General features: G+C 74.1%; 116 protein-coding genes and 1 other RNA gene (2 of these 117 running past the window's edge). 64 read left to right on the top strand and 53 right to left on the bottom strand.

Features of this window, described 5'->3' with window-relative positions; translation table 11 throughout:
- The 4 genes in view from QSK00_RS14330 to QSK00_RS14345 are tightly spaced (at most 22 nt apart) and all read left to right on the top strand, a layout consistent with a single transcriptional unit that may run on beyond the window.
- Positions 1-24, top strand: partial view of a Nif3-like dinuclear metal center hexameric protein gene (locus QSK00_RS14330; RefSeq protein WP_285591733.1) — the end only. 801 nt of this gene lie to the left of the window's left edge; 24 of the gene's 825 nt are visible here — the last part of the coding sequence; its start codon lies off the left edge, out of view; its stop codon occupies positions 22-24.
- 22 nt (positions 25-46) lie between these two features.
- Positions 47-775, top strand: coding sequence for a zinc ribbon domain-containing protein (locus QSK00_RS14335; RefSeq protein ID WP_285591734.1), 729 nt, complete (start codon positions 47-49; stop codon positions 773-775).
- Positions 772-1,452, top strand: a complete 681-nt coding sequence (locus QSK00_RS14340) for a histidine phosphatase family protein (protein WP_285591735.1) — start codon at positions 772-774, stop codon at positions 1,450-1,452. The genes QSK00_RS14335 and QSK00_RS14340 overlap by 4 nt, the downstream gene beginning before the upstream one ends.
- Complete coding sequence (locus tag QSK00_RS14345; protein ID WP_285591736.1) at positions 1,449-2,231, top strand: SAM-dependent methyltransferase; 783 nt, start codon at positions 1,449-1,451, stop codon at positions 2,229-2,231. The genes QSK00_RS14340 and QSK00_RS14345 overlap by 4 nt, the downstream gene beginning before the upstream one ends.
- Here QSK00_RS14345 and QSK00_RS14350 read toward each other — a convergent pair.
- Together QSK00_RS14350 and QSK00_RS14355 are read right to left on the bottom strand one after the other, a co-directional pair.
- Complete coding sequence (locus tag QSK00_RS14350; protein WP_285591737.1) at positions 2,228-3,496, bottom strand: ArsB/NhaD family transporter; 1,269 nt, start codon at positions 3,494-3,496, stop codon at positions 2,228-2,230. The two genes, QSK00_RS14345 and QSK00_RS14350, sit on opposite strands and share 4 nt — an antisense overlap.
- Positions 3,493-4,293 carry a sulfite exporter TauE/SafE family protein gene (locus QSK00_RS14355; RefSeq protein ID WP_285591738.1) on the bottom strand — a complete coding sequence of 267 codons (801 nt, stop codon included), beginning with the start codon at positions 4,291-4,293 and terminating at the stop codon, positions 3,493-3,495. The genes QSK00_RS14350 and QSK00_RS14355 overlap by 4 nt, the downstream gene beginning before the upstream one ends.
- A 334-nt stretch (positions 4,294-4,627) precedes the next feature.
- Between QSK00_RS14355 and rnpB the strand changes: the two genes are divergently transcribed.
- The 4 genes from rnpB (at position 4,628) to QSK00_RS14375 (ending at position 6,525) form a co-directional block, all read left to right on the top strand.
- Positions 4,628-5,031: RNase P RNA component class A (gene rnpB / locus QSK00_RS14360), an RNA gene on the top strand.
- A gap of 96 nt (positions 5,032-5,127) precedes the next feature.
- Positions 5,128-5,580, top strand: coding sequence for a VOC family protein (locus QSK00_RS14365; protein ID WP_285591739.1), 453 nt, complete (start codon positions 5,128-5,130; stop codon positions 5,578-5,580).
- A gap of 15 nt (positions 5,581-5,595) precedes the next feature.
- Positions 5,596-6,126: a dihydrofolate reductase family protein gene (locus QSK00_RS14370; protein WP_285591740.1), complete on the top strand. Its 531-nt coding sequence runs from the start codon at positions 5,596-5,598 to the stop codon at positions 6,124-6,126.
- A gap of 63 nt (positions 6,127-6,189) precedes the next feature.
- Positions 6,190-6,525 carry a VOC family protein gene (locus tag QSK00_RS14375; RefSeq protein ID WP_285591741.1) on the top strand — a complete coding sequence of 112 codons (336 nt, stop codon included), beginning with the start codon at positions 6,190-6,192 and terminating at the stop codon, positions 6,523-6,525.
- On the opposite strand, the gene QSK00_RS14380 is transcribed toward QSK00_RS14375, so the two are convergent.
- Positions 6,522-7,259: an OBAP family protein gene (locus QSK00_RS14380; RefSeq protein ID WP_285591742.1), complete on the bottom strand. Its 738-nt coding sequence runs from the start codon at positions 7,257-7,259 to the stop codon at positions 6,522-6,524. The two genes, QSK00_RS14375 and QSK00_RS14380, sit on opposite strands and share 4 nt — an antisense overlap.
- A gap of 150 nt (positions 7,260-7,409) precedes the next feature.
- Between QSK00_RS14380 and QSK00_RS14385 the strand changes: the two genes are divergently transcribed.
- Positions 7,410-7,580 (top strand): CsbD family protein, encoded by a 171-nt coding sequence (locus tag QSK00_RS14385; protein WP_285591744.1) that lies wholly within the window; start codon positions 7,410-7,412, stop codon positions 7,578-7,580.
- 21 nt (positions 7,581-7,601) lie between these two features.
- On the opposite strand, the gene QSK00_RS14390 is transcribed toward QSK00_RS14385, so the two are convergent.
- A complete protein-coding gene (locus QSK00_RS14390; RefSeq protein WP_285591745.1) occupies positions 7,602-8,570 on the bottom strand; it encodes an aldo/keto reductase in 969 nt (322 codons plus the stop codon).
- A 134-nt stretch (positions 8,571-8,704) separates the two neighbouring features.
- On the opposite strand from QSK00_RS14390, the gene QSK00_RS14395 reads away from it, so the two are divergent.
- Both QSK00_RS14395 and QSK00_RS14400 read left to right on the top strand, forming a co-directional pair.
- Positions 8,705-9,160 (top strand): Hsp20/alpha crystallin family protein, encoded by a 456-nt coding sequence (locus QSK00_RS14395; RefSeq protein WP_285591746.1) that lies wholly within the window; start codon positions 8,705-8,707, stop codon positions 9,158-9,160.
- A 175-nt stretch (positions 9,161-9,335) separates the two neighbouring features.
- Entirely contained in the window at positions 9,336-9,701 is a 366-nt protein-coding gene (locus QSK00_RS14400) for a helix-turn-helix domain-containing protein (RefSeq protein WP_285591747.1), read from the top strand.
- 8 nt (positions 9,702-9,709) lie between these two features.
- On the opposite strand, the gene QSK00_RS14405 is transcribed toward QSK00_RS14400, so the two are convergent.
- Positions 9,710-10,570 (bottom strand): LysR family transcriptional regulator, encoded by an 861-nt coding sequence (locus QSK00_RS14405; protein WP_285591749.1) that lies wholly within the window; start codon positions 10,568-10,570, stop codon positions 9,710-9,712.
- Positions 10,571-10,651: 81 nt separating this feature from the next.
- Here QSK00_RS14405 and QSK00_RS14410 point away from each other — a divergent pair, with 81 nt between their 5' ends.
- Both QSK00_RS14410 and QSK00_RS14415 read left to right on the top strand, forming a co-directional pair.
- The gene (locus tag QSK00_RS14410; RefSeq protein WP_285591751.1) at positions 10,652-11,635 is read left to right on the top strand and encodes a type 2 periplasmic-binding domain-containing protein; all 984 of its coding nucleotides are present in this window, start codon (positions 10,652-10,654) and stop codon (positions 11,633-11,635) included.
- An 88-nt stretch (positions 11,636-11,723) separates the two neighbouring features.
- The gene (locus QSK00_RS14415) at positions 11,724-12,362 is read left to right on the top strand and encodes a biliverdin-producing heme oxygenase (protein ID WP_285591753.1); all 639 of its coding nucleotides are present in this window, start codon (positions 11,724-11,726) and stop codon (positions 12,360-12,362) included.
- Here QSK00_RS14415 and QSK00_RS14420 read toward each other — a convergent pair.
- A complete protein-coding gene (locus QSK00_RS14420; RefSeq protein WP_285591754.1) occupies positions 12,322-13,197 on the bottom strand; it encodes an alpha/beta fold hydrolase in 876 nt (291 codons plus the stop codon). The two genes, QSK00_RS14415 and QSK00_RS14420, sit on opposite strands and share 41 nt — an antisense overlap.
- 44 nt (positions 13,198-13,241) lie before the next feature.
- On the opposite strand from QSK00_RS14420, the gene QSK00_RS14425 reads away from it, so the two are divergent.
- Both QSK00_RS14425 and QSK00_RS14430 read left to right on the top strand, forming a co-directional pair.
- Complete coding sequence (locus tag QSK00_RS14425; RefSeq protein WP_285591755.1) at positions 13,242-14,582, top strand: AfsR/SARP family transcriptional regulator; 1,341 nt, start codon at positions 13,242-13,244, stop codon at positions 14,580-14,582.
- Positions 14,563-15,099, top strand: a complete 537-nt coding sequence (locus tag QSK00_RS14430) for a hypothetical protein (RefSeq protein WP_285591756.1) — start codon at positions 14,563-14,565, stop codon at positions 15,097-15,099. Before QSK00_RS14425 ends, QSK00_RS14430 begins: the two co-directional genes overlap by 20 nt.
- A gap of 68 nt (positions 15,100-15,167) precedes the next feature.
- Here QSK00_RS14430 and QSK00_RS14435 read toward each other — a convergent pair whose 3' ends face one another.
- Together QSK00_RS14435 and QSK00_RS14440 are read right to left on the bottom strand one after the other, a co-directional pair.
- Positions 15,168-15,944: an SDR family NAD(P)-dependent oxidoreductase gene (locus QSK00_RS14435; protein WP_285591757.1), complete on the bottom strand. Its 777-nt coding sequence runs from the start codon at positions 15,942-15,944 to the stop codon at positions 15,168-15,170.
- Between the two features lie 41 nt (positions 15,945-15,985).
- Entirely contained in the window at positions 15,986-16,717 is a 732-nt protein-coding gene (locus QSK00_RS14440; protein WP_285591758.1) for an SDR family NAD(P)-dependent oxidoreductase, read from the bottom strand.
- Between the two features lie 87 nt (positions 16,718-16,804).
- Here QSK00_RS14440 and QSK00_RS14445 point away from each other — a divergent pair, with 87 nt between their 5' ends.
- Positions 16,805-17,641, top strand: coding sequence for a helix-turn-helix transcriptional regulator (locus tag QSK00_RS14445; RefSeq protein ID WP_285591760.1), 837 nt, complete (start codon positions 16,805-16,807; stop codon positions 17,639-17,641).
- Here QSK00_RS14445 and QSK00_RS14450 read toward each other — a convergent pair.
- Both QSK00_RS14450 and QSK00_RS14455 read right to left on the bottom strand, forming a co-directional pair.
- On the bottom strand, positions 17,616-18,596 hold the full coding sequence (locus QSK00_RS14450) for a patatin-like phospholipase family protein (RefSeq protein ID WP_285591761.1): 981 nt from the start codon (positions 18,594-18,596) through the stop codon (positions 17,616-17,618). The two genes, QSK00_RS14445 and QSK00_RS14450, sit on opposite strands and share 26 nt — an antisense overlap.
- On the bottom strand, positions 18,581-19,420 hold the full coding sequence (locus QSK00_RS14455; protein WP_285591762.1) for a putative protein N(5)-glutamine methyltransferase: 840 nt from the start codon (positions 19,418-19,420) through the stop codon (positions 18,581-18,583). Before QSK00_RS14455 ends, QSK00_RS14450 begins: the two co-directional genes overlap by 16 nt.
- Positions 19,421-19,427: 7 nt before the next feature.
- Between QSK00_RS14455 and QSK00_RS14460 the strand changes: the two genes are divergently transcribed.
- Positions 19,428-20,606 (top strand): alpha-hydroxy-acid oxidizing protein, encoded by a 1,179-nt coding sequence (locus QSK00_RS14460; protein ID WP_285591763.1) that lies wholly within the window; start codon positions 19,428-19,430, stop codon positions 20,604-20,606.
- A gap of 55 nt (positions 20,607-20,661) precedes the next feature.
- Here QSK00_RS14460 and QSK00_RS14465 read toward each other — a convergent pair whose 3' ends face one another.
- Complete coding sequence (locus QSK00_RS14465; protein ID WP_285591764.1) at positions 20,662-21,111, bottom strand: DUF6918 family protein; 450 nt, start codon at positions 21,109-21,111, stop codon at positions 20,662-20,664.
- 102 nt (positions 21,112-21,213) lie between these two features.
- Entirely contained in the window at positions 21,214-22,350 is a 1,137-nt protein-coding gene (locus QSK00_RS14470; protein ID WP_285591765.1) for a polyhydroxyalkanoate synthase family protein, read from the bottom strand.
- 304 nt (positions 22,351-22,654) lie between these two features.
- Here QSK00_RS14470 and QSK00_RS14475 point away from each other — a divergent pair, with 304 nt between their 5' ends.
- A complete protein-coding gene (locus QSK00_RS14475) occupies positions 22,655-23,515 on the top strand; it encodes a hypothetical protein (protein WP_285591766.1) in 861 nt (286 codons plus the stop codon).
- A 201-nt stretch (positions 23,516-23,716) separates the two neighbouring features.
- Positions 23,717-24,343: a DUF4190 domain-containing protein gene (locus QSK00_RS14480; RefSeq protein WP_285591767.1), complete on the top strand. Its 627-nt coding sequence runs from the start codon at positions 23,717-23,719 to the stop codon at positions 24,341-24,343.
- A 58-nt stretch (positions 24,344-24,401) separates the two neighbouring features.
- On the opposite strand, the gene QSK00_RS14485 is transcribed toward QSK00_RS14480, so the two are convergent.
- The gene (locus QSK00_RS14485; protein WP_285591768.1) at positions 24,402-24,689 is read right to left on the bottom strand and encodes a hypothetical protein; all 288 of its coding nucleotides are present in this window, start codon (positions 24,687-24,689) and stop codon (positions 24,402-24,404) included.
- Positions 24,690-24,869: 180 nt separating this feature from the next.
- On the opposite strand from QSK00_RS14485, the gene QSK00_RS14490 reads away from it, so the two are divergent.
- Together QSK00_RS14490 and fgd are read left to right on the top strand one after the other, a co-directional pair.
- Entirely contained in the window at positions 24,870-25,796 is a 927-nt protein-coding gene (locus QSK00_RS14490) for an alpha/beta hydrolase (protein WP_285591769.1), read from the top strand.
- A gap of 32 nt (positions 25,797-25,828) precedes the next feature.
- The gene (gene fgd, locus QSK00_RS14495) at positions 25,829-26,839 is read left to right on the top strand and encodes a glucose-6-phosphate dehydrogenase (coenzyme-F420) (protein WP_285591770.1); all 1,011 of its coding nucleotides are present in this window, start codon (positions 25,829-25,831) and stop codon (positions 26,837-26,839) included.
- 4 nt (positions 26,840-26,843) lie between these two features.
- On the opposite strand, the gene QSK00_RS14500 is transcribed toward fgd, so the two are convergent.
- Both QSK00_RS14500 and panB read right to left on the bottom strand, forming a co-directional pair.
- Positions 26,844-27,173, bottom strand: a complete 330-nt coding sequence (locus QSK00_RS14500; protein ID WP_285591772.1) for a DUF3140 domain-containing protein — start codon at positions 27,171-27,173, stop codon at positions 26,844-26,846.
- Between the two features lie 70 nt (positions 27,174-27,243).
- A complete protein-coding gene (panB, locus tag QSK00_RS14505) occupies positions 27,244-28,062 on the bottom strand; it encodes a 3-methyl-2-oxobutanoate hydroxymethyltransferase (RefSeq protein WP_285591774.1) in 819 nt (272 codons plus the stop codon).
- Positions 28,063-28,283: 221 nt separating this feature from the next.
- Here panB and QSK00_RS14510 point away from each other — a divergent pair, with 221 nt between their 5' ends.
- From QSK00_RS14510 to QSK00_RS14525, 4 genes are all read left to right on the top strand, one after another.
- On the top strand, positions 28,284-29,873 hold the full coding sequence (locus QSK00_RS14510) for an alpha/beta hydrolase (protein WP_285591775.1): 1,590 nt from the start codon (positions 28,284-28,286) through the stop codon (positions 29,871-29,873).
- Between the two features lie 63 nt (positions 29,874-29,936).
- A complete protein-coding gene (locus QSK00_RS14515; RefSeq protein WP_285591776.1) occupies positions 29,937-31,280 on the top strand; it encodes a glutamine synthetase family protein in 1,344 nt (447 codons plus the stop codon).
- A gap of 105 nt (positions 31,281-31,385) precedes the next feature.
- The gene (locus tag QSK00_RS14520; RefSeq protein WP_285591777.1) at positions 31,386-34,466 is read left to right on the top strand and encodes a bifunctional [glutamine synthetase] adenylyltransferase/[glutamine synthetase]-adenylyl-L-tyrosine phosphorylase; all 3,081 of its coding nucleotides are present in this window, start codon (positions 31,386-31,388) and stop codon (positions 34,464-34,466) included.
- Entirely contained in the window at positions 34,466-35,833 is a 1,368-nt protein-coding gene (locus tag QSK00_RS14525) for a pyridoxal phosphate-dependent decarboxylase family protein (protein WP_285591778.1), read from the top strand. The genes QSK00_RS14520 and QSK00_RS14525 overlap by 1 nt, the downstream gene beginning before the upstream one ends.
- 4 nt (positions 35,834-35,837) lie before the next feature.
- Here QSK00_RS14525 and QSK00_RS14530 read toward each other — a convergent pair whose 3' ends face one another.
- Together QSK00_RS14530 and QSK00_RS14535 are read right to left on the bottom strand one after the other, a co-directional pair.
- Complete coding sequence (locus QSK00_RS14530; protein ID WP_285591779.1) at positions 35,838-36,401, bottom strand: Uma2 family endonuclease; 564 nt, start codon at positions 36,399-36,401, stop codon at positions 35,838-35,840.
- Between the two features lie 150 nt (positions 36,402-36,551).
- Entirely contained in the window at positions 36,552-38,210 is a 1,659-nt protein-coding gene (locus QSK00_RS14535; protein WP_285591780.1) for a S1 family peptidase, read from the bottom strand.
- A gap of 240 nt (positions 38,211-38,450) precedes the next feature.
- On the opposite strand from QSK00_RS14535, the gene QSK00_RS14540 reads away from it, so the two are divergent.
- Entirely contained in the window at positions 38,451-38,771 is a 321-nt protein-coding gene (locus QSK00_RS14540) for a hypothetical protein (RefSeq protein ID WP_285591782.1), read from the top strand.
- A gap of 93 nt (positions 38,772-38,864) precedes the next feature.
- Here the strand turns inward: QSK00_RS14540 and glnA are convergent, their stop codons facing one another.
- The gene (gene glnA / locus QSK00_RS14545; protein WP_285591784.1) at positions 38,865-40,286 is read right to left on the bottom strand and encodes a type I glutamate--ammonia ligase; all 1,422 of its coding nucleotides are present in this window, start codon (positions 40,284-40,286) and stop codon (positions 38,865-38,867) included.
- A gap of 378 nt (positions 40,287-40,664) precedes the next feature.
- Here glnA and QSK00_RS14550 point away from each other — a divergent pair, with 378 nt between their 5' ends.
- On the top strand, positions 40,665-41,084 hold the full coding sequence (locus QSK00_RS14550; protein WP_285591785.1) for an RDD family protein: 420 nt from the start codon (positions 40,665-40,667) through the stop codon (positions 41,082-41,084).
- A gap of 104 nt (positions 41,085-41,188) precedes the next feature.
- On the opposite strand, the gene QSK00_RS14555 is transcribed toward QSK00_RS14550, so the two are convergent.
- Positions 41,189-41,932 (bottom strand): DUF4191 domain-containing protein, encoded by a 744-nt coding sequence (locus tag QSK00_RS14555; RefSeq protein ID WP_285591786.1) that lies wholly within the window; start codon positions 41,930-41,932, stop codon positions 41,189-41,191.
- 25 nt (positions 41,933-41,957) lie between these two features.
- A complete protein-coding gene (lipA, locus tag QSK00_RS14560) occupies positions 41,958-42,980 on the bottom strand; it encodes a lipoyl synthase (protein ID WP_285591787.1) in 1,023 nt (340 codons plus the stop codon).
- A 44-nt stretch (positions 42,981-43,024) separates the two neighbouring features.
- Between lipA and QSK00_RS14565 the strand changes: the two genes are divergently transcribed.
- On the top strand, positions 43,025-43,948 hold the full coding sequence (locus QSK00_RS14565; protein ID WP_285591789.1) for an LLM class F420-dependent oxidoreductase: 924 nt from the start codon (positions 43,025-43,027) through the stop codon (positions 43,946-43,948).
- Between the two features lie 4 nt (positions 43,949-43,952).
- Here the strand turns inward: QSK00_RS14565 and QSK00_RS14570 are convergent, their stop codons facing one another.
- From QSK00_RS14570 to QSK00_RS14605, 8 genes are all read right to left on the bottom strand, one after another.
- Positions 43,953-44,639, bottom strand: coding sequence for a CAP domain-containing protein (locus tag QSK00_RS14570; RefSeq protein WP_285591790.1), 687 nt, complete (start codon positions 44,637-44,639; stop codon positions 43,953-43,955).
- 166 nt (positions 44,640-44,805) lie between these two features.
- Positions 44,806-45,306 carry a CAP domain-containing protein gene (locus QSK00_RS14575; protein WP_285591791.1) on the bottom strand — a complete coding sequence of 167 codons (501 nt, stop codon included), beginning with the start codon at positions 45,304-45,306 and terminating at the stop codon, positions 44,806-44,808.
- Between the two features lie 94 nt (positions 45,307-45,400).
- The gene (lipB, locus tag QSK00_RS14580) at positions 45,401-46,135 is read right to left on the bottom strand and encodes a lipoyl(octanoyl) transferase LipB (RefSeq protein ID WP_285591793.1); all 735 of its coding nucleotides are present in this window, start codon (positions 46,133-46,135) and stop codon (positions 45,401-45,403) included.
- 95 nt (positions 46,136-46,230) lie between these two features.
- Positions 46,231-47,469 (bottom strand): NAD(P)/FAD-dependent oxidoreductase, encoded by a 1,239-nt coding sequence (locus tag QSK00_RS14585; protein ID WP_285591795.1) that lies wholly within the window; start codon positions 47,467-47,469, stop codon positions 46,231-46,233.
- Complete coding sequence (locus QSK00_RS14590; RefSeq protein ID WP_285591797.1) at positions 47,466-48,353, bottom strand: TIGR01777 family oxidoreductase; 888 nt, start codon at positions 48,351-48,353, stop codon at positions 47,466-47,468. Before QSK00_RS14590 ends, QSK00_RS14585 begins: the two co-directional genes overlap by 4 nt.
- A 226-nt stretch (positions 48,354-48,579) precedes the next feature.
- The gene (gene sucB, locus QSK00_RS14595) at positions 48,580-50,559 is read right to left on the bottom strand and encodes a 2-oxoglutarate dehydrogenase, E2 component, dihydrolipoamide succinyltransferase (RefSeq protein ID WP_285591798.1); all 1,980 of its coding nucleotides are present in this window, start codon (positions 50,557-50,559) and stop codon (positions 48,580-48,582) included.
- A 37-nt stretch (positions 50,560-50,596) separates the two neighbouring features.
- On the bottom strand, positions 50,597-51,979 hold the full coding sequence (gene lpdA, locus QSK00_RS14600) for a dihydrolipoyl dehydrogenase (RefSeq protein WP_285591799.1): 1,383 nt from the start codon (positions 51,977-51,979) through the stop codon (positions 50,597-50,599).
- Positions 51,980-52,137: 158 nt separating this feature from the next.
- Positions 52,138-53,700, bottom strand: a complete 1,563-nt coding sequence (locus QSK00_RS14605) for a leucyl aminopeptidase (RefSeq protein ID WP_285591801.1) — start codon at positions 53,698-53,700, stop codon at positions 52,138-52,140.
- 90 nt (positions 53,701-53,790) lie between these two features.
- Here QSK00_RS14605 and gcvT point away from each other — a divergent pair, with 90 nt between their 5' ends.
- Genes gcvT through QSK00_RS14625 form a run of 4 tightly spaced genes read left to right on the top strand, consistent with a single transcriptional unit; the run spans position 53,791 to position 58,542 of the window.
- Positions 53,791-54,912, top strand: a complete 1,122-nt coding sequence (gcvT, locus tag QSK00_RS14610; protein WP_285591803.1) for a glycine cleavage system aminomethyltransferase GcvT — start codon at positions 53,791-53,793, stop codon at positions 54,910-54,912.
- Between the two features lie 7 nt (positions 54,913-54,919).
- Positions 54,920-55,411 carry a cupin domain-containing protein gene (locus QSK00_RS14615; RefSeq protein WP_285591804.1) on the top strand — a complete coding sequence of 164 codons (492 nt, stop codon included), beginning with the start codon at positions 54,920-54,922 and terminating at the stop codon, positions 55,409-55,411.
- Between the two features lie 46 nt (positions 55,412-55,457).
- Complete coding sequence (locus tag QSK00_RS14620; RefSeq protein WP_285591805.1) at positions 55,458-57,428, top strand: MFS transporter; 1,971 nt, start codon at positions 55,458-55,460, stop codon at positions 57,426-57,428.
- Between the two features lie 10 nt (positions 57,429-57,438).
- Positions 57,439-58,542 carry a branched-chain amino acid aminotransferase gene (locus tag QSK00_RS14625; protein WP_285591806.1) on the top strand — a complete coding sequence of 368 codons (1,104 nt, stop codon included), beginning with the start codon at positions 57,439-57,441 and terminating at the stop codon, positions 58,540-58,542.
- An 81-nt stretch (positions 58,543-58,623) separates the two neighbouring features.
- On the opposite strand, the gene cobS is transcribed toward QSK00_RS14625, so the two are convergent.
- The 4 genes from cobS to QSK00_RS14645 are packed head-to-tail and all read right to left on the bottom strand — an operon-like array spanning position 58,624 to position 61,593.
- A complete protein-coding gene (cobS, locus tag QSK00_RS14630) occupies positions 58,624-59,394 on the bottom strand; it encodes an adenosylcobinamide-GDP ribazoletransferase (RefSeq protein ID WP_285591807.1) in 771 nt (256 codons plus the stop codon).
- Positions 59,391-60,344: a nicotinate-nucleotide--dimethylbenzimidazole phosphoribosyltransferase gene (locus QSK00_RS14635; RefSeq protein WP_352231139.1), complete on the bottom strand. Its 954-nt coding sequence runs from the start codon at positions 60,342-60,344 to the stop codon at positions 59,391-59,393. Before QSK00_RS14635 ends, cobS begins: the two co-directional genes overlap by 4 nt.
- Positions 60,345-60,379: 35 nt before the next feature.
- On the bottom strand, positions 60,380-60,946 hold the full coding sequence (locus tag QSK00_RS14640; RefSeq protein WP_285591891.1) for a bifunctional adenosylcobinamide kinase/adenosylcobinamide-phosphate guanylyltransferase: 567 nt from the start codon (positions 60,944-60,946) through the stop codon (positions 60,380-60,382).
- Positions 60,943-61,593 carry a DUF3043 domain-containing protein gene (locus QSK00_RS14645; protein ID WP_285591808.1) on the bottom strand — a complete coding sequence of 217 codons (651 nt, stop codon included), beginning with the start codon at positions 61,591-61,593 and terminating at the stop codon, positions 60,943-60,945. The genes QSK00_RS14640 and QSK00_RS14645 overlap by 4 nt, the downstream gene beginning before the upstream one ends.
- 90 nt (positions 61,594-61,683) lie before the next feature.
- Here QSK00_RS14645 and QSK00_RS14650 point away from each other — a divergent pair, with 90 nt between their 5' ends.
- From QSK00_RS14650 to QSK00_RS14660, 3 genes are all read left to right on the top strand, one after another.
- Positions 61,684-62,226 (top strand): glycerate kinase, encoded by a 543-nt coding sequence (locus tag QSK00_RS14650; protein ID WP_285591810.1) that lies wholly within the window; start codon positions 61,684-61,686, stop codon positions 62,224-62,226.
- A 10-nt stretch (positions 62,227-62,236) separates the two neighbouring features.
- Positions 62,237-62,407, top strand: a complete 171-nt coding sequence (locus tag QSK00_RS14655) for a hypothetical protein (protein WP_285591811.1) — start codon at positions 62,237-62,239, stop codon at positions 62,405-62,407.
- A 168-nt stretch (positions 62,408-62,575) separates the two neighbouring features.
- On the top strand, positions 62,576-62,932 hold the full coding sequence (locus tag QSK00_RS14660; RefSeq protein WP_230759101.1) for a HesB/IscA family protein: 357 nt from the start codon (positions 62,576-62,578) through the stop codon (positions 62,930-62,932).
- Between the two features lie 140 nt (positions 62,933-63,072).
- On the opposite strand, the gene QSK00_RS14665 is transcribed toward QSK00_RS14660, so the two are convergent.
- The gene (locus QSK00_RS14665; RefSeq protein WP_285591812.1) at positions 63,073-64,062 is read right to left on the bottom strand and encodes an adenosine kinase; all 990 of its coding nucleotides are present in this window, start codon (positions 64,060-64,062) and stop codon (positions 63,073-63,075) included.
- Positions 64,063-64,162: 100 nt separating this feature from the next.
- Positions 64,163-66,106 carry an asparagine synthase (glutamine-hydrolyzing) gene (gene asnB, locus QSK00_RS14670; protein ID WP_285591813.1) on the bottom strand — a complete coding sequence of 648 codons (1,944 nt, stop codon included), beginning with the start codon at positions 66,104-66,106 and terminating at the stop codon, positions 64,163-64,165.
- A gap of 200 nt (positions 66,107-66,306) precedes the next feature.
- Between asnB and ctaC the strand changes: the two genes are divergently transcribed.
- Complete coding sequence (gene ctaC, locus QSK00_RS14675; protein WP_285591814.1) at positions 66,307-67,230, top strand: aa3-type cytochrome oxidase subunit II; 924 nt, start codon at positions 66,307-66,309, stop codon at positions 67,228-67,230.
- A gap of 31 nt (positions 67,231-67,261) precedes the next feature.
- Positions 67,262-67,660, top strand: coding sequence for a cytochrome c oxidase subunit 4 (locus tag QSK00_RS14680; RefSeq protein WP_285591815.1), 399 nt, complete (start codon positions 67,262-67,264; stop codon positions 67,658-67,660).
- A 1,040-nt stretch (positions 67,661-68,700) separates the two neighbouring features.
- Here the strand turns inward: QSK00_RS14680 and qcrB are convergent.
- The 4 genes from qcrB to ctaE are packed head-to-tail and all read right to left on the bottom strand — an operon-like array spanning position 68,701 to position 73,032.
- Positions 68,701-70,383 (bottom strand): cytochrome bc1 complex cytochrome b subunit, encoded by a 1,683-nt coding sequence (gene qcrB, locus QSK00_RS14685; protein WP_285591817.1) that lies wholly within the window; start codon positions 70,381-70,383, stop codon positions 68,701-68,703.
- On the bottom strand, positions 70,380-71,549 hold the full coding sequence (gene qcrA, locus QSK00_RS14690) for a cytochrome bc1 complex Rieske iron-sulfur subunit (protein WP_285591818.1): 1,170 nt from the start codon (positions 71,547-71,549) through the stop codon (positions 70,380-70,382). The genes qcrB and qcrA overlap by 4 nt, the downstream gene beginning before the upstream one ends.
- Positions 71,546-72,373, bottom strand: coding sequence for a cytochrome bc1 complex diheme cytochrome c subunit (gene qcrC, locus QSK00_RS14695; protein WP_285591819.1), 828 nt, complete (start codon positions 72,371-72,373; stop codon positions 71,546-71,548). The genes qcrA and qcrC overlap by 4 nt, the downstream gene beginning before the upstream one ends.
- A 35-nt stretch (positions 72,374-72,408) precedes the next feature.
- The gene (ctaE, locus tag QSK00_RS14700; RefSeq protein ID WP_285591893.1) at positions 72,409-73,032 is read right to left on the bottom strand and encodes an aa3-type cytochrome oxidase subunit III; all 624 of its coding nucleotides are present in this window, start codon (positions 73,030-73,032) and stop codon (positions 72,409-72,411) included.
- A gap of 214 nt (positions 73,033-73,246) precedes the next feature.
- Between ctaE and QSK00_RS14705 the strand changes: the two genes are divergently transcribed.
- Together QSK00_RS14705 and trpD are read left to right on the top strand one after the other, a co-directional pair.
- Positions 73,247-73,654 carry a hypothetical protein gene (locus QSK00_RS14705; RefSeq protein WP_285591820.1) on the top strand — a complete coding sequence of 136 codons (408 nt, stop codon included), beginning with the start codon at positions 73,247-73,249 and terminating at the stop codon, positions 73,652-73,654.
- Entirely contained in the window at positions 73,651-74,706 is a 1,056-nt protein-coding gene (trpD, locus tag QSK00_RS14710) for an anthranilate phosphoribosyltransferase (RefSeq protein WP_285591821.1), read from the top strand. Before QSK00_RS14705 ends, trpD begins: the two co-directional genes overlap by 4 nt.
- Positions 74,707-74,793: 87 nt before the next feature.
- Here trpD and QSK00_RS14715 read toward each other — a convergent pair whose 3' ends face one another.
- Genes QSK00_RS14715 through QSK00_RS14725 form a run of 3 tightly spaced genes read right to left on the bottom strand, consistent with a single transcriptional unit; the run spans position 74,794 to position 77,874 of the window.
- Positions 74,794-75,681: a 2-dehydropantoate 2-reductase gene (locus tag QSK00_RS14715; protein ID WP_285591822.1), complete on the bottom strand. Its 888-nt coding sequence runs from the start codon at positions 75,679-75,681 to the stop codon at positions 74,794-74,796.
- Between the two features lie 40 nt (positions 75,682-75,721).
- Positions 75,722-76,000: an Lrp/AsnC family transcriptional regulator gene (locus QSK00_RS14720; protein WP_285591824.1), complete on the bottom strand. Its 279-nt coding sequence runs from the start codon at positions 75,998-76,000 to the stop codon at positions 75,722-75,724.
- A complete protein-coding gene (locus QSK00_RS14725; protein WP_285591825.1) occupies positions 75,997-77,874 on the bottom strand; it encodes a DEDD exonuclease domain-containing protein in 1,878 nt (625 codons plus the stop codon). Before QSK00_RS14725 ends, QSK00_RS14720 begins: the two co-directional genes overlap by 4 nt.
- A 72-nt stretch (positions 77,875-77,946) precedes the next feature.
- Here QSK00_RS14725 and QSK00_RS14730 point away from each other — a divergent pair, with 72 nt between their 5' ends.
- From QSK00_RS14730 to QSK00_RS14745, 4 genes are all read left to right on the top strand, one after another.
- A complete protein-coding gene (locus QSK00_RS14730; protein ID WP_285591826.1) occupies positions 77,947-79,284 on the top strand; it encodes an NYN domain-containing protein in 1,338 nt (445 codons plus the stop codon).
- A gap of 108 nt (positions 79,285-79,392) precedes the next feature.
- Entirely contained in the window at positions 79,393-79,677 is a 285-nt protein-coding gene (locus QSK00_RS14735) for a hypothetical protein (protein WP_285591828.1), read from the top strand.
- 129 nt (positions 79,678-79,806) lie between these two features.
- Complete coding sequence (locus QSK00_RS14740) at positions 79,807-80,856, top strand: C40 family peptidase (protein ID WP_285591829.1); 1,050 nt, start codon at positions 79,807-79,809, stop codon at positions 80,854-80,856.
- Complete coding sequence (locus QSK00_RS14745; RefSeq protein WP_285591830.1) at positions 80,853-82,022, top strand: glycosyltransferase family 4 protein; 1,170 nt, start codon at positions 80,853-80,855, stop codon at positions 82,020-82,022. The genes QSK00_RS14740 and QSK00_RS14745 overlap by 4 nt, the downstream gene beginning before the upstream one ends.
- Positions 82,023-82,096: 74 nt before the next feature.
- Here QSK00_RS14745 and QSK00_RS14750 read toward each other — a convergent pair whose 3' ends face one another.
- Positions 82,097-83,890, bottom strand: coding sequence for an AMP-dependent synthetase/ligase (locus QSK00_RS14750; protein WP_285591832.1), 1,794 nt, complete (start codon positions 83,888-83,890; stop codon positions 82,097-82,099).
- 177 nt (positions 83,891-84,067) lie between these two features.
- Here QSK00_RS14750 and QSK00_RS14755 point away from each other — a divergent pair, with 177 nt between their 5' ends.
- From QSK00_RS14755 to QSK00_RS14780, 6 genes are all read left to right on the top strand, one after another.
- Entirely contained in the window at positions 84,068-84,535 is a 468-nt protein-coding gene (locus QSK00_RS14755) for a polyketide cyclase / dehydrase and lipid transport (RefSeq protein WP_285591833.1), read from the top strand.
- Entirely contained in the window at positions 84,532-85,332 is an 801-nt protein-coding gene (locus tag QSK00_RS14760) for a metallophosphoesterase family protein (protein WP_285591834.1), read from the top strand. Before QSK00_RS14755 ends, QSK00_RS14760 begins: the two co-directional genes overlap by 4 nt.
- Positions 85,333-85,429: 97 nt before the next feature.
- The gene (locus tag QSK00_RS14765) at positions 85,430-85,858 is read left to right on the top strand and encodes an SRPBCC family protein (RefSeq protein WP_285591835.1); all 429 of its coding nucleotides are present in this window, start codon (positions 85,430-85,432) and stop codon (positions 85,856-85,858) included.
- Positions 85,858-87,096, top strand: a complete 1,239-nt coding sequence (locus QSK00_RS14770) for an ArsA family ATPase (RefSeq protein ID WP_285591836.1) — start codon at positions 85,858-85,860, stop codon at positions 87,094-87,096. Before QSK00_RS14765 ends, QSK00_RS14770 begins: the two co-directional genes overlap by 1 nt.
- 25 nt (positions 87,097-87,121) lie before the next feature.
- Positions 87,122-87,886 (top strand): hypothetical protein, encoded by a 765-nt coding sequence (locus QSK00_RS14775; protein WP_285591837.1) that lies wholly within the window; start codon positions 87,122-87,124, stop codon positions 87,884-87,886.
- Entirely contained in the window at positions 87,880-88,833 is a 954-nt protein-coding gene (locus QSK00_RS14780) for an ROK family protein (RefSeq protein WP_285591838.1), read from the top strand. Before QSK00_RS14775 ends, QSK00_RS14780 begins: the two co-directional genes overlap by 7 nt.
- Here QSK00_RS14780 and QSK00_RS14785 read toward each other — a convergent pair.
- Together QSK00_RS14785 and QSK00_RS14790 are read right to left on the bottom strand one after the other, a co-directional pair.
- Positions 88,830-89,396 carry a hypothetical protein gene (locus QSK00_RS14785; RefSeq protein ID WP_285591839.1) on the bottom strand — a complete coding sequence of 189 codons (567 nt, stop codon included), beginning with the start codon at positions 89,394-89,396 and terminating at the stop codon, positions 88,830-88,832. The genes QSK00_RS14780 and QSK00_RS14785 overlap by 4 nt on opposite strands.
- The gene (locus tag QSK00_RS14790) at positions 89,393-90,181 is read right to left on the bottom strand and encodes an alpha/beta hydrolase (RefSeq protein ID WP_285591840.1); all 789 of its coding nucleotides are present in this window, start codon (positions 90,179-90,181) and stop codon (positions 89,393-89,395) included. Before QSK00_RS14790 ends, QSK00_RS14785 begins: the two co-directional genes overlap by 4 nt.
- A gap of 234 nt (positions 90,182-90,415) precedes the next feature.
- On the opposite strand from QSK00_RS14790, the gene QSK00_RS14795 reads away from it, so the two are divergent.
- The 5 genes from QSK00_RS14795 to QSK00_RS14815 are packed head-to-tail and all read left to right on the top strand — an operon-like array spanning position 90,416 to position 94,463.
- Positions 90,416-91,108: a lysophospholipid acyltransferase family protein gene (locus QSK00_RS14795; RefSeq protein WP_285591841.1), complete on the top strand. Its 693-nt coding sequence runs from the start codon at positions 90,416-90,418 to the stop codon at positions 91,106-91,108.
- A 14-nt stretch (positions 91,109-91,122) separates the two neighbouring features.
- Positions 91,123-91,629 (top strand): polyadenylate-specific 3'-exoribonuclease AS, encoded by a 507-nt coding sequence (locus QSK00_RS14800; RefSeq protein WP_285591842.1) that lies wholly within the window; start codon positions 91,123-91,125, stop codon positions 91,627-91,629.
- Between the two features lie 29 nt (positions 91,630-91,658).
- Positions 91,659-92,087 (top strand): nitroreductase family deazaflavin-dependent oxidoreductase, encoded by a 429-nt coding sequence (locus QSK00_RS14805; RefSeq protein WP_285591844.1) that lies wholly within the window; start codon positions 91,659-91,661, stop codon positions 92,085-92,087.
- Between the two features lie 16 nt (positions 92,088-92,103).
- Positions 92,104-93,057, top strand: a complete 954-nt coding sequence (locus QSK00_RS14810; protein ID WP_285591845.1) for an NAD(P)-dependent oxidoreductase — start codon at positions 92,104-92,106, stop codon at positions 93,055-93,057.
- Positions 93,058-93,074: 17 nt separating this feature from the next.
- Complete coding sequence (locus tag QSK00_RS14815) at positions 93,075-94,463, top strand: class II 3-deoxy-7-phosphoheptulonate synthase (protein WP_285591847.1); 1,389 nt, start codon at positions 93,075-93,077, stop codon at positions 94,461-94,463.
- On the opposite strand, the gene QSK00_RS14820 is transcribed toward QSK00_RS14815, so the two are convergent.
- Positions 94,460-95,659, bottom strand: coding sequence for a protein kinase domain-containing protein (locus QSK00_RS14820; protein ID WP_352231141.1), 1,200 nt, complete (start codon positions 95,657-95,659; stop codon positions 94,460-94,462). The genes QSK00_RS14815 and QSK00_RS14820 overlap by 4 nt on opposite strands.
- 108 nt (positions 95,660-95,767) lie before the next feature.
- Here QSK00_RS14820 and QSK00_RS14825 point away from each other — a divergent pair, with 108 nt between their 5' ends.
- Positions 95,768-96,127, top strand: coding sequence for an Rv2175c family DNA-binding protein (locus QSK00_RS14825; RefSeq protein WP_285591848.1), 360 nt, complete (start codon positions 95,768-95,770; stop codon positions 96,125-96,127).
- On the opposite strand, the gene QSK00_RS14830 is transcribed toward QSK00_RS14825, so the two are convergent.
- The 4 genes from QSK00_RS14830 to QSK00_RS14845 all read right to left on the bottom strand — a co-directional run bounded on the left by QSK00_RS14830 (position 96,096) and on the right by QSK00_RS14845 (position 100,102).
- A complete protein-coding gene (locus QSK00_RS14830) occupies positions 96,096-96,446 on the bottom strand; it encodes a hypothetical protein (RefSeq protein ID WP_285591849.1) in 351 nt (116 codons plus the stop codon). The two genes, QSK00_RS14825 and QSK00_RS14830, sit on opposite strands and share 32 nt — an antisense overlap.
- A gap of 64 nt (positions 96,447-96,510) precedes the next feature.
- Positions 96,511-97,500 carry a phytoene/squalene synthase family protein gene (locus QSK00_RS14835; RefSeq protein ID WP_285591850.1) on the bottom strand — a complete coding sequence of 330 codons (990 nt, stop codon included), beginning with the start codon at positions 97,498-97,500 and terminating at the stop codon, positions 96,511-96,513.
- Positions 97,497-98,975 carry a phytoene desaturase family protein gene (gene crtI / locus QSK00_RS14840; protein WP_285591851.1) on the bottom strand — a complete coding sequence of 493 codons (1,479 nt, stop codon included), beginning with the start codon at positions 98,973-98,975 and terminating at the stop codon, positions 97,497-97,499. The genes QSK00_RS14835 and crtI overlap by 4 nt, the downstream gene beginning before the upstream one ends.
- Entirely contained in the window at positions 98,975-100,102 is a 1,128-nt protein-coding gene (locus QSK00_RS14845) for a polyprenyl synthetase family protein (protein ID WP_285591852.1), read from the bottom strand. Before QSK00_RS14845 ends, crtI begins: the two co-directional genes overlap by 1 nt.
- 132 nt (positions 100,103-100,234) lie before the next feature.
- Between QSK00_RS14845 and metF the strand changes: the two genes are divergently transcribed.
- On the top strand, positions 100,235-101,122 hold the full coding sequence (gene metF, locus QSK00_RS14850) for a methylenetetrahydrofolate reductase [NAD(P)H] (RefSeq protein ID WP_285591853.1): 888 nt from the start codon (positions 100,235-100,237) through the stop codon (positions 101,120-101,122).
- A gap of 6 nt (positions 101,123-101,128) precedes the next feature.
- On the opposite strand, the gene QSK00_RS14855 is transcribed toward metF, so the two are convergent.
- Positions 101,129-101,800 (bottom strand): DUF3153 domain-containing protein, encoded by a 672-nt coding sequence (locus tag QSK00_RS14855; protein ID WP_285591854.1) that lies wholly within the window; start codon positions 101,798-101,800, stop codon positions 101,129-101,131.
- A gap of 44 nt (positions 101,801-101,844) precedes the next feature.
- Complete coding sequence (locus QSK00_RS14860) at positions 101,845-102,534, bottom strand: GNAT family N-acetyltransferase (RefSeq protein WP_285591855.1); 690 nt, start codon at positions 102,532-102,534, stop codon at positions 101,845-101,847.
- A gap of 314 nt (positions 102,535-102,848) precedes the next feature.
- Here QSK00_RS14860 and QSK00_RS14865 point away from each other — a divergent pair, with 314 nt between their 5' ends.
- Together QSK00_RS14865 and QSK00_RS14870 are read left to right on the top strand one after the other, a co-directional pair.
- A complete protein-coding gene (locus QSK00_RS14865; protein ID WP_285591856.1) occupies positions 102,849-103,139 on the top strand; it encodes a hypothetical protein in 291 nt (96 codons plus the stop codon).
- Positions 103,140-103,166: 27 nt separating this feature from the next.
- Positions 103,167-103,697 carry an SAV_6107 family HEPN domain-containing protein gene (locus QSK00_RS14870; protein WP_285591857.1) on the top strand — a complete coding sequence of 177 codons (531 nt, stop codon included), beginning with the start codon at positions 103,167-103,169 and terminating at the stop codon, positions 103,695-103,697.
- Between the two features lie 9 nt (positions 103,698-103,706).
- On the opposite strand, the gene QSK00_RS14875 is transcribed toward QSK00_RS14870, so the two are convergent.
- Positions 103,707-104,558 carry a ParA family protein gene (locus QSK00_RS14875; protein WP_285591895.1) on the bottom strand — a complete coding sequence of 284 codons (852 nt, stop codon included), beginning with the start codon at positions 104,556-104,558 and terminating at the stop codon, positions 103,707-103,709.
- A gap of 73 nt (positions 104,559-104,631) precedes the next feature.
- Here QSK00_RS14875 and QSK00_RS14880 point away from each other — a divergent pair, with 73 nt between their 5' ends.
- From QSK00_RS14880 to QSK00_RS14905, 6 genes are all read left to right on the top strand, one after another.
- Positions 104,632-105,405, top strand: coding sequence for a methyltransferase domain-containing protein (locus QSK00_RS14880; protein ID WP_285591858.1), 774 nt, complete (start codon positions 104,632-104,634; stop codon positions 105,403-105,405).
- A 246-nt stretch (positions 105,406-105,651) separates the two neighbouring features.
- Positions 105,652-106,059 carry an SCO2097 family morphological protein gene (locus QSK00_RS14885; protein ID WP_285591859.1) on the top strand — a complete coding sequence of 136 codons (408 nt, stop codon included), beginning with the start codon at positions 105,652-105,654 and terminating at the stop codon, positions 106,057-106,059.
- A gap of 740 nt (positions 106,060-106,799) precedes the next feature.
- Positions 106,800-107,231, top strand: coding sequence for a division/cell wall cluster transcriptional repressor MraZ (gene mraZ, locus QSK00_RS14890; RefSeq protein WP_018335696.1), 432 nt, complete (start codon positions 106,800-106,802; stop codon positions 107,229-107,231).
- A gap of 269 nt (positions 107,232-107,500) precedes the next feature.
- Complete coding sequence (rsmH, locus tag QSK00_RS14895) at positions 107,501-108,460, top strand: 16S rRNA (cytosine(1402)-N(4))-methyltransferase RsmH (protein ID WP_285591896.1); 960 nt, start codon at positions 107,501-107,503, stop codon at positions 108,458-108,460.
- The gene (gene ftsL / locus QSK00_RS14900; RefSeq protein WP_285591860.1) at positions 108,457-109,236 is read left to right on the top strand and encodes a cell division protein FtsL; all 780 of its coding nucleotides are present in this window, start codon (positions 108,457-108,459) and stop codon (positions 109,234-109,236) included. The genes rsmH and ftsL overlap by 4 nt, the downstream gene beginning before the upstream one ends.
- Entirely contained in the window at positions 109,236-111,146 is a 1,911-nt protein-coding gene (locus QSK00_RS14905) for a peptidoglycan D,D-transpeptidase FtsI family protein (RefSeq protein ID WP_285591862.1), read from the top strand. Before ftsL ends, QSK00_RS14905 begins: the two co-directional genes overlap by 1 nt.
- Here the strand turns inward: QSK00_RS14905 and QSK00_RS14910 are convergent.
- Positions 111,136-111,557: the 3' portion of a GNAT family N-acetyltransferase gene (locus QSK00_RS14910; protein ID WP_285591863.1), read on the bottom strand. 52 nt of this gene lie beyond the right edge of the window; 422 of the gene's 474 nt are visible here — the last part of the coding sequence; its start codon lies beyond the right edge, outside the window; the stop codon is at positions 111,136-111,138. The two genes, QSK00_RS14905 and QSK00_RS14910, sit on opposite strands and share 11 nt — an antisense overlap.

The raw sequence follows: 111,557 nt of genomic DNA on the forward strand, positions 1-111,557 counted from the left end.
CCTCCTATCGGCGTGCTCAAATGACCTGTCGTGAGAAGGAGGGCCCGTGAAGGCCGATCCCAGCGCCCAGCGCCGCCTGCTCGACCTCGCGGCGGTCGACGCGGAGCTCTCCCGCGCCGACCACCGGCGCCGCACGCTGCCCGAGCAGGCCGCCGTCGAGGAGGCCGAGCGCACGCTGCGCGCGGCGCAGGACGCCGTCGTCGTCGCGCAGACCGCGCTCTCCGACCTCGACCGGGACGTCGCGAAGCTCGATCGCGAGGTCGAGCAGGTCCGCACCCGCGAGACCCGCGACCAGCAGCTGCTCGCGAACGGCTCGGTGTCGGCGAAGCAGGCGAGCGACCTGCAGCACGAGCTCGCGTCCCTGGAGCGGCGCCGCGCGGTGCTCGAGGAGGAGCAGCTCGAGGTGATGGAGCGCCAGGAGGCGGCGGGGGTGAACCTCAAGCACGAGACCGAGGCGCACGACACCGCACGGACCGTGCTCGCGGACGCCGTCGAGCGGCGCGACGGCGTGCTCGGCGACATCGACGTCATCGAGGTCCGCCGCGGCGAGGAGCGCACGAACCTGGTGAAGGAACTCCCCGAGGACCTCGTCGCCCTGTACGACAAGCTCCGGGCCCGCGGCGGGGCGGGTGCGGGGGAGCTGGTCGGCAACCGCTGCGGCGCCTGTCGGCTGGAGATGGACCGCGCCGAGCTGCGCGAGATCCAGGGCTCGGCGTCCGACGACGTCGTGCGCTGCGAGAACTGCGGGGCGATCGTCGTGCGGACCGGGAAGTGAGCGGAGCGACGGGGACGAGCAGCGCGAACCCGGCCGGGGCGTGGACCGGGCGTGGGGCGGCGGTCCCGACCCGGGTCGTGCTGCTCCGCCACGGCCAGTCGCCGCTGTCGGTCGAGCGCCGCTACTCCGGGCGCGGCAACCCCGAGCTGACCGAGCTCGGGCGCTCGCAGGCCGCCGCGGCCGCGAAGGCGGTCGCCGAGCGCTATCCGGAGGCGGCCGCGGTGATCAGCTCGCCGCTGGCGAGGGCCTTCACGACGGCGGGTGCGGTCGGCACCGCGCTCGGCCTGCCGGTGGAGGTCGACGACGGGTTCATCGAGACCGACTTCGGCACGTGGGAGGGCCTGACCTTCCGCGAGGCGGCCGCGCAGGACCCCGACGTGCACGCGGCGTGGCTCTCCGACCCGACGCTCGCGCCGCCGCAGGGGGAGTCGTTCGCCGACGTCGAGCGGCGGGTGGTCGCCGCGCTGGACGGGCTGCTCGCGCGGTTCGCCGGCTCGACGGTGGTGCTGGTCAGCCACGTGACGCCGATCAAGACGGTGCTCCAGCACGCGCTCCAGGCCGGCCCGTCGATGCTGTTCCGGCTGCACCTGGACCTCGCGTGCCTGTCGGTCGTCGACTTCTGGTCCGACGGCGGGGCGAGCGTGCGGCTGGTGAACGAGACGTCGTACCTGCCGTGACCGATCCCGCGGTGCCGGCCGGCGTCGACGTGGAGCGGGCCAACGTCGCCCGCATGTACGACTACTGGCTCGGTGGCGCGCAGAACTTCGCGGTCGACCGCGAGCACGCCGACCGGATCGAGGCGTCCAACCGGACCGCACGGCACGCAGCGCGGTCGAACCGGTCGTTCCTGCGCCACGTCGTGCGGTGGTGCACGGCGCAGGGGATCGACCAGTTCCTGGACCTGGGCTCCGGGGTGCCGACCGTCGGGAACGTCCACGAGATCGCCCCGGCGGCCCGGGTGGCCTACGTCGACCACGAGTCCGTCGCGGTGGCGCACTCGCGGGCGATCCTGGCCGACGTCGACCGGGCGTCGATCACGCAGGCCGACCTCGCCGACGCCGACGCGGTGCTCGGCGCGCCCGGGGTGGCCGACCTGCTCGACTTCTCCCGGCCGGTCGCCGTCCTCGCGATCGCCGTCCTGCACTACGTGCCGGGTGACCTGGTGGCGTTGCTCGCCCCGTACCGCGAGCGCCTCGTGCCCGGCGGGGCGCTGGCGATCAGCCACGTCAGCGACGAGCAGGACGACCCCGACCTCGCCGCCCGGGTCCGGGCCGCCGCCGCGGTGTTCGCCGGGAGCGCGAACCCGGTGACGCTGCGTTCGAAGCCCGAGCTCCTGGCGCCGTTCGAGGGGCTCGTGATCGCCGAGCCCGGGCTGGTCGACGTGGTCGACTGGCCGGCGGCGCGACCCGACGTCGAGAAGGTCGGCATGTACGGGGTGTGCGCGGCGCTCGCCTAGAGGCCCACGGTGACCCCGGCCCAGAGGGCGCACACGCCGAGCGCCAGGCCCGCGGGCGTCGTCACCAGCCCGGCGACGGTGAAGCGGCCCAGCGACGGCTCCACGCCCTCGGCGAGCATCACGCGCCGCCAGAGCAGGGTGGCGAGCGACCCGACGTAGGTCAGGTTCGGTCCGACGCCCACCCCGATGAGCATCGCCAGCACGACGACGGGTGCGGGCGTCGGTCCCAGCGCGGCCAGCAGCAGGAGCGTCGCGGGCAGGTTGTTGACGACGTTGGCCAGCACGGCGGCGATCGCGGCGACGGCGAGCAGCCCGCCCAGCCCCGTGCCCAGCCCGCCGACGAGGTCCCCGAGCAGGCCGGACAGGCCCTGCCGCCCGACCGCCGCGACGACGATCCCGAGCGCCAGCACGAACAGGCAGAACAGGGGGGAGGCGGCGCCGACGAGCTTCCGGGCGGTCGTACGCCGCGTCATCAGCGACCGGGCCCCGAGCACGATCGCGCCGACGACCGCGACCCACACCGGTTCCACTCCGAGCGGCGACGCCACCCCGAACCCGACGAGGGTCAGGGCGAGCACGACGAGGGCGAAGGTCGGGAGACGGAGCGCAGCGGAGCTCGACCCCGGGGTCGGGACCGGGACGCACGACCCGCCGTCGTCGTCGGGACCCGGCGTCTCGGTACGCAGGTCGCGGCGGAAGACCCAGCGCAGGCCGACGTACTCGACGAGCAGGACGGCGAGCCAGGGGACTGCCATGAGCGCGGCGAAGCGCAGGAAGGACAGGTCGGTGGCGCCGACCGCGAGCAGGTTGGTCAGGTTCGACACCGGCAGCAGGAGCGACGCCGAGTTCGCCAGGTGCGCGCAGGCGTAGGCGGCCGGGGCGGCCGCCACGCGGAGGCGCTTCGCGGCCCGCACGACGACGGGCGTGAGCAGCACGACGGTGGCGTCGAGGGAGAGGACGGCGGTGGTGACGGCGGCGATGACGAAGACGCGCCCGAACAGGCCCTCGCGGCGCAGCAGTGAGCCTGCCCAGGTGAAGACCCCCTCCGCGTCGGCGAGGTGGGAGAGGACGAGGACGGCGGCGAGGAAGCCGACGGTGGGGCCGAGTCGTGCCATCTCGTCGAGGGCGTCGGACCAGCTGAGCAGCCCGATCCCGACGACGAGCACGGCCGCCGGCACGGCCGCCGTCGCCTCGGGCAGGCCGCGGGGACGGGCGACCGCGACGACGAGGACCGCGACCAGCAGGGCGATCGCGAGGGCCGTCATCCCTTCACGAAGAGGTAGATCGCGACGGCGACGCCGAGGACCACGACCGACCAGCGCAGCACCGCGTCGGGCATCCGCTTCGCCACGAGGATGCCCAGGTACCCGCCGACGAGCGTGCTCGGCGCGAGCAGGAGCACCGCGACCCAGTTCACCGGCGCGAACAGCGCGAAGATCACGACCGTCGCCGACGCCGTGACCAGCGACAGCAGCACCTTGAGGGCGTTGAGGCGCTGCAGGGAGTCGTTGACCAGCAGCGACAGCACCGCGATGAGGATGACCCCCAGTGCCCCGCCGAAGTACCCGCCGTAGACGCAGGCGAGGAACACGACGGGGAGCAGGACCGGGTAGCGCTGCTCGGCGACCTCGTGCTCGGCGGTGCCCTGCCGGTCCCGACGACGGCGGGCCGCGGCCGCGCTGGCCCGCTTGAGCTGCGGCTGGAAGCCGAGCGTGAGGCTCGCGAGCAGGACGAGCACCGGGACGATCGCGTCGAACACCGATGCGGGGAGCACGAGCAGCAGCGTGCAACCGACCGCGGAGCCGAGGACGGCGACGACCGAGGTGAGGACGGCCCGACGGCGCTGCCCGACCAGGTCGTCGCGCGCGCTGATCGTCGAGCCGGCGTAGCCCGGCCACTGCGCGACCGAGTTCGTGACGTTCGCCTGCAGCGGCGGCAGCCCGACGCCCAGCAGGATCGGGAAGACGATCAGTGACCCGCCGCCCGCGATGGCGTTGACCGCGCCGGCGACGAGGCCGAGCACGACGAGCAGGACGATCTGCAGCACGGACGGGTCGGTCATGGGCGTCGATCTCCGCCTCGCTGCGTCTCCGGCACGGGCGGGGACGGTAGCGGGGCCGCGCGGCCGGGGCGCAGCGAGCCGTGGTGCCCGTCCGGTTCGGGCGGTTCTGCGTGGGCTGCGGGTGTCAGCGGTGGCACACGGCTGACGTCGGAGGTGCGCAGGGCGCCACGCTCGTGCCGGGGTCGCCGGCACGCCCCTCGTCGCCCTGTCGCGGCTTCCTGCGCCGCGGCCGGTGGCTGGTCGGTGTGATTCACAACGACGAGGGAGCCGGGCCACGACGAGAGACCGCGACAGGGCAGGCCCCAGCCCGGTGGCTAGACTCTCGTGCGGCGGACGAGCCGGCCGGGCGGCCGCGTCGGGGACCCACGAGGTGCCCGTCGAGGAAAGTCCGGACTCCACAGGGCAGGGTGGTTGCCAACAGCAACCCGGGGTGACCCGCGGGACAGTGCCACAGAGAACAGACCGCCGTCGGCGCGAGCCGGCGGTGAGGGTGAAACGGTGGTGTAAGAGACCACCAGCGTCCTGGGTGACCAGGACGGCTCGGTAAACCCCACCCGGAGCAAGGTCAAGAAGACGGACCCCGGTCCGTCGCGCAGGTCGTCCGAGGGCTGCCCGCCCGAGACCTGCGGGTAGACCGCTGGAGCCCGTCGGCGACGACGGGCCGAGATGGATGGTCGCCACCCACGGACCCGCGAGGGGCCGTGGGCACAGGATCCGGCTTACAGGCCGACTCGTCCGCCGCCACAGCGTCCGCACCGGCACCCGGTGACCTGTCGAGAATGCGCTCGCGGCTCCGTCCCCGGGTCGTACCGACGACCTCCGGAGGACGGACCCATGACCCACGTACGACGCTTCGACCACGTCGGCCTCACCGTGAGCGACCTGGCCGCGGCCACCGCCTTCTTCGTCGCCCTCGGGCTCGAGGTCGAGGGCACGGGCACGGTGGAGGGCGAGTTCGTGGAGACCGTCTGCGCGATCCCGGGCGCGCGGTGCGAGATCGCGATGCTGCGTCCGCCCGACGGCGGGTGTCGGCTCGAGCTCTCGAGCTTCGTCACGCCCGACCACGTCCCCGGGTCGCCCGCCGCGATGGCGAACGAGCTCGGCCTGCGCAACGTGTCCTTCGAGGTCGGCGATCTCGACGCTGCCGTCGCGGCGCTGGCCGCTGACGGGTACGGGCTCGTCGGAGGTGTCGGCGAGTACGAGGGCAGCGTGCGGATGGCGTACGTGCGCGGCCCCGACGGGATCGTGGTGTCCCTGTTCGAGCAGCTGGTCGGTCCTGGATCGTGACGCTACGGTCCTGAAATGCGACCGCTGCGCTACTCGATCAACGTCATGCTCGACGGCTGCGTCGACCATCGCGCGGCCGTCCCGAACGAGGAGCTGCACGAGCACGCGGCGGCCACGATCGCCCGGGCCGACGCCCTGATCTTCGGGCGCACGACCTATCAGCTGATGGAGTACTGGCGCGACCCGGCGGTCGCGTCGGAGCCGTTCGCGAAGGTCATCAACGAGGCCCGCACGTACGTCGTGTCGGGCACGCTCGGCCACGTCGACCGGAACGCACGGATCGTCCGGCCCGACGAGCTGGAGGCCACCGTCCGCCGCCTGAAGGCGGAGCCCGGCGAGGGGCTCTACTGCGGTGGCGTGCAGCTCCCGCTGGCGCTCGCGAACCTGGGGCTGATCGACGAGTACGAGTTCGTGGTCCATCCGCGGCTGGCCGGGCACGGCCCGACGTTGTTCGCGGGACTGACCGCACCCCTCGACCTGGAGCTGGTCGGCCGTCGGGCCTTCCACGGCGGGGTGGTGGCGTCGACCTACGTGCCCCGGACGTGACCGTCACACATCCGGGCGCCCGCGGGTCGACGTCGTGAACGCACCACCGACCAGGAGGACCCCATGAGCAACCAGGGCATCCGCACCGTGCTGCACCCCGTGAGCGACCTGGAGAAGGCGAAGCCGCTGTACTCCGCCCTGCTGGGGGCCGAGCCCACCGCCGACTCGCCGTACTACGTCGGCTTCGACGTCGCGGGCCAGCACATCGGGCTCGTCCCGAACAGCGGGATGGCCGGCCCCGTCGCCTACTGGCACGTCGACGACATCGAGGCGACCCTGGCCGCGGCCACGGTGGCGGGGGCCGAGGTCACCCAGCCGCCGAGGAACGTCGGCGGGACCCGGTTGACGGCCACGGTCACCGACGCGGACGGCAACGTGCTCGGCCTGCTGCAGGACTAGCCGGAGCGGAAGGGCAGCTCCTCGAGCCGCGTCTGCACCGTGCGGCCCGACTCCCACGCGTTCGCCCCCGGCTCGACGTCGGGGGTGGGGATGCCGGAACGCTTCTGCCGGCGCTCCGACGCCGACACCCCGAGGCGGCGGTCCCGGTCGCGGATCGCCGCCTCGTCGGCCTGGCCCGCCCCGGTGAACGCCATCATCAGCTGGGGGATGCCGTACGGGAAGTCGTCGCGGTCGTACTGCCAGGTGTGGAAGGTCTTGCCGTAGGTGGTGATCAGGTCGGAGAAGTAGGCCCGCTCCGCGATCTCCGGGATGCCCGGCGCGACGAGGACGCCGGAGGACACCTCGTGGTGGTGGCTGTGCCACAGCCGCTTCTCGTCCTCGGGCAGGGCCCGGAACCGCTCCGCGCTGACGATGTACTCGATGCCGATGAGGCGGGCGTCGGCGGCGTTGCGGTCGAAGATCACGCACTGGTGCAGGTCGTGCTGCAGGTGGATGCAGAAGTGGCTGGCCTCGACCTGGCGTCCCAGGTCGTCGGCGTAGAAGTGGAAGCCGTTGAGGTAGGTGCTCATCGCGTCCACCGGATACTTCTGCTGCAGCACGCCCGAGGCCGCGTCCAACACCCGGTGCTTCCACGGGTGTCCCGCGCCGACGGTGGCGCTCCCGGCCACCTTCCGCCCCAGTGCCACGCCCGCCGCAGCGGCCGCTCCGAGCCCGAACCATCCCGCGCGCGACATGCCGCGAGGTGCCCGACGTCCGAGCACGGCGAAACGGCGTGGGCGGACGCCGGAGCCGCCCCGGGCACCCGGCCCAGACCGCTCGGGCACCCGTCGTCCTACCGTCGGGTACCGGTGCGGACCGGTCGCGAAGGTGGTGGCGTCGGGTGCATGGCAGCCGACGACACCGTCAGGAACCGCTCCCAGCAGGTCAAGGGCAAGGTCAAGGAACAGGCCGGGAAGGCGACCGGGAACACGAAGCTCGAGCGCAGCGGCCAGGCCGACATGGCGAAGGGCGAGGTCAAGCAGCGCGGCTCGAAGATCAAGGACGCCTTCTCGTAGGGGGTGGCCTCCGGGACGACGTCACCTCTCGATCAGCGTCATCTGCGACTCGGAGTGGTGGCCCCCGGCGGCGGGGGTGGCCGCGTCGAGGCGGGCGAGCTGCTCGGACGACAGCTCCACCGCGTCCGCGGCGACGTTCTCCTCCAGGCGCGACACGCGCTTCGTCCCGGGGATCGGCGCGATGTCGGTCCCCTTCGACAGCACCCACGCGAGCGCGGCCTGGGCGGGGGTGCACCCGGCGTCGTCGGCGACCGCGCGGACCTCGTCGGCCGCAGCCAGGTTCGCGCGGAAGTTCTCCTCGGCGAACCGGGGGTTGGTGCGGCGCATGTCCCCCTCGTCGAAGTCGGCGACCGACCGGATCGTGCCGGTGAGGAACCCCCGTCCCAGCGGCGAGTAGGGGACCAGGCCGATCCCGAGCTCGCGCAGCACCGGCAGCACCTCGTCCTGCTCGCGGGTCCACAGCGAGTACTCCGACTGCAGCGCCGTGATCGGGTGCGTGGCGTGGGCGCGGCGGATCGTGTCGATCCACGCCTCGGACAGCCCGAGGTACCGGACCTTGCCGGCCTCGACCAGCTCGGCGGCCGCGCCGATCGTCTCCTCGATCGGTGTCCGCGGGTCGACCCGGTGCTGGTAGAGCAGGTCGATGTGGTCGACCCCGAGGCGTCGCAGCGAGCCCTCGACGGCCTGGCGCACGCTCTCCGGCGAGGAGTCCGCGCCCTCGCGCCCGGTGTGGGAGATCAGCCCGTACTTCGTCGCGACGACGGCCCGGTCCCGACGCCCGACGAGCGCCCGCCCGACCAGCTCCTCGTTGACATAGGGACCGTAGACCTCGGCGGTGTCGATCAGCGTGACGCCGAGGTCGAGGGCGCGGTGGATGGTGCTGATCGACCCGGCGTCGTCCTGTCCCGCGCCCGAGTAGCCGTGCGACATCCCCATGGCGCCCAGGCCGATCCGGCCCACCTCGAGCTCACCCAGCTTCGCGGTCTGCATGACCCAGGGATGCCCCGCGCCGCCCGTGGGCAATACCTGCGAAGACGGCTTGACGGAGTCTGCAGGTCTATCTATAACTATCTATGTCAGTCAGCTGGAGATGGCAGTGCGGCTCAGAAAGGGGATGACCGATCGTGCTGCTGAACTACGACCCCGTCGACGCCTTCCGTTCCCTCGACCGCCTCACCGGGTGGCGCGGCCAGCCCGGCACCGGCATGCCGATGGACCTCTACCGCGCCGGTGACCACGTCGTCGCCGCGTTCGACGTCCCGGGGGTCGATCCCGGGTCGATCGAGATCACCGTGGAAGGGCAGACGGTCACGGTGAAGGCCGAGCGCACGGCGCCGGCCGACTCCGGCGAGTGGCTGGTCGCCGAACGTCCGCGCGGGCGCTACAGCCGACAGCTCAGCCTGGGACGCGACCTCGACGTCGACCGGCTCCACGCCTCCTACGTCGACGGGGTCCTCTCGTTGACGATCCCGGTGGCCGAGCGGGCGAAGCCGCGCCAGATCGCCGTCGAGCACGCAGGGGCCCCGCGCTCCATCGACGCCGAGCACGGCGCGGAGTCCGAACCGGCGGCCTCCACCTGATGCCCCCGATCCGTGCCACGACCAGGGAGGTGGTGCCCTCGCCCCGTGAACCGATGATCATCACCGAACCTCCATGACCCTGTCCGGGACCGGGCGGGGCGGGTGCACGACGACCCGCCCCGTCCGGCGTGTCCGCACGCGGGCGGGAGCGCTCCCGGCGGGGGAGGATCACCGCGTGGCGCTCGACCGGCTCGACGACCCCGACCACCCCACCTACGGCATGGGGCAGGCCGCGGAGCTGCTCGGCGTCCCCGCGGCGTTCCTGCGCAGTCTCGACGCCTCCGGCCTGATCAGCCCCGCCCGCTCCGAGGGCGGACACCGGCGGTACTCCCGACGCCAGCTGGACCGGGTCGCCGCACTGCGCGGACTGGCCGACGCGGGGCACACGCTCGCCAGCGCCGCCGAGATCCTCGACCTGCGGAACAGTCTCGACGAGGCCCGCGACGAGCGGGACGAGGCCCGCCGGGAGCGGGACGCCGCCGTCCAGGAGCGCGACGACGCCCGCGAGGAGCGCGACGAGGCCCGCCGGACGCAGACCTGACCGTCCGCTCAGGCCCGCCCGCCCACCAGCCATGCGTGCAGCGCCCGGGCGGCCGGCGACAGGGCCGTGCGCCGCAGCACCCCGAACGGAGGGTGCGCGGTCCGCGGCACCAGGTCGTGCACCGCGACGGGCGCCCCGGGCCGCTCGACCGCCGACGCGGCCAGCAGTGCGACCCCGAGCCCGGCGGCGACCAGCTCGCGCACGCCGTCGGGGGTGGACGCCTCGAACCGCACCGGCAGGTCGACGCCGAGCCGCCCGGCGAGCCCCTCGAGCACGGCGCGCAGCCCGCTGCCCACCGGCAGGCACACGAACGGCTCGTCGGCGAACGTCGCGAGGTCCCCACCGGCGCGACCCGACGGGGTCACGAGCACGAGCCGGTCCTCGGCGAGGGCCGTCGCGTGGATTCCCGACGGCAGGTCGGGATGGACGGGTCCGAGCACGAGGTCGACGGCGCCGGCGGACAGGTCGTCGGTCAGCGCGTCCACGAGCCCGGTCCGCAGGGAGAGCGTCACTCCGGGGTGACGACGGGCGAACCCGGCGAGCGTCGCGGGCAGGTCGTAGCCCCCGAGCACGCCCGTCGTCCCGACCGCGACCGACCCCCGGACCACGTCGGCGACCTGCGCGGCCTCGTCGCGCGCGGCCGCCAGCTCGGCGAGCACCCGCCGAGCCCGGACCAGGAACAGCTCGCCCGCCTCGGTGAGCGCGACCCGACGGGTGGTCCGGGCCAGCAGCGCGACCCCCAGCTCCGACTCCAGCCGCCGCACCTGGGCCGAGATCGCCGGCTGTGCGACGTGGAGGTCGTCCGCCGCCCGCGTGAACCCGCCGCACCGCACGACGGCCTCGAAGTAGGCGAGTTGTCGCAGCTCCACGCGATTCAGCGTCGAGCGCGATGAATCGGAGCGCAACACGGTCTTGGACGTCTCGGTGTCCGGCGGCGCATCGTGGGGGACATGATCACCGTCGGCTCCATGCGCTACGACACCACGGCCGCCCTGTTCGAGGGCACGGCGTCCTTCCCGGGCCACGGGATCGAGATGCGGACGGGCACGGTCGTCCCCGAGGTGTTCGCCCGTATGCTGCGCGACCGCGAGTTCGACGTCGCCGAGCTCGGTCTCGGCTTCCTGCTCCGGGTCCTCGAGGAGGAGCCGGGTGCCTTCGTCGCCCTCCCCGCCTTCCCGAACCGGGTCTTCCGCCACTCCTGCGTCTACGTCCACGCCGACGCGGGGATCACCGGCCCCGCCGACCTGGTCGGCCGGACCATCGGCGAGTTCGGGATGTACTCGCAGGACTCCGGGGTGTGGGCCAAGGGCATCCTCGCCGACGAGTACGGGTTCGATCCCGCGAGGAACCGGTGGGTGATCGGCGGCCTCGACACCCCGATGGCGCCCTTCGACTTCGTCCCGCAGCGTCACCCGCAGGGCGTCGAGATCGTCGCGGAGCCCGACCGGGCACTCTCGGACCTGCTCGCCACCGGCGAGATCGACGCGCTGTTCAGCGCCAACGTCCCCGCCACGTACGGCGGGCCGGGTGTCCGCCGGCTCTTCGAGGACTACGTGCCGCTGGAGCAGGACTGGTACCGCCGGACCGGGCTCTTCCCGATGATGCACGCCGTGGTGGTCCGGGCCGAGGCCGCGGCGGCGGACCCCGGCCTCGTCCGGGCCGCCTACCAGGGCTTCCTCGCGGCGAAGGACGCCGCGCGCGACCACTACCTCGGCGCGGGCCGCAAGCTCTACCAGGTGCACACGATGCTGCCCTGGATGAGCCGCCTCGTGGAGGACGACCTCGCGCTGCTCGGCGAGGACTGGTGGCCCTACGGCATCGCCGCGAACCGGGCGGAGCTCGACACCTTCCTGCGCTACCAGCACGAGCAGGGCCTGTCCGCGCACCGGTTCACGGTGGAGGAGGTCTTCGCGCCGGAGCTCCTCGACACCTGACCGGGGTCCCGACCCAGGGTTCCCACACCGGACGAACGTGCCTAGGGTCGACGGTCGGCAGGGCCCGTTCCCCTCCCGGAGGCGCCGGATGTCCGAGACCGTCCCGTTCCATCAGACCGTCCGCCGCTCCACCCTCGCCGTGCACGAGCGCGCGAACCACTCGCCGTTCATGGGCGCGCTGTTCGACGGGCGCCTGCAGGTGGCCGACTACGCGCGGCTCGTCGAGCAGTACTGGTTCGTCTACCAGGCCCTCGAGGCCACGGCGGACCGCCTCGCCACCGATCCGGTGGCCGGACCGTTCGTCACCGAGGAGCTGCGCCGGGTCCCGCGGCTCGCCGAGGACGTCCGCTTCTACGGCCTCGACGAGCTCACCGCCCTGCCCGCGACCGAGCGCTACGTCGACGCGATCGAGGCGACGGCCGACTGGCCCGGCGGGTTCGTCGCACACCACTACACGCGCTACCTCGGCGACATCGCCGGCGGCCAGGCGATCCGGGGGCTGCTGCCGCGGGTGTACGGGGTCACCGGCGGCGGCACGGCCTTCTACGACTTCTCGGAGCTCGGCTCCACGCCCCGCTTCCGCGACCGCTACCGCGCGCTGCTCGACGACGCTCCCTGGGACGACGTCGAGCGGGCGCGGGTGGTGGCCGAGGTGGAGCACGCCTTCGAGCTCAACATCGCGATGCTCACCGAGCTGTGGGGGACGACGGAGCAGCCCGCCGCCTGAGCAGCGCGCTGATCTCGTCCGGCGCGGTCTCGGCCATGAAGTGCCCGGCGTCGAGCGTGCGGTGCGTCAGGTCGGCGGCCCACGGCTTCCAGAGGTCGGCGGCGTCGAAGCCCAGCACGGCGCCCCAGTCCTGCTGCACGACCGTCACCGGCATCGTCAGCTGCTCCCCGGCGGCGCGGGAGGCCCGGTCGAGCGCGAGGTCGACGCCGGCCGACGCGCGGTAGTCCGCGACGATCGACCCGACCGCCTCCCGCGAGGCGCGCAGGTACTCGGCCCGGACGTCGTCGGGAAAGCTCCCGCCCCAGGCGTCGAGGAAGAAGCCGAAGAACGCGTCCGGGGCGCCGGCGATCATCGCCTCGGGGAGCCCGGGCGGCTGCGCCATGAGGTAGAGGTGGAAGGCGACGGCCGCGTCGACGCCGTGCAGGACGTCCCACGTCTCGGGCACGGGCAGGACGTCCAGAATGGTGAGGTGGCTGATCGCGTCGGGGTGGTCGAGGCCCGCGCGGATCGCGACGAGCGCACCCCGGTCGTGACCGGCGAGCGCGAACCGCTCCACGCCGAGGTGCCGGGCGACCGCGACGACGTCGGCGGCCATCGTGCGCTTGGCGTAGGTCTCCCCGGTGTCGGCCGGCTTGTCGGACGCGCCGTAGCCGCGCAGGTCGAGCGCGATCACGCGGTGGTCGGCGGCGAGGTCGGCGACGACGTGACGCCACATCAGGTGGGTCTGCGGGAAGCCGTGCAGCAGGACGACGGCAGGGGCGTCGGCCGGGCCGTCGACGGCGACGTGGAGCTCGACGCCGTCGACGCCCGGGACGCGGTGTGCGGTGGAGGTCATGCCGACGAGCCTGGGCCGGGCCGATGAGCATCCGATCAGTACGCGTGCTCGGTCCGGTCGACGCGGTCGGTCCCGACGGGGCCGTGGTCGCCCTGGGCGGACCGCGCCACCGCGCGGTCCTCGCCCGGCTCGCCGTCGCCCGCGGGCGCACCGTGCCGGTGGGGACACTGGTCGACGACCTGTGGCCGGACGGCTCGTTGCCGGCGCGCCCGGTCGGCGCCGTCCGGACGTTCGTCGCGGCGCTGCGGGCCGCGCTCGAGCCCGACCGGCCGCCCCGCACCCCGCCGACCTCGATCGTCACCCGCGGACCCGGCTACGCGCTCGCCGCCCCGGTCGACGTGGTGCGCTTCGAGGCGCTCCGGGACGACGACCCCGCGGCCGCCCTCGCCCTGTGGCGCGGCCCGGCGTACGCGGACCTCGCCGGCGTGGGGTGGGCGGAGGGGGAGCGGGCCCGCCTCGGCGCGCTGCGCCTCGACACGGTCGAGCGGCTCGCCCGCGACCGGCTCGACGCGGGCCGCCCGGAGGAGGCGGTCGCCGACCTCGACGCGCACACCACCGGGCACCCGTGGCGCGAGGAGGGCTGGCGGCTGCTCGCGCTCGCCCTGTACCGCGCCCGCCGGGAGGGCGACGCGCTCGCCGCGCTGCGCCGGGCCCGCACCCGGCTCGCCGACGAGCTCGGCCTCGACCCGGGCGCGGCGCTCGTCCGGCTGGAGACCGACGTGCTGCAGCGGTCACCGGCGCTGGACCTGCCCGCCTCCGACCTGTGGTCCACCGTCACGGGCCTCGGCCCGCGGGCGGCGCTGACGTCAACGACCCCGCTGCTGCGCACCCTCGCCGTCCACGGTGGTGGGCCGGTCACCGCCCTGCGCCGGCACGCGGCCGCGGTGGCCGAGGCGCAGCGGCTCGGCGACCCCGACCTCACCGCGCGGCTGCTCGGCGGCTACGACGTGCCGAGCGTCTGGAGCCGCTCGGACGACCCGGCGTCGTCGGCGGTGCTGGTCCGTGCCGCGCAGTGGTGCCTGGCTGCCTCGCCCGGCCCGGCGACCCGGGCCCGCCTGCTCGCCACGATCGCGCTCGAGACCCGCGGGCTGCCGGGAGGGCGCGGCCCGACCGCGGCGCGCGAGGCGGAGACACTGGCGCGGGAGCTCGGCGACCCGACGGTGCTGCGGCATGCGCTGGCCGGGCGGGTGGTGCAGGCGTTCCACCGGCCGGGCAGCGCGCCGGAGCGGGTCGCCCTCGGCCGGGAGATCCTCGACCTGGCGGTCCGCGGCGAGGACCCGACGTCGGAGATCCTCGGCCACCCTCGTCCTGCTCCAGGCCCGCTGCGGCCTGGGGGAAACGACGGCGGCGGACGAGCACGCGCAGGTGCTCGCACGGCTGGGTGAGCGCCACGGGAGCCCCGGGGTCGGCGTGCTGCTCGACGGGTTCGCGGCCCTGCGGGAGGGGAGCGCGGACGGCCACCGCGCGACCGCCGCCCGGCTGCAGGAGGCGGGCATGCCCGGCGTCGGGAACGGTCTGGCGGCGCTGGCCCTCGCCGGTCTGCGGCTGCGGCAGGGCGAGCCGCCGGGGAAGCTCCCCGACGCCGGGCCCTACGCGCCGTGGGTGCGCGCGTGGGCCTCGTCCGCATGGAAGCAAGGCCCTGTCGGCGTGCTCCCCGTGCCCTGCAGCCAGTGCCAGGAGAACCGGCACCGTCGGCTGGACCTGCCCGACCCGCCGCCCGGGCACGTCGCGGACGCGCTCTGGGTGCTGGCGGGACGGGCCGGACTGGCCGTGGGCGACACCGACCTGGTGGCGCGGGCGGTCGAGGCGCTGACCCCGGCCGCCGGTGAGGTGGCGGGCGCGAACTCCGGGCTGCTGTCGTTCGGCCCGGTCGCCGACCACCTCGCGGTCCTCGCAGCCTGACGAGACGTCATCCATCGGCCTGGACCGACCACCTCGAGCCCCATGCAAGACGTCTCGAGCCGGCGTCGTCAGGAAGGACGGGCCATCGCCGCGTGCTTCTCGGCCTTCTGGACCTCGCTGAGCTTGCGGTTGTCCTCGACCTGCTGCCGGGTGGCGTCGTCGCCGCCGATGACGTGGTCGTCGCCGCGCATCAGCGCCTCGTAGCCCTGGCGGGCGACCTCGGCCTGGTCGTTCTTCCACGAGTCGTCGCCGAAGACGGTGTCGTCCATCCCGGCCGAGTGGTGGAACTCGCTGTTCGTCGCGCCGGGCAGCAGCGCGGTGACGCTGATCCCGGACTCACGCAGCTCCTCGCGCAGCGACTCGGCGAAGGAGAAGCCGAACGCCTTGCTCGGCCCGTACACCGTCTCGTAGGGCGTCGGCTGCAGCGCGGAGATCGACGAGGTGAGCAGGATGCGGCCGCGGTTCTCGGCGAGCATCGCGTGCACCACGCGCTTGGCCAGGTGCACCGTCCCGGTCACGTTGATCGCGAGGAGCTCGAGCTCGGCGTCCAGGTCGGTGTCGGCGAACGCGCCGCCGATCCCGATCCCGACGTTGAGGCACGCGACCTCGACCGCGCGCTCCAGGCCGGCGACGAACGACCAGAACTCCTCGACGCCCTCGTACGTGCCCAGGTCGACCTGGACCCCCCACGCCTCGCCGCCGTGCCCGCGCAGCGCGGCCGCCGACTCGTGCACGCGGTCGGCGCGCCCGGAGATCACCACGTCGTGGCCGTGCTGCGCGAGCTGCTGGGCGAGTTCGAAGCCGATGCCGGACGAACCGCCGGTGACGAAGGCGAGGGGACGCATGGGCGGGGCGTTCCCGACGGCGGGTCGGGTCACTCCTGCCGTCAGCCGAGGCTCGTGGAGGTGATCCCGCCGTCGACGGCGATCTCCGCGCCGTGCAGGTAACCCGCGGCGTCGGAGAGCACCCACGTCACGGCGTCCGCGATCTCGTGGGGGCGGCCGGGCCGACCGGCGGGCGTCCGGGCGGTCATCGCGGCGACCACCGCGTCGTCGGCGTCGTTGATCGGCGTCCGCGTGGCGCCCGGCGACACGGCGTTGACCCGCACCCCGCGGGGCCCGAACTCGGCGGCCCAGCTGCGCGCGAGCTGGAGCTCGGTGGCCTTCGTGGCGGAGTACAGCCCGACGAACGGGTGCCCGACGTGCGCCATCCACGAGCCGATCACCACGATCGCGCCCTCGCCGCGCTCCGCCATCGCCGGGGCGAGCGCGGCGGTGAGCACGTGCGGGGCGCGGACGTTGACCGCGAGGGTGGCCTCGAGGTCGGCGTCGGACAGCGACGGGGTGTCGACCGGCGGGCAGAGCGCGGCGTTGTGGACCAGCACGTCGACGTGCCCGTCGAGGGCGTCGGTCGCGGCGGCGGCGAAGGCGCGGAGTTCGTCGGGCGAGCCGGTGAGGTCGGAGGGCAGGAAGGTCGTGCCCAACTCGGCGGCGAGGGCGTCGCCGCGGGTCTTGTCGCGGCCGGTGACGAGGACCCGGAGGCCGGCGGCGCTCAGGGCGCGGGCGGTGGCGGCACCGATCCCGCTGGTGGAACCGGTGACCAGGGCGTGGCGTGTCATGGCATCGAGACCACACCCGCCGTCGGGACGGAGCCAGGGCACGTGATGACCATGTCCGGCGGGGGAGGGCTCCGTAGGGTCGGTGCCGTGCCCTCCGAGCTCGGTGCCTTCCTGCGGTCGCGCCGCGACCGGCTCACCCCCGCCCAGGCCGGGATCACGCCGTTCCCCGGCCCGCGCCGCGTCCCCGGGCTGCGCAAGGAGGAGCTCGCCGTCCTGGTCGGACTGAGCGCCGACCACTACAGCCGCCTCGAGCAGGGCCGGCAGCGCACCCTGACCGACGACGTCGTCGAGGCCCTCGCCCGGGCGCTGCGCCTGGACGACGTCGAGCGGGCGCACCTGCGTGACCTGGCCGCGCCGACCCGCCGTCGGGACCCCGGCTGGGAGGCGCCGCAGCGTCCCGATCCCGGGCTGCTGCGCCTGATGACCACCCTCGGGCACGTACCGACCCTGCTGCTCGGACGGCGGGGCGAGGTCCTCGCGGCCGGGCCGCTGCTGGCCCCGGTCATCGGCGCGGACCTGGCGCCGGGGGACTCCTTCGTGCGGTGGCTCTTCCTCGACGCCGGGGCCCGCGCGCGGATCGTGAACTGGGCGGACTTCGCAGCGGCGGCGGTGGGGGCGCTGCGCTACGAGGTCGGGCGGCACCCGCGCGACCGGCGGCTGCTGGCCCTCGTCGACGAGCTGCGGGCCGCCGACCCGGACGTCGCCCGGTGGTGGGACGACCGCGGGGTGGCCGACCGGACCTCGGTGGCCAAGCTGATCGACCACCCGACGGCGGGGCGGCTCGAGTTCGGGATCGAGGCGGTGTCGGTGCCGCACGACCTCGAGCAGCGCCTCGTCGTCTACACCGTGGAGCCGGACTCGCCGACGGAACGGGCGTTGTGGCTGCGCCTGGTGAGCACTAATCCGTCCCTGAGCACGGATTAGTGCTCACCTGGGCGTAGCCCACCTCCAGCGCCTCACCCAGCAGACCGAGGTCGGTCGACGTGCGCGAGACCGCCGGTGCGTCCCCGGGCGGGCGGAACTGCCGGACCCGGTCACCGAGCCCGTCGAGGACCGCCTCGGTGCGCGCCGCCTCCGCCACGCGGTCCCGCCACGGTCCGACGACCCCCGGGGCGTGCCGACGCAGCCACCGCCGCACGATGGCGTCCACGACGCTCGGCGGCTCGGCCGGGACGTGCTCGGCGGCGTGGGTCCGCAGGACGACCAGGTGCGTGATCCCCGCCGCCAGCGCGGTGTGGGCCGCCACGGGTTCGGAGAGGCCGCCGTCGACGAAGCGTCGGCCGCGGAGAGTCTCGGGCAGCCCGGCCAGGACCGGGAGCGTGGAGCTCGCGCGGAGGGCCCGCGGGACGTCCTCGGGGCCGGTGAGCAGCGGACGCAGATCGGTGGAGACCCCGGTGGTCGCGTCGGTGGCCATCGGGTGGAAGGGGCCGGCGAGCACCCGGTCGAACGGCATCGGGAACTCGTGGACGTAGACCTGCTCGACCAGGTGCGCGAGGTCGACGACGGGGCCGCCGCGCAGCATGCGCGTCGGGCTGATCGTCCCGCGCATCACCGACCGGTCCACCCACGGTGCCATCGCCGCGCGCGCCATCCCGGCCGTGAACCACGCCGCGTTCAGCGAGCCCGCCGACACCCCGTACACGGCGTCGAAGCACCCGCCGAACCCCTGGTCCTCCAGCGCCGCGGCCATGCCCGCCGAGTACGTCGCGCGGCTCCCGCCGCCCTCGACGACCAACGCGACCTGCGCCCCGTCGTCAGGGAATCCTTCCCGACGCTTCCCGGGTCGAGCTCCGCTGCGCTGCGTCTCCCGTTCCTCGGGTCGAGCTCCGCTGCGCTGCGTCTCCCGGCGACGGGTCAGCACGGTCAGCGGGTCGGCCATCGGCCCTCCACGGTGGTCGCGTCGTCGTCGGTGTGCACGGTGGCCGCCAGCCCGGCGGCGCGCACGGCGGCGGCGAGGTCCGGCCCCTGGTGAGTGGCGCACTCCACGAGGAGCGCGCCGGTCGGGGCGAGCCAGCCGGGGGCGAGGGCGGCGATCCGACGGGCGAGGGCGAGACCGTCGGGGCCACCGTCCAGCGTGGGCCGCGGCTCGTGCTCCCGGGCCTCGGGGGGCATGCGGGCGATCTCGTCGGTCGGGACGTACGGCGGGGAGGCGAGCAGGACGTCGACGCGACCGCGCAACGACGTCGGGAGAGGGGCGTCGAGGTCGCCCTCGTACACCGCGCCCGGGACGTTGCGGCGGGCGCACGCGACGGCCGCCGGGTCGAGGTCGACGGCGTGGAGCTCGACGGGTGGCAGGAAAGCGTCGTTGCTGTCACCGGGCGACAGCAACGACGCTTTCCTGTCACGGGGGAGGGGGCCGGCGGCGACGGCCGCCCCGAGCGCCCCCGACCCGCAGCACAGGTCCACGACGACGGCGCCCGGCCGCACCCGCGCCGCGGCCAGGTCGACCAGCAGCTCGCTGCGGTGCCGCGGCACGAACACCCCCGGCGCCACGACGACCCGCAGCCCGCGGAACGCCGCCCAGCCCAGGACGTGCTCGAGCGGCTCCCCGGCGACGCGGCGGGCGATCTGTTCGTCGTCCGCGTCGGCGAGGAGTTCCGCCTCCTCCTCGGCGAACACGCACCCGGCCGCGCGCAGACGGGAGACGAGGTCCACGACCCCACCGTAGGACGGGTGGTGGCGCGGCCCGCGCCGTGGTGGCATCTGGGGTGTGGCTCAGTACGGGGACTACCAGCTGGAGATCTACGGCGCCGGCCTCCAGGGGGTGCTGCCGCGCTGGCCGGTCGACTTCGCGTCGTTGGAGGCGGCCGCGGGCGCCTCGCTGCCCGACTGGATCCTGAACTACGTCGCCGGCGGGTCCGGGGACGAGCGCACCCAGCGCGGCAACGCCGAGGCCTTCGGCTGGTGGGGGATCGTGCCCCGCATGATGCGGGGCGCCTACGAGCGCGACCTCAGCACGTCGTTCTGCGGGGTCGACCTCCCGACGCCGCTGTTCTGCGCCCCCGTGGGCGTGATCGGCCTCTGCTCCCAGGACTTCCACGGCGACCTCGCCGTCGCCCGGGCCTGCGCCCGCACCGGCGTCCCGATGGTGATGTCCACCTTGACCAACGACCCGCTCGAGGACGTCGCCGAGGCCCTCGGGGACACCCCCGGCTTCTTCCAGCTCTACACGCCGAAGGACCGCGACGTCGCCGTCTCGCTCATCCAGCGCGCGGACAAGGCGGGCTTCCGCGGCATCGTCGTCACCCTCGACACGTGGGTGACCGGCTGGCGGCCGCGGGACCTGAACACCGCGAACTTCCCGCAGCTGCGCGGCCACTGCCTGGCCAACTACTTCTCCGACCCGGCGTTCCGCGCCCTGCTCACCGACGCGCCGGAGGAGAACCCACGCGCCGCGATCGGGCTGTGGTCGCGGATGTTCGGGCACAGCGTCGGCTGGGACGACCTGGCGTGGATGCGCGAGGCCACCGACCTGCCGATCCTGCTCAAGGGGATCAGCCACCCCGACGACGCCCGACGTGCGGTCGAGCTCGGCGTCGACGGCCTCTACTGCTCCAACCACGGCGGCCGGCAGGCCAACGGCGGGCTCCCGGCGCTGGAGACGCTGCCCGACGTCGTCGCGGCGGCCGGGGAGGTGCCGGTGCTGTTCGACTCCGGCGTGCGCAGCGGGGCCGACGTCGCGAAGGCGCTGGCGCTGGGGGCGACGGCGGTCGGGCTCGGCCGGCCGTACGCCTACGCGCTGGCGCTGGGCGGCGAGGACGGGGTGGTGCACCACCTGCGCTCGGTGCTCGCCGAGACCGACCTCGTCATGGCCGTCGACGGCTACCCGACGCTGGCCGACCTGCGCGGTCCGGGGTCGATCCGGCGGCTGCCGCACCAGGTGGCGTAGCCAGGTGAGCACTAATCCGTGTTCGGGCACGGATTAGTGCTCACCTGAGCGGAGCTCACACCGCGGCGTGCTTCTCCACCACGGCGCCGAGACGCGGCAGCGCCTCGATGACGTTCTCCTGGGCCTTGCCCCGGAGCTTGGAGTAGACCGACGTGATGGCCGCGCGGTTCGACTTCTCCGCGCGCCGGTCGGTGACCGAGAGCAGGGCCTCGGACACCGGCTGCGGGTGCGCGGCGAGGTAGGCGCCGAAGTCGCCGGTCGGCGAGGCGTTGTAGGCCATCCAGTGCGGCTCGAGCGCCTCGACGAACTCGTCGAGGAGCGTGTCGATGACGCCCCAGATGATGCCCGGCTTGATCTTCTTGACGGCGGCGTACCCGGTCTTGATCACGCCGCCGGACAGGCCGCTCTTGTCCTTGACCTCGTCGTCGACGAGCGTCTCGAGGTCGGTGACCACGAAGCCGCGCTTGTCGGAGTCGAGCAGTGCTGCCTTGAGGGTGACGGCCACGCTGGGGTGTCCTTCCACGGGGGAGCAGGGCCGCGGTGACCGTACGACACCCGTTCGAGCGCCGGTCGGACACCCCGGGCGCCGAATCACATCCGTGTGGTTCTACGCGTCGTGGTCGGTGATGAAGTCGAGGAAGAGCGGCCAGGTGTGGGTCTTCGCCCGACGCCCGGTGAGCACCCCGAGGTGCCCGCCGGGCTCGACCTCGAAGCGCAGGTCGGCGGCCTTCGTCAGGAGCTCGACGCCCTTGCGCACGCTGTCCACCGGCGCGATCCCGTCGTCGGCGCCCGCGATGAGCAGGATCGGGTCCTCCACGTCGGCCAGCCGCACCCGCCGTCCGCCGACGTGGACGGTGTCCCGGGCGATCTCGTTGCCGCGGATGACGTGGTGGAACACCTGCCCGAACGCCCGCCCGGGGTAGGCGACCATGTTGTGCATCAGCACGTCGACCGCCTCCATCTGCTCGAGGAGGTCGCGGTCGTCGAGGTGGGTCAGCACGGTGATCGGCTTGGTGATGTAGCGGTCCGCGCTCACGAGCTGGAACGCCGCCCGCACGGCCGGGGCCGGGAAGCCGCCGAGGACCCGGTAGGCCGTCGTGAAGATGGCGCCGCCGGTGTACTCCGCGATCGACCGGAACGGCGCCACGATCGGCACCTTGTCCACGTCGACCGGCGCCGCGAAGGCCGTGCCGGAGGCCACGGGGAGGTCGTGCGCGGCCAGGGTGAGCAGCACGAACAGACCACCGAGGCTCCACCCGGCCAGGTGCAGGTCGCCGGCGTCCCCCGCGTCGTCGTGCGCCGCCTCGATCGCGGCGGGCAGCACGTCGTCCACCCAGGTCTCGAGGCCCCGTCGCCGGCCCCGCCAGAACGCGGCGTCGTAGGTGACGATGTACACGGTCCGACCGTGCTCGAGCAGGAACTCCACGAGGCTGTTCCCACGGCGCAGGTCGAACGCCAGGTCCGGAGCCCCCAGCGGCGGGATCAGGAGCACCGGGTTCCCGACGACCGGTGTGTCCGGGATGGCGGTGTAGCGGTGGAGGGTCCAGCCGCGGCCGCCCGTGAGCGCCGTGCGCGGCCGACGGGTGGTGTCCGCGAGGTGGCCCTCCCAGAGGCGGTCCCACACGTTCTCGGCCGCCGAGGAGACCCGGGCGAGCACCGACCCGGCCTCCCTGAGCGCGGCGTCGAGCACCGTCGGGGTGTGGTCGGGCTCGCCGGCCGGGACGGGGGTACGGGCGCTGGACACGGCGGGATCGTAGGGCCGATCGGGGGAGACCGAGCGATCGGAACGCCTCCGCGGCTCCGAACGGTGACACGACGAGCGGTCGCCCGCCCGCGGCCGGGCGACGTCGCTGCAGGTCGACGCGGTGTCGGCCCCCCACTCCGTGGAGTGACACCGGGGCCCACACGGACGCATGACATCCCGCCTGATCGTCAGAAGGACGACTACATGGTCCATCCGTTTGACTTGTCGACGCGGCATCCGGACGAGGGCAGACGTCCGGACGCGGCAGGTGGACCGAGAGACCCGAGAGGACGGAGGACGGACGGTGGACCCGAGCACGGCGTCGGTGCAGGGCGTGCCCGCACTCTTCGGAGGCGGGGGACCGCGGGTCGTCGGGACGAGCGCCAGTGCGCCCCGGGACGCGTCCGCGTCGTCCGCCGAGGCCGTCGCGGCCAGGCGTCGGCGGCTCGCCGTGGCCGGGGTGTCGCTCATGGGCGCCGCCGCGGTCAGCACGGCCGTCTTCCAGACGGTCACCGGCACTTCCACGTCCCTCGCGATGACGAGCGGCCTGAGCGCCTTCCTCGGCGGGACGGCGACGCCCACCCCGCAGGGTCCGGTGGCTCCCGTCGCCCCGGCCGCACCCGCGATCACCGACCTCGGGGCACTGTCGGCCGGACCGGGCACACCGCCGGTGCTGTCGTCGTCGCCGTCCTCGCAGGAGGTGGCACTGCGGTCCTCGCAGGGGCCGCTGGCCGGGCCGGGCGACCTGCCCGACGCCTCGCGCGCCGCGGCCCCGGCCGGGGGACGCGCCGCAGCACCCGCCCCGGGCGGGATGTCGGACGGCGGGTCCCGCGGGTCCGGGGGCTGGTCGGGCGGCCGCCACCACGGGGGCTCGAGCTCGCCGTCGAGCTCCACCCCGCCGTCGAGCTCCACCCCGCCGTCGAGCTCCACCCCGCCGTCGAGCAGCGCGCCCACGACGACCCCGCCGAAGAGCGAGCCGCCGTCGAGCACCCCGCCGTCCTCGGCGCCGTCCTCGCAGCCGTCCTCGCCGTCGAAGACCGGGTCCTCGACGCCGAAGTCGGATCCGTCGCCGGAGAAGCCGTCGGAGCCCTCGCCCGACAAGCCGTCCCCGGAGAAGCCGTCGCCGGAGAAGCCGAGTACCCCCGGGGGCTCGACGAGCTCCTGAACCGGGCGCCCGGTCCACGAGGGGGACAGGGCGCGGATTCCGGAGCGTCGGGCCCTGCCCGGTGTACCGCTCGCGAACGACCCACCGAAGGCGCGAGAAAGCGTCTCCCGTCCGTTTCGCCGGGTCCGAGGGCCCGCGATCTGCGAGGATGCCGCCTCACGCCGGGCCCGAGGCGGCCCACGCACCACTCGGGACGGGAACATGAGCGAGCCGAATCGCGAACCGCAGGACGCCGACCCGTTCGCCCGTCCGCAGGGGGAACAGGCCGGATCGAGCGGCACCGGCTACCCGCCGCCCACGGCCTACGACGGGCCGTCCTCCCAGCCGACCGCGGCACCGTCGGGCGGGGGCACCCAGGACGCCGGATCGAGCGGCTACGGCCCGCCGTCGTCCGAGCAGCCGTCCCAGACCGGCTACGGCCAGCAGGGCTACGGACAGCAGGGCTACGGGCAGACCGGCTACGGCCAGCAGGGCTACGGACAGGTCGACCCCGGTCAGACCGGGTACGGGCAGCCCGCCTATCCCCAGTCCGGCGGCTACCCGGCCCAGGCCGGCTACGGCTACCCGGCCCCGACGCCGACGAACGGGCTGGCGATCGCGTCGCTCGTGCTCTCACTGCTGGCGTTCGTCTTCGGCATCACCGCGATCGGCGGGGTGATCTGCGGGCACATCGCCCGTCGGCAGATCCGGGAGCGCGGCGAGGGCGGCGACGGGCTGGCGCTGGCCGGCCTGATCATCGGCTACATCTTCATCGGCCTGTTCGTGCTCTTCATCGTGCTGCTCTTCGTCTTCATCGGCGTCGCCGCGGTGGGGTCGAGCTCGTACTGACCCCGGACACACCACCGCCCCCGGTCCCACGCGTGGACCGGGGGCGGTGGTGTGCGGATCAGCGTCCGAGGCGGCGCGACCGGCGCAGGTTCGCCCGCTGCTCGGCGCGCAGCTGGTGGACGACCACCGGCAGCACGACGAGCGCCACGAACGGCAGGCCCACCATCGGCACGGCGAACAGGCCGACGAGGCCGAGCACCATGACGACGAGGGCGGTCACCGGCGAGGTGACGACCGCGCGGACGCGGCTGAGATCGAGTCGCGTGGCCCGGGACCGTTCGGTGGTGGTGCCGACGGCAGCGATCCGGGGCAGGGTCGGGGTGTTCTGGGGCCAGGGCAGAGCCATCGGGAGCGCAGGGTCCTTCACAGATCGAGGGCGGGCGGGCCAAGACACAAGGGGCGGTGCACCGGGCCCGTTCGTGATCGATCGAGCCCGGCATGCCCACAGACGTCGTACCCCGGGCCGCGTTGCTCGCCGGTCAGGTCTCGATTCGGCAACGGCGGACCCCCGACCTAGGGTGCCCGCGTGACCGCAGCGGACCCGGACGTCGCAGCCCTCCTCGCCCGCTGGTCCGAGCGCGGTGAGCCCGCCATGTTCGAGGGCACTGACACCCCCGAGGGCATCGAGGCGGCCCGCGAGCGTTACGCCGCCCTGCTCCGCGAGACGGTCCGGCCGGCGCGTGCTGCCCCGGAGGTCCGCGACGACGGACCGGTGCCGGTGCGGCTGCACCACCCCGCCGAGCGGACCACCGCGACCCTCGTCGTCCACGCCCACGGCGGTGGCTGGGTGCTCGGCGGGGGCGAGGTCTACGACCCGATCGCGCAGCGACTCGCCGACGACACCGGCGCCGTCGTGGCCGCCGTCGACTACCGCCTCGCGCCCGAGCACCGCTTCCCGGCACCGCTGCACGACGTCCTCGCCGGCCTCGCCTGGGCCGTCGACCACGCGGGGGAGTGGGACGCCGACCCGGCCCGGGTCGCCCTCGTCGGCGACTCGGCGGGCGCCAACCTCGTCGCGGGGGCGGCGCTCGCGCGCCGCGACCGGCGCGAACCCGTCGTCGGGACCCTGCTCGTCTACCCGCCGCCGGACTTCGAGGGTCGCTACCCGTCGGTCCGCGAGAACGGCGAGGGCCTCTTCCTGACGGCGGGTGACGTCGTCGCGTGCTCGCGGCTCTACCTCGGGTCGGCGAGCCCCCGGGGTGACATCCGCCTCTCCCCGCTGCGGGCGGACCTCACGGGGCTCGGCCCCACGATCGTCGCGACGGCGGGGCTGGACCCGCTGCGCGACGCGGGACGGGCGTTCGCCGAGGCCCTGACGGCCGCGGGGGTCGACGCGCGGCTGCGGGAGCACCCGACGTCGGTGCACGGCTTCCTCGGGTTCACGGGCGTGGTGCCCGCGGCCGACGACGCGGTCGCCGCGCTGCACCGGGAGTTCGCCGCGCTGATCTCCTGAGGCGGTCGGGGCGGACGACTACGCTCGCGACCGTGACGGTGAAGATCGGATACAAGGCGTCCGCCGAGCAGTTCGGTCCGCGGGACCTGGTGGAGTACGCCGTCCTCGCGGAGCAGGCGGGTCTCGACAGCGCCTGGGTCTCGGACCACTTCCTGCCGTGGCGGCACGAGGGCGGCCACGCGCCGTCCGCGCTGACGTGGATGGCCGCCGCGGGCGAGCGCACCTCCCGGGTGCAGCTCGGCACCAGCGTGCTCACCCCCACCTTCCGCTACAACCCGGCGGTCATCGCGCAGACGTTCGCGACGATGGCCCTGCTCACCGGGAACCGCGTCATCCTCGGCGCCGGCACCGGCGAGGCCCTCAACGAGGTCGCGGTCTCCGGGCGGGAGTGGCCCGAGTTCAAGGAGCGGTTCGCCCGGCTGCGGGAGTCCGTGCGCCTCATCCGGGCGCTGTGGACCGAGGAGACGGTGAACTTCGAGGGCGAGTACTACACCACCGTCGACGCCTCGATCTACGACCGCCCGGAGCAGCCGGTCCCGATCTTCGTCGCCGCCGGCGGGCCGCAGATGGCGCGCTTCGCGGGCCGGGCGGGCGACGGGATGATCTGTACGTCGGGCAAGGGCATGGAGCTCTACACCGACAAGCTCATGCCGGCCCTCGCCGAAGGCCGCGAGAAGGCGGGCACCCCGGGCATCGACGGGGTCGACCGGATGATCGAGATCAAGATCTCCTACGACCGGGACGCGGACCGCGCGTTGGAGAACACCCGCTTCTGGGCGCCGCTGTCGCTCACCGCCGAGCAGAAGCAGTCGGTGACCACCGCCCAGGAGATGGAGCAGCTCGCCGACGAGCTCCCCATCGAGCAGGTCGCGAAGCGCTGGATCGTCACCTCCGACCCCGACGAGGCGGTGGAGATGGTCCGCCCCTACGTCGAGGCCGGGCTCAACCACCTGGTGCTGCACGGGCCGGGCGACGACCAGCCCCGCTTCCTGGAGCAGGTCGCCGAGGACCTGCTTCCGAAGCTGCGCGGCCTGGGGGACTGAAGGCTCACTTCAGGGGGTCGTGGCCCCAGTTCATCAGCGAGTAGCGCCACGCGGAGGTCTCGACGTCCTCCTTCGACGGCTTCTGCTTCAGGTGCCGGGCCACGTACCCGTTCACCTTCTTCATGGCCGCGACGTCGTCGTCGTCGAGGTCGCCGACCTTCTTGCGCTGGATCTCCACGATCCGGCGGCCCATGGAGTGGCCGGTGGACTCCTCGTCGCCCGAGGAGTTGCCCACCGACTGCGACTCGTCGGTGTCGAGCCAGTCGTCGAGCTCCTTCGGCGACATGTTCACGGCGTCGTCGAACTCGGAGCGGATGGTGTCGGTGTCTGCCACGAAGTGGCGTACCCGCCAGGTGAGCACTAATCCGTGTCCTGGCACGGAAAAGTGCTCACCTGAGCGCAGCTCACCTGAAGGAGTGCTCCTCCGCCGGGTAGACGCCCTCGCGCACCTCGCGGGAGAACTGCTCGGCCGCCCCGCCGAGGGCGCCGGCGAGATCGGCGTAGCGCTTCACGAAGCGGGGCACGCGACCGGTGTTCAGGCCCGCCATGTCGGGCCACACGAGCACCTGGGCGTCGCAGTCGGGGCCCGCCCCGATCCCGACGGTGGGGATGCGCAGCTCGCCGGTCACCTTCTTCGCGACGTCGGCGGGCACCATCTCGAGCACGGTCGCGAACGCGCCGGCCTCCTGGACCGCGAGGGCGTCGGCGACCAGCTTGTCCGCGCCCGCTCCGCGGCCCTGCACCCGGAACCCGCCGAGGGCGTGCTCGCTCTGCGGGGTGAAGCCGAGGTGGGCCATGACCGGGATGCCGGCGTCGACCAGTGCCCGGATCTGCGGGGCGTAGTGCGCGCCGCCCTCGAGCTTGACCGCCGCCGCGCCGCCCTCCTTCATGAACCGGACCGCGGTCTCCAGCGCCTGGGCGGGGGAGACCTGGTAGGAGCCGAAGGGCAGGTCGGCGACGATCAGCGAGCGCGAGGCCCCGCGCACGACGGCCTTGGTCAGCATGAGGAGCTCGTCGACCGAGACCGGGACGGTCGAGTCGTAGCCGAGCACGTTGTTGGCGGCCGAGTCGCCGACGAGCAGGACGGGGATGCCCGCCTCGTCGAACACCCTCGCCGTCGGGAAGTCGTAGGCGGTGAGCATCGGCCACCGCTCACCGGCGTCCTTCCACTGCTGCAGGTGGTGGATGCGGACGCGCTTGGGCAGCTGTGCAGGTGACGTCATCGTCGTGTCCTCCTGCCTCGAGGCCCGCGCGTGCGGGTCCCCGGGCACGTGAGAGGGGAACAGTGCGCTGGGAAGCGTGCACCCCGCGGCCGTGCGCAGCGCGGACGTGTCGTCAGCCTCACAGCCCCGGGACCCCGACGGGGACCGCATCCGGCGGTTGCGAGGATGACCGGATGCGTCCGGGGAGCAGGTCCGTCCGTCCGAGGAGTTCCCGACGGCGGGTGTGGCGGCTCGCGGCGCTGCTCGCGGTGGTGCTCGCCGCCGCGGCGTGCGCCGACGCGGTCCCGGGCACGGCGACGGCCCCCGGGACCACCTCGTCCTCGGCGGCGCCCGCCGACGCGGTCCCGCCGGGGCTGGAGCGCTTCTACTCCCAGCAGCTGCGCTGGGGCTCGTGCCTGCCGTTCGCCACCACCGACGAGGACCGGCTCTACTACGACCAGCCCGGCTTCGAGTGCGCGCGCCTCGAGGTCCCGATCGACTACGCGAACCCGGGCGGCCGGACCGCGCAGATCGCGGTGTCGCGGGTGCGGGCGAGCGACCCGGACCAGCGCATCGGTTCGCTGCTGGTCAACCCCGGCGGGCCGGGCGCCTCCGGGGTGAGCCTGTCCTCCCAGCTCGCGCTCATCACCAAGGGCGACGAGGTGGCCCGCCGGTTCGACCTCGTCGGCTTCGACCCCCGGGGTATCGGCGCGAGCACCCCGACCATCCGGTGCCTGACCGGGCCGGAGCAGGACGCCCAGCGCGCCGCCGACATCACCGACCCGTCGCCGGCCGGGGTGGCGCGGGCGAACGGCCTGGCGCGTCAGACCGCGGACGGGTGCGCGGCGCGCAGCGGGGTCGACCTGCTGGCGAACGCGGGGACCCGCGACGTCGTCAAGGACATGGACGTGCTGCGCGCGGCGCTCGGCGACCGGCAGCTGACCTACCTCGGCTTCTCCTACGGCACCCGCCTCGGCTACACCTACGCCGAGCAGTTCCCGCGCAACGTGCGCGCGCTGGTCCTCGACGGCGCCCTGGACCCGAACCAGGACCCGACCGAGGAGGTCATCGACCAGGGCCGCGGCTTCCAGGGCGCGTTCGAGGCGTTCGCGAAGGACTGCGCGAGCAGGCCCGGCTGTGCTCTCGGCTCCGACCCGACGCAGGCGACGGCCCGCTTCCAGGCGATGACGCGGCCGCTGATCGAGGCGCCGATCCGGCTGCCCGACGGCCGGGTGCTCTCCTACAACGACGCCCAGCAGGGCACCATCCAGGCGCTCTACGCGACCTCGCTGTGGCCCGACCTGCGCCAGGGCCTGACCGAGCTGGCCCAGGGCCGCGGGCAGACCCTCATGGGCCTCGCCGACCAGTACTACGACCGGGCGCCCGACGGCTCCTACTCCCCGCAGCAGGACGCGTTCACCGCGATCCGCTGCGTGGACGACCCGCGGGTCACCGACCCGGCTCAGGCCCTGGACCGGGCGCAGCGCTACAACGAGGCCGCGCCGTTCCTCGACTCCGGGCGCGGGGCGAGCTCCGCGCTCGACTCGTGCGCGTTCTGGCCGGCGCAGGCCCCGGTGACCGGGGGCCCGCACACGCCGCAGGTGCCCGGCCTCGCCCCGCCGCTCGTGGTGTCCACCACCGGCGATCCGGCCACGCCCTACCAGGCGGGGGTCGACCTCGCGAAGGCGCTGAACGGCTCGCTGCTGACCAAGGTCGGCGACCAGCACACGGCCACGTTCCAGAACTTCCCGTGCGTCGACGCCATCGTGACCCGGTACCTCGTCGACGGGACGCCGGCCCCGCCGAACGCCCGGTGTGGCGAGACCGGGTGATCACGGTCCCGACGGGGGACCCCTGTGACGTCCCTGTAACACCGTCTCCTTAGGGTCGCGAGCATGGATCGGCAGCAGGAGTTCGTCCTGCGGACGTTGGACGAGCGCGACATCCGCTTCGTGCGGCTGTGGTTCACCGACGTCCTGGGTTACCTGAAGTCGGTCGCGATCGCCCCGGCGGAGCTGGAGGGGGCGTTCGCGGAGGGCATCGGTTTCGACGGGTCGTCGATCGAGGGCTTCAGTCGGGTCTACGAGTCGGACATGGTCGCGAAGCCCGACCCGTCGACCTTCCAGGTGCTGCCCTGGGAGGACGCCGACGGCGACCACTACTCGGCCCGGATGCTGTGCGACATCACGATGCCCGACGGCTCGCCGTCGTGGGCCGACCCGCGCCACGTCCTGCGCCGCGCGCTCTCGCGCGCCGCCGAGGCCGGGTTCACCTGCTACGTGCACCCCGAGATCGAGTTCTACCTGCTGCGCGACCTCCCCGACGACGGCACGCCGCCGGTCCCCGCCGACACCGGCGGCTACTTCGACCAGGCCAGCCACGACATCGCGCCGCACTTCCGGCGCCGCGCCATCGACTCGCTCGAGGCGATGGGCATCTCGGTGGAGTTCTCCCACCACGAGGGCGGGCCGGGGCAGCAGGAGATCGACCTGCGCTACGCCGACGCGCTGTCGATGGCCGACAACATCATGACGTTCCGCTACCTCGTGAAGGAGGTGGCGATCACCCAGGGCGTGCGGGCCTCGTTCATGCCCAAGCCGTTCACCCAGCACCCGGGCTCGGCGATGCACACCCACATCAGCCTGTTCGAGGGTGACCAGAACGCCTTCCACGACGCCGCCGAGCCCTACGAGCTGTCGAAGACCGGCAAGGCGTTCGTCGCCGGGGTCCTGCGCCACGCGCGGGAGATGTCCGCGGTGACCAACCAGTTCGTCAACTCCTACAAGCGCCTCGTCGTGGGCGGCGAGGCCCCGACCGCCGTGTGCTGGGGCCACGCGAACCGGTCCGCCCTGGTCCGCGTGCCGATGTACTCGCCGGGCAAGGCGTCCTCGCGCCGCGTCGAGGTGCGCTCGCTGGACTCCGCCGCGAACCCCTACCTGGCCTACGCCGTGATCCTCGGCGCCGGTCTCAAGGGCATCGCCGAGGGCTACGAGCTGCCGCCGGCCGCGGAGGACAACGTCTGGTCGCTGACCGAGGGCGAGCGCCGCGCGATGGGCTACCAGACGCTCCCGCAGAACCTCGACGGCGCGCTGCAGGCCTTCGAGCAGTCCGACCTCATGGCGGAGATCCTCGGCGAGCACGTCTACGACTTCTTCCTGCGCAACAAGCGCAGCGAGTGGGACGCCTACCGCCGCAACGTCACCCCCTACGAGCTGGCGACCTACCTACCGACGCTGTAGTCCGCGGCCCGGACGTCAGCGGTGGCACACGGCTGACGCCCGACGTCAGCAGGGCGCCACGGCGGCCGGACTCGTCGTCGGGACGGCGCGACTAGGCTCGCCCGGGTGACGAGCGCTGATGGTCGAGCTCCGCTTCGCTCCGTCTCCGTCCCGCCCTCCGCGCGCGACCGTCGGCCTGCCCGCACGCCGGCCCGGCTCGGCTTCACCGACCCCGACGCCGGGCCCCGCCTGGCCGAGCTCGGCTGGTGGGACGGGGACGACGCCGTGCCGGCCGCCGCCCTCGTCGTCTGGGCCCTGGCGCGGGCCGCCGACCCCGACCTCGCGCTCACCGCCGTGGAGCGGCTGCGCGAGTCGCTGGGGGAGGCGTGGTCGGAGCTCGACCAGGCGCTGCGCGTCGACCAGGGGCTGCGCGGGCGCCTGTTCGGGGTGCTCGGCGCCTCGACGGCGCTGGGCGACCACCTGATCAACCAGCCCGAGCGCTGGCGGCTGCTGCGCACCGTCCTCGCCCCGGGCCGGGTGCACGACACCTCCCGGATGCCGAGCGCGGCGGACCGCTGCCGGACGCACCTCGACGCGGTCGGCGCGAAGCCCGACACGGACGCCCCGGTCGCGGGCGTCACCGGCCAGGCGGCGGTGGAGCTGCTGCGCCTGGCCTGGCGCGACGACGTGCTGCTGCTCGCGGCCGCGGACCTGCAGTCGGTGTGCGAGCCGGAGCTGCCGTTCTGGCCCGTCGACGCGATCTCCGGGCAGCTCGCCGACGTCGCGGCCGCGGGCCTGGAGGCGGCGCTCGCGGTGGCCCGGGCCGAGATCGGTGCGGAGCGGGCCGCGGGCGTGCGCCTCGGGGTGATCGGCATGGGCAAGTGCGGCGGGCGGGAGCTGAACTACGTCTCCGACATCGACGTCATCTTCCTGCACGAGGGCCCCGCGGACGTCGCGACGCGGCTCGCGGCGGCGATGATGCGGGTGGCCACCGAGGCGTTCCTCGAGGTCGACGCGAACCTGCGTCCCGAGGGACGGCAGGGCCAGCTGACCCGCACCCTCGACGGGCACGTGTCCTACTACCAGCGGTGGGCCCGGACCTGGGAGTTCCAGGCGCTGCTCAAGGCCCGGCCGGTGGCGGGCGACCGGGAGCTCGGGCGGGAGTACTGCGAGGCCCTCGCGCCGATGGTGTGGAGTGCCGCCGAGCGGGACGACTTCGTGGCCGACGTGCGGGCGATGCGCAAGCGGGTCGAGGACCACATCCGCCACGACGTCGCCGACCGCGAGCTCAAGCTCGGTCGCGGCGGCCTGCGCGACGTGGAGTTCGCCGTGCAGCTGCTCCAGCTCGTGCACGGGCGCGGGGACGAGTCGCTGCGCGGGCAGAACACGCTCGAGACCCTCGCCGCGCTCGGCGAGGGCGGCTACATCGGTCGGGACGACGCCGCGAACCTCGCCGCCTCCTACCGCTTCCTGCGCCTGCTCGAACACCGGGTGCAGCTGCAGAAGCTGCGCCGCACCCACCTCTTCCCCTCCGACGACGACACCGCGGGTCTGCGCTGGCTCGCCCGCGCGGCGAAGCTGCGCCCGGACGGCCGCCGGGACGCGGTGGGGGTGCTGCAGGCCGAGCGCTCGCGCACCACCGTGCGGGTGCGCCGGCTGCACGAGAAGCTCTTCTACCGCCCGCTGCTGGAGTCGGTGGCGCGGGTGGCGGGCTCGGACCTGGTGCTCACCGAGCAGTCCGCCACGCGGCGCCTGGCGGCACTGGGGTGGAGCTCGCCGTCGGGGGCGCTCAAGCACGTCGCCGCGCTCACCGCCGGGACGAGCCGCGCGGCGCGCATCCAGCGGGCGCTGCTGCCGGTGCTGCTCGACCAGCTCGGTCACACCGCCGACCCCGACCACGGCCTGCTCGCCTACCGCAAGGTCTCCGAGGCGCTCGCGTCGACCCCGTGGTTCCTCGCCCTGCTGCGCGACGAGGGGCTCGCGGCGGACCGCCTCATGTACGTGCTGGGTACGTCCCGCTGGGTGGCCGAGATGATGCCGCGCTCGCCGGAGGTGCTCCGGCTGCTCGGGGGCGACGGCCCGTCGGCCGAGCTCGTCGCCCGGGAGCCCGGCGAGGTCGCGCAGTCGCTGCGCGCGGCCGTCGCCCGGCACACCGACCCGCGCTCGGCCGGCAACGTCGCCCGCTCGCTGCGCCGCGTGGAGCTCCTGCGGGTGGCGTGCGCGGACCTGCTCGGCCTGACCGACGTCCCCCGCGTGTGCACGGCGCTGACGAGCGTCTGGGCCGCCGTGCTGCAGGCGGCGCTGGAGGCCGCGATCCGGGAGCGGGCGGGCGACCGTCCGGCGCCGGCCATCATCGCGATCATCGGCATGGGGCGCCTCGGCGGCGGGGAGCTGGGCTACGGCTCGGACGCCGACGTCGTCGCGGTGTGCGAGCCCACGGAGGGCGCCACCGACCAGGAGGCCACCACCTACGCCCGCAGCGTGGTCGAGTCGGCGATCGCCGCGCTCGGCGCCCCCAGCCCCGACCCCGCCCTGGAGGTGGACACCAAGCTGCGACCGGAGGGCCGCAGCGGCCCGCTGGTCCGCACCCTGTCCTCCTACGCGGACTACCTGCGCCGGTGGGCGCAGACCTGGGAGTGCCAGGCCCTGCTGCGGGCCCGCCCCGTCGCGGGCGACGAGGACCTCGGTCGGCGCTTCACCGAGATGATCGCGCCCTACCGCTACCCCGAGGGCGGGCTGCCCGAGGAGCAGGCGACCGAGATCCGCCGGATGAAGGCGCGGGTCGACGCCGAGCGGCTCCCGCGCGGCGCGGACCGGGCGCTGCACACGAAGCTCGGCACCGGCGGGCTGGCCGACGTCGAGTGGACGGTGCAGCTGCTGCAGCTCCAGCACGCCGCGGCCGTGCCCGCGCTGCGCACGCCCTCGACCCTCGAGGCCCTCGAGGCGCTGCAGGCCGCCGACCTGCTCACCGCGGGCGACGCCGCCGAGCTCGCGGCGGGCTGGACGACCGCCACCCGCGCCCGCGGGATCGCCACGCTCGTCCGCGGCAAGCCGACCGACCAGCTGCCCCGCTCGGGTCGCGAGCTGGCCGCCATCGCGTCGGCGCTCGGCTTCCCGGAGGACGATCCCGGCGCCTGCATCGACGAGTACCGCCGCATCACCCGTCACGCCCGCGCGGTGGTCGACCGGGTGTTCTCGGCGGTCTGATGGACGGCTACGGACCGGCGCTCGACGCGGCCCGCGCGTTCGCCGACCGGTGGCTCGACTCGCTGCCCACCCGTCCGGTCGGCGTCCCGGTGGATCCCGCCGCCCTGCAGGCCGGGTTCGGCCATCTTCCCGACGACGGGCTCGGCGCGGCCGCGGTGCTCGGCGAGCTGACCGCGGCGCTCGAACCCGGCCTCGTCGCGAGCGGCGGGCCCCGGTACTTCGGGTTCGTCACCGGCGGCTCGGTGCCCGCGGCCCTCGCGGCGGACTGGGTGGTGTCGGCGACCGACCAGGACGCGGCCGTGGCGGTGATGTCACCGGGCGCGGCGGTCGTGGAGGAGGTGGCCGGGCGCTGGGCGCTCGAGCTGCTCGGCCTGCCGGTGGACGCGGCCGTCGGGTTCGCGACCGGCGCCCAGACCGCGAACATCACCTGCCTCGCCGCCGCCCGGCACGCCCTGCTCGCCGCCCTCGGCCGGGACGTCGAGGCCGAGGGGCTGGCGGGCGCACCACCGGTCACGGTGCTCGTCGGGGCCGCGGCCCACGCGACGGTGGTGCAGGCGTTGCGCCTGCTCGGGTTCGGCGCGCGGCACGCCGTGCGGGTGGCGACCGACGCGCAGGGCCGGATGTCGCCGGCAGCGCTGGAGACGGCGCTGGCGTCGGTCATCGGGCCGGTGCTGGTGTGCGCGCAGGCCGGACAGGTGAACACGGGGGCGTGCGACCCGCTGGGGGAGATCGCGGCCGTGGTGCGCTCGGCCGGGCCGGCGTGGCTGCACGTCGACGGCGCGTTCGGGCTGTGGGCGGCCGCCTCCCCGTCCCGGCGGCACCTGGTCGCCGGGGCGGAGCACGCCGACTCGTGGGCGGTCGACGGGCACAAGTGGCTGAACGTGCCCTACGACGCGGCGCTCGCCGTCGTCCGCGACCGGGCCGCCCTGACCACGGCCATGTCGGTGTCCGCGCCCTACCTGCCCCTCGGGGAGCTCGACCCCTCCACCCGCACCCTGGAGAACTCCCGCCGGCCCCGCGGGATACCGGTGTGGGCGGCGCTGCGCGCCCTGGGCCGCACCGGGGTGGCCGACCTCGTCGACCGGTGCTGCGACCTCGCCGTCCGCGCGGCCGACCGGTTCGCGGCGGGCGGGGTGGACGTCCTCAACGACGTGGTGCTCAACCAGGTCCTGCTGCGCGTGCCCGGGGTCGACGTCGCCGACCTCGCACGGGCGGTCGCGGCGGACGGCACCTGCTGGGTCGGCACCACCGTGTGGGACGGCGCGCCGGCGCTGCGGTTCTCGGTGTCGAACTGGTCGACGACGGCCCAGGACGTCGAGGTCTCGGTCGACCGCATCCTCGCCCTGCGGGACGCGCTCGCTCGGTGACCGTTCAGCGGGCCAGGTGCGGCAGGTCGAGCGTCGCGTGGAACGGCTCGGCCAGCTCGACGACGGGTCCGCGCGCGACCTCGCGGTAGGCGCCGTCGACGAGTTCGTGCAGGTGCCCGACCGGGCCCTCCTGCTCCACTCGCAGGTACCAGCGGATGCCGGCCTCGGCGTAGAGACGGGGCTTGAGCATGCGGTCGTACGCGGCGTTCCCCGGGCTCACCACCTCGATGACGAGCACGGCGAGCGATGCATCGTCGATCATGGCATCGAGGTCCGTGGTGCCCGCGACGAGCGCCACGTCCGGGATCAGGACACGGTCAGGAGCCAACCGCAGGTTGGGCTCCGTGAGGACCCGCTGCTCGGGCGGAGCCGCCGCGTCCAGCACGGCGCACAGCCGGAAGATCAGCACTCCGTGTCGGGGCCGTCCCGAGGGACTCATCACGAGGGCACCGTCGACGAGCTCGACGTTCGGACTCTCCGGAAGCGCGAGCCAGTCCCGCTCGGTCCAGGGCTCGGAGTGGTGGAGGAAGCCGGGGGCCTCCTCCTCCTCCTGCTGCGGTGCGGCCACGGTGCGCCTCCCTCACTGCGGGTGGTCCGTGCCGGTCATGGTCGCACCCTCGCAGCGACCCCCGACAGTCTCGTGGGACCCGGACGCGCGGACGGGCCGCCCGGCAGCAGCCGGACGGCCCGTCGTCGTGCGGGGTGGATCAGCGGTGGATCAGGCGAGCCCCACCCCGCAGCCGCCGCAGAAGCGGGCGCCGGCGGCGCGGGCGGCGCCGCAGTTCGGGCAGTGGCCCGGCCCGCTGTGGTGCTCGACCGCGGGTGCCGCCGGGACCTCCGTGGCCGGCGTCGGGAAGCCCGACGGCGGGGTCGCGAGGGCGACGGCCGGGGCCTCCGGGGCGGCTGCAGGTGCCTCGTGCCGCGGGGCGGTGGGGGCAGCCGGGGCGGTCGGGGCGACCGGCGCCGGGAACCCGACGGGCGGCGAGGCGGGCGCGGCCGGCATCGGGCCGGACTGGCCGAACGGGGCGGCACCGAAGCCGGCGGGTGCCTGCTGGGGGACCTGCGGGCCGTACTGCTGGTACTGCTGCTGGTACTGCGGCGTGGCCGCGGGGTTCTGCTGCAGCGGCACCTGGTAGCCGGCCGGCAGCCCGAAGCCGGGCTGGGTCAGGTCGACCGGACCGGCGGCGACGGGAGCCCGACGACGGCGGACCACGAGGGCGACGACGCCGCCGCCGAGCGCCAGCACGAGGAGCGTGCCGCCACCGATCAGACCCCAGCCGAGCAGGCCCAGGCCCGTGTCACCGAACTGGTCGTGCGCCTGCACGGCCCGGTTCTTGTAGTCCACGACGGCCTTGTTGCCCGGGGCGACCGCGAGGACCTGGTCGAACTGCTCGATCGCGTCGGAGTAGTAGCCCTGGTAGTAGAGGTCCAGACCGTTCCGGTAGGCGGTGTCGACGGGGCTCGGGGCGTTGGGGACGCCGTTGCGGGCCATCATCTCGGCGATCCGGGAGGACGGGGCGATGAAGTTGAACGAGTTGCCGCCGTCACCGGTGGCCTGGCTGTTGATGCCGATGACCTGGCCCTGCTGGTTGACCGTGGGGCCGCCGCTCATGCCGTGGCCCATCTCGGTGGTCACCTCGGTGTAGGAGATGCCGTCCTGGGTCTGCTGGGAGCTGACCGCGCCCTCCTTCCAGGTGGGCGTCATGCTCGGGTCCATGGCGTCGTCCCGGGCGCCGGGGTAGCCCATCGACATCACCGGGGTGCCGGTCGGCGCCGGGCCGCCCGGGGCCACCTCGACGCTGATCATGTTGTGGCCGTCCACCTTGAGCAGGGCCGTGTCGCCCTTGTTGTAGGCCTGGTAGTCGACGACCTTGGCGTCCATCGGCTTGTCGCCGGGGTTGGCGGTGGCGGGCAGCACCTGGACGGTGATGGCCGGCGCGGAGTTCCCGGTGCCGTCGACGAAGACGAAGTCCTGCAGGTAGGTGTACATCGCGTTGGCGTCGTAGCCCGCGGCGCCGTACTCGTTGGCGACCGTGATGCGGGCCTGCATGGCCATCATGGCCGGGTCCACGCAGTGGCCGGCGGTGGCGATCCAGCCGTCGGAGGAGACGGTGAAGCCGGTGCAGCCGACCGAGAAGGCGTCGACGCGGGCGTACTCACCGGTGTTCGGGTTGACGAGGAGGCCCTGCGCCGAGGTGATCTGGAGGCGGTCGACGGCGGGGATCACCTCGCCGCTGACCCGCTCCGCGATCGGTGCCCGGGTCGGATCGGGGCCACCCCCGCCATCCTGGGCCAGGGCTGGGGGTGCGGTGGCGAGCAGCGCGGCGCCGGCGACGGCGACGGTGGCGAGTGCGGACTTCCAGGACGGACGACGCATGACGAGCTCCTCACACTGAGTGACTTCTTCTGGTCCGGTGAGCGAGTGCTTCACCTGTGTGGACCGCCATAGAGTCACACAGCGTGCGTATCAGGGCAAGAGTTCGACGGCCAGTTCGCGGATTTATGTCGAAGATTGACAGTTCTCGCGGCTGATGGTCACGCTCCGTCGATCGCTACGCCGGGTGATGTGGGCGGGTCGGCTGGCGCGAGGACGGGGCCACAAGTCATCATCGAACACGTGTTCGAGGAGCGTGGGCCGGCGCAGCGGCGGAACGACCGCTCGGGCGCCCTGCAGCGCACGGAGGTGCGTCGGGTCTGGGTCGACCTCGCCGTGGCCTACCCGCGGCCGACCGGCCGGCCGCCCCGGGCGGTGCCCGACGGGGTCGACCTCCAGAGCCGCGTCCCGGGCGAGCTCCTCGGGTGGCGCCGGACCACGACGGGGGAGTGGGTCGGCTGGGTCTGCGTGCCCATCAGCCAGGGTGAGGAGATCCGGTACGTCTACCAGTACGTGGCCGCCGCGGCGCTCTCCCCGCGGGAGGACCTGCGGGACCGGCGGTAGGACCAGGCACCGACCCGTCGTCGGGAACGGCCGGACAACGCAGAACGGCCCGGCCCCCGCGCGGGGACCGGGCCGTTCCGTGCGGCTGCCGGATCAGCAGTTGTAGTACAGCTCGAACTCGTACGGGTGCGGGCGCAGCCGCAGGCCCGTGACGTCGTCGCGCTTGAGCTCGATCCACTTCTCGATCAGGTCGGACGTGAACACGCCGCCCTCGAGCAGGTAGTCGTGGTCGGCCTCGAGGTTGTTCACCGCGGCGTCGAGGCTGGCCGGCACCTGCGCGATGTTGGCGGCCTCCTCCGGCGGGAGCTCGTAGAGGTCCTTGTCGACCGGCGTCGGCGGCTCGATCTTGTTCCGGATGCCGTCGAGGCCCGCCATCATCATGGCCGCGAACGACAGGTACGGGTTGCCCGACGAGTCGGGGCAGCGGAACTCGAGGCGCTTGGCCTTCGGGTTGTTGCCCGTGATCGGGATGCGCACACAGGCGGAGCGGTTGCGGTTCGAGTAGACCAGGTTGATCGGGGCCTCGAAGCCGGGCACCAGGCGGTGGTACGAGTTCGCCGTGGCGTTGGTGAACGCCACGAGCGACGGCGCGTGGTGCAGGATGCCGCCGATGTAGTGGCGGGCGAGGTCCGAGAGCCCGGCGTAGCCGTTCTCGTCGTAGAACAGCGGCTCGCCACCCTTGAACAGCGACTGGTGGCAGTGCATGCCCGAGCCGTTGTCGCCGGCGATCGGCTTCGGCATGAAGGTGACGGTCTTGCCCGCCTGCCACGCCGTGTTCTTGACGATGTACTTGAACAGCTGCAGGTCGTCCGCGGCGTGCAGCAGCGTGTTGAACTTGTAGTTGATCTCGGCCTGGCCGCCGGTGCCGACCTCGTGGTGCAGCTTCTCCAGCTCGAAGCCGGAGTTGGTGAGGTTGGTGCCGATGGCGGCGCGCAGGTCCGAGGTCTGGTCGGTCGGCTCGACCGGGAAGTAGCCGCCCTTGGGGGCGATCTTGTAGCCCTTGTTGCCGCCCGGCTCGTCCCGCCCGGTGTTCCAGGCACCCTCGATCGAGTCGACCGCGTAGTACTGGGTCCGCATCGAGGACTCGTAGCGGACCTCGTCGAAGATGTAGAACTCGGCCTCGGGGCCGAAGAAGCAGGTGTCGGCGACGTCGACCGTCGACAGGAAGTTCTCCGCCTTGCGGGCCACGTTGCGCGGGTCGCGGCTGTAGGCCTCGAGCGTCAGCGGGTCGTGGACGAAGAAGTTGATGTTCAGGGTCTTCTGGGCCCGGAACGGGTCGATGCGCGACGTCGCGACGTCGGGCAGCAGCGTCATGTCCGACTCGTTGATGGTCTGGAACCCGGTGACCGACGACCCGTCGAACGCGAGGCCGTCCTCGAACACGGCGTCGCCGAACTCCGAGGCGGGCACGGTGAAGTGCTGCATCTGGCCGGGGAGGTCGCAGAACCGGACGTCGACGTACTGCACCCCCTCGTCGGAGATGTACTTGAAGACCTCGTCCTTGTTGCTGAACACCCTCGCTGGCTCCTTCTCTGGCACTGTCTTCACGGTCGAGCCACCCCGCCCGGCCGGGATCGCATCACCGTTTCAGGTGAACCGGACGCTAGGCGGCGGAGGTTTCTCGCGGGTCGCACCGGTGTTTCGCAGCAGTTAACGGGCTCGCGTCACACACGGGCCCGGGGGCTCAGGGGTGATCCTGGCGACGCTGCCGTGACGCACCCCGACGGTGCGGCACCGTAGCCTGTCAGAGTGTCGTGGTTTCGTGAATGGCTCACCGACGACGGGCCTGATCGGGCGTCGAGTGGTGGTCCGGAAGGTCGCGATCGGGCGGTTCGCGAGTCGGCGCCGACACGAGCCGTGCCGAAGGCTGGGCCGAACGGGCGTCCCACGTCGGTGCGCGGCGCCACGCGGGGCCCCGAACCCGACGACGGGTACCCGGGCCGTGACCTCGGCCTCCCCGAATCGGGCCCGGGGTCGGCGGCGAGCCCTCCGGCGCGCCTGGGTCAGTTCCTGCTCGACCTGCTGATCGGTGGCGTCGTGGCCTCCGCGATCAGCTTCCCGGCGCCGCCGACGCTCAGCCTCGTGGTGTGGGCGGTGCTCGTGACGGTCCCGGTGGCGGTCATCGGGCAGACGCCCGCCATGGTGCTCACCGGCATGCGGGTGCTGCGCACCGACGGCGCCGACCGGGTGGGGCCGTGGGCGCTGGCCCGGAGCGCGTCCCTGTTCTTCGTGGTGCCCGCGGCGATCATGGACCGCGACGGCCGGGGCCTGCACGACCGGGTCAGCCGCACCGTGGTGGTGCGCTCGCGCTGAGGCACCCGGTCACGAGGGGCACGTGAGGCAGCGCCGGAGGGCGGACGGGCCTGCCTGGCGTGCGCCTCGCGGAAGGCAGGGCCGCACCCGTCGTCGGGAACCGGTCAGCGACGGCGGACCGTGCGCTGCATCCCCTTCATCTGCGCACCCTTGGGCACCGGGCCCTTGGGCATCGCGGGTCCGCCGCGGCCGGCGATGGCCGCGAGCCGCTTCTCGATGGTGTCCATCTGCGTGCGGTCGATGTTGCGGGGGAGCTTGGCCATGTGGCGCTGCAGCTTCGAGAGCTCCACCTCGCCCTCGGCGTTGCCGACCGCGACCTCGTAGATCGGCACCTGACCGGCGACGCGCGAGACCTTCTTCTTCTCCTGCGCGAGCAGGCCCTTCGTCCGGTGCGAGGCGCCCTCGGCCACGAGGACGACGCCCGGCCGGCCGATCACCCGGTGCACGACGTCGAGCTGCGTGGTCCCCGCGACGGCCTGCGTGACCCGCCACGGACCGCGCATGTTGTCCAGCGCCCACCCGGCGGCCCCGGGCTGCCCGTCGGCCTTGGCGTACACGTTGTTCTGCACCCGGCGCCCGAACACGATCATCGCGACCGCGAGGCCGAGGATGACGCCGATCGGCACCAGGTACCAGGACTGCCCCAGGAGCAGCCCGATGACGAGGAAGATCAGCGCCGTCACGACCACCGCGCCGATCATCAGCGGCAGGAGGAGCTTGTCCTCCTTGCGCTGCATCTGGAAGGCCTGCCAGATCTGCGACCAGCGCTGCTTGCGGGCAGCGCGGGCAGCCTGCTTGGCGGCCTTCTTCTCTTCCTTGGTCGCCTTACCGGCAGTGCCCTTGGCCATGCCGTCCATTCTGCCGGATGGACGCCTACGCGCGGCGCGCGAGGACCGATCCGACCTCCTGGCGCGCCTCGCCCTCGGCGGCGAGCTCCTCCATGCCCTCGGGCAGGGCCTCGCCACGGTGGAGCTTGGCCTGGGCGTAGAGCCGCCCCGCGCGGTACGACGAGCGCACCAGCGGCCCGGCCATGACCCCGGCGATCCCCATCTCCAGGGCGGCGTCGCGGTGGGAGACGAACTCCTCGGGCTTCACCCAGCGCTCCACCGGGTGGTGGCGCAGCGAGGGACGGAGGTACTGGGTCAGGGTGAGCAGGTCGCACCCGGCGTCGTGCAGGTCCTGCATCGCCGCGGTGACCTCCTCGGGGGTCTCGCCCATGCCGAGGATGAGGTTGGACTTCGTGACGAGGCCGGCGGCGCGCGCCTTGCGGATCACGTCGAGCGAGCGCTCGTAGCGGAACGCCGGACGGATGCGGCGGAAGATGCGCGGCACGGTCTCGAGGTTGTGCGCGAGCACCTCGGGGGCGGCGTCGAAGACGGGGCCGAGCTGGTCGTCCCGGTCGTCGAAGTCGGGGATCAGCAGCTCGACGCCCGTGCCCGGGTTCAGCGCGTGGACCTGGCGGACGGTCTCGGCGTAGAGCCAGGACCCGCCGTCGTCGAGGTCGTCCCGGGCGACGCCGGTGATCGTGGAGTAGCGCAGCCCCATCTGGCGCACCGACTCGGCGACCTTGCGGGGCTCGTCGCGGTCGAGCGGGGAGGGCTTCCCGGTGTCGATCTGGCAGAAGTCGCACCGCCGGGTGCACTGCTCGCCACCGATGAGGAAGGTCGCCTCGCGGTCCTCCCAGCACTCGTAGATGTTGGGGCAGCCCGCCTCCTCGCAGACGGTGGCGAGCCCGGCGGAGCGCACCATGCCCTTGAGTTCGGAGAAGTTCGGGCCGGTCTGCACGCGCGTGCGGATCCAGTCGGGCTTGCGCTCGATGGGCGTCTGCGAGTTCCGGACCTCGAGGCGGAGCAGCTTGCGTCCGGCCGGGGCCGTGGGGTCAGCGCTCGTGGTCACGGGTACCAGACTACGCCCGCTCCCTCGTTAGGCTGATCAACGCTATGGACCTCCGGATCTTCACCGAACCGCAGCAGGGCGCCACCTACGACGACCTGCTCCGCGTCGCGCGGTGCGCGGAGGAATGCCGGTTCGACGCCTTCTTCCGCTCCGACCACTACCTCGCGATGGGGGGCTCGACGGGCCTCCCGGGGCCGACCGACGCCTGGGTCACGCTCGGCGCCCTCGCCCGGGAGACGTCGACGATCCGCCTCGGCACGATGATGACCTCGGTCACCTTCCGGCTGCCCGGTCCGCTCGGCGTCGCCGTCTCGCAGGTCGACCAGATGTCCGGTGGCCGGATCGAGCTCGGCATCGGCACCGGCTGGTACGAGGCCGAGCACCACGCCTACGGCATCCCCTTCCCGACGACGGGTGCGCGCTTCGACATGCTCGGCGAGCAGCTCGAGGTGCTCACCGGGGCGTGGAACACGCCGGTCGGGCAGGGCTACACCTTCCACGGCGAGCACTACCGGTTCACCGAGAGCCCCGGGCTGCCCAAGCCGCTGCAGGACCCGCACCCCCCGATCATCATCGGCGGGACCGGACCACGCCGGACCCCGGAGCTCGCCGCCCGGTTCGCCGACGAGGTCAACGTGCCGTTCGCCCCGGTGGAGCAGGTGGCGGCCCAGCTCGGGCGGGTCCGTGACGCGTGCACGGCGGTCGGGCGCGACCCGGCGACCCTCCGGTACTCGACCGCCCAGGTGCTCTGTGCCGGCGCGAGCGAGGCGGACGTCGCGCGGCGCGCCGGCGCCCTCGGGCGCGAGCCCGACGAGCTGCGTGCCCACGGCATCGCCGGGACGGCCGCGGAGATCACCGCCCGGCTCGCGGAGTTCGCCGCCGTCGGGGTCGAGCGGGTCTACCTGCAGGTGCTCGACCTGTCCGACCTCGAGCACCTGCGGTTCGTGGCGGACGTCGGCGGCCTGTGAGCGCTCAGCGCCCGAACTCCTGCACCCAGTAGTCGTCGGACTCGCCGACGCCGAGGGTGTGGAACGAACAGTCGAGGATGTTCCGCCGGTGCCCGGGGGAGTTCATCCAGTCGTCCATGACCTCGTCGGCGCTGGTCTGACCCTGCGCGATGTTCTCCCCTCCCGGGTCGTCGTACCCGGCGGCGCGCACGCGGTCGGCGAAGTCCGAGCCGTCCGGGCCGGTGTGGGAGAAGGTGCCGGTGCGGGCCATCAGCGCCGCGTAGTCGGCGGCGGCCCGGTTCAGCGCGGCGTTGCCGGCGACCGCGCCGCAGCCCGCCTTCGTGCGTTCGGCGTTGACGAGGGCGAGGACGCGGCCGGTGGGTCCCGTCCCGACGGCGGGCGCGGCGGCGCGGGTGGTGCTGCGCCGGGTGGTCGTGCTCGTCGTCGTGGTGGTGGTCGTGCTCGCGGCCGTGGTGGTCGTCGCGGCGGGGGACGGCGGGAGCACGGGCAGGGCGGGCAGGGCGGGCGGGACGGCGAGGGGGACGGCGGGTGCCGCGACCGGCAGCGCGGCGGCGGCGCTCGCGTCCTGCACCGCGTCGGAGGAGGGCCGCAGGGTGACCACGGCGACGACGACGCCGAGCACGACGGCGGCGGCGCCGAGACCGAGGGCCAGTCGGCGCCGGCGGTCGTGCTCGAAGCGATGGAGGCCCACGGGTCGAACCTGGCAGGACGCTCAGGTCACGGGAAGGTCACGGGCCCGTGGGGCGACGAACGGCCGGTCGGGGCGGAGCGGTCGACGAGCGGTGCGGCCGTCCGGGGCAGCCGACTGCCCCGGACGCCGGGATCTCCTCTCGGCGTGCTCGGCTCTGTCGTGAGATCTAGTAGCCGAAGTCCTGCACCCAGTAGTTGCGCGTGCCCGCCAGACCGAGGCCGATGCGCGTGAACGTGCAGTTGAGGATGTTCGCGCGGTGGCCGGGGGAGTTCATCCACGCCGTCATCACGGCCTGGGCGTCCTTCTGCCCGTAGGCGATGTTCTCGCCGCCGGGGCTGGGGTAGCCCGCCGCCTTCATGCGGTCGACGAAGCTGGAGCCGTTGGCGCCGGTGTGGGAGAAGGTGCCGGTCGAGTTCATCCAGTCCGCGTGGCCCTGCGCGGCCTTCTCGGCGTAGGAGTTGCGGATCAGCGCCTTGCACCCGGCCTGCTGGCGGTACTGGTTGGTGAGGGCGAACACCTGGTTGAGCTGGGCGGCCTGGGCCGAGGTGACGGCGGCCGACGCGGCCGGCGCGAGCAAGGTCAGGCCGGCCAGGACCAGGGCCGCGACGAGCCCGGCGCCTGCACGGGCGCGGGGGTCTGCCGTGCGGTTGACGTCGTGGGGGGTCATGGCTCTCACCGTCCGTGGCGGGTCGTACGCGCACAGCGTTTCCTGACGCGACCCGCGACGAGCGGTCACCCACAGCGGCCGACCGGTCGCAAGATTACAACATCTGGACGGCGACGTTACCTACCATCAGCGTATCCGTGTCCTCCGGACGGGGGAGTGTGTGGTCACTGACGGGCAGCTCGCCGGAGAAGGCCGCCAGCATCGCGTCCGGAACGGCCGAACGGACCTCGTCCACCCCGACCCGGCGTCCGAGTTCCGCGGACAGGCTCGTCACCCCGGCGTCGGTGATCCCGCACGGCACGATCGTGCCGAACGCGGTGAGGTCGGGGTCGGCGTTGAGGGCGAAGCCGTGCAGCGTCGTCCCGCGCGCGACGCGGACCCCGATCGCGGCGATCTTGCGCTCCGGGCGCCCGCCGGCGGCGGCCAGCCACACCCCGGAGCGACCGTCGACGCGCCCGGTCTCCAGGCCGTACCCGGCGCACACCGCGATCAGTGCCTCCTCGAGACGCCGGACGTGGTCGACGACGTCGAAGGGCTGACCGAGCTTGAGGATGGGGTAGCCGACCAGCTGACCCGGCCCGTGCCACGTGATGCGCCCGCCCCGGTCCACGTCGACGACGGGCGTGCCGTCGGTCGGCCGGTCCTCGGGCTGGGTGCGCTTCCCGGCGGTGTAGACGCTCGGGTGCTCGAGCAGCATGAGCACGTCGGGCCCGGAGTCGTCGGCCCGCGCGGCGTGGTGGGCGCGCTGCTGGTCCCACGCGGCGGTGTACTCGACGGTGCCGAGGTCGAGCACCTCGACCGGCTCGCTGCTGGCGCGGTGGGAACCCATGCCGCCGAACCTACTCCGGCTCCCGTGGCAGGAACGCGTCGTTGCTGTCGCCGGGTGACAGCAACGACGCTTTCCTGCCACCGAGGCAGGACCGCTCAGCCCAGCGACGCCAACGCCGCCTGCGCCGTGCGGCGCCCGGACACGAGCGCGCCCTGCACCGACGGGGTGTCCCGGTGGTCGCCGGCCACGAACAGCCCGTCCCCGAGGTCGACCGGGCGACGCAGGCCGGGCGGGGTCGGCGGGAGCGTGGCGGGCAGCGCGCGGGGGATCTCGCGCGTCGCGAGGTGCTCCCAGTGCGCCGTGCCGGTGCCCCACACCCGCTCCAGCTCGGCGCGCAGCCGCGGCTCGGGCAGCGCCTCGCCGCCGAGCACGGTGGAGACCACGAGGTGGCGGTGGTCGGGGGAGTACGAGGGGACGGCGCCGGTCAGCACCATGGTGTTGACGATCGGGCCCCCGGTGCCGTCGAGGTGCAGCAGGCCCTGACGGGTCGGCGGCCGGTCGGTGACGTGGTAGTGGCTGGTCAGGCCGAACGTGCGGGGCGCCTCGACGCGGCCGTCGAGCAGGCCGGCGGCGTCGGTGCCCTCGGTCGCGACGATCACGGCCCCGGCCCGCACCGCCCCGTCGTCGGTGGTGACGCGACCGGGGCGGACCTCACGGACCGGCGTGTCGAGACGCACCGTGCCGGCGGGCAGTCGTGCGGCGAGGTGTGTGGTCATGGCGCCGATCCCGCGGCCCGGCAGAGTCAGGTCGCCGAGGGCGAAGGTGCGCCAGAAGAGGGACACGACCCGGGAGGACGTCTCCAGGTCACCGTCGCCGAGCACGCCCGCGAGGAACGGACGCAGGAAGCGGTCCACGTCCGCGCCGCGGAGCCCGAACCGGGCGAGATCCTCGGCGGCGGATCGCTCGGGCGCCCGGGCCTGGCGCTGCGGGGGCACGAGCACCGACCGCGCGGTGAAGCCGGCGATCCCGAGCTTCGCGCGCAGGGAGATCAGCCGGGTCAGGGCACTGCGGGGCAACCAGCTCGGCCGGCGCGCGACCCGGTGGAGCACGCCGTCGTCGGTACGGACGGCGGCGCCGGGCACGAAGGGGTGCAGGTCGAGGGCCTCGAGGTCCACCGCCGCGCGCAGCGCGGGGTAGGACGTGTTGAGGATCTGGAAGCCGCGGTCGATCAGGAAGCCGTCGACGACGTCGGTCCGCACACGCCCGCCGACCCCGTCGGAGGCCTCGCACACCAGCACCGACCGTCCGGAGCGCGCCACGGTGCGGGCGGCGTTCAGCCCCGCGAGGCCGGCGCCGACGACGAGGACGTCGACGGCGTCCGGCAGCGCACTCACTCCAGCACCGCCGCCAGCGCGGCCTGCACCGTCTGGTGCTGGAAGCGGTAGCCGTCCCGCTCCAGGACACCGGGCAGGACACGCTGGCTCACCAGCACGCCCTCGTCGGCGAACTCCCCGAGCACGGCGCGCAGGGCGAAGCCGGGGACCACCCACGGGGCGGGCCGGTGGATGGTCGCCGCCATCACCTTCGTGAACTCGCGGCAGGTGACGGGGGCGGGGCCGGTGGCGTTGAGCGGGCCGACCACCGTGTCGTGCTCGAGCGCGTGCGCGATGGCGCCGACCTCGTCGTCGAGGGAGATCCACGGCCAGTACTGCTCGCCGGAGCCCAGCCGACCGCCGAGGCCGAACTGGAAGACCGGCTTGATCGTGCCCATGAGCCCACCCGAGTGGGAGAGCACCAGCCCGGTGCGGATGGTCACCACGCGGGCGCCGGCCTCCGCGGCCGGCGCGGTGGCGTTCTCCCAGTCCCGCACGAGCTCGGCCAGGAAACCGCGGCCACGCGCCCCGGTCTCGTCCACCGCGACCTTGCCGGTGTCGCCGTAGAAGCCGACCGCCGAGCCGCTGATGAAGGTCGGGATGCCGTGGGCGGCCACGGCGCGGGCCAGCACGTCGGTGGGGATGATGCGGCTGTCGCGCAGCTCCTGCTTGTAGGCGCCCGACCAGCGCTTGTCGGCGATCCCCGCGCCGGACAGGTTGATCACCGCGTCGGCGCCGTCGAGGGCGCCGTCGTCGATCCGTCCCGACGGCGGGTCCCACCCGCGCTCGTCGGGGGCCTGCGGGGTGCGCCGCACGAGGCGGATCACCTCGTGTCCGGCGCCGCGCAGGTGGGGCACCAGGGCGGTGCCGATGAGCCCGGAGGAACCGGAGATGACGACGCGCATACCGTGATCGTCGCGGAGTCCCGGGTGTGGCGCGACCTGGACACGCTGTCCGGTTCGTCCCGCCGCTCCCGCGGGCTCCCGCGGCCTCCCGCGCCTTCCCGTGTGAGGGGAACCCTCGGCCCACGAGAGCGCTCGGATCCTCCCCTCACGTCGGAGGCGCGGCGCCCCGGAACGGGCGAAGGGCCCCGCCGCGGGTGCGACGGGGCCCTTCGAGGGACTGCTGCGATCAGACGAGCCCGAGGTCCGCCTCGAACGCACCGGCCTCGAGGCGGGCCTTCACCGACCCGAGGAACCGGGCGGCGTCGGCACCGTCGACGATGCGGTGGTCGTAGGACAGGCACAGGTAGAGCGTCGAGCGGATGGCGATCGACTCGCCGCCCTCGCTGTCGCTGACCACCACGGGCTTCTTGACGACGGCCCCGGTGCCGAGGATGCCGACCTGCGGCTGGTTGATGATCGGGGTGTCGATCAGCGCGCCGCGCGAGCCCGTGTTGGTGATCGTGAAGGTGCCGCCCGACAGCTCGTCCGGGGAGATCTTGTTGTCCCGCGTCCGCTGGGCGACGTCGGCGATCTTGCGGGCCAGTCCTCCGAGGTTGAGGTCCCCGGCGTCGTGGATGACCGGCACGATCAGCCCGGCCGGCGAGTCCACGGCGATGCCGAGGTGCTCGGAACCGTGGTAGGTGACCTCGCCCTTCTCCGTGTCGATCATGGCGTTGACCTGCGGGTGCGCCTTGAGCGCCTCCACGGTGGCCACCGCCATGAACGGCAGGAAGGACAGCTTGACGCCCTCGCGGCGCTCGAAGTCGGCCTTCGCCCGGTCGCGCAGGCGGGCGATCCGGGTGACGTCGGCCTCGACCACCGTCGTGAGCTGCGCGGAGGTCTGCAGCGACTCCACCATGCGCTTGGCGATGGTCGCGCGGCGCCGGGAGAGCTTCTGGGTGGTGCCGCGCAAGCCGGAGTCGTCCGGCGTCGGGATGTTGGAGTTGCGGGCCGCCGCCGGCTTCTGCACCTCGCCGCCGTGCACCGCGCCCTGCGACCCGTCGGACGGGGTCGCGGCCGGCTCGTCCGCCGAGGGAGCGGCGGAGGCCTGCTTCTGCGCGGCCTCCTGCTCCTCGGCCGCGGCGACCACGTCCTGCTTGCGGATACGGCCGCCGACCCCGGTGCCCGAGACCGACGACAGGTCGACCCCGCGCTCCTGGGCGAGCTTGCGCACCAGCGGCGTGACGTAGGGCGACCCCGCCGTCTCGCCGCCACCCGTGCCGTTGGACGGTGCGCCGCCGGACTCCAGCGATCCCGCGTTCGCCGGGCCACTCGGGCCCGCGGGCTGCTCGGTCTCGTGCGAGACGTAGTCGTCGGCCCCGGAGGCCGCCACCGCGCCGTTCGAGCTCTCGGCCGTGTTCGACCCGTCCGAGGCCGCCGGCTGCGACTCGGGCTCGGGCTGCTGCTGCTCCTGCCGCGGCTCAGGCTCGGACTGCGTGTCCGACGACGACTGCGCGTCGGGCCCCGACTGCTCCTCGGGCTGCGCCGACCCGCCGCCGGAGCCGCCCCCCGCCGAGCCGTCGCCGACCACCGCGAGCGCCCCGCCGACCTCGACGGTGTCGTCCTCGTTCGCCTTGATCTCGAGCAGCGTGCCCGCGACCGGCGACGGGATCTCGGTGTCGACCTTGTCCGTGGACACCTCGAGCAGCGGCTCGTCGACCTCGACGGAGTCGCCGACCTGCTTGAGCCAGCGGGTGATCGTGCCCTCGGTGACCGACTCGCCGAGCGCCGGCATCTCGATCGTCGTCCCGGAACCCCCGCCGGAGCCGCCCCCGGACCCGCCGGAGCTGCTGCCGCCGGACGACGCCTGGGCCGGCTCCGGCTCGGGCTCCGACTGCGGCTCGGGCTCGGGCTCGGGCTCGGGCTCCGGCTCGGACTGCGCCTCGGCCTGCCCACCCCCGGAGCCGCCGGAGTCTCCCGAGTCGCCGTCACCGTCGCCGATGACCGCGAGGTCACCGCCGATCTCGACGGTGTCGTCCTCGTTCGCGACGATCCGCTGCAGGATGCCCGCCTGCGGCGAGGGGATCTCGGTGTCGACCTTGTCCGTCGACACCTCCAGCAGGGGCTCGTCGACCTCGACGTGGTCGCCCTCCTGCTTCAGCCACCGGGTGATGGTGCCCTCGGTGACGCTCTCGCCGAGAGCAGGCATCTGGACGGTGTAGGCCATCGTGCTCGGTACTCCCTTACGAAACCGGTGTGGGCGATCAGCCGTGCGCGTGCAGGGGCTTGCCGGCGAGGGCCAGGTGCGCCTCGCCGAACGCCTCGTTCTGCGTGGGGTGGGCGTGGACGAGGTTCGCGACCTCGACCGGCAGAGCCTCCCAGTTGTAGACCAGCTGCGCCTCCCCGACGAGCTCGCCGATCCGCGCGCCGATCATGTGCACGCCGACCACCGGGGCGTCGTCGCCCGTGCCGCCCTTGACCAGCTTGATGGCGCCGGCGGTGCGCAGGATCTGCGACTTGCCGTTGCCCGCGAGGTCGTAGGTGGTGGTGACGACCTCGCCGTAGGCCTCCTTGGCCTGGGCCTCGGTGAGGCCGACCGACGCGATCTCGGGCTCGCAGTAGGTGACCCGCGGGATACCCGTCTCGTCGATGACCGGCGGGTTGAGTCCCGCGATCTCCTCGGCGACGAAGATGCCCTGCTGGAAGCCGCGGTGCGCGAGCTGCAGACCGGGGACGATGTCGCCGACGGCGTAGACCGAGCCCACGCCGGTGCGCAGCCGCTCGTCGGTGCGGACGAACCCGCGGTCGAGGGTGACGCCCTGCTCCTCGTAGCCGAGGTCGGCGGTGTTGGGGCCGCGGCCCACGGCGACGAGCAGGAGGTCGGCCTCGATCTGCTCGCCGTTCTCCAGGCTGATCGTCACGGCGTCGGCGGTCTGCTCGACGCCGGTGAACTTCGTGCCGATCTTGAAGGCGATCTTGCGCTTGCGGAACTGGCGCTCGAGCTGCTTGGAGAGGAACTCGTCCTCGTTGGGCACCAGGTGCGGCAGGGCCTCGACGATGGTGACCTCGGATCCGAACGACTTCCAGACGCTCGCGAACTCGCATCCGATGACGCCGCCGCCGAGCACGACCACGCGGTCGGGCACGTAGTCGAGGTTGATCGCCTCGGTGGAGGTGATCACGCGGCCACCGAGCTCGAGGCCGGGCAGGGTCTTCGAGTACGAGCCGGACGCGAGCACGACGTTGCGGCCGGTGTAGCGCTGGCCGTCGACCTCGACGGTGTCCTGCCCGACGAGGCGGCCGTGGCCCTCGATCATGGTGACCTTGCGGGACTTCACCAGCCCCTGCAGGCCCTTGTAGAGCTTCGCGACGACGCCGTCCTTGTAGGAGTTCACGCCGCTCATGTCGATGCCCGACAGGGAGCTCTTCACCCCGATCTGCTCGCCCTCACGGGCGTTGTCGGCCACCTCGGCGGCGTGCAGCAGCGCCTTCGTGGGGATGCAGCCCCGGTGCAGACAGGTACCGCCGAGCTTGTCCTGCTCGACGAGGGCGACCGAGAGCCCCAGCTGCGCCGCGCGCAACGCGCAGGCGTAACCACCGGAACCTCCGCCCAGGATGAGGACGTCGTAGGTGTCGCTCTCGCTCAACTCACTTCTCCCGCGTCGGCGTGTGACGTGCGACGTTCCCGACGGCAGGTGTGGGCCGTCCGGGAACCACCGGCTCCGTCCGTCGAGAACCCGTGTCGGAGCCGGTCGCTGCTGACCATCCTTCCACCGCGGGCAAACCGGCCGCCCACGTGATCGTCCTAGCCGTGCGCGGCCACGTCCGCGAGCACCGCGGCGAGCGTGCGCACGGGCATCCCGGTGCCCCCGCGCGGGGTGTAGCCGTGCGGTCCGCCGGTGTTGAACGCCGGGCCGGCCACGTCGACGTGGGCCCACGGCACGCCGTCGGCGACGAACTCGCGCAGGAACAGGCCCGCCGCGAGCATCCCGCCGAAGCGGTGGTTGGTGACGTTCGCGATGTCGGCCACCCGTGAGTCGAGGTCGCCGCGCAGCTCCTCGGGCAGCGGCATGGCCCACGCGCCCTCGCCGACCGACGCCGCGGCCGCCGTCACGCGGTCGCGGAAGGCGTCCTGGCCCATGATCCCCGCGGTCCGCGAGCCCAGGGCCACGACCTGTGCGCCCGTGAGCGTGGAGGTCTCCACCAGGTAGTCCGGGGCGTCCTCGCAGGCCCGCACGATGGCGTCGGCCAGGATCAGCCGGCCCTCGGCGTCGGTGTTGAGGACCTCGACGGTCTTGCCGCCGTACATCGCGAGCACGTCGCCGGGGCGGTAGGCGGTGCCCGAGGGCATGTTCTCGGCCATCGGCACCCACGCGCTCACGTTGACCGCGAGGTCCAGCTCGGCGGCGAGGCAGGTCGCGGCGATCACGCAGGCGGCCCCGGACATGTCCGAGGTCATGTGGTCCATGTTCGCGGCAGGCTTGATCGAGATGCCGCCGGTGTCGAACGTGATGCCCTTGCCGATCAGCGCGACGGTGCGCGTGGCGTCGGGGTGGGTGTGGGTCAGGTGAACGAGCCGCGGCGGCCGCGACGAGCCACCGCCGACCCCGAGCACCCCGCCGTACCCGCCCTCGGCCAGCTGCGCGTCGTCGAGCACCTCCACCCCGAGCCCCACGGACTCGGCCAGCTCGGTGGCGCGGCGGGCGAACTCCGCCGGGTACAGGTCGTTCGGCGGGGTGTTGATCAGGTCGCGCGCCGCGCACACGGCCCGCGCGGTCATCGCGGCGTCGGCCAGGGTGGCCCGCTCGCGCTCCGGGGCACCGCCGCTGCCGTGCGGGGAACCCAGGAAGTGGACCGACCGCGCCGGGCCGTCGTCGGCGGTGCGGTACTCGGTGAAGGAGTAGGCGCCCAGCACCGTGCCCTCCACGGCCGCGGCGAGGTCGAGCGCGGAGAGCGTCGTCCCGATCGTCGTCGCGTTCTTCGGCAGGGCCCGTGCGGCGGCGCCCGAGGCCCGGCGCACCTGCTCGGCCACGTCCGGGCCGCCCTGCAGCCCCGCGGGCGCCGACTCCGGCCCCAGACCCACCGCGAGCAGCACCGGCGACGTGATCGCCCCCCGCGTCGGGACCTTGACGACCTCCTCGGCCTTGCCCGTGGCCCCCGTCAGGGCCAGCAGCGACGCGAGCTCGCCGGAGAAGGCGGCGTCGACGTCCTGCGCGCCGACCAGCACCGGGGCGACCGGCTCGTCGGCGTCCCCGGTGGAGCCCCCGTCGCCCGCCGCGGCCCCCGGGCGCAGACCGACGACGAGCACGTCGACGACCGCCCCCGCCGCCTGGGCGTCGCTGAGTTCGAGGTCGGGCAGGGTAGTCACGATCGGTGCGCCTCCGGTGCTGCTGGTGGACTGTGATCGCATGCTAGGACGACCCCCCGACAGCGTGCCGTGCCGTACGGTCCCGGACCCGTGACCGCACAGCGACAGGACCTGCGCCGGAGCCCCCTGCACGCCCGCCACGAGGCCCTCGGGGCCACGTTCGCGCCGTTCGGCGGCTGGGAGATGCCCGTCCAGTACTCCGGCACGGTCGCGGAGCACACGGCCACCCGCGAGGCCGTCGGCCTGTTCGACGTCAGCCACCTCGGCAAGGTGCGGATCACCGGACCGGGCGCGGCGGGGTTCGTCGACCGGTGCCTGACCAACGACCTCGGCCGCATCGTTCCCGGCAAGGCCCAGTACACGCTGTGCTGCGCCGAGGACGGCGGCGTCGTCGACGACCTGATCCTCTACCTGGTCGGCGACGACGAGGTCTTCGCGGTGCCGAACGCCGCGAACTCCGCGGGCGTCGGCCGGCAGCTCGCCGCGGTGGCGCCGGAGGGGATCACGGTGACCGACGAGCACGACGCGCACGTCGTGCTCGCCGTCCAGGGCCCGTCGTCGCGCACCGTCCTCGCGGAGACCGGCGTGCTGCCGGACACCGGGGACGTCGACCTCGACTACATGGCCTTCGTCGACAGCACCTGGGAGGACCGGGAGATCCGCGTCTGCCGTACGGGCTACACCGGCGAGCACGGCTACGAGCTCATCGCGCCCGCGGAGGTCGCCGGGACGCTGTGGGACGCGCTCGCGGCGGTCGTCGCCGAGCAGGGCGGCCTGCCCGCCGGGCTGGGCGCCCGCGACACGCTGCGCACCGAGGCCGGGCTGCCGCTGCACGGCCAGGACCTCGGCCCGGAGATCACGCCCGTCCAGGCCCGGGTCGGCTTCGCGGTCGGGTGGAAGAAGGAGGAGTTCTGGGGGCGGGAGGCGCTGCTCGCCGAGCGCGAGCGGGGTCCCCGACGGCGGGCGTGGGGGCTCAAGGCGTCCGGGCGCGGCGTCCCGCGTGCACACATGACGGTGAAGCTGGGGGAGACCCCGGTGGGGGAGACGACCTCGGGCACCTTCTCGCCGACGCTGCGGACCGGGATCGCGCTCGCCCTGCTGGACACTGCCGCAGGCCTCTCCGAGGGTGACCTGGTCAGCGTCGACATCCGTGGCCGCGCGCTCGAGTGCGAGGTCGTGGCGCCGCCCTTCGTCGCCTCCCACGTGCGGTGAGTCCCCGATGAGCTTCCCGAGCCACCCCGACGCCGCGCCCGGCGTCTACCGCTTCCGCGACGACGCCGAGGTCGCCGGGCCGGCCCGCTTCACCGCACCCGGGACGACCGTCGGGGGAGGCTTCGGGCTCTTCGAGTCCGCGGCCGTCCCGGGCCGGGTGGGCGCGGTCCCGCACTACCACCAGGGGTTCTCGGAGTCGTTCTGGGTGGTCTCCGGGCGGCTCGCGGTGATGAGCGGCGAGGACTGGCGGACCCTCGGCGAGGGCGACTTCGCGCACGTCCCGGTCAACGGGGTGCACGCCTTCCGGGCGGTGGGCGACGACGTGGCGCGCTTCCTCATCCTGTTCGTGCCCGGCGCTCCGCGCGAGGAGTACTTCCGCCGTCTCGCGGAGTGCCTCGAACGGGGCGCGTCCGCCGAGGAGATCGACGCGATGGCGGCCGAGTGCGACCAGGTCAACCTGCGCGACTGGCCCGCGTACGGCCGGCGTGAGGAGCTGTGACCCACGGGTCATCGACACCTTTTACTTAGCGCAGTACAACTAAAACATGTCCCACGATGCCCCGGCGAGTCCGTTTCGCCAACCCAAGGCCGTCTGGGCGGTCGCGTTCGCCTGCGTCATCTCGTTCATGGGCATCGGGCTCGTGGACCCGATCCTCCCCGCGCTCGCCCAGCAGCTCGCCGCCACACCCGCCCAGGTCTCGCTGCTGTTCACCAGCTACCTGCTGATCACCGCGGTGGCGATGCTGGTGACCGGCTGGGTCTCCAGCCGCATCGGCGCCAAGGCCACGTTGGTCATCGGGCTCGCGATCATCGTCGTGTTCGCGGCCCTGGCCGGTCTCTCGGGGTCGATCGGCGAGATCGTCGGCTTCCGTGCCGGCTGGGGGCTCGGGAACGCGCTGTTCATCGCGACCTCGCTCGCGGTCATCGTCGCGAGCGCCTCCGGCGGCTTCGCCGGCGCGATCATCCTCTACGAGACCGCGCTCGGCGTCGGGATCGCCCTCGGGCCGCTCGTGGGCGGCCTGCTCGGCTCCGTGAGCTGGCGGGCGCCGTTCTTCGGCGTCGCGGTGCTCATGGCGATCGCGCTCGTCGCGACCCTGGTGCTGCTCGACAGGACCCCGAGGCCGACCGAGAAGATCTCCCTGGGCGCCCCGCTCGCGGCCCTGCGCCACCGCAGTCTCGCGACGATCGCCCTCACCGCCTTCGCCTACAACTGGGGCTTCTTCACGCTGCTGGCCTACTCGCCCTACTCGATGGGCGACCTCGGCCCGCTCGGCCTCGGCGGCGTCTTCACCGCCTGGGGCGTGCTCGTCGCGGTCTTCGCGGTGTTCGCCGCCCCCGCGCTCGAACGCCGCTTCGGCACCGTGCGCGTCCTCTACGTCGTCCTCGGCCTGCTCGCGCTCGACCTGCTCGTGATCGCGATCGGCCAGGACACCCCGGGCGTCGTCATCGGCGCCGTGATCGTCGCGGGCGCGATGATCGGGCTCAACAACACGCTGGTCACCCAGGCCGTCATGTCCGTCGCGCCGGTGCCGCGCCCGGTCGCCTCCGCCTCGTACAGCTTCGTGCGCTTCCTCGGCGGCGGCCTCGCCCCGTTCGTCTCCGGCCTCCTCGCCGAGGCGTTCCTGCCGAACACGCCGTTCTGGGTCGCGGCCGTCGTCGTCGCCATCGGCGTCCTGGTCCTCGCCACCGCACACCGACTGCTGCGCGCCGCGGAGACGTCCTCCGAGGAGGGGGGCGTTCCCGACGGCAGGTCGGTGCCGGTCGCCGTGGCACGTCCCGTGCTCGTGGCGCTCGACGACGCCCCGCACGCGGACACCGTGCTGACCACCGGCGCGCGCCTGGCCCGGACCGTCGACGCCCCGCTGCTGCTGGTGCACGTGGCCGAGGACGCCGTGATCGGCGACGCCGTCGGGTCGGACGCCGCGGTGCTCGACCACGCGGCGGGCGTCGTCGGCGGCGACCTGCGGGTCGTGGCCGAGTCGCTGGCGCCGGTCGCCACCCACGACGCGGTCGGCCCGGCCCTCGCCGAGCTCGCGACCGCCCGGGACGCCCGTGCCATCGTCGTCGGCAGCCCCCACGGCGGGCCCCTCGCCGCGCTCGCCCGGCCCAGTGCCGACCGCGCCCTGTTCGCCCACGCCGACCGGCCGATCATCGTGGTCCCGGCGGGGATGGCGCCCCCTGCCGCCGTCAGCGGTGGCCCACGGCAGGCACCCGACGTCAGCGACGCGCCACGACCCGACGTCGAGGCCCTGCTGACCGGGCGGGTGCACGACGGCGGAGGCCGGCCGGTCGAGGCCGTGCTGACCCTCGTCGACGGCGCCGGTCACCGGATCGCGCGCGGTGAGACCGACTCCGACGGCGGCTTCGGCCTGCCGAACCCCGGACACGGCACGGGGCTGCTCGTGGTGCGGGCCCGCGGCGGCGGCGCGCCCGCGGTGGTGGCGGTGGGGCTCGGCGCCCCGACGAGCCACGACGTCGTCGTCGAGGGCGTGTTCGCCGTCGGGGGTGCGGTTTAGAGTGAGCGCCATGTCGAGCACGGCCTTCGAGGTTCTCCCGCACCCCTCCCCGGCGACGGACGAGCGGGTGGCGGAGGTACTCGCCGCGCCCGGGTTCGGCAAGTACTTCACCGACCACATGGTCACCATCCGCTGGGACGCCGCCCACGGCTGGCACGACGCGCGGGTCGAGCCGTACGCGCCGCTGCAGATCGACCCGGCGTCGGTGGTGCTGCACTACAGCCAGACCATCTTCGAGGGGCTGAAGGCCTACCGGCAGCCCGACGGGTCGATCGCGTCGTTCCGCCCGTGGGCCAACGCGGCCCGCATGGCGCGGTCGGCCGAGCGGCTCGCGATGCCGCCGCTGCCCGAGGAGCTGTTCCTCGACTCGATCCGGGAGCTGCTCGCGGTCGACCACCGGTGGGTGCCGGCGGCCGGCGGCGAGGAGTCGCTGTACCTGCGGCCGTTCATGATCGGGTCGTCGTCCGGTCTCGGGGTGCGGCCCAGCGAGGAGTACCTCTACCTGCTGATCGCGTCGCCGGCCGGGGCCTACTTCCCGCGCGGGCTCGCGCCGGTCAGCGTGTGGCTGTCCACGGACTACGTGCGCGCCGTCCCCGGCGGCACCGGCGAGGCGAAGTGCGGCGGGAACTACGCCGCCTCGCTCGCCGCGCAGGCCCAGGCGGCCGCGCAGGGCTGCGACCAGGTGGTCTGGCTCGACGCGCTGGAGCACCGGTGGGTCGAGGAGATGGGCGGCATGAACCTGTTCTTCGTCTTCACCGACGCGCAGGGGCACCACGAGGTCGTCACCCCGGAGCTGTCCGGATCGCTGCTGCCGGGCATCACCCGCCGCTCGCTGCTGGAGCTGGCCCGCGAGGACGGCGCGACCGTCACCGAGCGCCGCATCTCCACCGACGAGTGGGAGAAGGAGGTCGCCTCGGGCGGCCTCAGCGAGGTGTTCGCGTGCGGCACGGCCGCCGTGATCACGCCGGTCGGGTCGGTCAAGTACGACGGCGGGTCCTTCGAGATCGGCGACGGCACGCCCGGCCCGGTCACCGCCCGGCTCCGCGAGCGGCTCACCGACATCCAGCGCGGTGCGGCGCCCGACCCGCACGGGTGGATGGCGCGGCTCGGCTGATCACCCGGAACGAGGGTGACGTGAGGCAGCGTGGGCTCCGGCCCGGCCTGCCCGGCGTCACCCTCGCGGGGTCGCAGGCCCTCAGGGGCCTCCGAGCGCAAGCCCGGCGAGCACGACCGTCACCGTCACCTCGGAGACGGCCCCGAACACGTCGCCGTTGACGCCGCCGAGGCGGCGCACGGCGTGGCGGGCGAGCAGGACCGCCGCGATCGCCCCGACGGCCACTGCGAGCGGTCCCCGCCACGGGTCGACCACCACGGCGGCCGCGCCGAGCACCAGGAGCCATCCGACGGGGACGGCCACCGACTGCGTCCCCGCCACCAGGGCGCCCAGCCCGCCCTCGGACGCCGCCGGGACCCCGCGGCGCGCGCACCAGGAGAACGAGGCCCGTCCGGCCGCCCACGCCACGGCCACGGCCACGACACCGTGCCGGGCGACCGCCGGGAGAGCGGCCGCCTGCGCCCCGAGCACGACCACGAGCGTGACCACCCCGAACGCCCCCGTCGACGGGTCCTTCATGACGGCGAGCATCCGCCCGGCGTCGCCGTAGGAGCCCAGCCCGTCCGCGAGGTCGGCGAGCCCGTCGAGGTGCAGGCCGCGGGTCGCGAGCGCCCCGACCGCGACCCCGGCGGTGCCCGCGAGCAGGTCCGGGGCCCCGAGGGCCAGCAGACCCCACACCACCCCGCCGACGACGGCCCCCAGCATCAGCCCGACGACCGGTGCGAGGGTCAGGGCGCGACCCGCCGTCCGTCGGTCGACCGCGTCGGCGCGCACGGGCAGCACGCTGAACAACGAGAGCGCGAGCCGGACCGCCCCGAGCCGCCCCGACCTGCCGTCGGGAACGTCGGTCACGAGCCCGCGGCCACCCGCGCGGCCATGGTGACCAGGGGGACCGCCGCGAGAGCGCCCGTCGCGGCGCCGGCGCGCAGGTCGAGCAGCAGCAGCGGGTCGAGGCCGAGCACCTCGAGCGCGAGGGCCTGGGCGGGTTCGGTGTCGCGGCTCGCGGCGAGCCACCAGGCGCGGGCGCCGGGGCTGCGGGCGTCCGCCAGCAGTGCGGCCACGCAGACCGCGGCCCCGTCGAGCAGGACGGGGGTGCGTCGGCGTGCGGCCTGGGTGAGGAAGCCGACGAGGGCGGCGAGGTCGGCGCCGCCGACCACGCGGAGCAGGCCCTCCGGGTCGCGCCCGACCGCCTTCGACCGGCGCAGGGCGTCGCGGACCGCCGCCGCCTTGCGCATCCACGCGAGGTCGTCGATGCCGGATCCCCGCCCGACGACGGCCACCGGCTCCCGCGCGCACAGCGCGGCCGCGAGCACGGCGACCGGGGTGGAGACGCCGACGGCGAGGTCGCCGGGGACGAGCAGGTCGGCCCCCTCGTCGACGGCCTCGTCGGCCGCGCGGACCCCGGCGTCGAGCGCCTCCTGCAGCCCGTCCACGGTCAGGGCGTCCTCGCGGTCGATGCGGCCGCTCGGGCCGTCACCGACCTCGACGACCCGCACGTCGGCCCCGGCCACGGTGGCCAGCGAGTTCGTCGGCGACGTGCCGCTGCGGACCGCCTCCAGACGCGCCCGGGTCTCCGTGGCGGCGAACGCGGACACGCCGGCGGCGGCGATCCCGTGCTCGGCGGCGAAGAGCACGACGCGCGGCGCGGCGGGCGGGCGCGCGGGGGAGCGGGCCTGGCAGGCGGCGAGCCAACCTGCGACGTCCTCGAGGCGGCCGAGCGCGTGCGTCGGCAGCGGGAGGCCGTCGAGGTGGCGACGGAGATCGGCGCGGGCGGCCTCGTCGGGTGGTGCCACCGGCGGCATGGCTGGAGGTGCTCCCTTCGGTCGCTCGTGAGCACTCACGGTTGCTGTGGCGACCGTGGGTGCTCACCTGGCGCAGCCACCTTAAGCGGCACCGGCAGACCCGCCACGAGGAGCACCACCTCGTCGCACACCGCGGCCAGCTCCGCGTTGAGCAGTCCGAGCTCGTCGCGGAAGCGGCGCCCGGCCGACGTCGACGGGACGACGCCCAGCCCCACCTCGGCCGACACCAGCACGAGCGGCTCGGGCCGCGCGCGGACCGCCGCCACGAGGTCCGCCCGGGCGGCGCCGACCGACGGTGCGTCGCGGACCCACCCGGCGTCGTCGAGCAGACCGGTCACCCACGTCGCGAGGTCGTCCACCATGACCGGTCCGGGCCGGGACCGGACCACCTCCGGCGTCCGGGACCCGTCGACGTCCTCGACGGTGTCCCAGCCGACGGGACGACGGCGGCGGTGCGCCTCGATGCGGTCGGCCCACTCGGGGTCGTCGTCCGGCGCCACCGGCCGGGCGGTCGCCACGTACACCGCCCGGGGTGCGGTGACCAGGCCCTCCGCGTACGCCGACTTCCCCGAGCGGGTGCCGCCGAGGACGAGCGTGCTCAGCTGACCGGGGTGCCGGGGGAGACCCGCGGCGCCGGCATCCGGAGCTTGCGGATCTGGGTGGCGCGGGTGAACGCGTACCAGCCGAGGGAGAGGCCGCGGATCTCCTCGTCGGGGAACTTCGCCCGGACCCGCGCGGTGATCTGACGGCCGAGGAGCGTCCCCTCGACGACCATCGCGGCGAGCATGCAGAGGCAGAGCAGGCTGCCGATGTTCTGGATGCCCGGGATCGGGATCACGACGGTGATGAAGATCAGGACCGCCAGCGGCATGAACAGGCCCATGAGGTGGCGGCGCGAGTCGACCAGGTCGCGGACGTAGCCCCGGACCGGGCCCCGGTCGCGGACCGGGAGCACCCGGTCGTCGCCGGCCATCATCCGCTTGCGGCGCTCGGCCGCGGCCTGCCGCCGCTCCGTCTTGTCCCCGCGGAGCGACTTCGCCCGCTTCATGGCCTCGCGCTGCGTCTTCGGGGCGGGCGCCACCGGTCCGCGGCTGCGTCCCTCGGCGTCGCGGCGCGATCGGGTGGGGCGGCCCTTGCCGGCCGTCTGGTTGCGCCGGGCGGAGCCGACGGCGACGACGTCCTCGGCCTCGTCGGGCGCGTCGACGACGGCGCTCTCGGGGGCGGACGAGCCACGGCGCAGGAAGTTCACGGGTCCAGGATAGGACACCCGGCGCAGCATCCGGACACCTCGCAGCGCCGTCCTCGCGGTCGCGGGGGCGGACGTCCTACGGTGCGGGACATGCGCGTGCTCATCGCGCCGGACGCGTTCCGCGGCACCCTCACCGGCGAGGAGGCCGCGGCCGCGATCGCGGACGGCTGGACCCGTGGGGCCACCGCCGACGAGATCCGGCGGTCCCCGGTCGGCGAGGCGGCCCGGTTGCTGGACCTGGCGGCCGACGACGACCTGCCCGACCTCGTCGTCACCGGCGAGGGCAGCCTCGAGTTCCGGTCCCTGCGCGACACGGCGGTCGCCGCCGTGGCCGCCGCCGCCATGGCGCGGTCCGTGCCCTGCGTGGTGCTGGCGGGGCAGGTCCACGTCGGCGCCCGGGTGGCCTTCGAGGCGGGCATCCACGGGGCGTACGCCACTGATGCGAATGCCGGATCGGTCGAGGCGTCGATGGCCGATCCGTCGGGCACCCTGACGACGTTGGCCGAGGGGATCGCGGTCCACTGGGGCGGTCGCCGAGGCCGGTCGGACCTCCGGCCGGAAGTGCTGCCGCCGCCGCGTCCCGAGCCCCTCGTGCCCGGTCCGCGACCCGGGGAGGACGACTCCCCGGAGTGAGGGGGTCGTCATGGACGACACCGACGGTCTGGTCCTGCTGGTGGTGATCACCGGGGTGCCGGCCCTCGTCCTGGGGACGGGCTGGCAGGTCGTCTGGATGCTGGTGGTGGCCGGGTTCGCCCTGGTGCGACGGGCCGGTTGGCAGCGCTTCGCCGTGCCGCCCGCCACGGGCACCTCCTGACGGCGTGATGACCGGCCCGGGATGTGCCACCATGGAGATCGCAGGCGAGCCGCGTCCCGCCGTCGTCCGGAGGTCCGCTCGGAGACGACGGGGCCGCGCCGGGCGGGAACATCCCGCCGTCCGGCGAGGTTGCACGGCGCGAAACGCACCGGGAGCTCAGGGAGAACCATGACCGTCGAGAACCCCACCAAGACCGAGGAGCACGGCGTCGAGCTCAGCGACGCGGCCTCGAGCAAGGCCAAGGCCCTGCTGGACCAGGAGGGCCGTGACGACATGCACCTGCGCATCGCCGTGCAGCCCGGGGGCTGCGCCGGTCTGCGCTACCAGCTCTTCTTCGACGACCGCACCCTCGACGGCGACCTCTTCCGTGACTTCGCCGGCCTCAAGGTGGCCGTCGACCGGATGAGCGCCCCGTACGTGCAGGGCGCGACGATCGACTTCGTCGACACCATCGACAAGCAGGGCTTCACCATCGACAACCCGAACGCCACGGGGTCGTGCGCCTGCGGCGACAGCTTCAACTGATCGTTCCCGACGACGAGCCCCGGTCCCGCTTCCCGCGGGGCCGGGGCTCTCGTCGTGTCCGGGGGTGTTGACGGACGAAGGGGCCGTTCATCACGGTCTTCCGTGACGAACGGCCCGCTCGTGTCGTTCGGGAGGATGCCTCAGCCGGCCTGCGGCACGTCCTGGGCGACCTTGGCCTTCAGGTTCTCCGGCGGCTGTGCGCCGAGCTGGGCGACCACGTGCGACGCGGCGACCGAGCCGATGCGCCCGGCCACCTCGAGGTCCAGCCCGTGGGTGATGCCGTGGAGGAACCCGCCCGCGTAGGCGTCGCCCGCGCCGGTGGTGTCGACCAGTTCGTCGGCCGGCCGCGGCTCGATCTCGTGGCGCACCCCGCCCACGCCGTAGATCGTCGAGCCCTTCGCGCCGTGGGTGACGGCGACGATCTCGACGTTGCCCCCGTTGTCCTTCAGCAGCGACTCGATGCCGTCGTCGCCGACCAGCGCCGCGACCTCGTCCTCGTCGGCGACGATGATGTCGATGTTCGCGGCCGCGAGCTCGCGGAAGTACTCCCGGTGGCGCTCGACGCACAGGGCGTCGGAGAGGCTCAGCGCGACCCTCGCGTCGCTCTTGGCCGACGCGTCGATGATCTTGCCGATCGTCTCCCGGGCGTGCTCGGTGTCGGCGAGGTAGCCCTCGATCAGGGTGACCGCCGAGCCGGCGACCTCGTCCTGGTCGATGTCGGACGGGCCGAGCGCGGTGCAGGCACCCAGGTAGGTGCCCATGGTCCGCTCGCCGTCCGGGGTGACGAGCACCAGGCAGCGGGCCGTCGACGGGCCCTCGTGCAGCGCCGGCGTGCGGAAGCTCACGCCGTGGCTGCGGATGGAGTTCGTGAACGACGTGCCGAGCTGGTCGTCGTGCACCTTGCCGACGTAGCCCGCGTCGGAGCCGAGCGCGGCCGCGATCGCGATGGAGTTCGCCACGCTCCCACCCGAGCGCTCCGTCGTCTCGCCGGCCTTCGCGTAGAGCGACTCGGCCTGGTCCTGGTCGACGAGCGTCATGCCCCCCTTCGGCAGGTCGAAGGCGGTGATGGTGTCGTCGTCGGTCTGCGTGAGCACGTCGACGATCGCGTTGCCGATCCCCAGTACGTCCATCGGGCCGGAGAATCCTCTCGGTTGACTACTCGCTACGGATCAACGCATCACCGTAGGTGAACAGCCGGACTCCGACAGCCCGATCGTTGCCCTGCCCACGTCACGCATAGACCGGGTACACCGGCGCGGGGATCTCGGGCCGGATGCGCTGCTCCACGAAGATGCCGTGCCAGAGCATGAACACGAGCAGGGTCCAGATGCGGCGCGAGTGGTCCACGGGCCCGCTGCGGTGCTCGTCGATCAGCCGCAGCACGGCCGCCTTGTCGAGGATCGCGTCGGTCTGCGACTCCCGGACGATCCCGCGCGCCCAGTCGAGCATGTCGGTGGCCAACCAGTGGCGGATCGGCACCGGGAACCCGAGCTTGCGGCGGTGCAGCACGTGCGGCGGCACGATGCCCTCGATCGCGCGGCGCAGGGCGTACTTCGTGGTGCCGTGCGCGATCTTCTGGTCGGTCGGCAGCGCGGACGCGACCCGGAACACCTCGGGGTCGAGGAACGGGACCCGCAGCTCCAGCGAGTTGGCCATCGTCATCTTGTCGGCCTTGACGAGGATGTCGCCGCGCAGCCAGGTGAACAGGTCGACGTGCTGCATCCGGGCGACCGGGCTCCAGTCGCGCGAGCCCTCGTAGAACGAGGCCGTCACGTCGACGTGGGAGAGCTCGTCGTCGTACGACCGCAGGACGTCGGCGAGCTGGGCGGGGAAGAAGTTGCGGGCGTTGCCGTAGTAGCGCTGCTCGAGCGGCAGGGCCCCGCGGCGCAGCAGGTCCTTGCCCCGCATCCCGGTGGGCAGCCGGTCGGAGAGGGCCCCGGCGAGCTTGCGGACCGCCCCCGGCAGCACCTCGAACGGGGCGAGGGAGAGCGGCTCCTTGTAGATGGTGTAGCCGCCGAAGAGCTCGTCGGCGCCCTCGCCGGACAGCACGACCTTCACGTGCTTGCGGGCCTCGCGGGCCACGAAGTACAGCGGGACCAGCGCCGGGTCGGCCACCGGGTCGTCGAGGTACCAGACGATCAACGGCAGGGCGTCCATCATCTCCTGCGCGGTGACCGTCTTGACCACGTGCTGCACGCCGATCGCGGCCGCGGACTCGGCGGCGACGTCGACCTCCGAGTAGCCGGCGCGCTCGAACCCCGTGGTGAAGGTGATCAGGTCGGGGTTGTGCTCCCGGGCCAGCGCCGCGATCGCCGTCGAGTCGATGCCGCCCGAGAGGAACGCGCCGACGGTGACGTCGGCACGCATGTGCTTGGCGACCGAGTCCCGCAGGACCTCGGTGATCTCCTCGTGACGGCGGGTCTCCTCCGCGGCGTCGCCCCGGGGGATCGGACGCTCGTCGAAGCGCGGTGTGAAGTACCGCTGCACGCTGATCGGCTCGCCGGGGGAGATGGTGAACGAGCAGCCCGACTCGAGCCGGCGCACGCCGCGGTGCAGCGTCGCGGGCTCCGGGACGTACTGCAGCGTCAGGTAGTGCTGCAGGGCCTCGGGGTCGGGTGCCGCCGTCGAGGCGCCGAGCGGGTCGAGGACCTCGAGCAGGCACTTCTTCTCGCTGCTGAAGGCCACGCCGTGCGCGCCGGCGGCGAAGAACAGCGGCTTGATGCCGAACGGGTCCCGGGCACCGAACAGCACGCGCTCGACGGTGTCCCAGATGAGGAACGTGAACATGCCGCGCAGCCGGGGCACGGCGTCGGCGCCCCACACCGAGTAGGCCGCGACGATCGCCTCGGTGTCGCCCTCGGTGGCGAAGGTGACGCCGTGCTCGCGCGTCAGCTCGGCCCGGAGCTCGAGGTAGTTGTAGATCTCGCCGTTGAAGACGATCCGGTAGCGCCCGGTCGCCTCGCCGTGCCCGGCGGCGGGGAACTCCAGCGGCTGGTGCGACCCCTCCACGTCGATGATCGACAACCGCGCGAAGCCCAGGGCGACGTCCTCGTCGGACCACGTCCCCGCCTCGTCCGGACCACGGTGGCGCATGCAGGGCAGCGCCGCCTCGAGGTCCTGGGCGTGTCGTGCTCCCGTCCGCTCGGTGGTGATCCACCCCATCAGCCCGCACACGGGAGTCAGTATGGCGAGGTGGTCCGACAGCCTCCGACCCGCCCGCCGCGCCCCTCCGACAGCGCGTAGGAGTCAGCTCGGCTAGGCTCCGCGTGTCCGGACCTCGGGTGGGCGTCATCGTCGCGAACACCCAGGTCGCACGGCCTCGAGGAGGGCAACCAGCAGTGCGCCGAGCAGGGAGTCTTGCCCAGGCCGGGGAGGTGTCGACCCCCCGGCGGCGACGGCTGACGCGAGCCGCACAGCTCACCGGTCTCGGCGTCGTCACGGCGCTCATGACCACGGGCTGCTCGTTCCAGGACGCGATCCGCTTCGGCTGGCCGGTGGGCGTCACGCCCGAGGCCGGGATGATGCGCGAGCTGTGGACCTGGTCCGCGATCGCCGCGCTCGTCGTCGGCGTGATCGTCTGGGGTCTGACCGCCTGGACCGTCGCGTTCCACCGCCGCAAGGCCGGCGCGTCGGAACTGCCGCGGCAGTTCCAGTACAACCTGCCGCTCGAGCTGGTGCTCACGGTCATCCCGCTGGTGATCGTCGCGGTGCTCTTCTACTTCACCGTCGTCGTCCAGAACGTGGTCGACCGGCAGCCCGCGGGCAACGAGCTCAAGGTCGACGTCGTCGCCTTCCAGTGGAACTGGGAGTTCGCATACCCGGAGTCCCGCACCCCCGCCGGCCAGCCGGTCGCCACGATCGGCACCACCGAGGACGTTCCGCTCCTCGTCCTGCCGACCGACCGGCCCATCTCGTTCACGCAGCACTCCGAGGACGTCATCCACTCGTTCTGGGTCCCCGAGTTCCTGTTCAAGCGGGACGTCATGCCGGACCCGGAGAAGAACGACCAGAAGAACACCTGGGTCATCGAGCGGATCGAGCGTCCGGGATCGTTCGTCGGCCGATGCGCGGAGTACTGCGGCTCGTACCACTCGATGATGAACTTCGAGGTGCGCGCCCTGCCGGGCAACCTGTTCGACCAGTACATGCAGCTCCGGCAGTCGCTGAACCCGCAGACCCGGCAGCCGTACTCGGCCGCCGAGGCCCTGCAGCAGATGAACTGCGGGGAGCTCTGCTCGCCCACCGCGACCACCACGCGGCCGTTCAACCCGAACCCGACCGACCGCCTGGCCTTCTGATGGCCACGGCAGCTGAGAGGAGCACTCGGCGATGAAGGTCGAGTCCCGGATCTTCGAGATCCTGACCGTCTTCTGCTTCGTCTGCGCGATCGTCTACGGCGTGCTGTCGGGCGAGGAGGTGGGCATCGTCGCGCTGACGCTGACCGGTGGCCTCACGCTCATCGTCGGAACGTACTTCCGGTTCGTCGCCCGGCGTCTGGAGGAGCGGCCCGAGGACAACCCGGAGGCCGAGGTCTCCGACGGTGCCGGCGACATCGGCTTCTTCAGCCCGGGCAGCTACTGGCCTCTCGCCGTGGCCGGCGGTGTGGCCCTCACCGGCCTCGGCCTGGCGATCTACCAGTGGTGGCTGATCGTGCTGGCCGGGATCGCGATGATCATCGCCATCTGCGGCCTGGTCTTCGAGTACCACGCGGGTCCTGAGGCCCACTGAGTCCTCCGTACGTGAAGGGCCCCTCCCGCTTACGGCGGGAGGGGCCCTTCGTGCGTGTGGGGCCGATCTGGAGGCGGGCGCTGCCTGACGAGGCACTCCCCGGTCGGCCCTGCTGCGGGCTTCTGCGCGAGACGTACGTGAGGCATGTCCCGAGGGCTATCGGCCTGCCTGATGTGCCACTCGCGGCCGGGCGCATGCCCCGTCCGCCGCGCGAGAGGTACGTGAGGCATGCTCCGGCGGCTCGGGGCCTGCCTGACGTAGCTCTCGCGGCCGGCGTCCGCACCGCCTTGGTCGCGAGAGGTACGTGAGGCATGCCCCGACGGCCTTGGGCCTGCTCGACGTAGCTCTCGCGGCCGGCGCTCCGCCGGGGGAGGTGCGGCGGTCCGTCCGTGGCCGCGCTCATGTCGGAGACGGACGCGAGACGTACGTCAGGCATGCCCTGGCGGCCCAGGACCTGCCTGGTGTCCCACTCGCGGACGGCGCATGACCCGTCCGCCGCGCGAGAGGTACGTGAGGCATGCCCCGACGGCCCAGGGCCTGCTTGACGTAGCTCTCGCGGCCGGCGCTCCGCCGGGGGAGCCGGCGGCGGTCCGTCCACGGCCGCGCTCATGTCGGAGACGGACGCGAGACGTACGTCAGGCATGCCCCGGCGGCCCAGGACCTGCCTGATGTCCCACTCGCGGACGGCGCATGCCCCGCCCGCTGCGCGAGAGCTACGTGAGGCATGCTCCGACTGCCCGGGGCCTGCCTGATGTGCCCTTCGATGCCAGCGGGCCGAGGGGAGCCGCGGCAGCCCGTCCATGGCCGCGGCCAAGTCGTGGCTCGACGCGAGAGGTGCCCGAGGGATGGCTCGGGGCGCGGGCGTTCCCGCTGCCGCGGGCGCGAGAGGTCAGGGACGGGTGCCGTTCGAGGGCGGCGCCTCGCTGTGCCGACGGATGAGCACCCATCCCGACCCGACCCGACGTCGGGAAGAGGGCAGAGACGACAACGGGGCGGGGAGCCCATCGGCTCCCCGCCCCGTCGTCGGTCTGCTGCTCGAACTACTCCCGCACGTCGCGCGGTCGGCCCGCGTCGGGACGCCCGGCGAGCTCGCGCCCGCTGGTCGGCTCGACCTGGAGCGGGTCGGTGCCGGTGCCGCCGTGGACACCCCGCACGTCGTCCTGCTCCTCGGCCGGGTCGGGGCGGAACCAGCCGCCCTTGACCGGGCTGCCGGAGAAGCCGAGGTCGTTCATCCGCTTCGGGACCTTCGCGCCCTGGTAGGCGACCGGGATGGCGTGCCCGTGGTCGTCGACGCCGCCCAGCGGCTGGTGGACCTCGATGAACTCGCCGTGCGGCAGCCGCTTGATGTGACCGGTCTCGATGCCGTGCTCGAGGACCTCACGGTCACTGCGCTGCAGCCCCAGGCAGATCCGGTAGGTCGCGAAGTAGACGACCGGCGGGATCACCAGGAGGCCGATGCGACCGATCCACGTCATCACGTTCAGGGAGATGTCGAACGTGTAGGCGAAGATGTCGTTACCGCAGGCCAGGACCAGCCAGAAGTAGAACGACAGGGCCATCGTGCCGGTCGCCGTACGGACCGGGACGTCGCGCGGGCGCTGGAGCAGGTTGTGGTGCGCCTCGTCGCCGGTCAGCTTGCGCTCGATCACCGGGTAGGCGATGAGCAGGTTCACCAGGACACCGAAGCCGAGGACCGCGGGGAAGAAGACCGCCGGGATCATGTAGTTGCCCAGGTACATCTCCCAGGACGGCCACAGGCGCACCGCGCCGTCGAAGACGGCCATGTAGAAGTCGGGCTGCGAGCCGGCCGAGACCTGCGTCGGGTCGTACGGGCCGAGCTTCCAGATCGGGTTGATCTGGAACACGCCGGACATGATCGCCATGATTCCGACGGAGACGACCATGAAGCCGCCGGCCTTCGCGGCGAACGTCGGCAGGATGCGGACGCCGACGACGTTGCGCTCGGTGCGGCCGGGGCCGGGGAACTGCGTGTGCTTCTGGAACCACACCAGCGCCACGTGCACGCCGATCACCGCGAGGATGATCCCCGGCAGCAGGAAGACGTGGACGATGTACAGGCGCGGGATGATGATGTGGCCGGGGAACTCGCCACCCATGATCGCCCACTGCAGCCAGGTCCCGATGACCGGGATCGACATGACGATCGCGGAGAGACCGGTGCGGATGCCGGTACCGGAGAGCAGGTCGTCGGGCAGCGAGTAGCCGATGAAGCCCTCGATCATGCCCGTGAGCAGCAGGACGACGCCGAGCACCCAGTTCGTCTCACGCGGACGACGGAACGCTCCGGTGAAGAACGTCCGCATCATGTGCGCGATCATCGCGGCGACGAAGAGCAGCGCCGCCCAGTGGTGCACCTGGCGGATGAAGAGGCCGCCGCGCACCTCCATCGAGATGTTGACGGTCGACTCGTACGCCATCGACATCGTGACGCCCCGGAGACCGGGGTAGACGCCCTCGTAGGTCGTCTCCGCCATCGAGGGGTCGTAGAAGACGGCCAGCCACGTCCCCGACAGCAGCAGGACGATGAAGCTGTACATCGCGATCTCGCCCAGCATGAACGACCAGTGCGTGGGAAAGACCTTGTTGATCTGACGACGGATGCCGCCGGCCGGGTGGATACGGCTGTCGACCTCGTCGGCGGCGGTGCCGGCGAGCTTCATCGCCGTGCTACCGCTGCGAGTGGGTGTGGTGATCGCACTCATGATGATCGACGCTCCCAGAAGCCGGGCCCCACCGGCTCGATGAAGTCACTGCGCGCGTACAGGTACCCCTGATCGTCCACGGCGATGGGCAATTGCGCCAGTGGACGGGCGGCCGGACCGAAGACCGGACGGGCGTACTCGTTGGCCTGGAACTGCGACTGGTGGCACGGGCAGAGGATGCGGTTGGTCTGGTCCTCGTAGAGCGAGGTGGGGCATCCCATGTGCGTGCAGATCTTGGAGTAGGCGAAGAGCGACCCGTAGTTGAAGTCCTCCTGGCCGGCCCGCTTGATCACCGTCACGTTCGGCCGGAGCCGGATGAGCATGACGGGGGAGTCGGCGGAGCGGACCTCCTCGGCGATCTTCTCGAGGTCGTTGCGGTCGGACTCCTTGAACGGGAAGACCGTCTCCATCGAACCCGGCTCGAGGTCGCCGGCGCGGACCAGGACGACCTCCTCGGGGTCGCCGTTGAACTTGCGCAGGTACACGCGCTCGCCGTTGTCCGAACGCCAGTCGGTGACCAGGAGCGGCGACTCGTCGCCCTCCTTCCACGGGTTCTTGACGAGGCCACCGAAGGCGGCGACCGCGATCCCCGCGGTGAGGATCCCACCGGCGGCGCCGAGCGAGCGGAAGATCAGCTTGCGACGGGCGATGCCGCTCTGCTGACCGGTCTGCACGAGCCGGGCGGCCGCGGTGCGACGGTCGACCTCGGAGGAGCGCCCGTCGTGACGCTGCTGGATCGCCAGGTCCTCGGGCAGCAGCTTCTTGGAGTAGGCGATGACGCCCATCCCGACGCCGAGCACCGAGAGGCCCAGCGTCACGCCGATGAGCGGCGTGTAGAGGGCGTAGAGGTAGTCACCCTCCTGACCGGGGGAGACGTACTCCCAGGGCCACGCGATGAAGATGACGATGAACGCCAACCCCATCACGGCGGCGAGGATGAACCAGCCGGCGACCTGCCGCTCGGCCCGCTTCTCCGCGCGCGTGCCCGGGACGGGGAAGCGCGGCCGGTCCGAGACGATCTCGATGTCGTCGATCCGGTTGCCGAGACGCACCAGGTCGTCGGTGCTCATCTCGGCGAGCTCGGCGTCGCTCGGAATGTGCAGCTGGTGCGAGTCCGGCTGCGTCCCGGCCTTGTCGCTGTACTGGGATTCGGGGGGTGCACTCACTGGCGGGATCCGATCCAGAGGGAGATTCCGATCAGGGCGGCGAGGCCGACGAAGAAGGCGACGAGTCCCTCGGGGACCGGGCCGAACCCGCCCAGGCCGTTACCGCCGGGGTTCACGGCGCCGCTGTCGCCGCTGACCGACTTGATGTAGCCGATGATGTCGCGCTTCTCCTCGGGGGAGAGCTGCGAGTCGGCGAAGGTGGGCATGTTGCCCGGGCCCACGAGCATGGCCGCGTAGATCTGGTGCGGGCTCGCCGGGTCGAGGACCGGCGCGAACTTGCCCGAGGACAGCGCGCCACCGCGACCGGTGAAGTTGTGGCACTGCGCGCAGTTGAGGCGGAAGAGCTCGCCGCCCCGGCCGAGGTCGGACCCGACGAGCGCAGCGTCCGGCGCCGCCGGCACGACCGGCCCGCCGCCGTTGGCCTGGATGTAGGCGCCGAGCGCATCGATCTGCTGGGGCTCGTACTCCGGCTTCTTGCGGTCGGCCTGCGCGCCCTGGGCCTTCAGGGGCATGCGGCCGGTGGAGACCTGGAAGTAGACCGAGGCCTCACCGACGCCGACGAGGCTCGGGCCCCGCCCGACGACGCCCTGCAGGTTCGAGCCGTGGCACGTGATGCAGGCGTTGTCGTAGAGCGACTGCCCCTCACGGACGAGCGCGGCGTCCTGCGCGCGGGCGGTCTCTGGTTCGGGCTGGAAGACCGTGTACAGCCCGCCGACGGCGAGCAGTGCGACGCCGAGGGCGAGGAAGCCCGCGACGCGACGGCGCGTCCTGGTGCCCGCTCGCGCCCACGGCCTGCGGCGTGGGCGCGGCATCGGGTCGCTCATGTGGTGGCCTACCCCTGACTCTCTCGTCGCCTGCGTTAACGGATGAAGTAGATGACCGCGAACAGGCCGATCCAGACCACGTCCACGAAGTGCCAGTAGTACGACACGACGATCGCGGCCGTGGCCTGCGCCGGTGTGAACCGACTCAGGAACGTGCGTGCGATCAGCAGTACGAAGGCGACCAGACCGCCCGTGACGTGCAGGGCGTGGAATCCGGTCGTGATGTAGAAGACCGAGCCGTAGGCGCTGGAGGCGATCGTCGTGGCGTGCTCGGTGACGAGCGTGTGGTACTCGTTCACCTGCGCGAGCACGAAGAACAGGCCCATCACGAACGTCACCGCGTACCAGCGGCGCAGGCCGAAGACGTCGCCGCGCTCGGCCGCGAACACGCCGTACTGGCAGGTGAACGACGAGGCCACCAGAACGATGGTGTTCACCAGCGCGTAGGGGACGTCGAGCTCGGTGGGCGCCGGTGGCCACTCGCCCACGTTCTGGGCGCGCGCCACGAAGTACATCGCGAACAGCCCGGCGAAGAACATCAGCTCGCTCGAGAGCCAGATGATCGTCCCCACGCTGACCACGTTGGGCCGGTTCAGGGAGTGGATCCGCGCGCTGAAGGAGGGCGCCGGCGCACTCGAAGCGGTCGTCACGGGCGTCATCATGTCACCTCCCTCCGACATCAGCCGGGTGGGGCGCGCACCGGTGATCACGCCTGCGACCTGCACCGCGATCTACCTGCGGATTCTCCTACTGACCGTCGTACGTCGTCCCGTAGTCGACCTGCGGGGACGACGGGTCCGGGCGCCCGGCGCCCCTCGGTGACTAGGCTCTCGCCGAGCAGTCCGCCGACGGCACCGGGGAGGGCCCGAGCAGATGAGCACCGACACGCTCGACGTGGTGGTGATGAGCCACCGCCCGGAGGTGCGCGAGGCGGTCATGGCCGCGGTCGGCCGCCGGCCGGCCCGCGACCTGCCGCGCCTGCGCTTCCGCGAGGCGGACGGCATCGCCGACGTCCTGGGCGCCGCGGACGCGGGCGAGCTCGACCTCGCGGTGCTCGACGGTGAGGCCCAGCCGACCGGCGGGATGGGCGTCTGCCGGCAGCTCAAGAGCGAGAGCGACGACCCGGCCCCGGTGATCGTGGTGGTGCGCCGCGAGGACGACCGCTGGCTCGCGACGTGGTCGCAGGCCGACGCCGTCCTCGTCCAGCCCCTCGACCCGGTGACCGCGGCCCGGACCGTGGCCGACGTCCTGCGGGCCGGGGTGCCGGCGCGCCAGGGATGAGCACGGCCCCCACCTGGCCCGCACTGCTCGGCCGCCTGCTGCGCGGCGAGGACCTCGCCGCCACCGAGGCGGCCTGGGCGATGGACCGGATGATGTCCGGTGAGGCGTCCCCCGCGCAGGTGGGGGCCTTCGTCGTGGCCCTGCGGTCCAAGGGTGAGACCGCTGCCGAGATCGGCGGGCTCGCGGAGGTCATGCGCTCGCACGCGCGGGCCGTGTCGGTCGAGGGCGTCGTCGTCGACATCGTCGGCACGGGCGGCGACCAGGCGCACACCGTCAACATCTCGACCATGGCCGCCGTCATCATGGCCGCCGCGGGCGCGCGCGTGGTCAAGCACGGCGGGCGCGCGGCGTCGTCGGCGTGCGGCTCGGTCGACCTGCTCGAGGCGCTCGGGGTGCCGATCGACCTCGGTCCGGACGCCGTGGCGGCCAGCGTCGCCGAGGTGGGCATCGGCTTCTGCTTCGCCCAGACCTTCCACCCCGCCATGCGCCACGTGGGCGGTGTCCGCCGCGAGATCGGCGTGCCCACCGCCTTCAACCTGCTCGGCCCGCTGACCAACCCGGCCCGCCCCGCCGCCGCCCTGATCGGCTGCGCGGACGCCCGCTTCGCGCCGCTGCTCGCCTCGGTGCTCGCCGACCGCGGCGACACGGCCCTCGTGGTCCGCGGCGACGACGGCCTCGACGAGATCACCACGACGACGACCACCACGGTCTGGCGTGCCGGCCCGGACGGGGTGTCGGTCGAGACCCTCGACCCGACCCGCATCGGCGTCCCCGTCTCCGAGCCCGGCGACCTGCGGGGTGGCGACGCCGCGGTCAACGCCGGGGTCGCCCGCGCCCTGTTCGCCGGGGAGCCCGGGCCGGTCCGCGAGGCCGTCCTGCTCAACGCGGGCGCGGCCCTCGCGGCCTACGACAAGGCGCTGGGGCAGGGCCGCCCCGACCTCCACGAGGCCGTCGCGGCCGGACGCGACCGTGCCGCCACCGCGGTCGACGACGGCTCGGCGGCGGCTCTGCTCGAACGCTGGGCGTCCGCTGCGCTCCGGCTCCGCGGCTGACCCTTCCCGACGGCGGGTGCCGGCCCGCTGCTCGCGAGAGTCACGTGGGGCAGGTCGTGGAGGCCGCCGCGCTGCCTGGTGTGCACCTCAGGGGCGGATGCCCCGCAGCAGGGCGAGGACGGCCCGGTTCAGGGGGGTCGGCACGCCGTGCCGCTCGCCCGCCGTGACCACCGCGCCGGTGAGGTACTCGTGCTCGAGGGGCCGGCCGGCGAGGCGGTCGTAGAGCATCGAGGTCCCGGTGCCGGGCGGCATCGTCGCGTAGTGCCGCCGCAGATCGGAGACGTCGTCCTCGGAGACGTCGGCCCCCTCGGCGCGGGCGACGGCGACGACCTCCTGCGCGAGCCCGGTGACCAGGTCGGCCACCGCGTCCTCGCCGAGGACGTCGTTGCGCCGCGACGTGAGCGCGGTGAGGGGGTTGGCCACGGCGTTGCTGATGAGCTTGCGCCAGACGTCGGTCCGGATGTCGGCCGATCCCACCACCCGCACGCCGTCGTCCCCGCCGCCGAGGACGTCCGCGAGCCCGGCGACCCAGGGGCCCTCCGGGAGGGTCAGCCGCCCGTAGCCGTGGTGCACGATGCGCCCGGGACCGACGGCCTCCGCGCCGACGACGACGACCGCGGGCACGGCGACCGCCTCCGGGTGGACCAGCCCCTCGACCCGGCGCTCCTGGTCGACCCCGTTCTGGGCCACCACGACCACGCTGCCCGGTCCGGTGGCCGCGTCGAGCCAGCCGGCGGCCGCCGCGGTGTCCTGGGCCTTCGTCGCGAGGACCACCCAGTCCGCGGGGGCGAGGAAGGCGGGGTCGGTGTGCACCGTCACCCCGACCTCGCGCTCGGGGCCGTCGACGCCCGCCCGGATCCGCAGCACGTCGAACGGCGTCCGGACCGCCACCGCGACCTCGTGTCCCCGCTCGGCCGCGAGTGCCGCCAGGACCCCGCCGATCGCACCCGGCCCGATCACCACGACGCTCGCCACGGGGCCATGATCCACCCGGCGCGGCGACCGGGGTGCGGGATCAGTCCAGGCCGACGGCGAACGCCGCGTCGGTGTCCTGGGCGGAGTAGGACCGGAACGCGATGTGCGTGGACGTGTCCCGCACGCCCGGCACCCGGCTCAGCCCGCCCGCGATGACGTCGGCCAGGTCCTCGTGCTCGCGGACCCGCACCATCGCGATGAGGTCGACGTCGCCCGCGCAGGAGTACACCTCGGTGACCCCGTCGAGCTCGGCGATCGCCTGCGCGGTCTCCGGGATCCGGTCGGCGGTCGCGTGGATCATGACGATGGCCGTGATCACGAGGGCTCCCTGGCTCGGCGGGTCCGGCCCGCCCGGGGCGGTCCGGCGTGCTCGGCCGGAACTCTAGAGGGCGGGCGGCGCCCGGCTCCGCCTCCGGAGGCCCCGACCCGCTCGACGGGCTCACCCGAGGGATCGACCGTCGTGGCGTGGGCCGCCTCCCGGGCTCGCGCCACCCAGTCCGACCACGACCCGGCCCCGTACGCCGGCACCGCCCACGGGCGGGTGGTGCGCACCATCCGTGTTCCCGGCCGCTCCAGCCACCGGGTGATCACCCCGACCTCCTCGGGCGGCGCCCCGCCCAGCGGGCCGACCCCGGGCCGCACCGTCTCGGCCGAGGCCACCAGCGTCTCCACCACCGGCATCGGCGGCACCCCGCGCCGCGCCGTACCTGCCGCTGCCAGCCGCCCGTGCCGCACCACCGCCAGCTCCCACCCGCCCATGCCGTCGGGGCGGGCGGCGACGAGCTCCTCGGTGCCCGCGACCGCCGACAGCCGCTGCACGCGGCCGAGCGCGCCCGCGAGGTCGGCCAGCCGGTCGCGGTGGGCGGCCGCGGCGTCGAACCGTTCTCCGGCGGCGAGGTCGGCCACCCGCTCGCGCAGCCGGACCAACCCGTCGTCGGAACCCCCGCGGACCAGCGCGAGCGCTCCGTCGACCGCCGTGGCGTACTCGGCAGCGGTCTGCAGCCCCGCGCACGGTGCGCCGCAGCGACCCAGCCCGTGCAGTGCGCAGGGGCTGCCGCGGCCCCCGCGGGCCGGGATCCGCTGGGTGCAGGGGCGCAGCGCGACCGCGTCCACGAGGGCCTCGACCGCGCGCACCGCGTCGGGGCGGCGCCCGAACGGCCCGATCGCGTCGGTCCGCGGGGTGCGTACCACCGACCAGCGGGGGAACGGCTCGTCGGTCAGGGCCACCCACCAGCCGCGGTGCGGGTAGCGGGAGCGGCGGTTGTACCGGGGCGCGTGCCCGGCGAGCAGCCGCAGCTCGCGGACCTCGGCCTCCAGGGCGTGCGCGCACTCGACCCAGTCGACCCGCTCGGCGAGGCCCACCATCTCCTTGACCCGCGCCCGCTTCTCCGAGCCGGTGAAGTACGACCGGACCCGGCGCCGGAGATCGTTCGACGTGCCCACGTACAGGACCTCGTCGGCCGGTCCCCGGAACAGGTAGACCCCCGCCGCGTGGGGCACCGCGTCGGCGAGGTGCCGCTTGCCGCGCTGGGCCGGGGTGACCTCCACCTGCAGCGCGAGCAGGTCCTCCAGTGAGGAGACGCCGTGACCTCCGACCCGCTCCAACAGCGCGTGGAGCACGTCGACGGTGGCCCGGGCGTCGTCCAGCGCGCGGTGCACCGGCCGGGTGCCCGCCCGGAACAGCGCGGCGAGGGCCGAGAGCCGGCACGAGGGCGCCTCGTCGCGGGTGAGCACCTTGCGGGCCAGCCGGGCGGTGCACACCACGGGCGGGCGCGGCCAGACCGACCCGTGCCGTCGGCAGGCGGCCCGCAGGTGCCCGACGTCGAACGGTGCGTTGTGCGCCACCACCACCGCGCCCGCACAGAACTCGAGGAAGCCCGGGAGCACGGCCGGCAGCCGGGGGGCGGCGGACACCATGGCGGTGGTGATCCCGGTCAGCGCGACGATCTGCGGCGGGACGTCGCGCCCCGGGTCGACGAGCGTGGCGTACTCGCCGACGACCCGGCCGCCGCGGACCTTCACCGCGCCGATCTCGGTGATGGCGTCCGGCCCGTCCGCCGGGTCGCCCCCGGCGGGCGGACCCCCGGTGGTCTCCAGGTCCAGCACGACGAAGGTGGCCGCGTGCAGCGGGGTCCCCAGCTCCTCGAAGGTGAGCTGCGGGTCGGGGCCCGTCACCGGGCGGGGTGCCTCCACGCCGCCGCACGCTAGATCGACCCCCCGACAGTCACGGGTGGTCGAGCGCGGCCGGGCCGCTAGCCTGGGCGAATGGCAGCGGGGGAGGTCGAGGCGCCGCACGGTGCGGCCCTGCGCGCCGCCCTCCTCGACGCCGCCCCGGAGACGGTCCGCAGCCGCGTCGCCGAGCTCGTGAGCCGTGCGGTGGGGCAGATGCCGGCGGCCGACCTGCCCGCCCCGGTGCGGCCCATCGCCCGGTTCGCGCCCGCCAAGCGGGCCAAGGTCGGCTCCGCACCCCTGCTCGCGGCGCTCGGCACCGCCGACGGGTTCGCCGAGGACGTCGTGGCCTGGTGGCGCGAGCACCGGCCCGAGGAGTGGGAGCCCCCGGTCGCGGAGCCGGTGCACGCGGCGGCGGTCGCGGTGCTCGCCGGGGAGAGCGACACCGCGGCGGACCTGCTCCGCGACGCCGGGGAACGGGCCGACGTCGGGAGACTGCGCACCGAGCGGGACACCGCCCTCGCCCGCGCGGACCGGCTCACGGCCGACCTGGAGCGCGTGACCGCCGAGCGCGACGCGGCGCGGGCCGCGGTCGGCGCGGCCACCCCGGACCTCAGCGACGAGGTGGCGAAGCTCAGGTCGCGGCTGCGCGAGCAGGGTGTCCGGGTCCGGCAGGCGGAGCTGGACGCGGCCGACGCGGCCCGCCGGCTCGAGGAGGGCCAGGGCCACCTGGTGCGCGAGCTCGAGGAGCTGCGCCGCGAGCGCACCCGCGACCAGGAGGCCGTGCTGGCCGCGGAGGCGCGGGCCCGGCGGGCGACCGCCGAGCTCGAGTCCGCCCGGCGCGCGGCCCACGAGGCCCGGCACGCCGACGACGCGCGGCTGGCCCTGCTCGTCGACACCGTGGCGGGCGCCGCGGCCGGACTGCGCCACGAGCTGGGTCTACGTGCGGACGACCACCGGGTCGGACCGCGTCCGGCGGAGCTGGTCGGGTCCGCCGCCCGGGCCCCGATGGCGCGCGTCACCGATCCCGCGACCCTGGACCGGCTGCTCGGCCTCCCCGAGGTGCACCTGCTGGTGGACGGCTACAACGTGACCAAGACCGGCTGGCCCGGCCTCTCGCTCGCAGCCCAGCGCGACCGCCTCGTCGCCGCCGTCGCCCCGCTGGCCGCCCGGACGCACGCCGAGACCACGCTCGTGTTCGACGGTGCCGGCATCTCGGGGGTGCCGACCGCGTCGGTGCGCGGGGTGCGGGTGCTCTTCTCCGAGCCGGGCGTGATCGCCGACGACCTCATCCGCACGCTGGTCGACGCCGAACCCGAGGGACGGCCGCTCGTGGTGGTCACCTCGGACCGGGCGGTGGTCGACTCGGTGCGGCGCCGCGGGGCGCACCCCGTGCCCTCCAGCGTGCTCCTCGAGCGCCTCGCCCGGATCTGAGACGCCGGTCACACCGGTCGCTCCGGCGACCCGTGACTGTCGGACCCCCCTCCTACCGTCCGCCGCGACACCCCGGGAGATGCCGGGGCCGACTCGGCGGAGGCCGCGATGCTCATCGACTGCGACACCTGCGTGGTCCGGCACCAGGCGTGCGACGACTGCGTCGTCGGGGTGCTGCTCGGGGTGCCCGACGTGCCCGCCCGCGACGACGCGCCCCGGGAGCCGGCCGCGCCCGGGGCCCCGCTGCCGCTCGAGTTCGGTCCGGTCGAGCGCCGGGCCCTCGAGGTCCTGGCCGACCACGGGCTCATCCCGCGGCTGCGCCTCGTGCCCGGCGCGGTCGAGCCGCCGGCCACGAGGCCGACCGCCCGCGCCCGCCGGCGCGACGCGGGATGAGCGTGCGGGCACCACGCTGCAGGGGCTCGACGCCGGTCGGTTACCGTCCCGTCACCTCTCGCGGACGAGCTCCCCGCTCCGACGTCCGGCGGGAGGCCGCCCTGGCCGAGAAAGGGACCTCCCCGCCCCGTGACCCCGCGCCCCACCCGCCGGACCTGGACGCCGGTGCTCCTCGTGCTGCTGCTGGCCCTGGCCGTGCTGTTCGTGCCGGGACCGGCGGGCACCGCGCTGGCGGACCCGATCGTGCCGCCCGGGGCGAACGACGTGGTCCGCGCCCTCGCCGAGGCCAACGCCCGGGCGGAGGCCGCGAACGAGGCGGCCATGGGCGCCCGCGAGCAGTTGCCGGTGCGCCGGGCCGAGGCCGACCGGACCCGGAGGGCCGCGGACGACGCCCGCGGCGCGGTCGCCACCGCGCGGCAGGCGCTGGACCGGGCGTACGTGGCGGTCGACCAGCTGACCCGTACCACCTACCAGGGCGGGGACCTCGACCAGCTCGGCGCGCTGCTCTCCAGCCCGACGCCGCAGGCCTACCTGGACAAGGTGGAGCTGCTCGACACGATCTCCTCGTCCAACCGGGCGGTGCTGCAGCGCTACCTCGACGCCTCGGGCGCGGCCGAGAGCGCCCAGCGCGACGCCGACGCCCGCGCCACCGACGCGAGCCGGGCCGCGGACGACGCCGCGCGCACGCTGGAGGACGCGACCCGGACCAAGGCGGAGGCCGACCGCGATGTCGCCGCCGCGAACGCCGCCCTCGCGCGCCTGTCCCGCAGCGACCGGGCCCTGTTGCGGGGCGGCGGGATCACGAACTACCCGGTGAACATCGCCGGGGACTCGCTCGGCGTCGCCGCCCTGCGCGCGGCGCTGACCCGGCAGGGGGCGCCGTACGTCTGGGGAGCGACCGGACCGACCACCTTCGACTGCTCGGGGCTGGTCCAGTGGGCGTACCGGCAGATCGGGGTCGGGATGCCCCGGGTCGCCGCGGCCCAGCAGCAGGTCGGCCAGGCCGTCGACCCCTCACAGGTGCAGGTCGGGGACCTCATCTTCTTCGGCAACCCGGCCTATCACGTCGGCATCTACGTCGGCGACGGCCGGTTCCTCGAGGCTCCGCAGTCCGGCGACGTCGTCAAGGTGGCCCCGGTCCGGAGCTTCACGTCGATCCGCCGCATCTCGCCGCCGTGACGGGGCCCGGCGCGGGCCGGATCCTGCTCGTCACCAACGACTTCCCGCCCCGCCCGGGTGGCATCCAGTCCTACCTGCACGAACTGGCCGTCCGGCTGCGCCCGGGCGCCCTGACGGTGCTCGCGTCGACGTGGCCGGACGCCGCCGACACCGACGGCCGCTGCGCCGCCTTCGACGCCGCGCAGCCCTTCGCCGTGCACCGGATGCCGACGACGATGATGCTGCCGACCCCGGACGCGGTGCGCCGGGCCGTCGAGCTCGTCCCCGGGCACGAGACGGTCTGGTTCGGCGCCGCCGCGCCGCTCGGACTGATGGCTCCGGCCCTGCGCCGCGCGGGCGTCCGGCGGGTCCTCGCCAGCACCCACGGCCACGAGGTCGGTTGGTCGATGCTGCCGGCCAGCCGGCAGTTGCTGCACCGGATCGGACGGGAGGCCGACGTCGTCACGACCGTCAGCCGCTACACCCGCGCCCGCATCGCCTCCGCGCTCGGCCCGGACGCCGCCCTGGAGCCGCTGCCGTCGGGGATCGACACCACACGGTTCCGCCCGGACACCGGTGCTCGCGCGGAGATTCGCCGGCGGTACGGGCTGGGGGAGCGGCCCGTCGTCGGGATCGTCTCCCGGCTGGTGCGGCGCAAGGGGCAGGACGTCCTGATCCGGGCCCTGCCCGCCATCCGACGCCGGGTGCCGGGCGCGGCACTGCTGATCGCCGGCGACGGGCCCGACCGCGACCGGCTGCGGCGCCTCGCCCACCGGTCGGGGGTCGAGGACGACGTCGTGTTCACCGGCCCGCTGGCCCACGACGAGATCCCGGCCCACCACGCGGCCCTCGACGTGTTCGCGCTGCCGTGCCGCACCCTCGGACGCGGGCTCGACGTGGAAGGCCTCGGGATCGTGCTGCTCGAGGCCTCCGCGAGCGGGGTGCCCGTGGTGGCCGGGCGTTCCGGCGGGGCGCCGGAGACGGTCCGCGGTGGCCCGCCGGGTACCAGGACGGGCCGGCTGACCGACGGTCGGGATCCGGGCGACGTCGCCGAGGTGGTGGCGGACCTGCTCGCCGACCCCGACGCGGCGGCGAGCGCCGGTGCCGCAGGGCGTCGGTGGATGCAGGCGGAGTGGACGTGGTCGTCGCGCGCCCGCCGTCTGGAAGCGCTCGCCCGTCCGGAGTAGGCCCGCGACGAACGAACGGCACTCTCGCGCACATAGATGCTGCGAGAGTGCCGTTCGCTCGGAAGGGATCAGAGCTACTTCTGCGCGTAGACCGCCTCGATCTCGTCGGCCCGCTGGTCGGCGATGACGTTGCGCTTGAGCTTCATCGTCGGGGTCAGCTCGCCGGAGTCCTCGGTGAAGTCCGAGGTCAGGATGCGGAACTGGCGCACCGACTCGGCCTTGGACACGGCGTCGTTGCCGTCGTCGATCGCGGACTGGATCTCGGCACGGAGGTCGGAGTCCTCGACGAGGTCCTCCGCGGTGCTGCCGGACTTCCCGTGCTCCGAGGCCCAGTCGGGCAGGGCCTCCTCGTCGAGAGTGATCAGCGCCGCCACGTAGGGCCGGTTGTCGCCGACCACGAGGGCCTGGCTGACCAGGCGGTGGGCGCGGATGCGGTCCTCGATCACGGCGGGGGCGACGTTCTTGCCGCCGGCCGTGACGATCAGCTCCTTCTTGCGCCCGGTGATGGACAGGAACCCGTCGTCGAGCACGCCGATGTCACCGGTGTGGAACCAGCCGTCCTCGAGCGCGCCGGAGGTGGCCTCGTCGTTGTTCCAGTAGCCGCGGAACACGACGTCACCCTTGGCGAGCACCTCGCCGTCGTCGGCGATCGCGACGGTGATCCCGGGCAGCGGGCGGCCGACGGTGCCGACGCGGATGTCGCCCTCGGCGTTGGCGGTGATCGCCGCGCTGGTCTCGGTGAGGCCGTAGCCCTCGTGGATCGGCACGCCGATGCCGCGGAAGAAGTGGCCGATGCGCGCGCCGAGGGCGGAGCCGCCGGACACCGCGCCGCGGCACTGGCCGCCGAGGGCCGCCCGCAGCTTGGAGTACACGAGGGCGTCGAACAGGGCGTGCTTGCCCCGCAGCACGAGGCCGGGGCCGCCGGTGTCCAGCGACTTCGAGTAGTCGACGGCGGTGGCCTCGGCGAGGTCGAAGATGCGGCCCTTCCCGCCCTGGTAGGCCTTCTGCTTCGCCGAGTTGTAGACCTTCTCGAAGACGCGCGGCACCGAGAGCAGGAAGTCCGGCTTGAACCGGGGGAGCTCCGCGGAGAGCTTCGAGGTGTCCGCGAAGTGCCCGATCACGTAGCGCTGCTCCTGCGCGGCGAGCTGCACGACGCGGGCGAAGATGTGCGCGAGCGGCAGGAACAGCAGTGTCGAGTTGCCGGCCTCCATCATCGATCCGAAGGTGTCGCCGGCCGCGCGGACCTCGAAGAGCAGGTTGCGGTGGGTGATCTCGCAGCCCTTCGGGCGGCCCGTGGTGCCCGAGGTGTAGATCAGCGTCGCGAGGTCGTCGGCGCGGACGCCGGTGCGGCGGGCCTCGACGTCGGCGTCGGGGACGTCGCGGCCGGCCTCCTTCAGGGCGTCGACGGCGGGGGTGGAGCCGTCGATCTGCCAGACGTGGGCGAGCTCGGGCAGGTTCTCCCGGACCTTGTCCAGGGTCGCCCGGTGCTCGTCGGTCTCGATGATCACGCCGCGGGCGCCGGAGTCCGACAGGCACCACTCGTACTGCGAGGACGAGGAGGTCTCGTAGATCGGGAGGCCCGCGCAACCCGCCGTCCAGAGTGCGTAGTCGAGCAGGGTCCACTCGTAGCGGGTCCGCGCCACGATCCCGACGCGGTCGCCCGGCTCCAGACCCGCCGCCACGAACCCCTTCGCCACCGCGACCACCTCGTCGCGGAAGGCGCCGAAGGTGGTGGGCTGCCACGAGTCGTCGACCAGTCGGAGGTAGGCGGTGTCCTCCGGGTGCTCGTCGGCGTTCGCCCAGACCGCATCGGTGAGTCGGTCGTCGTCGGCGACCTTGGCCGACGCCGGCACGCTGTACTCCTGCACCCCGCACACACCCTTCCACCTCGACCGGGATCTCCTGCGACACCGGCTGGGCGAAGCCTAGGGGCCCCGGGGCCCGCCGTCACTACCCGACGGTATCCCGGACGAAACGGGCCAATCGGGCATCACGTCGGTCGGATCGGCGCTGCGACCGGCAGGGACGTCGGGCACGCTGTCGCGGTGGCCGCGCTGGACGTGATCGACGAGACGTTCGTGCTGGCCGAGCCCGCCGTGGTGGCCGCCGCGTTCGCCGACCCCGCCGACTGGCCCCGGCTGTGGCCCGACCTCGAACTGCACGTCTTCGCCGACCGCGGCGCCGCCGGCCTGCGCTGGTCGGTCACCGGTCACTGGGTCGGCAGCGCGGAGGTGTGGTGCGAGGCGGTCGGTGACGGGACGGTCGTCCACTGGTTCCTCCGCCTGGACCCGGCACCGGGGCCCGACGGCGGGTCCGCGCGGCGGCTGCTGCGCGGGCGGAGCGGCCCGGCGCGCGAGGCCCTGCGTCGGCAGCGGGCGGCCAAGGCCGTGGCGTTCGACCTCAAGGCGCGGCTCGAGGCGGACCCCGACGCGTCCGCCGGCTGGTCCCGTCGTCCGGGCGAGCCGACCCCGCCCCGGCCCGAACCCCCCGTCGCTCCGCTCGCCCCCACATGAGGGTGCACGTCGTCTCCGACGTCCACGGCAACAGCGCGGACCTGGCCCGCGCGGCCCGGGGCGCCGAGGCCCTGGTCGTCCTGGGCGACCTCATCGACTTCGTCGACTACGACGAGCCCACCAACGGCATCCTCGCCGACATCCTCGGCCCGGAGGCCACCGTCGAGTTCGCCCGGCTGCGCTCGCAGGGCGGTCCGGGCGCGCTGCGGGAGTTCACGGCGCGGCTCTGGGCCGACGTCGAGGACCCGCGCGCCACGGTGGACGCGGCCGTGCACCGCCAGTACGGGCGCATGTTCGCCGCCCTGGGCGCGGTCGAGGTGCCGGTGTGGCTCATGCCGGGCAACGTGGACGTCCCCGCGATGTGGCCGGAGTTCCTCGCCCGGTACCCGAACATCCGGGCGGTCGACGACGAGGTGGTCGAGATCGGCGACACCCGCGTCGGGTTCGTCGGGGGCGTGCCGCTGCCGGCCGGGGTGGAGCCGCGGGCGGGGGCGTTCCGGTCCTACATGCGGGGTGCGGCGGACTTCGCCGCGGCGGTCGAGGTCCTCGACGAGGTGGACGTGCTCTGCAGCCACGCCCCGCCCGCGATCGCCGAGCTCGCCTACGACGTGGTCGCCCGTACCCACGAGCTGACCTCACCGGCGCTGCTCGAACGGATCCGCGCCACCCGGCCCCGGCTCGCCCTCTACGGGCACGTGCACGCGCCGCTCACGCCGCGCACCCGGATCGGGCCCACCGAGTGCCTGAACGTCGGCCACTTCCGGCGACGCGGCACCCCGGCGGTCGCCCGATGGTGACCGACGTGACATCACGGCCGCCTCACACGTGCCCCGGGCGTGTCGAGGGTGACGGCGGGGCGAGCCGGGCGAGCGGGCGACGGTAACCTTCGGCGCCATGGCGGACGAGTCCACGCAGTCCATCTCCATCACGGCCGCACCCTCGGCCGTCCTGGACGTGATCGCCGACTTCCCCGCGTACCCCGAGTGGGCGGACTCGATCACCTCCGCGAAGGTCCTCACGCACGACGACGAGGGCCGCCCCGAGCAGGTCCGGTTCACGCTGGACGCCGGTCCCCTCAAGGACACCTACGTGCTCGCGTACGACTGGGTCGACGACGGCGTCACCTGGGACCTCGTGTCCGGGCAGATGCAGCGCGGCCAGCGCGGGCGCTACCGGCTCGCCGGCTCCGAGAAGGAGACCACCGTGACCTACACGCTGTCGGTGGACCTCGCGGTCCCCATGCCCGGCCTCATCAAGCGGCGGGCCGAGAAGAGGATCATGGACACGGCGCTGACCGGTCTCAAGCGGCGCGTGGAGGGCTAGTGCGGGTCCTGCTCTTCACCGGCAAGGGCGGGGTCGGCAAGACGACGACCGCGGCGGCCACGGCGGTGGCGCTCGCACGGTCGGGCCGCAAGGTCCTGGTGCTCTCGACCGACCCGGCCCACTCGCTCGGCGACGCGTTCGACGTGCCGCTCGGCGGTGAGCCGACCGAGATCGACGGCACGGCGCTGCCCGGCCTGTTCGCCGCCCACGTCGACACCCGCGCGCTGGTCGACGAGGCCTGGGAGCCGTTGCGTGCCCAGCTGCGCACGCTGCTGGCGGGCGCCGGGGTCGACGACATCATGGCCGACGAACTCACCGTGCTCCCCGGCGTCGAGGACCTCCTCGCCCTCGAGCAGGTCCGGCGGGCCACCGAGGACGGCCCGTGGGAGGTCGTGGTCGTCGACTGCGGCCCGACGGCGGAGACCCTGCGGCTGCTGAGCCTGCCCGAGGCGCTCGGCGGCTACCTGGAACGGCTCTTCCCCGCCCACCGGCGTGCCGTGCGCGGGGTCCTCGCGGGCCTGGCCGGCAGCGGGGCCACCGTCGCGAAGTGGGACGCGGCCGCCGCGTCGCTCTCCCGGCTCGCCGAACAGCTCTCCGGGCTGCGCGCGATGCTCGCCGACCGGTCGACCACCACGATCCGGCTCGTGCTCACCCCGGAGCGGGTGGTCGCGGCGGAGACCCGGCGGACGGTCACGGCGCTCGCCCTGCACGAGCTGCACGTCGACGGCCTCATCGCCAACCGGCTGGTGCCCGACGCCGGGACGGGGCGCAGTGCCGCGGTCGCGTGGCTGCGGGTCCGTCGCCGGGAGCAGGAGGACGTCCTCGCCGACCTCGCCGAGCTGACGGCGGGCACGGGCGTCGGGGTGCGGACGGTGGCCCACCGGGCCGGTGAGCCCGTGGGGGTCGCCGAGCTCGCCGAACTCGCCGACGACCTCTACGGCGACGACGACCCGCTCGAGGGCGCCGCCGTCCGGCCGTTGATGGAACTGCGGCGCACCGCCGGGGAGGGGACCTCGGTGGACAGTGAGTACGCCCTGGACCTGCAGGTCCCGGGCATCGGCGACGGCGAGGTCGACCTCGCCCGGATCGGGGACGACCTCGCGGTGACCGTCGGGGGCCGCCGCCGCACCGTGGCGCTGCCGCCGGTGCTGCGCCGTTGCGAGGTCACGGGCGCGGAGCTCGACGACGACGTGCTCTCGGTCGCCTTCCGTCCGGACCCCGCGGTCTGGATGCGATGAGCGCCCGGGGGAGCGGGGGGAAGCCATGACGACGGACGCCGACCGGGCCGCGCGGGAGCGCCTCGCCCAGGAGGCCCGCGCGACCGCGACGACCCTGCTCGACTGGGTCGGCACGCGCGTCGAGAGCACCCGGGCCGACAGCACCCGGACCGACGGCACCCGCGCCGAGCCCGGCGAGCGACCGCGGCAGAGCCCCGGCCCCTGCACCTGGTGCCCGGTGTGCGCGCTGGTCGCCGCCCTGCGCGGCGAGCAGCCCGAGCTGACCGCGACGCTGGCCGAGCAGGCGTCGGGCCTGCTGGTGCTGCTGCGCCTGCTCGTGCAGGCCCACGCCACCGGCAGCCACGACCACCACGACCACCAGGGCCCGTCGCCGACCGCCCCGTCGCCGACCGCCCCGTCGCCGACCGCCTCGTCGCCTGCCGCCCCGCAGGACGTGCCGGGCACGCCCGTCCGGCCGGCGGAGTGGGGCGCCCCCACCTGGCCGGCCGACGTCCCGTGGGACGTCGCCCCGCACGCCACCTTCGACCCGGCGCCCCCCGCCCGCGACGCGCCGCCCGAGTCCCCGGCCGAGGACGCGCGGACGGCCCCCGACCGGCCCACCGGCCGTCGGGGACCCCGACCCAGCCCGCGCCGGGCGCCGGGAGCCCCCGCAACCGACGTCGAGGAGCCCGTCGTGACGGCCGCGCCTCCGGAACCCGTGGTGACCGGACCCGTCGTCCGGAACCCGGCGACGGGCACCCGCCGCGGGGTGCAGCGCATCCCCGTGCGTCGCCGGCCGCGCCCGTGCTGACGGTCGGGGTCGACATCGGCGGCACCACGGTCAAGGCGGGCCTGGTCGCCGGCGACGGGACGTTGCTCGCAAGCCGCGTGGCCGCGACGCCACGGCAGTCCGGCGAGCTCGACGAGACGGTCGCGAAGCTCGTCGCGCACCTCGCCGACGAGGCCCGCGCCGACGGCCGGGAGGTCGGGGCGGTGGGGCTCGCGGTCGCCGGGTTCGTCGACCCGGACCGGCGCTCGGTGTCCTTCGGGGCCCACCTGCCGTGGCGGGACGAGCCGGTCGTCGACCGGATGACCGAGCGGCTGGGCCTGCCGGTCACCCTCGAACACGACGCGAACGCCGCGGGCCTCGCCGAGCACCGGGTCGGGGCGGCGCGGGGTGCCCGGGTCGCGGTGCTCGTGGCGCTCGGCACCGGCATCGGGGCGGCCCTCGTCATCGACGGTCGCGTGTTCCGCGGCGCCTACGGGGTCGCGCCCGAGCTGGGCCACGTCGTCGTCGTGCCCGGCGGTCGGCCCTGCCCCTGCGGCAAGCGCGGCTGCCTGGAGCGCTACTGCAGCGGCACCGCCCTCGGCGCGAGCGCCGACGAGCTGGTGTCGGCCAGCGAGGACTTCTCGACGCTGCGCGCCACGTGGGAGCGGGGCCTGCCGCTGTCGGGGCGCGACGTCGCCCACGCCGCGGCGGGTGGCGACGCCCTGGCCCGCCGGGTGGTGGCGGACTTCGCGGCGTGGCTGGGCCGGGGCCTCGCGCTCGTCGCGGACACCTTCGACCCCGACGTCGTCGTGATCGGCGGGGAGGTCTCGGCCTCGTCGGCGGTCTACCTCGACGACGCCCGCGCGGTCTACGCCGCCGAGGTCACCGGGCGCGGCCACCGGCGCCTGGCCGACGTGCGCGCCGCGGTCCTCGGCGGGGACGCCGGCATGATCGGCGCCGCCCTGGACGCGGGGGAGCGGGCGCTCTAGATCGTGCCGTCGGGGTCGTCGGACTCCGACGGCCGTCGCATCCCGACCACGAGCCAGCCCAGCCCGGCCGCCATGGCCAGCAGGCCGGGCACGATGCCGAGGCCGGCGATCCCGCCGACCAGGGCGGGCAGTGCGAGGAGCACGACGCCGGCGACGAGCAGCAGCAGCCCGAACAGGCTGGACATCCCGATCTTCGGCAGCGGGGGCGGCTCCGGCGGGACGAAGTGCTCGTCCTCCGCGCGCGCCGGGGCGTGGGGCCGGTGCGCGGCGGGCGGCGGCGTCGGGGTCACGGGCTCCGGGGCGGGTGTGAAGAGCTCGTCGGAGGGCCGCTCGGGGTGCGCCGACGGCTGTCCCTGCGGCGGGGTGGCGAGCCCCACCCCGGAGGAGGGCCCGTCGTCGGGGATGACGGGCCAGCGCGGGGCGTCCGCGGCGGCCCAGTCGGCCACGATCGCGGCGAACGCGGCGTCGACGTCGGCGGGCTCGGAGAAGCGCCGGGCGTCCGCGGGGAGGCCGGAGCCCGCCTCGTCACGTCGGGCGGCGTCCTCGGGATCGGGAGTGCTCATACGGGGTTCCCTGCGTCGGCGCGGGCGACTCTGGCGGCATCGAGCCGGCGGGCGAACTCGGTGCTGCCGGCGAAGATCGTGGGGGCGTCGTGGTCGAGCGTGGCCACGTGGAAGCTGTCGTGCAGGACGACCTCGGTGGCGTCGGTGGTCGACACCCCGTCGAGGACGAGCTGCGCGTTCACCGGCTCCACCACGTGGTCGTCGGTCGAGCGGTAGAGCAGCACCGGGCTCGTCACCCGGGGGAGGTCCTCCCGGACCACGGACCACAGCTCGGTGAGCGACACGAACGCCTTGAGCGGCACCCGGTCGTACCCGAGCTCGGTGACTCCCGGCTTCGCGACGTCGTTCGCGACCCCGGGCGCCCAGGGCCACAGCCGAGCGAGGTAGCGGGCGAACGCGGCGTCGCGGCGCAGCGTGGTCACCGAGGGGTTGACCAGGCAGATCCCGGTGATCCGGTCGCCGTACTCCTCGGCGACGCGCAGGGTCAGCGTGCCGCCCATCGAGAGCCCGAAGACGAACACCGAGCGGTACCGGTCGAGCAGGTCGTCGACGGCGCGGGTGATCTCCCCGTACCAGTCCGGCCAGCGGGTGGCCTGCATGTCCCGCCAGCGCGTGCCGTGCCCCGGCAGCCGCGGGCCGCGCACGGCGATCCCCTCGGCCGCGAGGTGCTCGCCCCACGGCCGCATGCTCTGCGGCGAACCCGTGAACCCGTGGGAGAGCACGACGCCGATCTCGGCGCCCTCGGGGTCGGCGGAGAACGGCTCCGCCCCGGGCATCACCGGCACTGCGCCTCCACGACGATCAGGCCTCCACGACGGGGATCGTGGGCGCGACGACGGCGCCCGTCCCCATCGTGGCACGTCCCACACCCCGGCGGTACGTGCAGGTGCTCGATCCGGTGGTGGTGTCGGCGACCGGTCGGTGTGGGTCGGTGTGGGTCCGGCGACGCGCTGTCGTTGTCCCCGGGCGCCGCGGCTCCCTACGCTGCGACATCCGAGGGGTCCGGAGGAAGGGGAGCGTTGCTCTACTGGTTGATGAAGTGGGTCTTCATGGGACCGCTGATGCGTGCGGCGTTCCGGCCCGAGGTCCGCGGGGCGGACAACCTCCCGCGCACCGGCGGAGCGCTGGTCGCGTCGAACCACCTCGCGGTGCTCGACTCCTTCGTCCTCCCGCTCATGGTGCCGCGCCGGATGGCCTTCCCGGCCAAGGCGGAGTACTTCACGACGCCGGGTCCGGTCGGCACCCTGCAGCGCTGGTTCTTCACCGGCATGGGACAGGTCCCGATCGAACGGGGCAACGGGCGGGCCGCCCGCGCCGCCCTCGACACCGGGATCCGGGTGCTGCGCGAGGGGCGCCTGTTCGGCATCTACCCGGAGGGCACCCGTTCGCCCGACGGCCGGCTCTACAAGGGCCGCACCGGGGTGGCGCGCATGGCACTCGAGGCCGGCGTGCCGGTGGTGCCCGTCGCGATGATCGGCACGGACCGGGCCAATCCCGTCGGTTCCCGCTTCTGGCGCCCGGTGAAGATCACGATCGTGATCGGGAGCCCGCTCGACTTCTCCCGTTACGCCGGCATCGCCGACGACCGCCAGGTCGAGCGCGCGATCACCGACGAGGTGATGGACGCCATCCTCGAGCTCTCCGGGCAGGAGTACGTGGACGTCTACGCCTCCAAGGCGAAGGAGAGCGCGGGCGACTCCGCCGCGGCCTGACAGAATCCGGGTCCGTGGCACGGATCTTCTACGACTGCGAGTTCATCGAGGACGGGACGACGATCGACCTCGTCTCCCTCGGGGCGGTCGACGAGGACGGGCGGGAGTTCTACGCGATCTCCCGCGCGTTCGACCCCATGAAGGCGGGCCCCTGGGTGCGCAAGAACGTGCTGGACAAGCTCCCGCCCTCGTCCGACCCGGCGTGGCGCAGCCGCCTGCAGCTGCGCGAGGACTTCCACGCCTTCGTGACGGCGGGTCCGGGTGCGGTGGAGCTGTGGGCCTGGAACGCGCCGTACGACCACGTGGTGGTCGCCCAGCTGTGGGGGGCGATGCCCGACCTGCCGCGCAACCTCCCGCGCTTCACCCGCGACCTGCGCCAGCGCTGGGACGACGTCGGGCGCCCCGAGCTGCCGCCCGCGCCGCCGGACGCCCACGACGCCCTCGCGGACGCCCGGCACAACCTCGTCAAGTGGACGGTGATCGACGAGATCTGGCGCGCACGGATGGGCGAGCCGGAATGACCGCCGCCGGAGCGGGGTTCCCTACGCCCATGAGCGAGCAGGTGGAGACCAGCCCGACCGACTGGGTGCGCGAGCAGATCGAGCAGATCCAGGAGACGGGGACGACCGAGGGCATCACCGTCAAGGGATCGCCGATCGTCCTGATGACCCTGCGCGGCGCGAAGACCGGCAAACTGCGCCACACGCCGGTGATGCGCGTCGAGCACGACGGGGACTACGCGATCGTCGCGTCCAAGGGCGGGGCGGACGAGCACCCGACCTGGTACCACAACATCGTCGCGAACCCGGAGTTCCCGATCCAGGACGGTCGCGAGACGAAGACCTACCGCGCCCGCATCGTCGAGGGCGAGGAGCGCGCGCAGTGGTGGGAGCGGGCCGTCGCCGCGTACCCGCCCTACGCCGACTACCAGGAGGCCACCGACCGACAGATCCCGGTGTTCGTGGCCGAACCGGTCTAGGGCGAGGATCCGGGGCGTGCGCATCGGACTGGTCGGCGGCGGCTTCCCGGAGGTCCGCCGGTGTCTCACCGCAGCCCTGGCGGAGCTCGCGATCCCCGAACTCGGCGATGTCGAGCTCGTCGACGTCCCGCACGCGGCACCGGTGGCCGCCGACGTGCTGGCCCCTCTGGGCAGCACGGTCGACGGCCCGCTGATCGACGCGTGCGGGGCGCGGCTGGTCCAGCAGTTCGGCGTGGGCGTCTCGGGGGTGGACCTCGAGGCGGCCCGCGCCCGCGGCGTGCCGGTGGCCAACGTGCCCGGCGGCGGGTCCGGCAACGCCACCGCGGTCGCCGAGATCGCCCTGCTGCTGCTCCTGGCGCTCCTGCGCCGGTTCGAGGAGGCGCGGGCGGGCGTGGCCGAGAAGGCCGTGGGGTCGCCCATGGGCCTCATGCTGCGCGGGCGCACGGTGGCGGTCCTCGGCACCGGCGACATCGGGGTCGAGGTCGCCGTGCGGCTGCGCGCGTTCGGGGTCCACGTCGTCGGCATCGGGCGACGCGAGGCCGCCGACTACCCGGCGGCCGCCGCGGTCGTCGACGAGTACCGCCGCGGCGACCTGCCCACGGCACTGGCGGGCTGTGACGACCTCGTGGTCGCCTGCCCGCTGACGGAGCAGACGCGGGGGGTCGTCGGCCCGGCGGCGCTCGCGGCGCTGAACCCGGGCGGGCACGTGATCAACGTGGCGCGCGGGCCCGTCGTCGACCGCGAGGCCCTGCTGGCCGCACTCGCCTCGGGCCGGCTCGCCGGGGCCGGCCTGGACGTCACGTGGGTGGAGCCGATCGACCCGCACGACGAGCTGCTCGAGCACAACGTGGTGGTCACGCCGCACGTCGGCGGGATCACCGAGGAGTCCTACGCCGGGATGGCCCGGGGCTTCGTGACGAACGTCGGCCGCTTCGTCCGGGGGGAACCGATCAGGCACCGCGTCGCGTGACAGTAGGCTGAACCCCCGTGTGGTCCGTCGATCTGCCCGTGGATGCGCTGCCCGGTCTGCCGCCGTTGCCCGCCGAGCTGCGGGAGCGGTTGGACGCGGCGTTGTCGAGGCCGGCGGCGCAGCAGCCGGCGTGGCCGGACGCGTCGGCGGTGGCCGACGCGCGCACGGTCCTCGAGCACGTCCCGCCGATCACCGTCCCGGCCGAGATCGACCGGCTGCGAGGGCAGCTGGCCGCGGTCGCCCGCGGGGAGGCGTTCCTGCTGCAGGGCGGGGACTGCGCGGAGACCTTCGCCGACAACACCGAGCCGCACCTGCGCGGCAACATCCGCACGCTGCTGCAGATGGCGGTGGTGCTGACCTACGGCGCCTCCACCCCGGTGGTCAAGATCGGGCGGATCGCCGGGCAGTACGCCAAGCCCCGCTCCTCCGAGGTCGACGCGTTCGGGCTGCCGTCCTACCGCGGGGACATGGTCAACTCGCTGGCCGGCAACGCCGAGCTGCGGGTCCCGGACCCGGGCCGGATGATCCGCGCCTACGCCAACGCCTCCGCAGCGATGAACCTGACCCGGGCGTTGACCAGCGGCGGGATGGCCGACCTGCACGAGGTCCACGACTGGAACCGGGAGTTCGTCGCGAACTCCGCGGCCGGGGAGCGCTACGAGGCCGTCGCCGCCGAGATCGACCGGGCGCTGCGGTTCATGTCCGCGTGCGGGGTCACCGACCACTCGCTGCACTCCACCGAGATCTACGCCAGCCACGAGGCCCTCGTGCTGGACTACGAGCGGGCGCTGCTGCGCCTGGACTCCACCCGCCGCGACGACCCCCGCCTGTTCTCCCTCGGCGCGCACTTCCTGTGGATCGGGGAACGCACCCGCGCCCTCGACGGCGCCCACATCGCGTTCGCGGAGCTGCTGGCCAACCCGATCGGGCTCAAGATCGGCCCGGGGACCACCCCGGAGCAGGCCGTCGAGTACGTCGAGCGGCTCGACCCGAACCACGAGCCCGGCCGGCTCACCCTGATCTCCCGGATGGGCGCGGGGAAGGTGCGCGACGTGCTGCCCGGGATCGTCGAGAAGGTCACCGCCTCCGGGCACCAGGTGATCTGGCAGTGCGACCCGATGCACGGCAACACCTACGAGGCCACCACCGGGTTCAAGACCCGCCACTTCGACCAGGTCGTCGACGAGGTCCAGGGGTTCTTCGAGGTCCACCACCGCCTGGGCACCCACCCCGGCGGCATCCACGTCGAACTCACCGGCGAGGACGTCACCGAATGCCTCGGCGGCGCCCAGGAGATCTCCGACACCGACCTCGCCGGCCGCTACGAGACCGCCTGCGACCCCCGCCTGAACACCCAGCAGTCCCTCGAACTCGCCTTCCTCATCGCGGAGATGCTGCGCAACTAGGGCGTTCCGAGGCCCCAGCCGACGACGCCCGACGCGACGCTGACGGCGATCACGGCCAGGATCCACGCGACGAAGATCCGTCGGGACCGGATGCGGTCCCGACGGCGGGCGTGCCGCTCCACGCGGTCCACCACGTCCGCGTTGCGGTCCGCTCTCGACGGCGGGTCCGGTTCCTCCTCGGACTCCGGGTCCGGTGCGGGGGGCGGGTCGTCGACCGGCGCGCGCGGCGTCGGGCCGGTGAACACGCGGGTGCCCGTGTGCGGGGGCGGCGCGGCCGTCGTCCGGCGCTTCCGGGGCGGCTCGACCGGCGCGAACGGCAGCGACTCCTCCCGTCGCGCCCGGCGGGCCTGCTCCAGGAAGGCGGTGGCGCCGTCGAGGCGGTCGTCGGGATCGCGCCGGGTGGCGGCGACGACGAGCCGGTCGAGGGCGCGGGGGATGCCCGGGGCGCGGGTGGACGGCGCCGGCACGTCGACGTTCACGTGCCGGTAGGCGACGGCGAGGGCGGTGTCCCCGCCGTGCGGCGGCACGCCGGTGAGCAGCTCGAACAGCACGACGCCGGCCGCGTAGACGTCGCTGCGCGCGTCGGTGCGGCCGTGCTGGACCTGCTCGGGCGCGAGGTAGGCGGCGGTGCCGAGGATGAGGTCGTCGGAGGTCGACCCGCCGGTGTCGAGCGAGCCGTCGGCGGCCCCGTCCCAGGCGGCGGCGACCAGCCCGAAGTCGGCCACCTTGAGCTGCCCGGTGCTCGACACCAGGACGTTCTCCGGCTTGACGTCCCGGTGCACCATCCCCATGCGGTGCGCCACCGACAGGGCGGCGAGCACCTGTTCGACCACGGTCAGGGCGGTCGCGGGGGCGAGGCGGACCTGCTCGCGCAGGACGTCGCGCAGCGTGCCGCCCTCGACGAGCTCGAGGACGAGGAAGATCGTGCCGTCGGCGTGGCGCCCCTGGTCGTGCACCGCGACGATCCCGGGGTGCGAGAGCCGCGCCGCGGCCCGCGCCTCCCGCTCGAAGCGGCGGACGAACACCGGGTCGTCCGCCAGCGACGGGTCCATGATCTTGACCGCGACCGGACGGTCGAGGCGCAGGTCGGTGCCACGGTGGACGGTGGACATCCCGCCGCGCGCGATCACCTCGCCGACGCGGTACCGGCCGTCGAGGACCGTGCGGGCGGTCCCCGGGGCGGTGTCGCGCGGCATGGCTGGATGCTAGGCGCGCGGGCGGCGGCGCGTCCGCGCCGACGCGCGGGGTCGCGTCTCCCGTGAGACTGATGTGTGCACGCTGGCGCTCTGGCACAGTGTGCTCCGATGACCGCCGCACTGACCGCTCTCGTGGGTCGCGAAGTCGACGCCCTGACCCTCGCCGAGGCCGGCGAGCGGCTCGGCGTGCCCCGCACCCGTGTCAGCCAGATGATCAAACAAGGCCAGCTCCTCGGGGTCCGCGAGGGCGACAAGTGGATCGTCCCCGCCGCCTTCCTCGTCGAGTCCGGGGTGGTCAAGGGCCTGCCGGGCCTCATCACCCTGCTGCGCGACGGCGGCTACACCGACGCCGAGATCCTCCGCTGGCTCTTCCAGGAGGACCCCACGCTGCCCGGTGCACCCATCGAGGCGCTGCGCTCGGACCGCGGTGGGGAGGTCAAGCGCCGCGCCCAGGCGATGGCGTTCTGAGCCCGGTCCTCCCCAGCAGGGTCCCGACGACGGGTGCCAGGGCCGCGGTGCGCCGCGGCCCCAGGGTGCGCAGCAGACCGGTCACGACGGCGGGCCCGTGCCAGGCGCGCACGCGGTCGGTGCCGTCGACGACGTCCACCGCGACGAGCGTCGGCGCGTGCGGCGGCTCCGCGCCGTAGACCTCGGTCCGCCACTGCTGCACGCGGTAGTCGCGCAACGGTAGGACCTCGAGCCCGCGCACCCGTCGTCGGACCTCGGCGGCGACGGCGCGGCAGCGGTGGCAGTCCGCGTCGAAGGCGAGGACCAGCTCGTCGGGCACGCCCCCACCCTGGCTGAGCGAACGGCACCTTCGCAGCATCTATGTGCCCGAGAGTGCCGTTCGTTCACCGGGTACGGCGTCGTACCCCCGGCCGGTGCCGGGCCGCGACGGCGCGGAGCAGGCCCGGGCCGGCCACGGCCGCCCGGCGGGCGTTGCTGACGACCACGCGGTGGGCGAGCACGTCGTAGTCCGCCGCCACGATCTCGTCGAGGATGCCGCCGTAGAGCACGGAGGCGGTCCGGACGCACGGCCGTGAGACGGGGTCGAGCAGGGCGATCCCGGCGTCGGCCCGGCGGTACATCGCGCGCGTCCGGGCCACGAGGTGGGCGATCGCGCGGCGGACGCGGTCGTCGGTCCGGCCGTGCTCGCGGCACCAGGTGAGCAGCTCGCGGTCGACGCCGAAGGCCGCGAGCTCGTCGGCGGGCAGGTAGACACGTCCGCGGTCGAGGTCCTCGCCGACGTCGCGCAGGAAGTTGGTGACCTGGAAGGCGACCCCGAGCGCCGCGGCCGAGGGCTCCGCCTCCTCGCGGGGGACGACGGTCCCGAGCACGGGCAGCACCTGCAGCCCGATGACCGCGGCCGACCCGTGCACGTAGACCGCGAGGTCGTCGAACGTCGGGTAGTCGGTGACGGTCAGGTCCATCGCCATCGAGTCCATGAAGTCCTCGAGGTGGCGGTGGTCGATGCCGTAGCGGTCGACGGTGTGCGCGAGGGCGGCGACCACGGGCTCGTCGTCCAGGACGTCCCGCTCCCCGGACAGCGCCACCCGCATCCGCGCCCGGATCTCCTCGATCCGTGCCACGACCTCCTCGACGGTGGCCGCGCCGGGGGCGTCGACCACGTCGTCGGCCATGCGCGCGAAGCCGTACAGCGCGTGGATCGCGGGCCGCTGGGCCGGGGTGAGCAGCCGGGTCGCGAGGAAGTACGTCCGGCCGTGCTCGGCGTTCAGGGCGCGGCACCGGGCGTACGCGCCGCGCAGGGCGGGCGTCGTGATCCCGGCCGCGTCCAGCTCGACCGCCGCCCCGCGGGGCGGGGTAGCCAGATCCGTCGTCACGAACGCATCCCGGCGATCCGCGCCGCCGCGAGCTTGCCGGAGACGACCACCGTCGGGACGCCGACCCCGGGGGTGGTGCCGCAGCCCGCGAGGAACGCGTTGTCGAGCCCGCGGAGCCGGTTGCCCGACCGGAACGGGCCGGTCTGGGCGAACGTGTGCGCCGCGGAGAACGGCGTGCCCGCGGCCATGCCCATCCGGGCCCAGTCGGCGGGGGAGATGCGGTGCTCCGCGACGACGTGCCCGTCCAGGTCGATCCCGCGGCCCGCGAGGACGCCGAACAGCTCGTCCCGGTAGCGAGGGGCGATCCGGTCCCAGTCCAGGTCCGGTGCGCTCGCCAGGTTCGGGCAGGGCGCGAGGACCGAGACGTAGTCGCCGCCGGCAGGGGCGAGGGAGGGATCGGTCGTCGTCGGGCGGGTGACCAGCAGCGACGGGTCGCGCATCAGGCGTCCCTCGGTGATGATCTCGTCGAAGGTCGACGCCCAGGCGTCGCCGAAGGAGATCGTGTGGTGGCCCAGATCCGGCTGCGGCCGGTCGAGCCCGAGGTGCACCACGAAGGCCGACGGCGACCAGCGCAGCGGTACCGCCCGCCGCGGTCGACGGCCGACGAGCTCGTGGACCGCCGGCAGGTCCGGCGTCAGGACGACGGCGTCGGCCGCGATCGTCCCGCCGGTGGTCTCGACCGCGGTGACCCGGCCGCCTTGCTGCTCCAGGGCGGTGACCTCGGCGCCGTACCGGAACTCGACCCCCGCGGCGGCCGCCGCGTCGGCGTAGGCCTGGGGGAGCGCGCGGACCCCGCCCTTCGGGAAGTAGACGCCGGCGATCGTGTCCATGTAGGCGATGACGGCGTACGCCGCGAGCGCGCGGGCCGGCGGCACCCCGGCGTAGAGGGCCTGGAACGAGAAGATGCGGCGCAGGCGCTCGTCGTGGATGAATCTCCCGACGCGCGGACCGAGGCGACCGAAGCCGCCGAGCAGGCCCAGCTTGACGAGGTCGCGGGAGACGACGTCGAGCGGCGAGTCGAAGTTGGCGTCGATGAACGTCGCCATCTGGACCCCGTAGAGCTCGGTGAGCCAGTGCCGCAGCCGCCGGTACCCCTCCGCGTCGCGGACCGAGACCTTCTCCCGGATCTCCTGCTCCATGGCGTCGCCGTCGGTGTGGACGTCGATCGAGGAGCCGTCGGCGAAACGGGCGTGGTAGGCGGGGTCGAGGCGGACCAGGTCGAGCCGGTCGCCCAGCTTCTCGCCGACCGCGCGCAGGGGCTCCTCGAGCAGGTCCGGCATCGTCAGGACGGTCGGCCCGGTGTCGAGCCGGAAGTGCCCACCGTGGCCGTCGGGGAGGTCGAGGCGTCCGGCGCGCCCGCCCGGGAAGGCCTCCCGCTCGACGACGGTGACCTCGCGGCCCGCGCCGCGCAGGTGCAGGGCGGCGGTGAGCCCGGCGAGGCCGGCACCCACGACGACGACGTGTCCGTCGGCCATCAGAAGGTCCTCCGCGTGGCCTTGGCCGCGAGGGCGGTGAGCCGCTCGCGGGCCTCGGGCTCGATGTCGGCGGTGGTCAGGGCGTCGAGCGCGGACGTGGTCAGCGTGGTGATGCGCTCCTCCACCTCGTCGACGACACCGAGCTCCTGCAGGGCCCGGCGGGCGGCGTCGACGTCGGCGGCGGTGAGGTCGTCGCGGCCCAGGGCGTGCTCGACGGGAGCCGCGGCCGCGCGGTCCGGGTGCCGGCGGGCAAGGGCGACCAGCAGGGTGCGCTTGCCCTCGCGCAGGTCGTCCCCGGCGGGTTTGCCGGTCACGGCGGGGTCGCCGAAGACGCCGAGGAGGTCGTCGCGCAGCTGGAAGGCGATGCCGAGGTCGGTGCCGAAGCGACGGTAGGCGGCGACGAGGTCGGCGTCCGCGCCCGCGAGCGCCGCGCCCAGGTGCAGAGGTCGCTCGATGGTGTAGGCCGCGGTCTTGTACCGGCTGATCCGCAGGACGCCCTCGGGGGTGGCCTGGTCGGTGGCGTGGCCCACCACGTCGAGGAACTGTCCGGTGAGCATCTCGGTGCGCATGGCGTCCCACACCGCGGCCGCGCGGGCGAGCGTGGGCGCGTCGAGGCCCGAGGCGCGGAGCATGTCGTCGGACCAGGCGAGCGCGAGGTCGCCGACCAGGATGGCGACGGCGGCCCCGAGCCGGTCCGAGGCCCCGATCCAGCCGCGCTCGGCGTGACGCGCGGTCCACCGCGAGTGCACGGTCGGGATGCCGCGGCGCAGGTCGGAGTCGTCGATGAGGTCGTCGTGCACGAGGGCGCACACCTGGACGAGCTCGAGCGCGGACACCGTGTGCAGCACCACGTCGGGCGTGGGGTCGGGGCGCTCGGCCCCACCGGCCCCGCGCCACCCCCACCAGGCGAAGGTCGGTCGCAGCCGTTTGCCGCCACCGAGCGCCATCGCCGCGAGGTCGTCGACCGCGTCCACGAACTCCGGTGCGAGGTCCGCGCACGTCTCGCGGCGACCCTCGAGGTAGCGGGCGAGCTCCGCGGTCACCGCCGCCGGCAGGTCCGCCTCGATCTCCTCGAGCGCCCCCTGCGACGTCGTGTCCTGCGCGGACAGCGTCCGGCCTGCGGTCATCCGATCTCCTCCCGCCGTCGGCGATCGTCAGCGTAGGGAACCCGCGCCGGACCGGCTGGGCGGGCGCAAGCCCTCGCGTCGACCGTCACACGAAAGCCCCACACGCGGCGCCCGTACACGTATGGTCACCGGATGGCCACTGTCATGGAGCGGATCCAGCGTGGGACGCCGACCTTCTCGGTGGAGTTCTTCCCCCCGAAGACCGACGAGGCGGAGCGCACGCTGTGGAACACGGTGCGCTCGATCGAGCCCTTGGACCCGGCGTTCGTCTCGGTGACCTACGGCGCAGGGGGGTCCAGCCGGGACCGCACCGTCCGCACCACCGGGCGGATCGCGACCGACACGACCCTCACCGCGATGGCCCACCTCACCGCGGTGGACGCCTCGATGGACGACCTGCGCCACGTCATCGGCTCGTACGCCGAGGCCGGCATCTCCAACGTGCTCGCGATCCGGGGCGACCCCCCGAACGACAAGGACGCCGAGTGGGTCCCGCACCCCGCCGGGTTCTCCTACACCGAGGAACTGGTCCACATGGTCCGGCGCCTCGGCACGTTCTGCGTGGGCGTCGCGGCGTTCCCGTACCTGCACCCGCGGTCGGGGGACGAGGACTCCGACACGCGCTTCTTCGTGCAGAAGGTGAAGGCGGGCGCGGAGTTCGCGATCACCCAGATGTTCTACGACGCCGACCAGTTCCTGCGGATGCGGGACCGGATCGCCGCGGCCGGCTGCGAGATCCCGATCATGCCGGGCCTGATGCCCATCACCAACCCGAAGGCGATGGAGCGCGGCGCCGACTTCTCCGGTGCCGCCCTGCCGGCGGCGATGACGGAACGGCTCGAGCCGCTCGTCGACGACGCGGCCGCCTTCCGGGAGGCCGGCATCGACCTGTGCGTCGAGCTCTCCCAGCGGATGTACGACGAGGGCGTCGGCAACATCCACTACATCAGCATGAACCGGCACCCGGCCGTCGTGGACGTGGTGCAGCGCCTCGGCGTGGCGGCGACCCCCGCCGTCTGACCCGCGTCAGCGGCGCGCCCGCCGGTCCACCCGGGGGCGTGTCGCGGCGGCGAGGGCGAACACCACGGCGGCCGCGACGAGGACGACCGCGGTGAGCAGCAGCGCCCAGCTCACCCACGACGGCGCGTTGGGGTCGGGGTACTCGGCGACGGCGTTCACCTCGCCGACCTCGCCCGGGGTGAAGGTCCAGCTCACCACCCCCTGCGACAGCGTGCCGTCGGTCTGCCGGACGGCACCGGGGAAGGCGATCTTCAGCTGGACGTCGGCGCTCTCGGGCGCCACCCGCGTCAGGTCGACCTGCCCGGAGAGCACCACGCGGTCGCCCGCGCGGCGCAGCTGGAGCCGGATCGCCGACGACGTGGTGGGGCTGAGCTGGGGGAGCAGCCGCGAGACGTCGTCGAACGAGAGGTCCTCGAACACGACGTGCGACCCGACGTACCCGTCCTGCTCGTAGCGCGTGACGGTGACGTCGCCGGACAGGTCGGACGGCACCTGCAGCGGCGGACCGTTGCCCGCGGGCGTGCCGTCGGGCGTCCCGATGTCGATCGTCCCCGAGACCGTGTCCTCCGGCGAGACCGCGAGCCCGGCACGGACCCGGACACACCCGGTGCCGAGCAGGGCGACCAACGTCAGGACGACGGCCAGCAGGACGAGGGAGCTCCGACGGCGGGTGGGCACGCCGACATCGTGCCAGGCGGGTCCGACGGTCTCCGGCCGACGCGTCAGGGGCGGTCGGCGGGCTCGAGGGGGAGGGTCCGGCCGAGGACGGCGAACGGGCGCGGGTCGCTGGAGAAGCGGTGGTGGCGCAGCAGGTCGCGGAACCCGCAGCGGCGGTAGAGCAGCCAGGCGCGGGTGGGCACCGGGGCCTCGGGGGTCGACAGCAGCACGTGGCCGGCGTCGGCACGGTCGAGCAGGCGGCGCAGGAGCGCCTCGCCGAGGCCGTGCCCCTGGGCGTCCGTGCGCACGTGCAGCTCGGTCAGCTCGAAGTAGTCACCGAGGTAGCTCTCCGGGTCGTCGTCGAGCGGCCACGGGTCGAGGTCGGGGACCTCGGTGTGCGCGGGACCGTCGCCGAGGAGGCGCCCGAGCCCGCTGCCGAACAGTCCTCCGGCGGTGCCGCGCGCGGGTCGGGTGGCCCGCCGCAACCCGCGCCGGACCTCCTCGTACCACCACTGGCCCGGGGCGCCCGGGTAGCCGTAGGCGATGCCGCGCAGGGTGTCGTCGGCGTCGACGGCCCCGACCGCCCGCCAGCCCACCCGGCGGGAGTGCTCCAGCCACATCGGGGCCCGCTGGCGGGCCGTCCCGGCGGGGTAGCCCATCGCGCGCACGTAGAGCTCGAGCGCCTCGTCGAGGCGGTGACCGAGGTCCGCGGGGTCGAGGTCGACCAGGTGCGGGTCCTCCGGTGCGGCGGTCACCGGGCGACCCACGGGGCCGACCCGGCCGCACGGGCCGGTGCCACCGACTCCGGCGACGCCACTGCCTCCCGGTCCATCGGGCCATCTCATCACGCCGGGCGTCGCGGATCACGCCCACTCCCGGACGACTTGACGTCCGCGGCGGCGCAGGGTTCACTCGTGGCAGTCGAACACGTGTTCGACAGGGCCGGTCGGCGGGGCGTGGGGAAGCGCCCCGTCGGCCGCGCCGGCCGCCGGCTTCCCCACGGTGGCAGGCATGGTCCACCCCTGCACGAGGTGGGGGTGGGGAGGAACGCGCCGCCCGTGGAGGACGCATGGTTCGCAGCCCGTCGCCGGTCCAGGTCCGGTGCGTCGACGGGGACCCCGTCGAGTTCCACCGCCGACCCAACCGACGGGACAGCCACTACCTGGTCACCGAGGTCCAGGAGCGCTGGATCGAGGAGTCGCGGTGGCCCTTCCGGTCGGCCATGCCGATCGGCGGGGACCGGTGCCGGTGCTGGCGGGTGCTCGCCCGTCGCTCGGACGAGCCCCACCTGCCGGCCAGCGAGTTCGTCCTGCGCATGCGCTCCGGTCCGGGGGTCTGGGACCTCCGCTGGCTGACCTGATCCATCCCACCGTCCGAGGAGAGTCCCGTGAGCACCCCGACCACCTGCACCACCGGCGACCTGTTCGACACCGGCGCCGCCGCGTCCGCTCCTGCCCCGAGGCCCCGCCGGGCGCCCGTCACGGCGCACCGGGGTGAGGGCCGGCGCCGTCCCTCGTCCGCGCCCCGCCCGCCGGCGCCGCCGCCGTCCCGGTCGGTGGTGTCGCTGCTGGGGGCGGCCCGGGAGGGCCTCCGGGAGGCGCAGGGGGCGGCGACCCCGGCGGAACGCTTCCGGCTAGCCCACCTCGCGGCGCTGCGGTCGGCGGCGGCGGTCCTCGCGGTGCGCGCCACCGCGCGGCGCTCGTCGCGGCCGACCGATGCCTGGACCCTGCTGACCTCCGTGGCGCCCGAGTACGGGGAGTGGGCGGCCTTCTTCGCCGCGCACTCGTCCACCCGCTCGGCCGTCGAGGCCGGGGCGACGCGGTTGGTCGGCCAGCGCGACGCCGACGACATGGTGCGCCAGGCCGACCTCTTCCTCGCCCTCGTCACGCGGACGGTGGCAGGCCTGCGGCCGCTCTGAGGTCGGGGCTCAGCCGGTCCGGCGGCCGCGGCGCTCGCGGGCGCTGTGCCCGGCGCGCACGATGCGACCGAGCAGCACGTCGAACTGCTGGGAGATCTCGCGGGCGCCCGGGGTGTCCCAGCGCTGGATCGGAACTCCCGCGCCCTGCGCCTGCTGCACGGCGGTGCGGTCGGGGAGGACGCCGGAGAGCACGAGCGGGCCGAAGAGCTCCCGGAGCTCGTTCACCCGGAACTCGTGCTCGGCGGACCGCGCGCGGTACTTGTTGATCAGCACACCGAGCGGCTGCAGCCGCGGGTTGTGGGCCCGCTCGGCCTGGACCGCCTCGAAGGCGCGCTGCACGCCGGAGACGGCGAAGATCGTCGGCTCGGTGACCAGGACCGCACGGTCGACCGCGACGAGGGCGGACCGCGTCAGCTGGCCCAGCGAGGGCGGGCAGTCGATGAGGACGAGCTCGTAGTGCGGCAGCGAGGCACCGGCGGTCGACCGGCGCCGGGGTGGGGCGGTCTCGTCGAGGTCCGCCACCGTGCTGCGCGGCAGGGCGGCCAGCAGACGGGACAGCCGGCCCAGCCGTTGCGACCCCGGGTCGGGGTGGTTGTGCCGCTCGATGTCCTCCGAGCCGACGAGGACGTCGATCGCGTCGTCCCAGGAGCTCGGCGCGATCGAACTCGCGAGGACGGCGGGGGAGGGGTGCTCGAGGGCGTCGGCGACCGTGGTCTCGCTCTCGCCGGGTTCGAGTGCGGTGGTCGCGTTGCCCTGCGGGTCCAGATCGACCACGAGGGTGCGCAGACCCTGCTTCGCGGCCGCTCCCGCCAGCCCGAGGGTGACGGTGGTCTTGCCGACCCCGCCCTTGAGGCTGAGCACACCGGTCACATACACGAGCGCAACGTACCGGCTGACACGCGGATCCCCGATGGGTGAGCATTACGGTGTGGCCGTGACCGCCCGCCCGGCCCGCCCGCCCGTGCTCCCGACCCTCGACGTCGTGGCCACGAGCCTGCGCGACGAGCTCGCTGCCGCCCGTGCCCGCAACACGTCCGGGCCCGTGCACGTGCTCGACGTGGGCGGGGGCAGTGGGGCCTGGGCCGTGCCGCTCGCGGTCGAGGGGTGCGAGGTCACCGTCGTCGACTCCAGCGCCAACGCCCTGGCGGTCCTCCGCAGCCGCGCCCGCGACGCGGGCGTCGCCGACCGGGTCCGGGCGCTGCAGGCCGACGTCGACGCGCTCCCTGAGGTGACCGACGGCGTGCACGCCGACCTCGTCCTCGGGCACGGCCTGCTGGAGTACGTCGACGACCCCGCCGCGGCGCTCCGTGCGCTCGCCGACGCGGCCGCGCCGGGCGGGCTCGTGTCGCTGCTCGTCGCGAACCGGTACGCCGCGGTGCTCGCCCGCGTGGTGAGCGGGCGTGTGGGGGAGGCCCGCCGGATGCTGGCCGACCCGGCCGGGCGATGGGGTCCCGCCGACCAGCTCCTGCGGCGGATGGACACCGCCGAGGTGACCGCGCTCGTCGACGGGGAGGCGTCGCTCACTCTCGAGCGCGTGCAGGGGCACCGGGTGCTCGCCGACCTCGTGCCCGAACACGCCCCGGATGCGGGCGCGCCGGACGATCTGGCGGCGCTCGAGGAGCTCGCGGCGACCACCCCGCCGCTGCGCGACCTCGCCTCGCGCATCCACGTCCTGGCTCGTCGGGCGGGGTCCGACCACTGCTCGTGAGGTCCGTGTGATGTGCATGGTCAGGAGCGGGGCGATCGATCACCGGGCGCTGTCGGATGATCGCGCGGAGTGGCTCGTGGCAGGCGTTTCACCGGCCGAAAGAATGATCGTCCGTGCAGAACACCGGTCCGGGTAGTCGGACTGCCGGACGGCTCGTACGATGAGGGGCAGCCATCACGTCGATGTGCCGATCGTCCCTTCCCCCGGGGCCGATCCTCGCTCTCGTTCCGGTGCCGGAGGAGAATCATGCCGCTCTCCGAGCACGAGCAGCGCTTGCTGGACCAGATCGAGCGCGCGCTCTATGCCGAGGATCCGAAGTTCGCGTCGACCGTCCGCGGGGGCCGGCTCCGCCGACCGTCGCGGCGCCGCCGGGTCCAAGGCGTGGTGCTCTTCGTCGTCGGGGTCGTCGCCCTCGTGATGGGCCTCGTGTTCATCCAGGCGCTCTCCCCGGGTGGATTCCCGGTCGTGAGCGTGATCGGCTTCCTCATGATGTTCGCCGGCGCGGTTCTCGCGATCACGGCGACCGGTGGGAAGAAGGGCGAGGCCGCCGCCGGTGAGGGCGACGGCAAGGGCGCCCCGTCCGGCGAGAAGGACAAGAGCCGCTTCACCACCAAGATGGAGGAGCGCTTCCGCAAGCGTTTCGAGCAGGAGTAGCTCACCGAAGTCTCCGACGCGCGCCGTCGACCCGGTCGGGTCGGCGGCGCGTTCGTCTGTCCGGGGTCCGCCCCACCGTCCCCCACCGTGCGCGAGGGTCACGTGGGGCAGGCTCCTGAGGTCCGCCTGCCTGGTGTGCACCACAGGGTCGAGCGATGGCGGTGCCGGCCGCGAGTGTCACGTGAGGCAGCTCCCGGGCGCGTGGGACCTGCCTGGTGCGCACCTCGCGGTGGCTCGCCCCACCCGCCCCCACCGGCCGCCCCACTCGCCCCCACCAGCCGCCCCACTCGCCCCCACCAGCCGCCCCATTCGCCCCCACCCCGCGCCGTGAGGCGGCCGCGAGTGTCACGTGAGGCAGCTCCCGGGCGCGTGAGACCTGCCTGGTGCGCAGCTCGCGGCGAGCCCAGGGCAGGGCGTCCCACCGGCCACCCCACCCGGCCCCACCGGTTCCCCCACCGCTCCCCACCGGAGCCCCCACCACGCCCCACCCGGCCCCCGAACAGGCCCGCAGCACCCCGGAACGACCTCCGCAGGCGTGTCACTGCCTGCTCCGACCAGGTGGATCAGGGATCGTCGGGCTACGCCCCCCACTCGCCCCCCACCGTCCCCCACCGGCACTGACCTGGGCGAACTCCCTCGATCGGGGTGCACACGCCGCCCCGGCGAGGTTGAGAGTGGAGCGTCGTGGGGTATTGTGGTGAGCAGTGGGGCGGCAGGGGCTCCATCGGGGAGGTGGGGCCGTGTTCCTCGGCACCCACACCCCGCGGTTGGACGACAAGGGCAGGTTGACCCTGCCCGCCAAGTTCCGGGACGAGCTCGCAGGGGGGCTGATGATCACGAAGGGGCAGGACCACTGCCTGTACGTGTTCCCCCGCGACGAGTTCGAGCAGATGGCCCGGAAGGTCGCCGAGGCTCCGTTCACCGACGAGCGGGTGCGCGCCTACCAGCGCTACCTCTTCGCCGGCACCGACGAGCAGCGGCCGGACTCGCAGGGGCGCATCCCCATCAACGCCGAGCTGCGGCGCTTCGCCGGGCTCGACCGGGAGTGCACCGTGATCGGGGCGGTCAGCCGCCTCGAGATCTGGGACTCGGCGAGGTGGCAGGCCTACCAGGACGCCCACGAGGACAGCTACGCGCAGGCCCAGCAGGAGGTTCTCCCCGGGGTCTTCTGACGGAGACCCCACCGATCGACCCGCCCAGGCGCGGGGGTTCGGGTGCCGTGAGGCCCCGACCCGCAGGGTGACGGCCCTGGCGCACCTTCCCCGGTGCCAGGTCCGCCCGCCCTGCGGGCCGGGACGTGACGGCATCCGCGCCCCGACCGGGCGCGGACCGGCGTCCCCGCCGGTCCGCACGCACCAGACGAGCGCCCGAGTGGACACGGTGGAGGCGGAGGATGGACCCGACCGGGCCCTCGGACGACGACGCCCTGCGATTCACCCACATGCGCCCCACGGGTGACCGGCACGTGCCGGTCCTGCTGGAGCGGTGCCTGGAACTGCTCGCCCCGGCGCTCGACGCGCCGGACGCCGTGGTCGTCGACGGGACCCTGGGACTCGGGGGACACGCGGAAGCCCTCCTGACCCGCCATCCGGCACTGACCCTCGTCGGGCTCGACCGCGACCCCGAGGCGCTCCGGCTCGCGGGGGAGCGGCTCGCGCCCCACGCCGACCGCATACACCTCGTGCACGCCGTCTTCGACGAGATCGCCGAGGTCCTCGACCGGCTCGGCCTCGGGCCGGTGCAGGGCGTCCTGTTCGACCTCGGGGTGTCCTCGTTGCAGCTCGACGAGGACGAGCGCGGCTTCTCCTACTCCCGCGAGGCACCGCTGGACATGCGCATGGACCCGACGACGGGTCCGAGCGCGGCGGACGTCCTCAACACCTACGCGCCCGGCGAGCTGGTGCGCGTCCTCCGAGACTACGGGGAGGAACGAGCGGCCCGGCGCATCGTCGAGGCCGTCGTCCGTGCCCGGCGACGGGCTCCGCTGACGACCAGCGCGGAGCTCGTCGCCCTCCTCGAGCAGGCGATCCCCGCCGCGAGCCGGCGCACCGGCGGCCACCCGGCCAAGCGCACGTTCCAGGCGCTGCGCGTGGAGGTCAACGGCGAGCTCGACGCGATCGCCGGCGCGATCCCCGCCGCCGTCGACGCGCTCGCGCTGCACGGCCGGCTCGTCGTCATGAGCTACCAGTCGCTGGAGGACCGCATCGTCAAGCGGGTCCTCACCCAGCGGTCCCAGGTCACCGCGCCGCCGGACATGCCGGTGCTGCGCGAGGAGGACCAACCCGAACTCGCGCTGCTCACCCGTGGCGCGGAGAAGGCCGACGAGGCCGAGGTCGCCGCCAATCCGCGGGCGGCATCGGTGCGGCTGCGAGCCGCGGAACGCGTCCGGGAGGCAGCATGAGCGCGGGAACGATGACGCAGCGCACGACGACGGGTCGCAGCGCGACGACGCCGCGCGCGGGGCGGGCGGCGACGACGCCGGCCCCCACGGCGGCTCCCACGGCGGAGCCGACCACCGGCACGACGACCGGCACCACCGGCACGACGCGGGCCGGCGCCCGGGCACGCGCCACCTCGCGCCGCGCCCCGGCGCCGGGTACGAAGCGCACCCGCGCGGCGAGCACCGCGGCCGCGGCCGGGACGGCCGGTGGCACCGCGCCGTTCGTGCTCCTGATCATGGTGCTGTTGACGTCGGGTCTGGTCGCCACGCTGTGGCTCTCCACGGCCGCCGCCGCCGACTCCTACCGTCTCGACGACGCACGGCAGGCCACCCGCGACCGGTCCGAGGAGGTCGAGCGGCTCCACCGCGACGTCGCGGCGATGCAGGCCGCCCCCGCCCTCGCCGCGACCGCCGAGCGCATCGGCATGGTCCCGGCGGGCACGCCCGCGGTGATCCTCGTGCACCCCGACGGCACCAGCCAGGTCGTCGGCACCCCGCAGAAGGCCCGCGCTGCGGCGCCGCCGCCGGCGCCCGCCCCGCCGGCCCCACCTGCCGTCGCGAACCCGGCGAATCCCGTCGCGCCGGCCGCCCCCGCCGCACCGGGCGCCACGACCCCGCAGGACGCCCGGTCGCAGGCGGACCCGGAGGCCCTGGCCTCCGACCCGGCCACCGGCGTCCAGTCCTCGGCCGGCGGCGCTCCGGCCCCCGCGCCCGCCGGCACCCCGGGCGGCCGCTGATGGCGCGCCCGCCCGCGACGCTCACGCGGCCCCCGTCACGCCTCCCGAGCCCGCGGGGGCGCGACGACCGCCCGCTCCCGCCCCGCCGTCCCGCGCCGCCGCCGCGCAGCGGCCCGCCCCGCCGAGCCCGCGCGCCCCGCCCGCCGGACCCCCGCCGTCGGCTGCGGGTCGGCCGGCTGCTGCTCGTCGTGCTCCTCGTGATCGCCGCGGGCAAGCTCGTCGAGGTCCAGGCCATCAGCGCCGGCGACCTGGCCGCCGACGCCGCGAAGCAGCGGATGACGCGCCTCGTCGTCCCCGCCGAGCGCGGAGCCATCCTCGACCGCGACGGCACGCCGCTCGCGTTCTCGGTGGAGGCCAAGGCCCTCGTCGCGAACCCCCGCCGGATCGCCGCCGACTGGTCGACGCCCGAGATCCGCAACACCCCCGGCGCGCCGACGCCCGAGCAGCGCAAGGCGGCGATCGCCCAGGGGATGGGCGCGATCCTGCACACCGACCCGGCGCCGTTCTACGCGGCGCTCATGAGCGACCGCAGCTACGTCGTGCTCGCCCCGCTGGTCGACCCGACCGCGGCCCGCACGATCCGGGAGCAGTTCCCGGAGATCGCGCAGGAGGACCGCGAGTCGCGGCAGTACCCGGCCGGCGACGTCGGCGGGTCGGTCGTGGGCAGCGCGTCCTGGTCGATGGACAAGGGCCGCATCAACGGCAACGTCGGGCTGGAGAGCGCCGAGGACAAGGTGCTGGCCGGTCAGGACGGCTTCCGCATCGTCGACACCGCCGAGGGCAGCGACGCCGTGATCCCGGGGTCGACCCGCGCCGAGCAGCCCGCGCAGGCGGGCACCGAAGTCGTCCTCACCCTCGACGCCGACCTGCAGTACACCGTGCAGCAGAAGCTCTCCGCGTACGTCGCGCGGACGGGGGCGAAGGACGGCAGCGCCGTCGTGCTCGACGCGCAGACCGGGCAGGTGCTCTCCCTGGCCAACGCCGGGGCGGGCGGTGCCCCGGTCTCCGGGGACCCGGCCGTGACGACGCCGTTCGAGCCCGGCTCGGTCAACAAGGCGGTCACCTTCTCCGCGGCGCTGGAGGCCGGGCTCATCAGGCCCGAGGACGTCATCACCGTGCCCGGCAACATCAAGGTCGCCGACCGCACGATCAACGACGCGTGGTCGCACGGCCCGGTGCCGATGACGATGAACGGGATCCTCGGCAAGTCCTCCAACGTGGGCACGCTGATGACCGCGCAGCGGGTCGGTCCGGACCGGTTCGCCGACATGCTGGGCAAGCTCGGGATCGGCACGAAGACCGGCGTCGAGCTGCCCGGGGAGAGCGGCGGCTCGGTGCCGCCGCGGGACGACTGGTCGGGCTCGACCTTCGGCAACCTGCCGATCGGTCAGGGCCTGTCGATGACGACCCTGCAGATGGCGAGCATGTACCAGGCCATCGCCAACGACGGGGTCCGCGTCCCGCCGCGGGTCATCTCGGCGACCGTCGCACCGGACGGCGTGCGGACGCCGACCCCGGCCCCCGAGCCCGTCCGCGCGATGTCCCCGCAGACCGCGGAGACGATGCGGCAGATGCTGCAGTCGGTGACCCAGTCCGGGAAGAGCCCGAACGAGGGCACCGGCGCCAAGGCGGCGATGGACGGCTACCCGGTGGCGGGCAAGACCGGGACCGCCCAGCAGGTGGACCCGACGTGCGGCTGCTACGCGAAGTCGACTTACTGGATCACCTTCGCGGGCATGTTCCCGGCCGACCACCCGCGCTACGTCGTCGCGCTCATGCTCGACGCCCCGCCCGGGGGCGACTCGGCGGCGCCGCTGTTCCACGACATCGGCTCCTACCTCGCCGCGCACGGGAACGTGCCCGTCTCGACCGCCCCGCCGCGTCAGGTGCCGCTGCAGCTCACGCCGTGAGGTCGAGCGCGTAGTCCTGGCCGAGGAGCGGCACGCCGAACTCGTCGTGCTGCTCCTCGGCCGTGAGCACGAACCCCTCGGTGAGGTAGACGGACCGCGCGGCGGCCAGCGGCGCGTTGGTCCACAGCACGAGCCGGGCGAACCCGGCGCCGCGGGCGTGCCCGATGCAGCGGCGCACCAGCGCCCGGCCCACGCCGAGCCCGCGGGCGGCCGGGTCGAGCAGGAGCAGCCGCAGCCGCGCGGTCGTCGCGTCCTCGCGCACGCAGAACACGCACCCCACCCGGCGGTCGTCGAGCTCGGCGATCCAGGCCCGGTCGGTGTCCGGGTCGTGGTCGGCCACGATGCGCGCGGTCACGCGCTCGACGGCCCAGCCGTACTCCGCCGCGTAGAGCTCGCCGTGCGCCATCACGA

It is taken from the genome of Actinomycetospora sp. NBRC 106378, from assembly GCF_030269685.1.
Taxonomy (GTDB): domain Bacteria; phylum Actinomycetota; class Actinomycetes; order Mycobacteriales; family Pseudonocardiaceae; genus Actinomycetospora.

Coding starts and splice junctions, on each gene's coding strand:
- QSK00_RS14350 (WP_285591737.1), bottom strand. CDS start 3,496: ATGACGGCCCTCGCGATCGCCCTGCTGGTCGCGGTCCTCGTCGTCGCG.
- QSK00_RS14355 (WP_285591738.1), bottom strand. CDS start 4,293: ATGACCGACCCGTCCGTGCTGCAGATCGTCCTGCTCGTCGTGCTCGGC.
- QSK00_RS14365 (WP_285591739.1), top strand. CDS start 5,128: ATGACCCACGTACGACGCTTCGACCACGTCGGCCTCACCGTGAGCGAC.
- QSK00_RS14370 (WP_285591740.1), top strand. CDS start 5,596: ATGCGACCGCTGCGCTACTCGATCAACGTCATGCTCGACGGCTGCGTC.
- QSK00_RS14375 (WP_285591741.1), top strand. CDS start 6,190: ATGAGCAACCAGGGCATCCGCACCGTGCTGCACCCCGTGAGCGACCTG.
- QSK00_RS14380 (WP_285591742.1), bottom strand. CDS start 7,259: ATGTCGCGCGCGGGATGGTTCGGGCTCGGAGCGGCCGCTGCGGCGGGC.
- QSK00_RS14385 (WP_285591744.1), top strand. CDS start 7,410: ATGGCAGCCGACGACACCGTCAGGAACCGCTCCCAGCAGGTCAAGGGC.
- QSK00_RS14390 (WP_285591745.1), bottom strand. CDS start 8,570: ATGCAGACCGCGAAGCTGGGTGAGCTCGAGGTGGGCCGGATCGGCCTG.
- QSK00_RS14410 (WP_285591751.1), top strand. CDS start 10,652: ATGATCACCGTCGGCTCCATGCGCTACGACACCACGGCCGCCCTGTTC.
- QSK00_RS14415 (WP_285591753.1), top strand. CDS start 11,724: ATGTCCGAGACCGTCCCGTTCCATCAGACCGTCCGCCGCTCCACCCTC.
- QSK00_RS14420 (WP_285591754.1), bottom strand. CDS start 13,197: ATGACCTCCACCGCACACCGCGTCCCGGGCGTCGACGGCGTCGAGCTC.
- QSK00_RS14435 (WP_285591757.1), bottom strand. CDS start 15,944: ATGCGTCCCCTCGCCTTCGTCACCGGCGGTTCGTCCGGCATCGGCTTC.
- QSK00_RS14440 (WP_285591758.1), bottom strand. CDS start 16,717: ATGACACGCCACGCCCTGGTCACCGGTTCCACCAGCGGGATCGGTGCC.
- QSK00_RS14450 (WP_285591761.1), bottom strand. CDS start 18,596: ATGGCCGACCCGCTGACCGTGCTGACCCGTCGCCGGGAGACGCAGCGC.
- QSK00_RS14455 (WP_285591762.1), bottom strand. CDS start 19,420: ATGCCACCACGGCGCGGGCCGCGCCACCACCCGTCCTACGGTGGGGTC.
- QSK00_RS14480 (WP_285591767.1), top strand. CDS start 23,717: ATGAGCGAGCCGAATCGCGAACCGCAGGACGCCGACCCGTTCGCCCGT.
- QSK00_RS14485 (WP_285591768.1), bottom strand. CDS start 24,689: ATGGCTCTGCCCTGGCCCCAGAACACCCCGACCCTGCCCCGGATCGCT.
- panB (WP_285591774.1), bottom strand. CDS start 28,062: ATGACGTCACCTGCACAGCTGCCCAAGCGCGTCCGCATCCACCACCTG.
- QSK00_RS14515 (WP_285591776.1), top strand. CDS start 29,937: ATGGATCGGCAGCAGGAGTTCGTCCTGCGGACGTTGGACGAGCGCGAC.
- QSK00_RS14525 (WP_285591778.1), top strand. CDS start 34,466: ATGGACGGCTACGGACCGGCGCTCGACGCGGCCCGCGCGTTCGCCGAC.
- QSK00_RS14535 (WP_285591780.1), bottom strand. CDS start 38,210: ATGCGTCGTCCGTCCTGGAAGTCCGCACTCGCCACCGTCGCCGTCGCC.
- QSK00_RS14555 (WP_285591786.1), bottom strand. CDS start 41,932: ATGGCCAAGGGCACTGCCGGTAAGGCGACCAAGGAAGAGAAGAAGGCC.
- QSK00_RS14565 (WP_285591789.1), top strand. CDS start 43,025: ATGGACCTCCGGATCTTCACCGAACCGCAGCAGGGCGCCACCTACGAC.
- QSK00_RS14575 (WP_285591791.1), bottom strand. CDS start 45,306: ATGACCCCCCACGACGTCAACCGCACGGCAGACCCCCGCGCCCGTGCA.
- lipB (WP_285591793.1), bottom strand. CDS start 46,135: ATGGGTTCCCACCGCGCCAGCAGCGAGCCGGTCGAGGTGCTCGACCTC.
- QSK00_RS14590 (WP_285591797.1), bottom strand. CDS start 48,353: ATGCGCGTCGTCATCTCCGGTTCCTCCGGGCTCATCGGCACCGCCCTG.
- sucB (WP_285591798.1), bottom strand. CDS start 50,559: ATGGCCTACACCGTCCAGATGCCTGCTCTCGGCGAGAGCGTCACCGAG.
- QSK00_RS14615 (WP_285591804.1), top strand. CDS start 54,920: ATGAGCTTCCCGAGCCACCCCGACGCCGCGCCCGGCGTCTACCGCTTC.
- QSK00_RS14620 (WP_285591805.1), top strand. CDS start 55,458: ATGTCCCACGATGCCCCGGCGAGTCCGTTTCGCCAACCCAAGGCCGTC.
- QSK00_RS14625 (WP_285591806.1), top strand. CDS start 57,439: ATGTCGAGCACGGCCTTCGAGGTTCTCCCGCACCCCTCCCCGGCGACG.
- QSK00_RS14635 (WP_352231139.1), bottom strand. CDS start 60,344: ATGCCGCCGGTGGCACCACCCGACGAGGCCGCCCGCGCCGATCTCCGT.
- QSK00_RS14650 (WP_285591810.1), top strand. CDS start 61,684: ATGCGCGTGCTCATCGCGCCGGACGCGTTCCGCGGCACCCTCACCGGC.
- QSK00_RS14655 (WP_285591811.1), top strand. CDS start 62,237: ATGGACGACACCGACGGTCTGGTCCTGCTGGTGGTGATCACCGGGGTG.
- QSK00_RS14660 (WP_230759101.1), top strand. CDS start 62,576: ATGACCGTCGAGAACCCCACCAAGACCGAGGAGCACGGCGTCGAGCTC.
- QSK00_RS14665 (WP_285591812.1), bottom strand. CDS start 64,062: ATGGACGTACTGGGGATCGGCAACGCGATCGTCGACGTGCTCACGCAG.
- QSK00_RS14680 (WP_285591815.1), top strand. CDS start 67,262: ATGAAGGTCGAGTCCCGGATCTTCGAGATCCTGACCGTCTTCTGCTTC.
- qcrB (WP_285591817.1), bottom strand. CDS start 70,383: ATGAGTGCGATCACCACACCCACTCGCAGCGGTAGCACGGCGATGAAG.
- qcrC (WP_285591819.1), bottom strand. CDS start 72,373: ATGAGCGACCCGATGCCGCGCCCACGCCGCAGGCCGTGGGCGCGAGCG.
- ctaE (WP_285591893.1), bottom strand. CDS start 73,032: ATGACGCCCGTGACGACCGCTTCGAGTGCGCCGGCGCCCTCCTTCAGC.
- QSK00_RS14705 (WP_285591820.1), top strand. CDS start 73,247: ATGAGCACCGACACGCTCGACGTGGTGGTGATGAGCCACCGCCCGGAG.
- trpD (WP_285591821.1), top strand. CDS start 73,651: ATGAGCACGGCCCCCACCTGGCCCGCACTGCTCGGCCGCCTGCTGCGC.
- QSK00_RS14730 (WP_285591826.1), top strand. CDS start 77,947: ATGGCAGCGGGGGAGGTCGAGGCGCCGCACGGTGCGGCCCTGCGCGCC.
- QSK00_RS14735 (WP_285591828.1), top strand. CDS start 79,393: ATGCTCATCGACTGCGACACCTGCGTGGTCCGGCACCAGGCGTGCGAC.
- QSK00_RS14760 (WP_285591834.1), top strand. CDS start 84,532: ATGAGGGTGCACGTCGTCTCCGACGTCCACGGCAACAGCGCGGACCTG.
- QSK00_RS14765 (WP_285591835.1), top strand. CDS start 85,430: ATGGCGGACGAGTCCACGCAGTCCATCTCCATCACGGCCGCACCCTCG.
- QSK00_RS14775 (WP_285591837.1), top strand. CDS start 87,122: ATGACGACGGACGCCGACCGGGCCGCGCGGGAGCGCCTCGCCCAGGAG.
- QSK00_RS14785 (WP_285591839.1), bottom strand. CDS start 89,396: ATGAGCACTCCCGATCCCGAGGACGCCGCCCGACGTGACGAGGCGGGC.
- QSK00_RS14805 (WP_285591844.1), top strand. CDS start 91,659: ATGAGCGAGCAGGTGGAGACCAGCCCGACCGACTGGGTGCGCGAGCAG.
- QSK00_RS14820 (WP_352231141.1), bottom strand. CDS start 95,659: ATGCCGCGCGACACCGCCCCGGGGACCGCCCGCACGGTCCTCGACGGC.
- QSK00_RS14825 (WP_285591848.1), top strand. CDS start 95,768: ATGACCGCCGCACTGACCGCTCTCGTGGGTCGCGAAGTCGACGCCCTG.
- crtI (WP_285591851.1), bottom strand. CDS start 98,975: ATGGCCGACGGACACGTCGTCGTCGTGGGTGCCGGCCTCGCCGGGCTC.
- QSK00_RS14845 (WP_285591852.1), bottom strand. CDS start 100,102: ATGACCGCAGGCCGGACGCTGTCCGCGCAGGACACGACGTCGCAGGGG.
- metF (WP_285591853.1), top strand. CDS start 100,235: ATGGCCACTGTCATGGAGCGGATCCAGCGTGGGACGCCGACCTTCTCG.
- QSK00_RS14865 (WP_285591856.1), top strand. CDS start 102,849: ATGGTTCGCAGCCCGTCGCCGGTCCAGGTCCGGTGCGTCGACGGGGAC.
- QSK00_RS14885 (WP_285591859.1), top strand. CDS start 105,652: ATGCCGCTCTCCGAGCACGAGCAGCGCTTGCTGGACCAGATCGAGCGC.
- rsmH (WP_285591896.1), top strand. CDS start 107,501: ATGCGCCCCACGGGTGACCGGCACGTGCCGGTCCTGCTGGAGCGGTGC.
- ftsL (WP_285591860.1), top strand. CDS start 108,457: ATGAGCGCGGGAACGATGACGCAGCGCACGACGACGGGTCGCAGCGCG.
- QSK00_RS14905 (WP_285591862.1), top strand. CDS start 109,236: ATGGCGCGCCCGCCCGCGACGCTCACGCGGCCCCCGTCACGCCTCCCG.